Origin of the sequence: Methanomassiliicoccus luminyensis B10, assembly GCF_000308215.1 — an archaeon.
In the GTDB taxonomy this organism is placed as follows: Archaea; Thermoplasmatota; Thermoplasmata; order Methanomassiliicoccales; family Methanomassiliicoccaceae; genus Methanomassiliicoccus; species Methanomassiliicoccus luminyensis.
Genome location: NZ_CAJE01000024.1, coordinates 1 through 112957 on the forward strand (window position 1 = coordinate 1; position 112957 = coordinate 112957).

Here is a 112957-nt window from a genome sequence, read left to right on the forward strand (position 1 = left end):
CGGTGTCGGGAGCTGAATCATGATGCTCCAGTGCTCCTTGGTCTTGAACCCGAAGGCACGGTGGAACGCTGTGCGTATCTTATCGTTCGATCTGGCCCACGGTAGCTCCGCCTGTTTCACTCCATGGTCCGGACAGGAGGTCCGGGGAACGCGGACGTGGAGGTAGGCCTCGTACCCGAAGAAATTGAGGTGCCTCCAGACACGCTCCGAGATATCATGGACATGGTACACGTTCTGGCACCCCGGGCAGGGGAACCGCGCCCCCCGCTCGAAGTCGATAAGGATGTCCAGCCGCCTGTCGCTCATGCTCAGCTCAACATCGCCACGAACCGGGGGCCTTCAGCCCCAGGCGGCCCGGAAGAGGAACTTGCCCTTCACGATGAAGTTTGCCCGCATGATGTTGAGAGAGACCTAAATGACCGGGGGTCAGGAAAACTCTGAACACATAATGAATGTAGCTCCTCATGGCTTCGGAAGAATAATCGCAAATGTATATATCACCGAACGGGCAATAGGTTTTGCTTCATTCGAGCACAACCGTTAGGGGACATCCAAATGGACGAACTGCAGAACATCAGGGAGAAGAAGAGGCAGGAGCTGGAGAAGGCAGCGGAATGGCCCTCTGAGCCGGTCGAGGTGAGGGACGACAACTTCAACGACTTTTTGAAAAAGCACAAGGTCGCCGTGGTGGACTGCTGGGCTCCCTGGTGCGGCCCCTGCCGCGCGATGGGCCCCGTCATCGACGCCTTGGCCGCGGAGATGAAGGGCCAGGCGGCGTTCGGAAAGCTCAATACCGATGAGAACCCCAAGACCTCTATGCGGTTCCAGATCGAGGCCATACCAACCCTCCTGGTGTTCAGAGAGGGGGAGTTGGTGGACCGCCACGTCGGAGCGAGGCCCAAGGACGACCTCAAGCGGAGGCTGACGTCAAGGCTTTGATCTCAAACCCCTTTGATTTACACTTTAAGCCTTTTTAAACCCAAAGGTATAATATCATGGCCTCCGCTCTTGCTCACGTCATGAACACCGAGGCGGACGTTACCATAGTAGGGCTGGGCCCCGCGGGACTCCAGGCGGCCATACATGCCGCGAGGAAGAAGGTGAGGACAGTGGCCATCGGCAAGAGCGCCGGCTCCGCGCTGAACAGGGCGGAGGTGGAGAACTACCTCGGCGTCCCCCACGCAGAGGGCGCCGAGCTGCTGAGGATCGGCCGGGAGCAGGCCGCCAAGTTCGGGGCCGAACTCCTGGAAGAAGAGGTCACCAAGGCGGAGAGGGACGGCGACATGTTCGTCATCACCACCGACCACGACCGCACCGTCCGGACCAAGGCGCTGGTGCTCGCCCTCGGGGTGGCGCGCAACAAGCTCGGAGTGCCGGGAGAGAAGGACTACCTGGGAAAGGGCGTATCATACTGCGCCTCCTGCGACGGCGGGTTCTTCAGAGGCCGCCCCGTCGCCGTCATCGGAGAGGAGAGCGAGGCCGCGGAGTCGGCCATCCTGATGACGGAGATCGCCAGCAAGGTGTACTGGGTGAACCGCGGGCTCAAGGTCTCCGAGCACCTCATGGAGAAGGCCAGGAAGACCACCATGGAGATCGTGGAAGGCAAGCCGGTCAAGATCGCCGGCGGGGACACCGTCACCGGCCTGGAGCTGGAGGGAGGCAGGAAGCTCGACGTCAACGGCGTGTTCATCGCCCTGGGGGCCAAGGGCTCCATGGAGATCGCCCTGGAGCTTGGGATCATGCCCGACCCCTCGGGCAAGATACCGGTCAACGAGGATATGCGGACCGAAGTGGAGAAGGTCTACGCCTGCGGCGACGTCACCGGCCTCCCGTACCAGGTGGCCAGAGCGGTCGGCCAGGGCTGCATTGCCGGCGACAACGCGGCCAAAGCGGTCCGGCAGGAGAAGGCCTGATGTCCCTGGAGAACGAGCTGGTGGCCGGGATCCTCCGAGAGGAGGGAGGGTTCCGCAACGCGCTGAGGAAGGTGCTGGAAGAGGACCTCAAGATGAGCATTCACGAGTTCTGCTCTCAGACCGGGCTCTCTCCCTCGACCATTTACAAGATCATGCAGGACCAGCGGGAGCCGAACCTGCGCACGGTGAGGGAGATCATCCGCGCCGTCCGGAGGCTGGAGACCCGTCCTCATGGCAACTTCATCGCCGTCATAGCCGCCCGCCCGGTCCTGAACCGCATCGAGGAGAGGACCATGAAGGTAGGGGACCGCGACGTCAGGGTGAAGGAGTACCCCGCCAACAGCATGGAGGACGCCATCATCGCCGCCACCATGGCCGAGAAGGACGGGGCGCTGGCGATAGTGTGCGCTCCGATAGTCGCTCCGACCATCCAGAAGATATTGACCATCCCGGTGTCGATAGTGATCCCGAGGGACAGCATCATGAGGGCCATCGAGGTGGCCGCGCAGAAGACGTTGTGAATCTCAGACGCCCTCTCTCTGCTGCTCCAACTCGTCCAGGACGGTTTTGCGCAGCTCGATGAACTCCGGGCTGCTGCGGTCCCGGGGGCGGGAAAGGTCGATGGAGTAGACGCTCTTGACCTTACCTGGCCGGTTGGTCAGCACGACGATTCGGTCGGCCAGGTAGACCGCCTCATCCACCGAGTGGGTGACGAAGATCACTGTCTTCTTGGTTTCCTGCCATATGCGCAGCAGCTCTTTCTGCATGAAGTTCCTGGTCTGGGCGTCCAGTGCGCCGAACGGCTCGTCCATGAGAAGTATGGCCGGGTCGGAGGCCAGCGCCCTGGCGATCCCGACCCTCTGTTTCATGCCCCCGGACAGCTGGTTGGGGTGAGAATTCTCGAAGCCGGTCAGGCCGACCAGGTCGATGTAGTGCTTTGATATCCTCGTTCTCTCCTCGGCCGGCATCCCCCTGATCTCCAGGCCGAACTCCACGTTCCGCTTCACGCTGCGCCAGGGGAACAGGGCGAACTCCTGGAACACCATGCCGCGGTCTGAACCGGGCTCGGTTATCTCCTTGCCCCGGAGCTTCATGCTCCCGGAGGTGGGGGCCTGGAGCCCCGCGATGAGGCGCAGGATAGTGGTCTTGCCGCTGCCTGAAGGACCGAGGATGCAGACGAACTCGCCCTCCTTTACGTCCATGCTGAAATCGTCTAGGACCAGCATGTCCTTGCCGTCCCTCGGGAAGGTCTTGTCCAGGTTGTCTATGGTGAGTATCAGGCCATTCCCATCCATGCGTCCACCTTCTTCTCCACATAGTTGCTGATGGCCAGCGTGATTATTCCCAGCACTCCCACCGTGATCATTCCTGCGAACATGATGTCATACCGCCCGATGCTCTGCCCGGCAGTGATGAGAACTCCCACGCCCCCGCCCCTCACGGCAATGAGCTCGGCGGCCACGATGCACATCCAGCCGATGCCCACGCCGATCCTGATGCCCGTCATTATGTACGGCACGGCGTAAGGAAATATGACCTTAGTGAACAGCTGGATTCCGGAGGCGCCCTGGGTCCTGGCCGCGTCGATCAATATGGGGTCCACGCTCCTGACGCCGAAGATAATGTTCGAGAGTAGGGGGAAGAACACCCCAATGAATATGGTGATGACGGGCCCCCAGAACAGGCCGAATGCCAGGAGCAGGAAGACGACCCATGCAATGGGCGGCACCGGCCGCAGGATCTCGATGATCGGCCGGGTGAACGCGTCAACGTATGAAATGGTCCCTATCGCCAGGCCGAGGGGCACCGCCACCAGCAAGGCCAGCGCGAACCCGCTAAGGAACCTGCTCAAGCTCGAGAAGATATTGGTAAGTAGTGACTGACCGGTGACAGGGTCCCGGGTCCAGGCCTGGACCAGCGCCCCCCATACCTCCGGAGGGGTGGGAAGGTAGAACTGCCCCTGGCCCTGGAGATATGATGCCGCCAGCCACCAGGCGGCTATGAAAATGGGCAGGGACGAGATCATAAGCGCCAGCTTGGTGATGTCGCGCCTTTCCAAGCTCGGCTTATGGAGCCATCCGAAGGAATCGGTCATACTGAGGCCACCTTACAAGATTAAAAAATAAAAAGGTTTGTAGGGGCTCAGCCCCTCACGAGATCGTATCCATACTTGTCCGCAATGGCTACCAGGAGAAGGTACTGGATGGAAGACGATCCTGGCTGACCTATGACGAGGCCGTCCAGGTCTTCGATACTCCTATCCCCGCTGATCACCAGTGCGGACCCCTCGGTGTTGGCCAGGGACAATATCTTGACGTCGATGCCCTGGTTGGCGTGGTTCAGGAGGACCGGAGGAGCGCCGAGGTAGGCCATATCTATGAGGTTCTCGCTGCTAGCGAAGGCCGTCATGACCGCGCCGCCATTGTTATACCCTCCAACGGTCGCACCATCAGGCAGGGCGGTCTGTATGCCATATGTCGCGAACAGGCTCTTGCCGCCTCCTACCTCGATGTTCTCGGCCACCACTCTGGCGAACTGGTGAAGGTCGCCCTGAAGGTAGCCGATACGAACGGTGATGGGGGTGAAGCCATCATCCACCGGCTGGATGTTGGCTGCAGCCTCGAGATGGGTAGCATCAATAAGGCCGTTCACGAAGCTGTTGACATCGGAAACCCTGTTGCTCTGTATGAGGCCAGCGTCCACATAGTCCTCGGTGAACTGCTTGAAGTAGGCCACACTCTCTGAGGTGATGTTGTAGGTGAGCTTCATGTGCTGCAGCGAGCTGTCCACGACCTCGGTGCTTCGGCCGCTGAAGCTGGCTCCGATCTGCAGCAGTAGAGTGTAGTTGGTTGGATTGGTTTCCTTGTTGGCTATGGCGTCGGCAATCCAGAGATTCGCTTCGATATGCGCCTTCAGGACCCTATTGACAGCGTCCGGGTTGGAGTTCAGGAAGTCGCCGTCAGCCACCACGACACAGCATGGATGGTCCGGCCAGATATCACCGGACCACACTAGGGCATGGGCGGTGCCGGCCAAGATGGAGTCCGACACGTAGGGCTCCCAGCTGACCCCGCCATCAATGTTGCCCGACTGGATCTGAGCTTGCTGATCCACTGGCGCGACATCGGTGTACTTGATGGTCTTGCCGCCTAAGTTGACCGCTCCAGACAAGAATAAGCCAGCAACGACCAATGCCGCGACCACGACCACGGCTGCTACGGCTATGTATTTTCTTTGCATAGTAAGAACCTACAACAATACCGAGAAAAACGTATAAATGATTTTTTCATTATATGGCTAAATTTATCCTATTGATACAAATTCCAGGGCTGATTGTACAGATGTCTCCCTTTTCTACATAAAAATGTTCGAGCGCCCCCGCTCGATGACCCGAGATCGTTCGAAAGGCCCCGCCTCGGATAATAAAAGCTATTAGCTTGAAAAATATCTCACATTGACCAAAAATGTTCGAGCTTAACGTCGAGAGCAACACGCCGCTCACCCCCCTGAGCGACGTGGATGACATCGCCCTGCAGTTCCTTACGCACATCGGCTATCTGCCCAAGGGTTATAACCCCAAGACCAACGTAATCGATACCCAGGACAGCGTCCCGTACCGCCTGTTCATGGACTGCTTCATGCGCAACCCGAAGCGGGCCTGGACGGTGGAGGAGCTGGCGGCGTACCTGAAGACGACCAAGCCGACCATATATCGCCATCTCAACAAGCTTAAGGGGATCGACATCCTCGAAGAGGTGGAGACGGAGAGGGAGGGGGGCATGAAGAAGGGATACCGCATTCGCTACGGGGACCTGCGCAAGGCCTGGAGCTTCACCGAGGCCAACGTGGATATGGCCATGCGCAACTACCGCGAGACGGTGGACCACTTCCAGAAGCTGATGGAGGGATGACAGGATGCCTGTGAAAGATATCGAGCAGATGATAACCATAGGATCGAAGTACCGCATCATGAGCATGGGAGGCGAGAACGAGAAGGCCGTGGTGTCCGTGGGGGAGTTCCGGGGCTACGCCGCTTTCGCCAACGAGACCGCACTGGTGCTGAAGCTGGACGAGTCCCACGGCGAGGACGCCGGCCACGTGCGTTTCATCCCCTACCACGCCATCCTGCTGATCGACGTGATCACCCTCGCCCCCAAGGAAGAGCAGGAAGAGAAAGAGGACAACCGGGTATACTATAGGTGATCGGGAGCATCTGTGTTTGGTGTGGGATATCACGAAGAGATCATACGATCGATACTGGACGGCAGGATAAGGAACAAGGACGACCTGCAGAGGGCCAAGATAGATCTGTGCCGGAAGTACGCTCTGCCGGGGGTGCCGCCGAACTCCGAGACCCTCGCGCTGGTCAGCGAGGACGACCTGCCCCTGGTGGAGGAGATATTGCGCCTCAAGCCGGTGCGCACGCTATCGGGGGTGGCGGTGGTGGCGGTAATGACGTCCCCCGCCCCGTGCCCGCACGGCAAGTGCGTCTACTGCCCCGGGGGAGTGGAGTCCGGCTCTCCCCAGTCGTACACCGGCAAGGAGCCTGCCGCCCGGAGGGGGGAGTCCTACGGCTTCGACCCCTATGAGCAGACAAGGGGGCGCATCGAGCAGCTGGAAGCCATCGGGCATCCCACCGACAAGATCGACCTCATAGTGATGGGAGGCACCTTCACCTCCCGCCCCCGGGAATACCAGGTGGACTTCGTAAAGAGGTGCTTCGAGGCCATGAATGGCGAGGTGTCCCCGAGCCTCGAGGAAGCTCAGGCTGCCAACGAGACGGCCGGGCACCGCTGCATCGGGATGACCATCGAGACCCGCCCGGACGCCATGACGGAGGAGCAGGTCGCCCTGTCCATGGCGCTCGGGATGACCAGGGTGGAGATGGGAGTGCAGATACTGGACGAGGCGATACTGCGCGCGGTGAACCGCGGCCACGGCCTCCAAGCGGTGATCGACGCCACCCGGGTGGCGAAGCGCAGCGGGCTAAAGGTGTGCTACCATGTCATGCCCGGGCTGCCCGGCTCCTCGCCGGAGAAGGACCTGGAGAGCTTCCGCAGGATGTTCGACGACCCCGTCTTCCGGCCGGACATGCTGAAGCTGTACCCCACCCTGGTGGTCAAGGGGACCAAGCTCTACGATATGTGGGCCCGGGGGGAGTATCGCCCCTACACCACCGAGGAGGCGGTGGAGATCATGGCCGAGATGAAGCGCCTGGTGCCGCCGTGGGTCAGGATCCAGAGGATCCAGCGTGACATCCCGGTACCGCTCATCGAGGCCGGGGTGGACAAGGGGCACCTGCGCGAGCTGATCAAGGAACGCATGCGCTCGCAAGGGCGGCAGTGCCGGTGCATCCGGTGCCGCGAGGTCGGCCTGAAAGGCATCCGGGACTACACCGTCGACCAGCTGCGGCTCGAGGTGCAGAGGTACGAGGCCTCGGGAGGCGCGGAGAGCTTCATATCCTTCGAGCTGCCGGAGCAGGACGCCCTGGTCGGCTATGTCCGCCTGAGGACCGACGGTTCCCCCCTGGCTAGCATCAGGGAGCTGAAGGTGTTCGGAAGGCTCGTGCCGCTAAAAGGGGCGGGGGTGGGATGGCAGCACCGCGGGGTCGGCAAAGATCTCATGGCGAGGGCGGAGGAAGCGGCCTCGGACGCCGGGTGCGAGAGGATCAGGGTCACCAGCGGCGTGGGGGTGCGACGCTACTATGCTTCGCTGGGCTACCAGCGGGACGGGGTCTATATGTCCAAGCGGCTCGCGGAGTGAGGGCGGCAGGCGGGCTGGGAGAACGAACGGTCAGAGAAAGTGAAGGTGAGGGGGTCTCCCTCATAGAAAAACAGTGGGAACGCTTCAGGCGTTGGTCCCGGCCATGACCACGACGTCGCGGACCGCCCTCATCTCGCTGAAGGGCAGGACCAGCCTTCCCTGGGGGTCGGTCTTGTACAGCCTGGTCTCGACCTCTTCCGCGGGCACCACCAGAACGTTCTGGATGTCTCCGCTGGAGGTGTTGATCAGGAAGTTCTCGATCATGCCTAGGATCTGCCCGTCATTGGTCATAACGGTCTTTCCCTTGAGCTCAGTAATGAATTTTCTCATCCCAGCACCCTCATGCCTATTTGAATTCTGACTATCGGATGCAACTGTTTGTCCTTATTTATCACTATCCATCCTGTGGTGCGGGAAGGAAAAAGGCGGGCCCTCCGCGTTCAGCCTTGTGAAAATAAAACCCCCCTTCACAGGTTTTTTACCGACCGCCCCGAGCGGGACATCTGCATCCCAATGGAACTATCGGGAGCGTCCCCTCCATTAAAATGGCCAGCGCCTTCCCTATCTCATCTCGCTCGCAGCCCCCGCTCGACCGTCGTCACATATACATGAATCGTTTTACAGTTACAGGGGCTTTGTTATTCCGAAATACAAGATCCAGAACATAGTAGCGTCTGCCGATCTGGGGACCGAGCTTGATCTAACCCAGCTCGTCGTGGAAATGGAAAACGCGGAGTACGAACCGGAATCCTTTCCTGGCTTGGTCTTCCGGCTGAAGAAGCCGAAGACAGCGACCCTCATCTTCCGAAGCGGGAAGATCGTTTGTACCGGCTCCAAGTCGATAGGGGACGTAAAGCAGGCGATACAAATGGTCACAGAGAGCCTGAAGGACGCCGGGATCCCCCTCACCGGCTCTCCGGCCTATGAGGTCCAGAACATCGTTGCCTCGGCCGACCTCGAGCAGCCCATCAACCTGACCTCGACGGTGATCTCCCTGGGCCTCGAAAAGGTGGAGTACGAACCGGAGGTGTTTCCCGGGCTGGTGTACCGCCTGGACGACCCCAAGGTCGTTATCCTGCTGTTCGGGTCGGGAAGGCTGGTCTGCACCGGGGCGAAAAAACCGATGGACGTGGAAGCGGCGATCGTCAGGATCTCCAGAGAGCTGCGTTCCGTTGGCCTGCTCTCGCCGGAGCCGCCGGGCATGTCGGAGAAGGACCGCCTGGCCTGATCGGAGCATATCTTCCGGTATAACTCCAGAAGCCTTGATCTCGGCAAGAATAGCGGGATCTTTCGGCCATGTGAGATCATCGTATCGAATTTTTAGAACGTTCGGAGCACTGGTGAAAAGGGCGCGCCCCGCGGCACACGCTCAGGGGCACTTTCGGGCACCTCCCCGAAAACCAGTCATATGTCCTTATCCGATGCGTGTCGAAGGTGAGGGTAATGATGGACATACACGACCGGCTCCAGGTGGAAAAGCTGCTCGAGCTCCTGTATGAACGGCAGGCCGCCAGGGTCAGGCCGGAGATGAGGCATCGGTGCGGGCCGCTCCAGGAGACGGCGGCGCTCATCATCCGCTTCAAGGAGATGGCGATCGAGGACCTGTCGAAGGACCTCGGAATGGACGACCCGGCCGCCTGCGACGAGTGCGGCGGGGAATGCCATGATGTCAAGGAATACCGGCTCAGGCGCCCGGTCGAGGAATGTGTCACTGCATACTGACTTGCCGAGAGAACACCTCTCAGGGGGTGCGGATGAGCTGGTCTATCTCGACCAGCTTCTGTGCGACCTTCTTGCCCTTGGGGGTAAGAGAATACAGGTAGGTCAACCGCGGCTTCTCCTCGATGCGTATCTTGAGCAGGCCGATCGACTCCATCCTCCTGGTCAGGTTCTTCATGCGGTCGTAACCGCCGGCTATCTGCCTGAGGTCGTAGGCCCGGGCCTCTCCCCTCTTGTCAATGAGCAAAAGGATGCTCACCGCGGATGTCTCGTCGAGTATCGTGACGTCGGCCTTGGCCGCCTGTTCCATCTAGAAAACCGAACCTCTCTCTTCATGTTATACCTGATTATCCAGTATTCAATTTTGAACACCGAAAACTAATAAATACTTGCACTCCCTTTCAGAATTCGGAATACAACACTGAACACGGAAATGAGATGACCGGTAGTCATGTCGGCAGGCAGCTACCCTTTTAGAGGGGGGAGCGGGGCATATCGGACCTTCCATACTCCTAGTGCCATTGGGCGCCCCCTCCCCCGTGATGTTCGGGCACCACGACCCAGCCCGGGTCGATGAGGCGGATGAGATCTGATGGGAAAGACGTTCTATTTGAGCGACAGTGAGAGGTATCTCCTTTGCGGACTGCTCAGGGGAGAGCTGCCGGCGGACATCATGGCCAGGCTGAAGCGCTTGTACGGGGAGACCCGCGATCTCGAGGAGATCTCCCTGGTCATAACCCGCAAGCTGGAGGATTGATCGTGCTCGAGAACAACACGCGCGCGTCGCGGCCGGGAAGCGGCCGCGGGACGTTCATGCACTGCTCCCCCTGGCAGAGAAGGCGGGATCTGCGCTGGAACAACGAGCGGGCAAGTTTTATAATCACATGGGCATTACGTCGTGCAAAGGCGAGATGGTCTTAGATTGCTTAGCCGCGACAAATGGTCCCCTGTCGAGAATGGAAGCGCCTTCGTGAACATACTCGGAGACTATCGCTATATGAGCGAGGGGCATTATGGGAGCGTCGAGGCGGAGATCGCCGGCGTGAAGGTATACCCCACCATCAAGGAGTCGCTGGACGCTTATGTGGTCCCTCTGTGCATGGAGAGGGCCAAGGCCGCGGGGATCAAGGTCCCCGACTACTACATATCCAACGGTTATTTTGAGCCGCCCGCCATCGTGTACCCCATCAACCCCTTCATGAAGAAGCACAGCGTGGTGTACAAGGCCGGGCACGTCAAGCGCATCTCCAAGTCCATGACCCGGAACTACAAGTACGCCATCTGCGTGCAGAAGATCTCCGAGGACGTGGCCGTGCGCGAGTACAAGTGCGTCATGGGCAACACCACCTGCGACGAGCTGTCCACCATGGCCGCCCAGGTGTGGGACCTTTTCCATCTTCCGATCTGCAGCCTCAGGGTGATCGAGAACGGCGAGATCATGCTCTCCGCCATCGAGCCCCTGCCCCTGCATGAGCTGGGCTCGAAGGAGCTGAAGCTCCTCAGGAAGGCGAACGAATGGCAGATATAGCCTGTTTTGTAGAGCGCTACACCGTCAGCCGCGCCGAGGAGCTCACCGCCCTCGCCAACTTCAAGCTGGCCGCGCATCAGCTCGGGCACAAGCTGGAGTACGTGTTCCGCGCGGACATCGGGAAGATACCGATGTACGACGCGCTGTTCATCCGGTCGCTCACCGACCCGCTCAACGCCGCATACGTCGCGGCGAGGACCGCGGAGCTGCACGGCATGACGGTCATCGACGACCCTGATTCTATCATCATCTGCTGCGACAAGATCAACATGTACCTACACCTGATGCGCGAGAACGTGCCGATACCGGAAACCAGGTTCGTGGGCAAGAGGGAGCTGGACCGGAGGACCATGGAGCAGCTGTTCGACGAGCTCGGCTCTCCCCTGGTCCTCAAGGCGCCGCACACCTCCTTCTCGATGCACGTGGACAAGGTGGATTCGGCAAGCGCGTTCGAGGAGGTGGCCCGGAAGTACTACCGGAGGGCGGACGAGATAGTGGTGCAGAGGTATATTCCCAGCCGCTTTGACTGGAGGGTCACGACCCTCAACGGCGAACCGCTGTTCGTGTGCAAGTACGTCATGCCCGGCAACCACTGGAAGATCCAGCGGAGCGACAACGGGCACGTCACCTGGGCGAAGATCGAGGCGCAGGACCTCAAGGCCGTCGACCCCAAGCTCATCGAGGCTGGGCTGAAAGCGTCCAGGGCCATCGGCAAGGGCCTCTACGGCGTGGACATCAAGGAGGTCGACGGCAAGTACATCGTCATCGAGGTGAACGACAACCCCAACATCGACGCGGGCGGCGAGGACGCCAGGAACCCCGAGGTGTACGGGCGGATCATCAGGTACCTCGCCGGCGAGTGACGCGGGCCCCCGTTCTAACGGTACACCCCAGGGTCCTGCCACTTCACCGGCACGGTCTCCAGGGACCTGGCGAAGTTCTCGTACCACTTCATGACATCCTTGGTCGACGACGCCCTGACGATCTTCAACGCACCCTCGAAGTGCCGCCCCGACACCATCTCGCTGTCGCGGTCCTCGCGCATGGCGGCCATGGCGGCCTCCCTGCACAGCGCCTCCAGGTCCGCTCCCACGAAGCCCTCTGTCCGGGACGCTATGTGCTCCAGGTCCACCCCGTTCAGGGGCATGTCCCTGGTATTGATCCTCAGTATGCCCAGGCGGGCGGCCTGGTCGGGGACCGGGACCAGGGCGAGGCGGTCGAAGCGGCCCGGCCTCAGGAGGGCGGGGTCCACGATGTCCGGCCGGTTGGTGGCGGCGATCACCGTCACGCGGTCCAGGGACTCGAACCCGTCCATGGTGGTGAGGAGCTGGTTCACCACCCTCTCGGTGGCGTTGGACTCCGGCGACGAGCCCCGCCGGGAGGCGATGGAATCGATCTCGTCGAGGAACACTATGCACGGCGCGACCTGCTTGGCCTTCTTGAAGATCTGGCGGATCGCCTTCTCCGACTCCCCGACCCACTTGGACATTATCTCCGGTCCCTTGATGGAGATGAAGTTCACCTTGCATTCGTTGGCCACGGCCTTGGCCAGAAGGGTCTTTCCCGTCCCGGGCGGGCCGTACAGCAGCACCCCGCGGCCGGGGCGGATGCCCAGCCGCTTGAAGGACTGGGGGCTCTCCAGGGGGAGCTCGATCATCTCCTTGAGCAGGCGCTTGATGTCCTCCAGGCCGCCGATGTCCTCCCAGCCGACCTGAGGGACCTCCACGGCCACCTCGCGCATGGCCGACGGCTCCACGTCCTTGAGCGCCTCCTTGAAATCGGCCTGCGTAACGCGCATGGTCTCCAGCACGTCCGGGGGAATGGGCTTGTCCAGTTCGAACTCGGGGACGAAGCGGCCCAGGCACTTCATGGCCGCCTCCCTGGCCAGCGAGGCGATGTCGGCGCCCACGAAGCCGTGGGTGACATTGGCCAGGGAGTCGATGTCCACGTCCCCGTCCAGCGGCATGCCCCTGGTGTGTATCTGCAGGATCTCCTTCCTCCCCGCCAGCGTGGGGACCCCGATCTCTATCTCCCGGTCGAACCGCCCGGGACGGCGGAGCGCCGGATCGATGGAGTCCTCGCGGTTGGTCGCCCCTATCACGATGACCTGCCCCCTACCGCCCAGCCCGTCCATCAGGGTGAGCAGCTGCGCTACCACGCGGCGCTCCGTCTCTCCGGTCACCTCCTCCCTCTTGGGCGCGATGGAGTCGATCTCGTCGATGAACACGATGGATGGCGCGGCCTTCTCGGCCTCCTCGAACTTCTCGCGGAGCTTTTCCTCGCTCTGGCCGTAGTACTTGGACATTATCTCCGGCCCGTTGATGGAAAAGAAGTTGGCGCCCGATTCGCTCGCCACGGCCTTGGCGATGAGCGTTTTTCCGGTCCCGGGCGGGCCGTACAGCAAAACCCCTTTGGGAGGGTCGATGCCCAGGCGGTCGAACAGCTCGGGGTGCTTGAGCGGCAGCTCGATGATCTCCCTCACCCGCTTCAGCTCGTCCTCCAGGCCGCCCACGTCGTCGTAGGTCACCGACATGGTGGCCGTCTCGACGGTCTCCACCGGCTCGGTCTTCACCACTAGCTCGGTATGGCCGCCCACCACCACTACTCCGGAGGGCTGCGTGCCGGTCACCACGAACGGGAGGAACCCTCCCATCAGGGCTATGTTGGGGATGATGATGGCGTCCCCCTTCACCAGGGGGCGGTTGCTCAGTCCCTTCTTGAACAGCTCCTCCACTCCCTGGCCGAAGCGGACCCTCTTGCCCGGGGGTATCTTCGGCGCCACCGTGATCTTTGTCGCTGGCTGGGTCTCGGCCTTGAGCACGGTGACCTTTTCCCCGATGGACACCCCGGCGTTGGAGCGGACCATGCCGTCGATGGCGATGACGCCCTTGCCCTCGTCCTCGGCGGAGGCCCGGAACACCTTGGCGGCCGTTCTCCTCTTGCCCACTATCTCGATGAAGTCACCCATGTCAACATCGATGTCTTTCCGGGTCTGGGTGTCGATCCGGGCACGTCCCAGGCCGACCTCCGATTGGTGTTGAGCGCTGGCGACGCGAAGAGTTGTCGATTCCGCCACGATATCCTCACTGGCCTGAAAGCCGAGAGCCGATATTAACTTATTTGACAGAATAGTTATCTTCAAAAAAATTGGGCGGACGCCGCCCGGGAAGGCGTCCTTGTTTTTCATGCCCTTGCAGCGGAGGACGAAGCGAAAAACTAATCATGCTGGAGCATCTTGGAGCTGGGCATGGAGATGGACCCGGAGTGCGTCCCCTGCCTGCTGGGGCGAGTCCTGTTCGAGGCCAACCTGTGCGATCCCAAGAAGGCCCGGGCGGCCATGGCCGATTCCCTGAAGATACTGGACGAGGGCTTCCGTCCCGGTGTCAACTCCGCCCGGCTCGCCACCCTGGTGCACAAGCGCGCCTATAAGATCCTGGGCCGCGCCGATCCCTACGAGGGGCTGAAGGCCCGCAGCGTGGAGGTGGCCAGCGAGCTGCTGCCGGAAGCGGAGGCGTTCATCGAAAGGTCCGAGGACCGTCTGGAGGCAGCGGTGAAGGTCGCTATCGCCGGCAACGTGATGGACTTCGGCATCCAAGGGCTGGAGGACCCCGACGAGCTGTCCAGGGCCTTCGGGTCGCTCATCAGCCAGCCGCTGGGGGTGAACGACGTTCCGGGCATGCGGGCGCTGCTGGGGCCGTCCAAGAGGGCAGTGTACCTTCTAGACAACTGCGGGGAGGACGTCCTGGACCGTCTGCTGGTGCGCGAGATCAAGGCCCTCGGCGCCACCGTGGTGGGCGTGGTGAAGGGGGAGCCGGTCCTCACTGACGTGACCCTGAAGGACGCCAAGGCCTCCGGGGTCCACGGCGAGTTCGACGAGGTCATCGGCACTGGCATGTTCGCGGTCGGCCTCGACCCCCAGCGCATGGGCGACCGGCTCAGGGGCGAGCTGTCCCGGGCCGATCTCATCATCGCCAAGGGCATGGCCAACTTCGAGTCCCTGTCTGATTCCGCCTACCGCCCCATCGCCTACCTCATGCGGGCGAAGTGCCATCCCGTGGCCAGGGCGGTGGGTGCCAGGAAGGGGGACAACGTGGCCAAGCTGGTGTGCTAGACCCCGCCATTTAATATATCGGCGCCTCCATTTTGAGACCTGGGGCGGGATGCACCGCACCTTTCCCAAGGTGGCGGCCCCCGACGGTGGAGCGGGGCCGAGAAGCTGATGACGATGAACGACCGGATACAAGCAGTCATACTGGCCGGCGGCGAGGGCACCAGGCTGCGGCCGTTGACCAACACCAGGCCCAAGCCGCTGCTGCCCATTCTGGGCAGGCCGTGCGTGGAGTACGTCATCAGGTCCCTGGCCGACGCCGACGCGGCCAAGGTTTACCTGACCTGCGGCTATCGCTCCCAGGACATGCTCGACGCTCTGGGCGACGGCCGCCGGTTCGGGGTGGACCTGGAGTTCGCCCTGGAGGACCAGCCGGCCGGCACCGCCGGGGCGGTGAAGCTGCTGGAGGACAAGCTGGACGGCACCTTCGTGGTGGCTAGCGGCGACGTGCTTGCCGACGTGGACATACGCTCCCTGGTGGAAGCGCACCGCCGGAAGAAGGCGGTGGCCACCATGGCCCTGACCACCGTGGACCGCCCCGAGGAGTTCGGCATCGTGGGCCTGGACGACGACGGCAGGATCGTCCGGTTCAAGGAGAAGCCCCGGACCGAGGAGGTGTTCTCCAACCTCATCAACGCCGGGATATACGTCCTGGAGAAGGAGGCCCTGGACCACGTCCCCGAAGGGGAGAAGTTCGACTTCTCCAAGCAGCTGTTCCCCCGCCTGCTAGAGCTGGGGAGGCCGATCTACGGCTCCAAGATTGAGGGGCTGTGGAAGGACATCGGCCGGCCCCGGGACCTGCTGGACGCCAACGTGCGCATGGCCGAGCGGAAGGGGCAGGCCATCAAGGTGGACGGGGCCAAGAGCACCGGCCGCATCGTGGGGGCCGATTTCACCGCCAGAGGGAGCGAGGTCCGCGGGCCCGCGTACGTGGGCAGCAAGACCGTGCTGGGAAAAGGCTCGCTCCTCGACCGCAGCGCGGTGGGCGGCGCCGTGGAAGTGGGCGCCGGCACCACGATATCTGACTCCTTCGTAATGGGCGGGTGCGTCCTGGGCGAGGGCTGCGAGATAAAGGGCAGCTTGCTGGGCGAAGGGTGCACCATCGGGCCGGGGGCCAGGATCATGGACAGCGTCCTGGGGGACAGGGTGCGCCTGGACGCCTCCTCCGTGGTCGAGAACAGGACCCTGGAGTAAGCTCTGGCGTACCGGGCCGATGGCGGGACGCCATCTTCTCTATGCTATCATCAGAGATGTCCCTGACATGCACGCCGCGGAGGCGCGCTGATGCCGGTTATACCATCGGCAGCCGCCGTTCCGGCGGGAGCGGGGCTCAGGCCCTGATCCTCATGAAGACCTCCCTGGCCCTCTCGATGTTGTCGACGGCCACCGCGATCTCCTCCACTGAGGAGCCGGTGTTGCCCAGGATGTACATGGACTCGATATTCAGGCCGGCCTTGGAAAGTGACCTGGCGAGCTTGGCCAGCTCGCCCGGGCGATCGGGAAGGGACACCACCTCGACGGGCCTCTCGGAGAACTCCAGCTTGGCCGCCTTCAGCGCGCTCCTGGCGCTGGCCTCGTCATCGGTCACCACCCTTATGATGGGCTGGGGAGCGCCCATGTCGGTCGAGATCCCTCGGATGTTGACCGAGTTCTTGGACAGGACCTCGGCGATCCGTGCAACATCACCCGGCTTGTTCTGAACACGTATCTCGAACTGCAGTGTCATCGATTGAGAATAGATGTCACGCCTATCGGTAAATACATGCGCATAACGGACCCTCGCCTCCCGGCGGGACCAGGAAGATAAATATTAGTGGCGCGCCGCCTTACGCTCTACGCCGGAGGAAGGTGAATGAGAGCAGTGCTGCTTACCAGGAGGCTGGACGACAAGCCCACCAACGGGTTCGAGCGATATGCCCATAACCTGTACTATGGGCTCAGGTCCCTCGGGGCCGACGTGGGACTGATCAACCAGGACTCCCCCCTGCCGGTGCGCCCCTCGAGCTCGCTGATCAGCCCGCCCTACTACGACATCATCCTGCCGCTGCTGAGGCTGCCGAGGAAGATGTTCCGGGCCGACCTCTACCACGCCCTCACCGATTCCCAGGCGGTCCTCTTCCCCTTCCTGAAGGGCAAGAAGGTGGTGACCATACACCACGTGGACCTTACTCCCCCCGGCTCGCCCTCCGAGGCTGTCTTCAGGCGGTTCTACACTCTCGGCACCGAGCTCGCCGTGAGGTACGCGGACCACTTCATCTGCATCTCCGAGCAGACCAAGAAGGAGCTGATGGAGCACTACCGGGTCAGGGAGGAGGACATCACGGTGGTGCTTCAATCGATCTCCCCCCTGTGCCGCCCCATGGCCAAGACCGGCAGGGCGGTTGGGTACTTCGGGGCCCTGAAGAAGCGCAAGAACGTGGAGTTCCTGATACGCGCGTTCGCCATCATGCAAGAGCGGCACCGCATGCCCGAATGCAGGCTGATCATATGCGGGGAGGGGCCCGACAAGGACTGGTTGATGTCCCTGGCCCGGGAGCTTGGGGTGGGTTCGCTGGTCGATTTCAAGGGCGAGATCCTCGAGGACAGGATCACCGAGACCTACAACTCCTTCACGGTGTTCGGGTTCCCCAGCCTCCAGGAGGGCTTCGGAGTGCCCATACTGGAAGCCCAGGCCTGCGGCGTGCCGGTGCTCACCCTCGAAGGGGCCATGGTCCCCCATGAGGTGACCAGGCATGCCATACCCTGCCGGGATGAGGCTGACATGGCGGAGAAGATGCACTGGCTACTGACGGACGACGAGGCCAGGGAGAAGGTGGTGAGGGAAGGGATCGAATACGCGTCCTCTTTCTCAGGCGCCGCGGTCTCCGAGCGGACCCTGCGGGTGTACGAGAAGGTCCTGGGCGAGTGAGGCTCAGATGCGGGCCGGCCGGTGGATGTGCGCGCTGATCACATCGAAGCTGAACGCTACCGTCAGGCCGAGCAGCGACGGGATCACCGCTATTCCCAAGAGGTCCTCGTTCAGGGTGAACGACATGAACAGGTTCAGGATGTACCCCATGAACGCTATGGCGATGAGCATGATCCCTCGGGATATGCTGTCCCTGATGCCGATCAGCTTTATGGCCAGCTCGTTGGCCGTCACCATGAACACGATCGCCCCCATCAGGGCCAGCACCGTGTTGAAGTAGAAGTTGTGGGTCATCTCTCCCAGGAACATGATGGCCACCACGGTGGACAACAGGCCGAGGCCCATGGCAGTGACCATCCTGCCCCACGTGCTCAGGAGGAAGACCACGGACAGGGTGGCCATGGTCCTTCCGACCACTCCGCACTGCTTCATTATCGACAGGACGATGCGGGAGTTAAGCTTGGACTCCCCGCTGCGCCTGGTGCTGAACTTGAAGATGACCTCGTCGATCTTGATATCCCGGGGGGCGAACTTGAGGAGGTCGAACAGCGCCTTGAAGCCCTGCCTCTCAAACCTCTTGTCATTCTCCCGGATGATGTTCTGGCATAGCGCGGCCTCCCCGCCGAAGAAGCCGGACATAGTATCCGCGGAGCCGGGCTGGCGTTTGCACCAGAGATAGAAGCTGGCCATGGCGTTCGCGCCCCAGGAGGCGAACTGCCGGTAGAACATCATGCTCATCTTGTCCTCCCGCACCCCGATGACCAGCTGGTTACCCTCCTGGAGGGACGCGAGCATCGCCCCAATCCTCTCCGGGGGGTGCTGGAAGTCGGCGTCCATGACCACGAAGTACTTGGTGTCAGTGTTCAGGATGCCGTCCATGATGCTGGCGGTGAGGCCCTTGTCCGAGGGGTCCCGCTTTATGACCCTTATTCTGCCCGGCTCGGCCTGGATGGCCTGGGCCTTTTCGGGCGTGCCATCATTGGAATTGTCGTCAACAACGAGGATCTTGGAGGCTGGGAAAAGCTCCGAGACGGCGTTCACCATGGGAACTATGTTCTCAGCCTCGTTCAAAGTGGGCAAAATAACGGTTAGCTCCCCACCAGTTTCGCTGCTGGCTGACATGTCCACTTGCGATACCCCTATGCTGTATATATCTTTTCCTTACCGGCTTAACGCCCGTAAATAGCTATGCATGTTACCGGGCGCGCGCGGTCTTGCTGGCAATAGCGCCCCCGCACTGAGGGCCAAGGTCCTCCGGGTCCCTCTCTCGATGGCACTATCGCGTTCCCCTTTTAAGCCGCCCTAAGCAACGGTATATTGATGGTACCTGCAGGGAGATAATGATTGCCGCGCGTCGGTGGCCTCGACGCCGCGTGGACGGGCCGCTGGTCGTCCGGAACGCCAAGGATATCTACCACGAGGGATTTGTCCACTGCGATGAGGACCGTTTCGGTGGGCGTATGCGCCTATAACGAGGAGAACAATATCGGGCGCTCCCTCAAGTCCATACTATCGCAGGAGCTCAGCAACGCATCTCTGCTGGAGGTCATCGTCATATCCAGCGCGTCGACCGACCGCACCGATGAGGTGGTCGGGGAGTTCGTCGCCAGGGATAGCAGGGTCAGGCTGTTGGTCCAGCCGAAGCGGGAAGGGAAGATCTCCGCGGTGAACCTGTTCATGTCCATGGCCAAGGGGGACATCCTCGCCCTTGTGAACGCCGACAACAACCTCGCGCCTGGAGCGCTGGGGGCCCTAATTGCCTTGTTCGACGACCCCGAAGTGGGGGCCGCCGGCGGCCGCCCCGTGCCGGTGAACTCGAAGGACACTACGATAGGATTCGCGGTCCACATGCTCTGGGCCATGCATCATCGCCTGTCGCTCCTCCACCCTAAGATCGGCGAGTTCATCGCCTTCCGCAACGCGGGGCTCCAGATCCCCCAGGGGCAGAGCAGCGACGAGGACTACATACGCATGGAGCTGGAAAGGAGGGGCTACCGGACGGCCTACGCGCCCGACGCAGTGGTCATGAACAAGGGCCCCGAGACCCTGGAGGACTTCTGGGAGCAGAGGGTCAGGGTCAACATCGGGGAGCAGTACCTGAAGCGTAGGTTCGACTACCAGGTGCCCACCTGGAACATGCGGTTCCTCTTCCCCGCGCTGGTCGGCCTGCTCCAGGACAGCCGCGGCCACCTGGGTAAGGCCGCCGTGGCCATGGTCCTGGAGCTGACCGCTAGAGTCTACGCGTCCGTGTACGTGACGCTGGACAAGGGGGACAAGACCGTCTGGTCGATGGTGTCCTCTACAAAAAAGCTGGATTAGTCCAGCCAGTTGGCCCACTCAGCGCTATCGTCCGATCTCCTGCCGTTGTGTGTCAGCAGCGATTTGAAAGGACTGAAGAAGATCCTGAGCTTGATTACCGAAATCAGCATGTCGAAGATGGTGTGAGTTATGTCGACCTTGGAGCCGGTCTTATCCTCCCAGTTGACGCCTACCTCCTTGATGGATAAGCCGTTCTTCCTGGCTGCGTATATTAGGCCAACATCGAAAGCGAAGCCGTTGACATGAATGTCCTGCGTCATCTTCTCTATGGCGTCCCTTTTCATTACCTTCGCGCCGCACTGGGTGTCCTTGTATGGCAGGGCGAACATCATCCTCACTAGGAGATTGAAGCACCTGCTCAGCACCTGTCGGCGGCGGGTTCGATATAATGCCTTGGCACCCTTGGCTCGTCGTGACGCAATAGCGAAATCGGTCCCGTTCCTGACCTCCGCAAGGAGTTTCATGAGATTTTCTGGGCGGACCGGTCCGTCGGCGTCCACGAAGCCCACATAATTTCCCCTGGCGGCCTCGAACCCTTTTACGAGCCCTCCGCCCTTGCCTAGTTTGTCCTCGAACTCCAGCCCCCGTATCTCGGGGTAGAGGCAGCCCAGGCGCGTCACCACTTGGGCGGTGCGGTCGGTGCACCCGTCCATCTCCGTGATGATCTCGAAATCGATGCCGGACGCCCGGAGGTCCTTTGCATATGCTATCAGCGTTTCTCCGATGCGCTGCTCTTCGTTGCATGCGGGGATGACGAGACTGAGGTCCAATAAGCATCACCCTTATTGTGCAACAGCGTTCTATAGAACGCACGATTTAAAGACCTATTCTTTTGACCCCCTCCTGTCTGGTCAATGAATATTGCATCCCGCCCTGTTTATTATAATTGTACTTATAATATTAATGAACGTAAAATCTCTTTACGTCCAATCTCACAAATGATATCGTTATCGCACACCCACCGAATCTTCACAGGATTCAGTTATCGGAGAATAAGGCCCGCCGAACCTTCTCAGCGCACGCGCTTGGCAGTGCCTTAAAATACTGAGGCGTGCAAAGTGTGTAAAAATGACGGATGGCCTACCGCTCGTCTCGGTCATAATCCCCTCATACAATCCAGGAGAATCGCTCGAAACATGTCTGCGCTCAATACGGGAACAGAGCTACGAGAATATCGAGATTATCGTTGTTGACAGGAATTCCACGGATGGGACACCGGGCGTAGCCGGGAATAACTCCGCCCGATTGATGCTTATTGATTGTGAAAGGGCTGAAGCCAAGAACCACGGGATAAATCTGGCCCAGGGCAAGTATATAGCGTTCATAGACTCGGACATGGAGCTGACCTCCTCGGTCATTTCAGAATGTGTTTCGATTTGTGAACGGTCCATCCAGGTCGGCGGCATAATAATCCCCGAACGATCGGTTGGTAATAGCTATTGGGTCAAGGTGCGGGACCATGAACGCAAGTACTATGCGGGCACGGAGATCGAGTCGGCGCGTTTCTTTCCCCGTGACCTTGCGGAACGGGCGAAAGGATTTGAGACGGGCGTGATTTTTTTCGAGGAATCCACCCTCCCCCAGAAAATCAAGCTGATGGGTTTTTCGATTAGCGCAAGGATTGCCTCTCCCATCTTGCATCATGAGGATAATTTTACACTTGGCCACTGGTTGAGAAAGAAGTACTACTATGGCAAGACTGCTAAGGCTTATAGGGCCAAGTATGGTGATTACGGAGCCGCCCAAATGAGTGTCAGGAAGCGATTTAGCATCTTCCTGATGCAGGGCAACTTCTACAAACGGCCTGCTTTGGCTATAGGGGTCTTAACGCTCAAGGCGTTGGAGTTCGTCTCGGCGGGTCTGGGCTATATGTCAAAACAACGACCTGATTACGATGATAGTGCTGTCGACATCTGATGCTGTGTTGATGGCATGCTAAAAGCGGTTTTGACGTACCACTCGTTCAGCCGAGGCCAATCTCTATGTACGTTGTGCTCGGATATATATCGTCTGGCATGGTGATACACCAAGCCGACATGCCATCGCACGTCGGAAAGAGCTATATTGGATACTTTTTCTTCCTTTAGTCAATACAACAAATGCGGAAAGCAAATTCATTTCTAGGTAATTATGTAAGCATATATAAATAATAATTCCCCGTTCTAGGAATCGGGGAAACATTGGCGGAACGGATACTTGCCTAAGCTTCTTGAGCGCAGTTCTCGAGATGGATATGGGGTGCTTAGTTCGAATGTTGCCCGACTTACCAGTGAGTGAGGAAATGAGAGAAACAAGGGTATTATTGATGCAAGCAGTGATATGTGGAGTTCTAGGGCTTTTTATAATGCCCTCTCTTGGTGCTGCTGCAACAGTACAAAATGAAACTTCGATCGAAAATGAATTGGCTACGCCTATTGGCTTCACAGATCGGCCCGTGACGCTACTTGGAACTTCTCAATCGACAGATACCATCATAAAAGGATTAGATTTCGGGACCTCTAATGTAATTAAGCTCGATGACAAAGAACAGCTTACCAGCTGTGTACAAACTAAGAACGTCCTGATGATTGATGGTCAGTGGGCAAAAGGAAATGTCGATGATTCAACCATTTCGGCAATCTGGAACGCAATCAAATCCGGTTCGCCAGTTGTAGTGGTGGGGGCAAAGAGTGATATCATACAGAGGGCCATAGAGGGCCATAACGTTACCTTCCTTTTTGAAAGAAATGCACCTACTGTGGGCATCTATATTGATCCCGTATCTGAAAAAGGAGAGTCCTTGTGTATTGGTGGCTCAGCGACAATGTTCTCAAAGGCCCAACAGGATGCCGACCTAATTCAGAGTACGGCGCTTGCTTATGATTGGAGCGTTAAGTGTTTGGACAAGGCCCAGGCGGATGAGGCCCAAACCGTTCAAGCTCAAAGCACAATGGCGGCGACAGGCTCAGGAACATGGACGCCATTGAATGCTCTAACCTACTATTCACAGAATGCATTCAACCCGTATGGTGTAGTAAATATCCAGATAAAGCCATACAGATTAGACGGTTCCAGCTTGTTAAAACAATACTATGCTTTTGACACGAACTTCGAAGCCATACCTGGGATACAACAATGGGGTAGCGAATGGTTCACAGACTATCTTTGGATCAATGATGGTTTTGCCTATTATCCATCCCACTCTGGAGATAAAATCTATGATCATAACCCACCGACCACCCTCAACCAACAGACAATCAGTTTCAACATTGGGGCAGGTCTTGGAGCTACTGGACCCTCGGGAAGTATTGGGATAGGCATAAGCTACAGTGGAAGTGAAGTTCAAATAACGAACGAATGTAATTCGGGAGAAGGGGCAATTAGGTGGAACCATGACCTGCCAGATCGGAACTGGATCCCATCTAACGTTCCGCAACACACCTATGTAGCCAAACCTGGGTATGTTGTGGAGACAGAACATCATAATGTCTTCGTGGATCAGGAAATGGATGTAGGATTCTCCGACATGTATTGGACATGGCTTCCAATTATTGGGCTAATCCCCATGTGGAATACATATACAGCCAACTGCTGGATTAGTGGGACAGTTTATTAGCGAAACATGGGGGCATTACGCCCCCTCTTTTATTTGCTTCTTTTCAGTTCAGTGTGATGAACTGTCCAAGTCTGGTTAAAGAATGCCTTGATTCTCAATATCCTTTTGCACATCAGAGGTACAAACTCGATATAGAACTGAACATGATCGGAATACTCTTCTATGTGTGCATAGGGATCACACCTATCATCTGGTTAGTGGGATGCCCTATCCCGTTGAACATTGGAAACTCATTTATTTGTGGCCATATGGCAGCCCACCCTCCTGGACAGAGGATCGTATTAAAAAGATGAAGTGATTATTTCCCGCTCGCTCGATGATATCTTCTCCCAATTGTAGCTCTTGGAAAGGGCCTTGGCGCTGTCACCTACCTTTTTTCGCCCCCGTTCATCATCCAGCAAAGCAGTTACGTTCCTGGAAAAAGCCCCCATGTCGCCCATTGGTGCTCTCAGCATCCCTTCATGGAAAATATCCCTATACACTGGAAGGTCCCAGGCGACCACAGGAACCCCGCAAGCCATGGCTTCAAGGATGGCAATTCCAAAACCCTCCTCGTGGCTTGGAAAGACGAATATCTTCGACGACTTTATCAGTTGAAATGCCGCATCCCTGTCCAGATAGCCCATGAGGTCAATGTTGTTCTCCATGTGCTGACCTTGGATTTCATCCATCAGCTCCCTAGTAACATTGGACGTCCCTCCCCCGATTATTGCCAATTTGGCTTCGGGATGGGTCTTGCACACTTCCTTCCAGATCTTTACAGCATCGAATATCCCCTTGGAGACGTGCATCCTGCCCAGGAAGGCTGCGTCATATTTCACAGGTCCGGGTACGACACCATCAAAATATGCCGGGTCCATGCCGTTCGGGTTCATGAACAGCTTCGACTCATTGAAGCCCAGGTCTATCAAGTTCCGCTTCGTGAGGGGGCTGACCACGATGACGAGGTCCGCGCTCATCTTGATGAGGTTGAGACTGATTCTTTGCATGAGGTAAGATATGATATTGTTCAGCATCCCCCCATGGCGAATATGGGGTTTCGGGATCAGATGGTGCACGACCTGAACGTATCGCATTCCTCTTTTTCTGAAAACGACCGCAGGGAGGACATCGGGCAGGAAATCTGAGCTTGCATAGATGATGCCATGATCCTTCTTCTTGCTCAATATACCCAGCGCCCTGAGGGTGCGAAGGGGATATGACCAGAGGGCGCTCGTCCCCGAGTCATCCGGCGCCGTTACTAGTGCCTGTGCCGTGAGCCCGTGGGCATTGATGAAAGCGACGCCCTGCTCCGGCGTCACGACCGTGATGCTGGTGTTCGTGAATCGTTTGAATATCTCCACGAAACGGACATCACCTCCTCCAACGCCGAAGGTATACGCGTTCATGAGCGCGGTGATCTTGCTCTCATCGTTCATTAGTCCACACCTCGCCTATCTTGGCCGCAAACTTCCTCCATGATCCTTCGGGTATCATCAGCGGCGCGGTCCCACGTGAACCTCGACGCCCACTCTCTTCCATTGGCGCTGAGCTTGGAGATCAGATCATTATCTGAGATGACGATGTGGATTTTCATCGCCAGAGAATCGATGTCCCCGTTCCTTACCAGGATCCCATTGTACCCATCCCTGATCGAGTCCCTCAGACCGGGAACGTCGTACGAGATGGCGGGAGTGCCGCATGCATTGGCCTCGAGGGGGGACAGCCCCCAGCCCTCCTTCATTGACGCGGTCACGAAGACCCAGGCCGATGATAATATTCGGACCTTTTCGTCCTCATCGACCCCCTCTCGGAAGTCGACGGAATCGGAGATGCCCAGCCTTTCAACCAGTTCCCTCAGTGCGCTCATCTCCCCCCTTCCGGCGATTATGAGCTTTGCGGTCGTGCTCCATTCATGAACCTTCGCGAAAGCTCTGACTATGTCCTCTACCCTCTTGTACCCCTTTATCCTTCCTACATACGCCACTGTGGGGAAAAGGGCCTTCTGTTGCAAGGCCGTCAGATCGATGTCGATGCCGTTGTTGACGACCGTGATATCTTCTGGAGGGACATGAAGCTCGTCCATCAGCTCCTGCCTTGTGCTTTCGGATACGACGATGAAGCGCCTGTTCCGATAGAAGATTGGGATCGAGCGCTCGCACATCCATCCAATGGCTGATAGTGGGAACGGCAGCTCGCGACTGAATAGCTTCCACCCAACGATGTGATGGAGGATGGGTATCACGGGGGCATCGGAGTACAGGGTGGAGAAGAACGGTATGCCGTTGACGTCATCAAGCACGATATCGTAAGCGCCTCTCTTGAAGTTCAAGAGGGCCCGGATGTACACAGAGAACCGTCCGCCCGCCCTGACCACCTTCATCCCTTCGATACGTTCTTCCTCTTTCGAACCTGGGTAGCTTCCGCAGAACAGGGTCACTTCATTGTGACGGGCCAGCCTCTTTCCGATCTCGTGCACGAAGCGCTCAGCTCCCCCAGCCTGGGGGTGGGTGATGTCCCTCCAATTCAGTATGAGGATCCTCAAGGCCGCGCCCGTCCCTTTGAATGCTTGCCAGAGCATTTACGGCGTCCCCGCCAAGTATCCCATACCGCGAACCCCACGCAGGCGCCTATGGTCAGGCAGGCGATGACTAGGCCGATCTCGAACTGCTTCTGAGGCTTGTACGCCAGGTCGATGGTGAGCTCCCCGGTCTGGTCTATCCAATATCCGTTCATGAACGAATAGGCCTGCACCGGCCCGATCTCCTGACCGTTGACGATGGCGACGTACCGGGGGTCGTAAGGCTCAGAGAGCATCAGGAAGAACGGCTCGGTGGCGTTGACCTTGACCTGCCAGGATTGAGGGTCGTTCTTCTGGTATTGTTCGATCACCGCGCTCTTGGAGGGCGAGAACGTTTCTTCTGGGGACAGACCGTTCGAGATCATCCACAGATCTCCCACTGCGGAGTCTGCCAGAGCGGTGATCCTCAGCTCATGCCTGCCCTCGTCCAGGAACACCGCCCCATGTCCCTGGGACCCTTCCCAGCCCATGTCCACGGGAGCGCCGTCGACGCTCACCATAACATGTCCTTCGACATCCAATGTCAGGGAGTAGGCGCTTTCCTCGTATATGTCGATCCAGCGGCTCATGGTATCGTTGACCTCAATGTCAACGGCATGTGGCTCCGACCGGGGCAGAGCGCCGGACACATCATAGCCGTCGGAGGTCAAGAGGTAGACGACGGTCCTGTCCCCTATCGCCGCGCCCAGGGACGCGAGCTCCGCCTTGTTGACCACGAGGATCTCGTCTACATAGCCCCTGCCTGATGATGAGGCTATAGTCAGCTGGGAAGATCCATCCACTTCTCCGATCTTGACCCATTGGGGCATATGGGTGCTGGAGTCCGTACGGACCGTCGTCGAGCTCGAGCCCATGTCGAACTCAAGGACGGCCCCGTCCTCCCAGAACATGACCTTGGCCCACACTTCTGAGCCATCGCCCGACACAGGCATCGATACCGTGCTGTCCCCCAGAGTGAAAATCCCGGTGTTCGTCGATGTGCTGAAGAGCGGATCGTACCAGGACCAGCCTTTAGCCGGTATCCACTCCCTATGGGGATCGCTCTTGTCATCGAACCCGGGGACGGCGGAAGCTGGGTCTATGCTCTGGCCGGATGTCAATGAGATGATGTCACGCGTGTCATCCATGGCGAAGAGCAGGTCTGCGTGGCCCAGCGTTCCCTTGTCGGTCAGATAGGCCACCTCGCCGAGGTGGGTAACGCTGGCCAAATGGGAGAGCGCTGAAAGGTCCTTACTTCCCAGCACGACCGTCGACGGGGCGCTGACCATGCTCGAAGGCACTTGGTTCTGATACCTGGTGAACTCGGGGGACACGGTCACAGCGAGCAGGTCATCCTGACCCTGTACGTACCGAGCGAACGCCTGGGATTCCCACTTGGCCGCAAGGTCAGGATAGTTCTCCAGTGCCGAGTACCATGGGTATTTTGATTGGAAATCCGTTCTTACGACGATCTCCGCTATGCCGAAGGGGCTGAGGACATTGCCGAACTGGGCCGTGTCGTTCTCCTGCATGGTGACGATGAAGAACATAGTGGCTCCGGAAAGGGGGGATGGATTAGCGTACGGGGAGGATGGGAAGGATGGCAAGGGCGAACTTGATATCAGCGGGTCGACACCAGCCCGGCCAAGGTCCGAGTATCGCATCGGCCCCATACTGGGGACCCATAGGATTCTGGTGGTCCCGTTCGCTTCGCTAAGCTCATCGAAGAGAGCGTCATAGTCGTCGCTCAGCGTGTATGTTTGAAGATATCCGCCGAAGTTGCCGCCCAGCATCAGGGGGCAGCCTGCTGGGATTATCACTAATAGCGCGACCGCCAGTGGCGCGGCGATGTGCGCCCACGGCCGTCCTCCCGACCGCCTTTTGACATATTTTGAGAAGTCCTGGATAAATATGGCCACCAATACGGTCGCCGGGAACACCACTAGAAAAACGAGATGCCACAGTTCGCGGAAAATTATCAGGGGAGTGTTCAGGAACAGGAACTCGAAGATCTCCCCTCCTGGTTCGTTCATTCCTTTTCCCAGGAACACCCCGATTAATGCTATGGTCGACAGGGACAACGTGAGGCTGTCGCGGCGGAAGATCAAAGACAACAATGCCACTCCCAGGAACGATACGCTCAGATAAGGAAGGAACGAAGGTATCAAGCCGGAGCTTGCTAATGAAGTATAGCTGTAGGGCTGGATCTTGTAGCCCAGCATCCCAAAGCTCTCCCAGAGGGATGGGGCGCTGGTTATATCATGATAGTTGATGTAGCTGCTGACCGGCAGGCCCTCTGTGATGGTGCTGTCCGTCATCAAAGGCAGGACCCAGGGCAGCTGGATCAACAATGCGACCAGGACGACGATCGTGAAGACGGGCAGGTTCGTCCTCGTGTGCTTGTAGTCAAAGATCAGGTAACCGACGAGGAGCAGCGGAAGCATTACGGAGAACTGGATCTGGACAGTCGCTATTCCGATAAGGGCCCCTGAGAGCAATGCATATTTCCACGGCCGCTCGCTCCTCGTGGCCCTCATGAATAGCATGAAAGCCAGGGGGGCGATGGCATAGGCAAGGAGGTAATACATATGCCCCGCTATGGCGCGGGTGAAAACGATGGGGGTGAACACGTAGATTATGCCGGCAACCAGAGCCCAGCGGTAGTCGAGCTTTAGCTCCCGAGCCAGCCAGAACATCGCCGTCCCGCTGAGGGCGGTGAACAGGACCAGCATGCTCTTCGTAAGGACCTCGCCACCCAGCCCTGCAAATGGGACCAGGGCTATACGGAACAGCCAATCCGTCGGATAGATCTTGTTCCCCTGGGATTCGCTGAATAGATCGAACCCTTCACTGCCCAGCTCTTCGATCATCTCGGGAAAGGGGCCATAGGGCCAATCGTGATGAAAGCCGATCGTCCCCGGCGTCAGTATGATACCGATGAAGATGAGCGTGGACAGGCAGAGGAAGAACAACACTGGAAATATATTTATAATGAATTTATTATTCAAATGAACATTGAGTATCTTCTTCCAGCTGATGTCCATGAATTTCAATCTCGCATAGGCAGATCGAGGTCGTTCTCCCCAGCTTGAAAAGAATGCCGGCCAAGTGGTATAAAGTATACTATCACGCCGTCGCACCAGCGCCAATGGAGAATGCTGACTACGCCGGCTGAATATTCAGGGGAAGATGAGCGGAAGTCAGGAGGACGAACGCCGTCCCTCTTTCAAGATGATATTCACGGCCTCAGGGAACCCGAGATCGGGCCCGACCCTGATGCACTTGCATCCCGCAGTGGTCCCCGCCTCGACATCGTGGTCCCGGTCCCCTATGAAGTACGACGACCTCAGGTCGATGCCGTGCTCCCTCACCGCCCGCTCTATCAGCTCGGTGCCGGGCTTGCGGCACCGGCAGCCGTCCTCCGGGGTGTGGGGGCAATAATATATGGCGTCGAGCCTGGCGCCGTCGGCGGCCAGGTCGCCCAGCATCTTGTCGTGTATCTTCGCCAGCGTCTCCTCGGTGAAGCGCCCCCTGCCGATCCCGGACTGGTTGGTGATCATGATGACCAGGTAGCCGGCGTCGTTCAGCCTCTTGACCGCCTTCCCCACCCCGGGGAACAGGTGCAGGTCCTCGGGCCGGGAGCAGTACGGCACGTCCTTGGCGATGGTGTCGTCCCGGTCGATGAACACCGCCTTGCGCCCGTACATGCCCTTCTCCACCAGCCCGCAGATGATGTGGCCGGCGCAGAAGTACGCCTCTTGGATGCGGGGGGTGCTCTTCGACGGGATGACCAGGGGATGATCGACCATGTCCTTCAGCACGCCGCCCGCGCCGGTGAACGCTATGGTGACGCCGCCCAGCTCCTTGGCGCGCTGCATCGCCAGGACCACGTTCTTGGAGGTGCCGCTGGTGCTTATCCCGATGACCGCGTCCCCCGCCTCCATGCACGCCTCGAGCTGGCGCACGAACACCCTCTCATACCCGTAGTCGTTGCCGATGCCGGTGATGGAGGACAGCGAGTTCAGGGATATCCCGTTCATGGCCGGCCTCTCCATGAGGTAGCGGCCGGAGAACTCCGCGGCGATGTGCATGGCGTCGGCGGCGCTGCCGCCGTTGCCGAAGAATATGGCCTTCTTCTTGTTCCTCACGGCGCCGAGGATGGCGGCGGCTACGTCCTCTATCTGCCTCGAATCGATGGACGAGATGACCGACGCGCTCTCCCTCAGCTCGTTCTCAATGAGCAGGGCCATCGCAATACCTCCAGGTCTGCAGTCCGTACTTGTCGAAATTGTACTGCACTATGTCCACGTCCAGCTTGCGCAGCTCGTTGGCGACGAGATGCTTCCGGTCGTACTCGCATATGAAGTACATGAACCCGCCACCGCCGGCCCCGGAGATCTTGCCCCCGACCGCGCCGTTGTCGATGGCGGTCCTGTATATCGTGTCGATGTGGTCGTTGGAGATCTTGGAGGTGAACTTCTTCTTGTACTCCCACGACTCGTTGAGCAGATCGCCCATCAGGCGGATGTTCCCCATGAGCAGGGCGTCCTTGGTCTCCCGGGCGAGGCGCTTCGTGTTGTCAAGCGCGTCAACGACCTGGCTCTCCTTGTTCCTGTACCCGTCGGTCTGGCTCTTGATGATGTTGCTGGAGTCGCGGGTCCTCCCGGTGTTGCCCAGGAGCAGCTGGTAGTGAAGCTCGTTGAGGGTGTTGCTCTTGACCCTGAGGGGGGTCACGATGGTCTCGGGCCCCTTGAACTCGATGTAGTTGAAGCCGCCGAAGACCGCGGCGTACTGGTCCTGCTTGCCGCCCGCCTGGCCCAGCTCCTCCCTCTCCAGGATGTAGGCGAGGTTGGCTATCTCGTACTGGGACATGGGGACGTTCAGCCATTCCGCCAGCGCGCCGATGATGGAGACCATGACCGCCGACGATGACCCCAGGCCGGAGCCCGGGGGGGCGTCGCAGTGCAGGAACATGTCGAAGCCCTGCTTCACATCGAAGTGATTGAGCACGGCCTTGATGAGGTCGAGGTTCCCGTCGTACACCAGCACATCGCCGTTGGCCCTCCACTTCTTCACCGTGTCGAAGTCCAGGGACCTTATGGTGATCTCGTCGTCGCACCGCGGCGATATCGTGCAGTACGCGAAGCGGTCGATGGTGGTGTTCAGCACGGCGCCGCCCTGTTCGTCGCAATAGGGGGGCACATCGGTGCCGCCGCCGGCGAAGCTGATCCTCAACGGTGCTTTACAGCGTATGAGCTGCCTTCTCTCGGCCATCACCTCCCCCTATCAAAGAGCAAGGATTTATGCGATTGCCTGGTAGATGCGCCGGGGACGGGATGCCGCCCCCGCCGATCTTGCTCCTCCTCTACCGCCGAAGCTAAACTGCAAAGTTTATTATATTCAAGTCCCAATCGAAAGGGCAGCCAACATAAGAGGAGTTTTTCATGTCCGGTACGATCGATGATCTGAAGGCAGCGTTCGCGGGCGAATCGCAGGCGAACCGCAAGTACCTGGCCTACGCCAAGAAGGCCGAGCAGGACGGCTACCCCCAGGTGGCCAAGCTATTCAGGGCCGCCGCGGAGGCGGAAACGGTGCACGCCCTGGCCCATTTCGATGTGATGAAGGGCGTGAACGAGACCTGGAAGAACCTCGAGGACGCCATCCAGGGAGAGAACTACGAGCACACCTCCATGTACCCGGGGTTCATAGAGCAGGCCAAGAAAGAGGGCAACACGGCCGCCCTGCGGTCGTTCAACTACGCCAACGCCGTGGAGAAGATCCACGAGGCCAAGTACAAGGAGGCGTCCTCGGCGGTGTCCGGAGGGAAGGACCTCCCGGCGAAGAAGCTCTACGTGTGCCCGACCTGCGGCAACATCGAGGAGGGGGAGCCGCCCCAGCGCTGCCCGGTGTGCGGTGCCGCTGGCTCCACGTTCAAGGAAGTCCTCTGAACGCCAAACCCCTGGGCCTGGCCGGGCCAGGCCAACTTATTTTATACATCTCAAGCCGGTCTCTTCCATTCGGGGTTGTTCATGTTCGAGATCAGGTTCCACGGCCGGGGCGGGCAGGGGGCGGTGATGGCCGCGCAGACGCTGGCCGACGCGGCGGTGCGCATCGGCTTCCAGGCCCAGGCGTTCCCCTACTTCGGCGCCGAGCGCAGGGGCGCTCCCGTCGCCGCCTTCGCCCGCATCGACGAGAAGAAGATACGCCTGAAGAGCCAGATCTACCGGCCCGACATGGTGGTCATACTGGACGAGAGCCTCATGGACCTCCAGCCGCTGGCCGAGGGCCTCAAGCCCGGGGGCAAGGTGGTGGTGAACTCCTCCCGGCGGCCGGAGGAGATCGACCTCGGGAGGGGCGTGGACGCCGAGTGCGGTACCGTCGACGCCACCGCCATATCCCTGGAGGTGCTGAAGGTCCCTATCGTCAACACCTCCATGCTCGGCGCCTTCGCCAAGGTGGAGGGCCTGGTGCCCCTGGACGCCATCGTTGAAGCTATCCAGGAGCGGTTCGGGGAGAAGCTCGGCCCCCTGGCCGGGCAGCTCAACGGCGAGGCGGCCAAGAGGGCCTACCACGCTGCGGCGGTGGGCAGGACCTCCGGGAAGAGGGAGTACGCCGAGGCAAAGGAATGGATGCCCGCCTGGCAGGAGATACCGATCGGGACAACGCTGCCGGCCACCAGCTTCGACGGCGTGGACGTCGGCCCCGGTTCCTCGCACCAGAACCTCACCGGGAGGTGGAGGTGGGCCTCCCCTCATTACCTCAAGGAGCGGTGCATCAAGTGCGTGAGATGCTGCTGGTCCTGCCCCGACTCGGCCATCATCCGGCTGGACGACGACTTCATGAAGTGGGACTACAACTACTGCAAGGGCTGCGGGATATGCGCGGACATCTGCCCGGTCGAAGCGATCGAGATGGTGCAGGGGGTGCACGAGTGGCCGTGAGAACGATCTCCGCCGACGCGGCGGTGGCGTACGCGGTCATGCTCTCTCGCGCGGAGGTGGTCCCGGCGTTCCCCATCACGCCTCAGACCATCATCGTGGAGCAGATCTCCGAGTTCATCAACGACGGGAAGCTGGACGCCGACTTCATTCCCGCGGAGAGCGAGCACTCCGTGATGTCCGTGGCGGTGGGCGCGTCCGCCGGCGGGGTGCGGGTGTTCACCGCCACCGCCTCCCAGGGCCTCGGACTGATGTACGAGATGCTGTTCGCGGCGCCGCAGAACCGCCTGCCGGTGGTGATGGCCAACGTCAACCGCAGCATCGGGGCGGCCTCGGGCATCTGGGTCGAGCACAACGATTCGCAGCCGGTGCGGGAGACCGGGTGGCTGCAGGTGTACGTGGAGGACAACCAGGAGGCGCTGGACATGACGGTGCAGGCGTTCCGCATCGCCGAGGACCACCGCGTCATGCTTCCTATCATGGTGTGCCTTGACGGCTTCATCCTGTCGCACACCGTGGAGGGGGTGGACATACCGGAGCAGGCAATGATCGACCGCTTCCTGCCGAAGTTCGTCCCCCTGAACCCCCTGGACCCGAGCGTCCCCAGGATGATCAACCCGGTGACCCCGCCGGAGTACGCCATGGAGATGAGGTACCAGCTGGACCGGGCCATACACGGTTCGAAGAAGGTGATCCGGGAGGTCGATGCCGAATATGGCGAGCTCACCGGCCGCACGTACGGGGGGCTGTTCGACACCTACCGGATGGAGGACGCCGAGTTCGCCCTCATGGGAGTGGGCACCTGGGTCAGCGTGGCCCGCGAGGTCGTGGACGAGCTGAGGGCGGAAGGGAGGAAAGCGGGGCTGATCAAGCTGAGGTTCATGCGGCCGTTCCCGGGAGAGGAGCTGAGGTCGGCTGCCAAGGGCCTCAAGGCGCTGGGGACCTTTGACCGCTCGGCGTCGTTCAACGGCTACGGGCCGGTGTTCACGGAGACCCGGAACGCGCTGTACGGGTCCGGCCTGTCGCTGTCGGACCACTTCGCCGGCATCGGGGGAAGGGACATAACCTTGGAGCAGGTGAGGGAGATGTACGATCTCGTGGAGAGGCGCGCCAGGGGAGAGAAGATAAGGGAGTGCACCTGGCACGCGCTGAGGGGGGATATGGAATGAGCGGGAGGATGAGGAACATGAAGGACGTGCCCAGGGAGGACGTCCTCACCCACGGCCACGGGGCCTGCCCGGGCTGCGGGTACGCCGCTACCGCCAAGAACATCGCCAAGATGCTCGGCCCCAATACCACGGTGTACGTGCCGGCGTCCTGCCTGGTGGTGTTCGGGGCGCTGTACCCCCAGTCGGCCTGGAAGATACCGTACTTCTTCACCGCCTTCGAGAACACCGGGGCGGTGCTCAGCGGCATCAAGGCCGCGCAGCGGAGGAGGGGCATAGACTCCACCGTGGTGGGGATGGCCGGCGACGGCGGTACCTTCGACATCGGGCTGCAGGCCCTCTCGGGGGCGGCGGAGCGCAACGAGGACGTGATATACGTCTGCCTGGACAACGAGGCCTACATGAACACCGGCATCCAGAGGAGCAGCGCCACCCCCTTCGGGGCGTGGACCACCACCACGCCGGTGGGCTCCAAGATCAGGGGGAACCGGCGGGACAAGAAGGACATCGCCGCCATCGTGGCCCAGCACGACGTGCCGTACGTGGCGACCCTGTCGATCGCGCACTTCACCGACTTCGTCCAGAAGGTCCAGAAGGCCAAGGAGATGAAGGGCTTCCGGTTCCTTCATTGCCTCACCCCGTGCATCCCGGGGTGGAGGATCGAGAGCTCCAAGGGAGTGAGCATCGACCGGCTGGCGGTCGAAACGGGCATGTGGACGCTCTACGAGGTGGTGAACGGCCGGCCGAAGGTCACCTACAAGCCCAAGGAGATGCTGCCGGTGACCGAATATCTGAAGCTCCAGGGGCGGTTCAAGCACATGACCCAGGCGGACATCCAGGAGCTCCAAGGATGGCTGTGCAGGAAGTGGCTCGCGCACTACGGGGAAGAGCTGGAGGCCCCGCCCTGCCGGCTGATCGAGAGGGAGCCGGAGATCGCCCACGACGGCGACCCCCTGTTTGGCATCTGACGGCCGCGAACGCCCTGAACCGTTCTTTCTTTGATTCGTATAATAATTTCGCGCAGGGCGGCGGTCGTTTCTCCCTGCCGGAAAATCTTTCATCCAGTCTATTTGTCGAGGCTTTTCAGATTTGCTCGATAACTGAGATTTTCGAGAGTCGTATTGTATAATTGTCTCAATTTCAATCATTTTAATGTACACATATCTTGTAACAAAAGGTATTATTAATCAAATGTCTATTGGGTATAATTGCCATGCTACCCGGAAAAGAGTACGAACAGGCGATCCCGCCGCTGATGGCGATCACGATTGGGAGGACGACCGCAAGGGAAGCGCCGACGGCGCCGCGCCGCGACCCCAGGAGGCCGTACCGGTTGGCGCCGGCCGTGCGCATGTACGGAGGGCCCAAGGCAGGAGAACATGGCAGCTTCGCGATCAACAAAGTGATGTGAAACGAGGGAGAGAGGACTATGGCTGAGAAGAAAATGAGGCAAGTAGCGATCTACGGAAAAGGTGGCATAGGCAAGTCTACGACCACCCAGAACACCGTGGCAGCCCTGGCCGCGGCCGGGAAGCACGTCATGGTGGTCGGCTGCGACCCCAAGGCGGATTCCACCCGGCTGCTCCTGCACGGCCTGGCCCAGAAGACCGTCCTGGACACCCTGAGGGACGAGGGTGACGACATAGATCTGGACGACATACTGAAGCCCGGCTTCGGCAACACCAAGTGCGTGGAGTCCGGCGGTCCCGAGCCCGGGGTTGGCTGCGCCGGCAGGGGTATAATCACCTCCATCAACCTGCTGGAGCAGCTGGGCGCCTACACCCCTGACCTTGACTATGTCTTCTACGACGTCCTCGGCGATGTGGTGTGCGGCGGGTTCGCCATGCCCATCCGGGAGGGGAAGGCCGAGGAGATCTACATCGTCGCGTCCGGCGAGCTCATGGCCCTGTACGCCGCCAACAACATCTCCAAGGGCATCCAGAAGTACGCTTCGAACGGCAAGGTCCGGCTCGGCGGCATCATCTGCAACAGCCGCAAGGTCGACAACGAGCTTGAGCTCCTGGAGGCGTTCGCCGCCGAGCTCGGCTCCCAGCTCATCCACTTCGTCCCCCGGGACAACATGGTGCAGCGGGCCGAGATCAACAAGAAGACGGTCATCGACTTCGACGATACGGCGAACCAGGCCCAGGAGTACAAGAAGCTGGCCAAGGCCATTGACGATAATCAGATGTTCGTCATCCCCAAGCCCATGAAGCAGGACCGCCTGGAAGAGCTGATGATGGCGCACGGTATCCTGGACGCCCTCTGAGGACCATCCATTCGAAAGATGTCAACGGAGTGTTACGATGTTGCTCATACGCGCAATAGTGCGCCCGGAGAAGAAGGACGCCGTATTGGCGGCCCTGCTGGAAGAAGGATTCCCGGCGGCCACCATAGTCGACGTGGTGGGGCGCGGCAAGCAGAAGGGCATCAAGGTCGGGAACGTCGTCTACGACGAGATCCCCAAGACCCTGGTGCTGCTGGTCATCCACGACGAGGAGAAGAAGGCCGTGATCGACACCATCCTCGGGACCGCCAAGTCCGGCGAGTCCGGCATGTTCGGCGACGGCAAGATCTTCGTCAGCCCCATCGAGGAGGTCTACACCATCTCCCGCGGCGGCAAGGGCCTCTGAGGGTGACCGCATGAAAGAGATCATGGCGATCATAAGGATGAACATGACCGGCGCCACCAAGAAGGCGCTGGTGGAGGCGGGCGTGGCCGGCTTCACCGCGGTCAAGGTGCTGGGCAGGGGCATGCCCCAGGCCGATCCCGAAGCGATCGAGGAATCCAAGAAGAAGATGCTGGCCATGGCCCCCGATGACGTGATCGATCCGACGGAGCTCGACAGGCAGGTCTCCAGCCTGCTGGACGGCACCAGGCCCTTCCCCCGGCGCCTCTTCACCATCCTGGCCCACGACGAGGACGTGCCCCGCATCGTGGAAGCGATAACCAAAGTGAACAAGAGCGACAGCCACGGAGGGGACGGGATCATACTCGTCCTGCCCATAAGCGATGCTGTCAGGGTGCGCACCGGCGAGTCCGGGGAAGCGGCCATATGGTAGCGGAGGTGAACCATCAATGACAGTCAGCGAGGTCCAGCTCGAGGAGATGCTCTCCTCGTACCCGGACAAGGTCAAGAAGAACCGCAAGAAGCACATAGTGGTCAAGAAGGGCGAGATGGAGGCCCAGCAGATAGAGGCGAACGCCCGCACCATCCCCGGCATCCTGACCCAGCGCGGCTGCTGCTTCGCGGGGTGCAAGGGCGTGGTGCTGGGGCCGATAAAGGACATGGTCCACATCGTCCACGGCCCGGTGGGGTGCGCCTACTACAGCTGGGGCACCCGGAGGAACAAGGCCCGCGCGGACGAGAGCACTCCCCGGGACAAGATCTATTCCACCCTGTGCTTCACCACCGACATGCAGGAGAGCGACATCGTGTTCGGCGGGGAGAAGAAGCTCGCCGCCATGATCGACGAGGTCGTGGAGATGTTCCACCCCCGCGCCATCACCATCAGCGCCACCTGCCCGGTCGGCCTGATCGGGGACGACATCAACGCGGTGGCCAAGGAGGCCCAGAAGCGCCACGGCATACAGGTGCTCGCGTTCAGCTGCGAAGGCTACAAGGGCGTCAGCCAGTCCGGCGGCCACCACATCGCCAACAACGGGCTCATGCAGCACGTGGTGGGCAAGGACCCGAAGAAGAAGCAAGGCAAGCACGTCATCAACGTGCTCGGCGAGTACAACATCGGCGGCGACGGCTGGGAGCTGGAACGCATCCTGAAGGATGTAGGGTACACGCTCAACAGCACGCTGTCCGGCGACAGCAGCTACGAGGACATCAAGAAGCTGCACACCGTGGACCTGAACCTGGTCCAGTGCCACCGGTCCATCAACTACATCGCCGAGATGATGGAGACCAAGTACGGCATCCCCTGGCTCAAGGTCAACTTCATCGGCGTGGACGCCACCGCGGAATCGCTGCGCAACATGGCCCAGGTCTTCCAGGACGAGGCCCTGGTCCAGCGCACCGAGGAGGTCATCGAGCGCGAGGTCGCCCGCATCACCCCCGCCCTGGAGCAGTACCGCAAGCTGTGCGAGGGCAAGACCGCCTTCTGCCTGGTCGGCGGCTCCCGGGCCCACCACTACCAGTACCTGCTGCGCAACCTGGGCATGGATGTGGTGGTGGCCGGCTACGAGTTCGCCCACCGCGACGACTACGAGGGCAGGGAGGTCATCCCCAGCCTGGTGCCGGACGCCGACGGGAAGAACATCCCCGAGCTGCACCTGGAGCCGGACAAGGAGCTGTACAAGGAAGCGCACGTCCGCCTCAACATGTCCAAGGAGAAGTACGACGAGCTGTGCAAGAAGGTCCCCCTCAGCTACTATGAGGGGATGTACAAGTGCATGAGGGACGGGCAGGTGCTGATCGACGACTTCAACCACCACGAGGTGGAGGACCTCATCAGGATACTGAAGCCGGACCTGTTCTTCTCGGGCGTCAGGGACAAGTACATCGTCCACAAGCTGGGCGTCCCCGCGAAGCAGATGCACTCCTACGATTACAGCGGCCCCTATGCCGGGTTCAACGGCGCCCTGGTCTTCGCCAGGGAGGTGGCCAATGCCATGAACGCCCCCGCGTGGAAGCTCATCGGGGCGCCATGGGAAGAGGGGACCGAAGCGATCAGGAGCGAATGACCATGCACGAGTGTATACCCAAAGGCGAGGTGGTCCACACCACCGGCAAGATCAACCCCGCCAAGACGTGCCAGCCCATCGGGGCGATGTACGCGGCGCTGGGCATCCACAGCTGCCTTCCCCACAGCCACGGCTCCCAGGGGTGCTGCGCTTACCACCGCATGCACCTGTCCCGGCACTTCCGCGACCCGGTCCTGGCGACCTCCAGCTCGTTCACCGAGGGCACCTCGGTGTTCGGCGGGGCGGCCAACCTGAAGACGTCCATCAAGAACGTCTTCTCCATCTACGACCCCGAGATAATGGCGGTTCACACCACCTGCCTCAGCGAGACCATCGGCGACGACCTCAACACCATCATCAAGGACGCCGAGGTGCCGGACGGGAAGGTGGTGATCCACGCCAACACCCCCAGCTACAAGGGCTCCCATGTCACCGGGTTCAGCAACATGTGCAAGGCCATGGTGTCATACCTCGCCGCCAGCGACGGGCGGCCCAAGAAGGAGAGGGTCAACATCCTCCCCGGCTTCGTCAACCCCGGCGACATGCGCGAGGTCAAGAGGATCGTCAGGGAGATGGGCATCGACATGATCATGTTCCCCGACACCTCCGGCGTCATGGACTCCCCCCTCACCACCAAATACGAGATGTACCCCCGCGGCGGGACCACCGTGGCGCAGATCCGCGACTCCGGCAACTCCAAGATGACCCTGGCCCTCGGCGCCTGGTCGTCCAACGACGCGGGCGCGGAGCTGCAGCAGAAGTGCGGCGTGCCCTGCACGCCGCTCAAGGTTCCGATCGGCCTCAAGGCCACCGACGACCTCATCATGGCCCTGAAGAACGGCTTCGGGACCAAGGTCCCCGACTCCCTTACCGAGGAGCGGGGGCAGGTCGTGGACACCCTCGTGGACACCCACTACCATTACTACGGCAAGACGGTGGCGGCGTTCGGCGACCCTGACTCCGTGATGCCACTGGTCGAGTTCCTGCTGACCATGGGCATGGTGCCCAAGTACGTCCTCACCGGCACCCCCGGCTCGCAGTTCGAGGCAGAGGTCAGCAAGATGCTCGACGACGCCGGCGTCAAGGACTACCATGTCAAGGCGGAAGGCGACCTCTTCGAGCTGGAGCAGTGGATCGGGGAGTCCCCCGTGGACCTGCTAATCGGGACCTCGTACGGCAAGTACATCTCGCGGGCCGAGGATATCCCCCTGGTCCGCTTCGGGTTCCCGGTCATCGACCGCGCCGTGCATCCCCTGATGCCCGTGGTCGGGTACAAGGGCGCCATGCGCCTGATCGAGCAGATCAGCAACGCCATGCTGGAGCGCCGCGACCGCGACGCCCTGGACGAGGACTACGAGCTGGTGCTGTGAGCGCCGGGGCGGAGAGGCGGATGGAGAACAACAGCGCCGCCGGCGGGGTCGCCTGCATCGAGGAGCGCCAGAGCTCCATTCGGACCAAGGGCCCGAACAGGGGTACCATCGCCTGCGGCACCGACAGCCTGGCCGGGGCGGTCAGCCAGCGCGCCTGCGTCTACTGCGGCGCCAGGGTCGTGCTCAACCCGGTCACCGACGCGGCGCACCTGGTGCACGGCCCCATCGGCTGCGCCACCTATACCTGGGACATCCGGGGCAGCCTTTCCAGCGGCTCCGAGATGTACCGCAACTCCTTCTCCACCAACCTGAAGGAGAAGGACATCATCTTCGGCGGGGAGAAGAAGCTGAACGCCTGCATCGACGAGGTCGTGGAGAAGTACCACCCGCCGGCGGTGTTCGTGTACTCGACCTGCGTGGTGGGCGTCATCGGGGACGACCTGATCGCGGTGTGCAAGAGCGCATCCCAGCGCCACGGCATCGATGTCATCCCGGTCGAATCGACCGGCTTCAAGTCCGGGAACAAGATGGTCGGCTACCGTGCCGCGGCGGAGGCCCTGCTGAGGCTGATGGCCCCCCAGGACGGGGAGGAGATCGAGCGGACCAGCAATGTAAACTTCCTCGGGGAGTACAACCTCGGCGGGGAGAAGTGGATCGTGGAGCGCTACCTGAACGAGATCGGGGTGGGGGTCAACGTGGCCTTCACCGGCGACTCCACGGTCGCGGACCTCAAGAGGGCCCCGGGCGCCCAGCTGAACCTGGTGCAGTGCACCGGGTCGATGCATTGGTTGGCCTCCCGAATGGAGGAGGAGTACGGCATCCCCTACATCGACGTGAACTTCTTCGGTTCCGAGAACATCGACGACAGCCTGCGCGCCGTCGCCAAGGCCCTCGAGGACGAGGAGATGGCCCGAAAAGCGGAGGCACTGATCGCCAGGGAAGAGGAGAAGCTCCGCCCGGCGATAGAGAAGTACCGCGCCAAGCTGCAGGGGAAGCGGGCGGCCATCTACGTCGGCGGGGCCTGGAAGGCCATGTCCATCATCCGGCAGCTCCGGCAACTGGGGATCGACGTGGTGGTCTCGGGCACCCAGACCGGGCGCCCGGAGGAATACGAGGAGATGAGCACCCTGGTGGACGAGGGCACCGTCATCATCGATGACGCCAACCCCGCGGAGCTGGAGCGCCTCGTGCTGGAGAAGAGGATAGACGTCATGATCGGCGGCGTCAAGGAAAGGGTGCTCGCGTACAAGCTGGGCATCGGATTCGTCGACCACAACCATGACCGCAAGGACCTCCTTTCCGGCTACGAGGGCGCGGCGAGGTTCGCCCGTGAGGTGTACATCACCACCTGCTCGCCGGTGTGGAAGCACCTGAAGAAGGCTATTCCGGAGGCCTGAGATGAGCACGGAAGCGGCGGGACCGCAGGTCCGTCAGGTCAACGAGAACCAGTGCAACATGTGCATGCCTCTCGGAGGAGTGCTCGCCTTCAAGGGCATCGAGAACGCCATGGTGCTGGTGCACGGCTCCCAGGGCTGCAGCACCTACATGCGCCTCACCAACGTGGAGCACTTCAACGAGCCGATGGACATCGCGTCTTCCTCGCTGAACGAGAAGCAGACCATCTACGGCGGGGAAGCGAACCTCCGGAAAGCGATCGACAACGTCATCCGCGTCTACCGCCCCAAGGTCCTGGGCATCGTGACCACCTGTTTGGCGGAAACGATCGGGGAGGACGTTCCGGCCATGGCCGAGCGGTACATCGGGGACCGAGGGACCGAGGACCTGGAGATCATCCCGGTGTCCACGCCGAGCTACCAGGGCAGCCATTCGGAGGGATACTGGGCCGCGGTGCGGACGCTGGTGAAGCACTACGAGACGGCGGGGCCGAAGCACGAGAGCATCAACGTCATCGTGCCGCACATCAGCCCGGCGGACCTGCGCGAGGTCAAGCGTCTCCTTGGCCAGATGGGGGTGCAGTACACCCTCCTTCCCGATTATTCCATGACCCTGGACCGCCCCTACGGCGGCCGCTACCAGAAGATACCTCCGGGTGGGACGAGGACGGCCGACATCGCCCGCATGGGAGGAGCGAAGGCCACCATCCAGTTCGGGCTGACCTGCCCTGACGAGCTGTCGCCGGGGCTATTGCTGCAGCAGGAGCACGGTGTTCCGCTGATCAACCTTCCTCTCCCCATCGGCCTGGAGAACACCGACCGGTTCATCGACGCGCTGAGGGAACTTGGCGGAAGGGCCGTCCCGGAGGAGCTGGAACTTGAGAGGGGCTGGCTCCTCGATGCCATGGCCGATTCGCACAAGTACAACGCGGAGGGCCGTCCGGTGGTGTTCGGCGAGCCCGAGCTCGCGTACGCCTTCACCTCCGTGCTGGCTGAGAACGGGGCCCCGCCGGTGGTCATCGCCAGCGGCACCAAGACGGACAAGCTCTCCGCCCTGCTGGTGCCGCTGCTGTCCGGGGCGGATGAGCGCCCGGTCGTTCTGGGAGAGGCGGACTTCGCCACCGTCGACGCGGCGGCCGCACTGGCCGAGGCGAACATAGCTGTCGGGCACTCCGGCGGCAAGTTCCTCACCGAGAGGCGGGGCATGCCCCTCGTCAGGATGGGGTATCCCATCAACGACCGGGTGGGAGGGCAGCGCATCAGGTCCGCCGGCTATACCGGGAGCTTGGAGTTCTTGGACCGGTTCACCAACGCGCTGCTGGAAGCGAAGTACAGCTCATATCGCAGGAAGAAGAAGGAAGAACTATTCCGGAAAGGAGGGAAGTGAGATGCAGAGACCAAAGCGCCACATATTCGTATGCACCAGCTCGAGACCGACCGGACAGCAGAAAGGCTTCTGCCACTCTAAGGCAGGGGTGGAGGTGTTGGCCAAGTTCAACGAGGAGGTCCAGGAGCGCGAGCTCGATGGGGAGGTGTTGGTGTCCAACACCGGCTGCTTCGGCATCTGCGAGAAGGGCCCCATCGTCATCGTGTATCCTGACAACGTCTGGTACGGTGCCGTTTCCCCTGGCGATGTCGAAGCCATCATGGACGAGCACATCGAGGGCAACAAGCCAGTGGGCAAGCTCGTGATAAAGTGACGTAGCCCGGTATGGGAACGCAGCAAGGGTTTGATGTCATGGAGATGCAGATAGCGACGGTGGTGGGGGAGGACGGCATCACATCCGCCCTCAACTCAGGCGGGACGGTGACCGTGTACAAGCGGTCAGAGGGACAGTGGGCAGAGGACCGCAGCACCGCGTTCTCCCTGGAAGGGAGCAAGGGGCTGGTGGAGATGCGCTCAAGGATGGGCGAGCTCGTCAAATTCCTCGGACCATGCAAGATCCTGGTGGCTAAGTCCGCGAGCGGGGTCCCGTACTTCGAGCTGGAGAAGGCCGGCTTCACGGTGTGGGAGATACCCGGCGCGCCGGAGAGCTTCCTGGAGCAGGTGTGGAGCGAAGAGGAGAAGGCCGAAGCGGAACGCGCCGCGCCGCCCCCGCCGATCGAGCCGATGCCCACGCCGGTGGAGGAGAGCCCCGGGAACTACGCGATCAACATCAGGGACATCCAGAAGTGCCGCCCCGAGCTGAGCAGCAAGAAGGTCCTCCAGCAGTTCATCCGCAAGGGGCAGTTCAGGACGCTGGTGATTGTCTGCGACCACGTGCCTCCCTGGATCGAGATGGAACGGTCGACCGTGGGCTTCACCATGGAAGCGGCCCGTGAGGGCAAGGGTCCCTGCGTGCTCAAGCTGACAAGATCAATCTGACCAAGCTCTCGCCCCGGGGGGCGGCTCCGCATGAGCTGCCAGGCCCTCAACGGGCAGCCGGCCTGCCGTCCGTTTTGACCCCACAGACCTATCGTTCTCTGTTGCTCTCAGCGCCCCGCTCGGACCGTCCGCTGTTCTCTGAGCTCGGCGACCGGCCTTCTGTTCTCGCGTTCTGCGACCTGCCCGAGCGATCCCAGGGTCGTTCCTGCATCCGATGCAGCGGCCAGTTCGTCGCGGGAAAGCGTAACTGGCCTGTCGATTCGGTCCCGATCCCCCAGCATCTTGATTCCTATGCCTTGATGTCAACGCGCCATCCATCGCTGAAATCAACGCATGGCCGCACGGAAATAGACGTTCGAGTATGATTATCTAAAGAATCAAGATATACGAATGTATCATTTGAAAAAGAATAACTGTTCTTTCATACAATATCAAAAGGTTTTATTAGTTATTTGTCTATTAGCCGGACGGACGGAACGTTATCCCCGCTCGGGCGTCCCCACGGACGGTCCGCACAATGCCAGCATGGCCGAGGACATTCCGCCAAAAATTCGAACAGAACAATGACGGGATACTATGGAAAAGAACAGGAAGACCCTACTGGCCGTTGCCGCGATCGTCGTGGCGGTGGCCGTCATCGTGGCCGCGGTTTCGTTGAGCCAGTCCGAACCCGCAGGTGGAGAGGAGAAGGAGCTGGCGATCTACGCGGCCGCTTCCCTGACCGCGTCATTCACCGAGCTGGGGAAGGCCTACGAGGACGCTCATCCTGGGACGAAGGTCAACCTCGAGTTCGACGGCTCGGGCAATCTCAGGGGAAAGATCATGAACGGTGCCGCCGTGGACGTGTTCGCGTCGGCCGACCAGAACAATATGGGCCAGCTTTCCGCGGCCAACATGATGGACGGCTCCACGATCCAGACGTTCGCCAAGAACAAGGTGGTCATCATCGTGCCCACCAGCAACCCTGGCAACATCCACGGCCTGGCGGACCTGACCAAGGACGGCCTCCAGATCGTCATCGGCAACAAGACCGGCGTCCCTGTCGGCGGATATACCGATCAGATACTGGACAAGATCAGCGCGGACACCGCGAACTACTCGGCGAGCTACAAGGCTGACGTGCTGGACAACGTGGCCTCCTATACCACGAACGTCAACCAGATCGTCGCCGCGGTCGCGACCGGGAACGCCGACGCGGGGTTCGTGTACTCCACCGACGCATCCACCGCCATCGCCAGCGGATCGCAGCTCACCGTGATCGAGATACCGGACCAGTACAACGTGGTCGCGACCTATCCAATCGGAGTGCTCGCCGACTCCCACCTGCCCGATGATGCCCAGGCGTTCGTTGACTTCGTGCTGTCCACGGAAGGGCAGAACATCCTGGCGAGCTACGGGTTCGTGAAGGTCTGAAGTGGTTGGAAGATGGAAACGTCGGAAACCGAACGCAAATGCTACGGCGGGGCTCAGGATGCCGGGAACCGCCTGAAGCGCCTGAAGAAGGTGCTGTACGGCGCCGCCCTGGTGGCCATGGTCGCGGTCGCGTTTGCGTTCATCCTTTTGCCTCTTCTTTCTTTATTCCTGAAGACGACCCCGGAGGCGTTCTTCGGCTCCTTCGATGAGCCCGTCGTGATAAAGGCCCTCACCCTGAGCCTCGTCACCGCGACCTGCAGCACCGCGCTGGTACTGCTTTTCGGGACGCCCGTCGCCTACCTGCTCTCCCACCGTCAGTTCCGCGGCAAGGCCTTTCTGGAAACGGCGATCGATATGACCGTGGTCCTGCCGCCGGCAGTGGCCGGCCTCGGCCTCCTCATGGCGTTCGGCCGCATGGGGACCGTCGGAGAGTACCTCTACCCGCTGGGCATAAAGCTGCCGTTCACCACGCTGGCGGTGATCATGGCCCAGGTGTTCGTGTCCTCCCCGTTCTACATACGCCAAGCGAGGGTAAGCCTACGGGACGTGAACAAGGAGTACGAGGAGGCAGCGCGGACCCTCGGTTCCTCGAAGCTGCATACCTTTTTCCGCATCACTTTGCCTCTGGCCTCCGCCGGGCTGATATCCGGCGCCATAATGGCCTGGGCCAGGGCGCTGGGCGAGTTCGGCGCCACCATAATGTTCGCGGGGAACCTGTCGGGGCGCACCCAGACCATGCCCCTGGCGATATATACCACGATGGAAACGGACATTTCCGCGGCGATCGCGCTCTCGATCATACTGGTCATAGTGTCGTTCGCGGTGATGGCAACGGTCAGGATGCTCAGCAGGAGGATGACCTATGACAGTCGAAATTAAAGCGGCACGGAAGCTGAGGGACTTCGTTCTGGACGTGGACCTGTCGATACCGGACGGCGAGATCCTGGTCCTGATCGGAAGGAACGGCTCGGGCAAGAGCACCGTCCTGAGGATGGTCGCCGGACTGATGTCCCCCGACCAGGGCAGGATATCCGTGGGCGGCCGCACCTTCTTCGACTCGTCCCGGGGCATCGACCTTCTCCCCGAAGAGAGGGACGTCGGCTTCATGTTCCAGAACTACGCCGTCTTCCCGCACCTTACGGTGTACGGCAACCTCGCCTACGGGCTGCGCAACAAGAAGATCGCCGAGGACGAGATCCTTCAGCAGGTCAGGCCGCTCATGGAGGGCTACGGCCTGTGGAATGTCAAGGATGTCAGGGCAGGGAAGCTGTCAGGGGGGCAGAAGCAAAGGGTAGCGCTCCTGCGCTCGCTGGTGGCGAGGCCATGCATGTTCCTGCTGGACGAGCCGCTCAGCGCCATCGACCGGGCCGCGCAGGCCACCGCAAGGAAGGAGATACGGTCCCTGATACGGAGCACCAACGCCTCCGCCATCGTGGTGACGCACGATCCGAGCGACGCCGTCGAGCTCGGGGACCGCATCTGCCTCATAAACCAGGGCAGGATCGAGACGGCCGGGACCCCCGAGGACCTGCCGTCATCGGACCGGGCCTGGTTCTTCGGCGCGCCGCGAGGTGAGAAAGTGCCGGGGCCCGAGGCCCCGGACGTCCTGAGGGCGAAGGCGGACGCCGATCGGGCATGACCCCCCGGGCCCCCTCGATCCGCGCGGGGCGCATCGCAGGGTCAGAGGCCCGCAGAGCCAAGCTTAATAGCTCCCAGGCCTCTCCCACCCTTCAGGTCCTATTGCAGATGAAAGGCGTCATCCCCCTTGGCATGCCGGTGCTCATAGAGATGCCCGACCTGTACGAGACTGTCGAGCTGTGCCAGGAGCTGGAGCTGGACTTCATCGAGCTAAACATGAACATGCCGGAGTTCTGCCCTGAGGCGGTGGACCCCGGCGAGATCAGGGACATCACCCAATGCACCGGCATAATGTTCACCCTGCACTCCCCCGACGAGCTCGACCTCGGATCCCTCCATCCCACGGTCCGGCAGGGCTACCAGGACCGCATGCGCGAGGCGGTGGGGTGGAGCGGCCAGGCCGGCATCAGGGCCATCAACATGCACATGAGCCCGGGCATCTACTTCACCCTCCCAGACCGCAGAGTGTGGATATACGACCGCTACGTGGACCGGTTCACCGCCAACCAGTGGTCCTCCTACGCCGACCTCATACCGTTCGCCAAGGCCTCGGGCGTGGAACTATGCACCGAGAACGTGAATAACTTCGACCTCCCCTTCGTCGCCCAGGCCATCGACGAGCTGTGCGCCATGGACGACTTCTACCTCACCTGGGACGTCGGCCACGACGCCCGCAGCGGGTACAGGGAGCGCGAGGTGCTGTTGCGCCACGAATCGCGCATCCGGCACATGCACCTCCACGACTACAACGGGAAGAGCGACCACCAGGTCCCCGGGACCGGCACGGTGGACATCAAAGGCATGCTCGCCTTCGCCCAGGAGCGCGGCGTGCGCGTGCTGGTCGAGGTGAAGACCGCCGCCGCCCTCAGGGAGTCGGTGAGGGCGGTCCGCTCCATGCTCTGACGCTCTGGCCCTGGCCGGGAGCAATCCTTAAACGATAAATTATCATCTAGCCTTCGTGATCTGGGAGATCCTCCTTCTCGCGTTCGGCCTCGCCCTGCTGGGCCTGGGGGCCCAATGGCTGGTGGACAGCGCCGCCCAGATCGCCGTGCACCTCGGCGTCAGGACCTTCGTGGTGGGCCTGACCATAGTGGCGTTCGGGACCTCCGCGCCGGAGTTCATGCTGTCGGTCATGTCGAGCCTCAGCGGGGAGAACGCCTTTGTCCTCTCCAACGTCATCGGCTCCAACATCGCCAACATCACGTATGTCCTGGGGATCTACGCGATCATGGCCCCCCTGGCCATCGCCCTCACCATCGAGAAGAGGGAGGCGTGGTTCATGGCCGCCGCCGTCATCCTCCTCACCCTGCTGGCCCTGGACGGCACCATCTCCGCCTCCGACGGCGTGCTGATGCTGGTGGCCTTCCTGTTCTACCTGGTGCTGCTGGTCCGGGCCCTCATAGTCTGCGCCCCCGACTCCAACATATGCACCGAGTTCGACGAGGCCATCCCGGTGACCCGACGCCCGTGGAAGAACGTCGCCATCATCATCGCGGGGCTGGTGGCCCTGACCGTGGGGGTGGAGGCCACGGTGACCGGGGCATCCTCCATAGCCCGCCAGTTCGGCGTGAGCGACTTCCTGATCGGCCTGACGGTCATCGCCATCGGCACCTGCCTCCCCGAGGTGGCCACCGCGGCCACGGCCGCGCGCAGGAAGGAGTCGGACATCGTCATGGGCAACGCCCTGGGCTCCCTGATATTCAACTCCCTGGTAGTGGTCGGCGCGGGGGTGCTGTTCCAGCCCATCGCGGTCACGGAGATCCAGATATGGACCGGGCTGCTGCCGTTGGTGCTGCTGTCGCCGATAGTGCTCCTGATCTCCCGCAGCAAGAAGGGCCTGGGCCGGAAGGAGGGCGTGGCGCTGCTGCTCATCTACGCCGTGTTCATAGGCGTGGCCATAGCCTTCAACCAGTGAACCGGGCGGCCGGGGCCGCCGCGGCGCTCACTCCTTGCAGTCGCACTTTTGGTCGTCCAGCAGGTTCCGTCCCATCTTGAACAGCTCCAGGCAGGACAGCTCGCCGACCAGCAGCCCGCTGTCGTCCACCACCGGGAGGCCGTCCATGTGGTCCTCGAACATTATCGCCAGGGCGTGGCTCAGGCTGTCGCTCTGCTTCACCGTCCGGGCGCTCACCATGATGTCCTCGACCTCTTCGGCCAGCGCCTCCATTAGGAAGCGGTGCGACACCATGGTCCCCAGCTTCTCGACCCTGGCCTGCACCACCAGGTACTTGAGGATCGATTCGGCGTTGAGAACGCCGACGTACTTGCCCTTGTCGTTCATGACGTAAACGGTACGGGACATGGGATTTTCCAGCATCCTGTCGATGGCATGCCTGATGTCATCCTTCATCACGACCCTTGACAGGATGTCCTTCACGCAATCGCAAACGTCCCCCACGGTGGCCTCGGAGAACTTCTTGTTCAGCATCGTTCCACGGCATGCCTTGGGCCTGCATAAACCTCTCCATCCCAAACTCCGATCGGAATATGCCAGAATTATTAAGCGTCGTGGCCATTTGGCAACCCTGCCATGCGCCGGACCGTTCAGGAGATCAACGCCAAGCTGGAGAGGGGAGAGGCCGCCGTCCTCACCGCCAGGGAGGTCGAGGAACTGGTGTCCTGCGGGCGCGGGGACGAGGTCCGCCAAGTGGACGTGGTGACGACCGGCACGATGGGCCTCATGAGCGGGACCTACGCGCTCCTTTCCTTCTCGATATGCGAGGCCGGGGTCCACCGCAGGTTCAGGAGCGCCCGCCTCAACGGCGTGCCGGGGAGCGTGGGGCCATGCCCCAATGAGAGCCTCGGCATCATTGACGTCATGGTCTTCGGCACCGAGGAAGGGGACCGGCCGGGGTACGGCGGCTCCTCCCTGTTCAGGGACCTGGTGTCCGGAAGGGAGGTGACGGTGGAGGCGGTGGCCGATGACGGCAGGACCGCGGAGAGGACCTTGACCCTGGAGGACATGTCCACCGCCAAGCTGCTGAGCTCGCGCAACTGTTTTCGCAACTACCGGGCCTTCGTCAACCCCGGCGACAGCGAGTTCAGCTCCATCTTCTCCTGCTTCCCCTTCCCGCCGGACTGCCGGGGCCTGGCGTTCTCCGGGTGCGGACATCTCAGCCCGCTGCAGAACGATCCCGGGCTGAAAGCCGTCGGCGTGGGCACCAGGGTGCTGTTCAACGGGGCTGAGGGCTTCGTCGTGAGCAACGGGACCCGCAGCTCGGTGAAGTACCCCAACCTGATGACCGTCGCCGACATGAAGGGCATGGACCCCCGGCTCATGGGCGGCTTCAGGACCGCCGCGGGGATGGAGTGCCTCTCCTCGTACGCCGTCCCCGTGCTGATACTGGACGATGCGGTCCTCGAGGCGGTGATGACCGGCGACAGCGGCATCCCCCTCTCCATCGGGGACGTCCGGGACCGCCACAAGATCGGGCAGGCCGATTACGGGCAGGCGTGGTCCGGGGACGAGGTCATCTCGGTCAGCGACGCCCCCTGCGGCCGGTGCGAAGACTGCCCCGCCGAGCGGGTGTGCCCCACCTCGGCCATCGTCAGGGAGGACGGGGGCGCGGTCATCGACCGGACCAGGTGCGTCAACTGCGGGGCGTGCGTGGCGGCCTGCGGGCAGGGGCGGTTCAAGGGCGACCTCGGCGAGGTGAGCGCGGAGGTCAACGGTGTCATGAGAACCATGCCCGTCGTGTGCCGCGGCTCCAACAGGGAGGGGGCGGTCCGAACCATGGAGGACCTCAAGAAAAGGCTCCTCGACGGGACCTTCGCCATGACCGCCAAGGTCGCCGACCTGCGGCCGTGACCTCGGGCGCATGTCCAGACGGCCGCGCGGTCAGGTGCCGCGCGCTGGAGCAACTATAAATACGACCATCTCTTTGGACCTTTTTACATTCACGTTCAACCGATGAATGATGAGGATGTAGCACATCCGAATGAGGTGAAACAATGGCAAAAGCAATGTTCGTACGTTTCGAGATGCCCAAGGAGCTTTCGGACAAGGCCTACGAGATCGTCGAGGCCGCCCGTGACACTGGCAAGGTAAGAAAGGGGACCAACGAGGTCACCAAGCTCGTCGAGCGGGGCGAGGCCCAGCTGGTCATCCTGGCCGAGGACGTTCAGCCCGCCGAGATCCTGGCCCACATGCCCCTCCTGTGCGAGGAGCGCAATGTCCTGTACGCCTACGTGCCCTCCAAGGCCGAGCTCGGTAACGCCGTGGGACTCGAGAAGCCCACCGCTTCCGTGGCCGTCCTGGACGCTGGAAAGGCCAAGCCGCTGCTCGAGGGATTCTCCGAGCAGGTCAAGAAGCTGAAGCAGTAAGAGTGAGGTGTTGACATGGCAGATGATGAGAGCAGCATCCCTTCGGAAGTGGTGGAGATCATCGGTCGCACAGGCATGACCGGTGAGGCCACCCAGGTGAAGGTGCGTGTGCTCGAAGGCCGTGACAAGGGTAGGATCATCACCCGCAACATCATGGGCCCCGTGCGCATGGGAGACATACTGATGCTCAGAGAGACCTCCAGAGAGGCTCGCAAGCTTTCCATAAGGTGAGGCGAAGACCATGGTAGAGAGAAGGGTCTGCTCCTTTTGTGGAGCGGAGATGGAACCGGGCACCGGCAAGATGTACGTGAAGAGGGACGGAACGGTGCTGTCGTTCGATACCAACAAGTGCTACAAGAACATGGTCGAGCTGGGCAGGATCCCCAGGACGACCACCTGGACCCGTGCGGCCAAGCGCGAGAAGGACATTGCCAAGGCCGCCCTGGCCGCCAAGGAGACCGCCGCCCCGGTGGAAGCGGTAACCGCGGCCACCAAGGTCAAGGCCCGCCAGCCCAGGGGACGCAAGAAGTCCGCCGCCAAGAAAGAGTGAGAGCATGGCGATCGAGCGTACCTTCCTGATGCTCAAGCCCGACGCGGTCCAGCGCGGGCTCATGGGCGAGATCCTGGGGCGCATCGAGGCCAAGGGCTACAAGCCCGTGGCCATGAAGTTCATGCGCATACCGAAGGAGCTCGCGGAGCGCCACTACGCGGAGCACAAGGGCAAGGGCTTCTTCCCCGGCCTCATCGAGTACATGACCTCCGGTCCCGTGCTCGTCATGGTCTGGGAGGGGGATAACATCATCATGGGCATGAGGTCCATGATGGGCAAGACCAACCCCCAGGACGCCCCTCTGGGCACCATCCGCGGGGACCTGGCCCAGCAGACCGGCAGGAACCTCATCCACGGCTCCGACGGCCCCGAGTCGGCCAAGCGCGAGATCGAGCTGTTCTTCAACGACTACGAGATCCAGGACTGGAAGCGGTCCCTGGACCCCTGGTTCACCGAGTAAAACATCTTCGGGAGCCGAGCTCCCGTCAGTTCTTTATTTTTCATCAATCGTCGAACTGGAACAGGTCCTCTATCGTGGTGCCCAGCGCTTTCGCGAGGTCGTGGGCCAGCTGCAGGGAGGGGTTGTAGGCGCTCTTCTCCAGGTACACCACCGTCTCCCGGCAGACGCCGACCTTCTTGGCTAGCTGTTCCTGGGTCAGGTTATAGCGGGCCCGGAACTCCCGGATACGGTTCCTCATCGGGGCCTCCTGCGCGAAAAATAGATGTACCCAGCTATAGAACTGAATAGCATTACGAACATGAAAAAGATAATGAAATCGTCTAGGGGCAGCAGGAGGAATTCGTTTTTGACCAGCACGTACGTTACCACCAGGGCTGCGTAGGAGATCATGAACGAGAGGGCCAGGGAATCGGACGCTAGCTTCCAGGTCCTCTCGTCCCCGAAAACCTCGCCTTTCCGGGAGCGACGGGCCTGGATGAAGGCGAAGAACAGCAGGTAGAACCCCATGGTCATCACCGGAGTGGTCTGCTTCACTATGCCAAACACTTCGAGCGCCACCGTTGCGATTAGAATGACGATCCCCGATACCAGTGCTATCTTGGAGATGCGATCCATATACTTTCCTCCGTTTGATGTGATGTATACATCACAATATGTGAACTATACATCACATAATAAAGGTTGCGCCGGTCCTCGGGGCAGGTCCGCAAAAGCTTGCTCTCTGGGGGCTGGGAAAGATACTAATATCGATTCCCATATCGGAAGTCCCATGGCTACCAGGCAACCGATCGTGAGCGTGCTCGGGCACGTAGACCATGGCAAGACCACTCTTCTCGACCGCATACGCGGCACCGCCGTGGTGCAGAGGGAGGCCGGCCTGATCACGCAGCACATCGGCGCGACCGAGGTACCCATCGATCACATCTACAAGGTGTGCAAGCCCCTCATCGGCACGCGCAAGTTCAACGTGCCCGGCCTCCTGTTCATCGATACTCCCGGTCACCAGTCCTTCACGTCCCTCCGCGCCCGCGGGGGCTCCCTCGCCGACATCGCTGTCCTGGTCATCGACATCAACGAGGGCATCAAGCCGCAGACCATGGAGTCGATCAACATCCTCCGGCGGTTCAAGACGCCGTTCATCATCGCGCTCAACAAGATCGACCTCATCGACGGCTGGATCGTGCAGCCGGACAAGCCCTTCGTACTGAGCCTGAAGGAGCAGCCCGAGGCGGTGCAGGCCAAGCTGGAGGAGAAGCTGTACAAGGTGGTGGGCGACCTTTACGAGAAGGGGCTCACCGCCGACCGCTATGACCGCATCGATGATTTCACCAAGGCCATCGCCATCGTGCCCATGTCCGCCCGCAACGGGGTCGGCCTTCCGGACCTTCTCCTGGTGCTCATCGGGCTGGCCCAGAGGTTCCTGGAGCAGCAGCTGGTGAAGGAGGAGGGCGCCGCCCGCGGGGTGGTGCTGGAGATCAAGGAGGAGAGGGGACTGGGGGCCACCGCGGACATAATCCTGTACGCCGGCACGCTGCACAAGGGTGACACCGTGGTCCTCGGAACGAAGGGAAAGCCGCTCACCACCAAGGTGAAGGCGATCCTCCGGCCCAAGCCGCTGGACGAGATCCGCGATCCCAAGGACCGCTTCGACTCGGTCCCCGAGGTCACCGCCGCCATCGGCGTGAAGCTGATGTGCCAAAGCCTGGACGGGGTGGTGTCCGGCGGCCCCCTGCGCGCCGCGGGAGCGAACGCGGACGAGGCGCTGGAAGAAGTGGCCGAGGAGACCAAGGTGCACATCGACGCCGTCGAGGAAGGGGTGTACATCAAGGCCGACGCCATCGGCTCCCTGGAGGCGCTGGCGTACGAGTGCAAGAACGCGGAGATACCGATACGCAAGTACGACACCGGGAACATATCGAGGAAGGACATCATCGACACCGCGGCCTACGGGCAGGCGGTGCACCGCGTCATCCTGGGGTTCAATGTGGACATGCTCCCGGACGCCAAGGACGCTCTCCCGAACTACTCCAACATCAAAGTCTTCACCAACGACGTGGTGTACCGGCTGATAGAGGATTACCAGAAGTGGGTGGAGGATGAGAAGAGGCGCCTGGACCTAGAGAAGAGGGCCGAATACGCCTTCCCCGGGAAGGTCAGGCTGCTGCCGAACTGCGTGTTCCGCGTTTCGAAGCCCGCCATCGTGGGCGTGCGCGTGCTGGCCGGCCGCATCCGCCCGGGGCAGACCCTGCTGAATATCGATGGTCAAGACGTCGGGAAGATCCGCTCCATCCGCACGGGCGAGGATGTGGTCAAGGAGTCCATCCAGGGTGCCGAGGTGGCGGTGGCCATCGAGGGGCCGACGGTGGGACGGCAGATCAATGTGGAGGACATACTGTACGTCGACCTGAGGGAGACCTCTCTCAAGGAGATGCAGGGCATGGACCTCAACCCCGACGACAAGATGGTGCTCGACGAGACCATCGAGATCAAGAGGAAGACTGACAAGTTCTGGGGGATGTAATAATCATCAGCTAGTAGTCGGGGTTTTACGCTCAATCAGCGGGAATTTAAATCTGAGTATAAATATCTAATTTATTTTATGGCTTGAGTTGTGCTAATTTAGGATATTTAAAGAGCCTTGATTAATAATATTAGCTAGAGCACGCATAGCTTTATCACAATCTTCCAGTATCTTTTTATATAAATCACATAGGTTGCCATCTGGTGCTTTCTCCTCGCCATGAGCGGATTGTTTATTTCTCATTCTTTGTAGCGAATAAAGTGGGTCGATAATCAGTCGTATTTGTGATTCATCAATTTTCCTTGTTTCGAGACATTTTTCTAAAGCCTTAATTGAGCGAAGCTCCTTATCATATACATTCAGCTCTTTACTTATTCGTGTTATTGAGTCCATGCATAGGCCGTCATTTAGGATTGTAGCGAGTTCGATAATCTGGTAAGTCCATTCTTTTGATGAATCAGTGACAACATAGCTCAATCGACTTGTCTTTCGGTTTGCGATTTCACCATGAAATTTCCATATCGGTACTTCATGCCCACCGATTCTAGCCAATGGAAATTTATTAAGGATTTGGATGAGAGAATGTAAGGGGTCATACCCATGAAAAAATTCCCCTTGGAAATCCTGAGTGAGCGAGCGCTCAGATATTGTTCCGTTTGGTGCCTCATTTGCGGATTTCCAGTATAATTGTTCATTGTACGGCAAAACAGCTAAATCACAAAGCAATGCGTTTACTTGTCCCTGCTCGTTCACATCATACCTTCTTAGATACCATGCGCCCCTACATTGGATTGAGTCCAATCCTAAATGGTACTTGTCGGGATTCTGTTGATACTTCGACAATACCTCAGGTCTAAAAAAAGCTGGTGAGGTAGCAAACGGCTTTCCTGTGTCGACGTGATTACTATCGAGTTCATCCGGATTGCATGAAATTTCATGCACCCTCCTATGCTTAAAATCATCCGCTATGAATGTCGCATATTGCCTCTGAAATGCTCTATCTCCATTAGCCATTGCGGTTAGTTTATCAATTGATTCAGTAATGTGGATTATCTGAAATCCTCGAAGCCATGATCTTATAAATGCATTGGCAGAGTCGCGTTTTATCTTAGTATGCCCAAATATCCCCCTTGCGTCATCATTTAGTTGGTGTTCCTCCACTTGGCCATCGGGGGGAAAATTGTATATATCCCTTGCCCTTGAAAAAGCAAACACTCGGATAAGGACACAGTCTGTCAAGAATAAAATAAACTCTAAATCTTCCTTTTTTAAAGTGCAACACCACTGATTTGGCTTCTCAATGATGCTAAAAGAATTTTCATATTCTCCATTCTCGTCGAATCTGCAATACGCCTGCCTCCTTTCTATCCAATGTATTTCGAGGAGCTGCGCAAATTTTTGATGTAATTCGATATAGGAATTTTTCACATGCCCCTCAAAATGACGATGGAACACTAATGGTTCCCCACCGTTTAGTATTGTACTTCCAGTATGCCATAGTGGCGGAAAAATGGTTACGTGACGTTCAGGATCAGCTTGAAAACCATACCCCCAACTATGGTTGCAATCAAAATTCCATTGGTTAATCTCTTTTACATAATCATTTATAATGCTGGTTCTAGGGACCAAAATTGGATAGATGAAAGCTGAAGTATCGCCAAATTGCCCATTCACGTAAACTGGAATATCTCCTGCCATCGATTTAGATAAAAACAGATAGATGTCGTCTAGCTTTTCCCATTGTTCCGTTTTCTTTGAATCTCCCTTTGGCTCTTCACCAATATCATTTAAAACCTTGATTACTTCTTCAGAACGCACCGATTGGACACTCCCGTATTCTGACTCTTTTACTGGCTTGTTGTTCTTGGAAATGTGTTCTTCGATATACCCATGATGGGCCCCAATATGCAAATTGGCACATCAGACTAAGTGGGAGTAACTTGGAGGAATCCAAGACTTATCAATTCCTTCATCAATTCAAATGCCTTTGCGTCCAGCTTATCTTTTTCGAAAGTAATGTAGCCATATCCTGTAAAGTCACTACCGAAAGAAACTCCCTCTTCCCTCAGAATAACAATTTTATCTGAATATAAAACGATTCCAGCCCCCAACTCAAATACTACATTGTCACTTGGCCTTAGTACCTTGATGTTTTGGGAACCCGTTGTTTCTTCATCTGCAGTAAAAATAAAAATTCCTGAGCTACATTCTTTCATCAACTGGGCTACTTTATCACTGATTGGTCTGCCATTATGCGGCTCGTCGACAGCTACTTTGTAAGGAACCTTAAATTGTGATAGAATTGATTTCAGTTGTTCAAGAGGTTTCTTGTTCTTCCCGTGTGCAACAAATATCTGCTTCGGTTTGGTAGTAATTGGATTAACCTTACATTCTGACTCATCTGTTACCTCGATTCTATTAGATTCTCCACAATCCTCTAGGTCACCCTCAGATGAAGGTGATTCAACTTCGTCGTCGACCACTTCTTTTATCTTTTTAAGTTGCAAGTAATCTGATCCTTTTATGGATTCTATTAATCCTAAATACTTGATGTTGGTCATGAGGACCTTATAGCAGGCATCAACATCCTCAGGTATTATTCCAAATTCACGTCTGAGTGTATTTTTTAAGATGTTCTCGGACGGGATTTTCTTGGAGTCGTAAAACGTTAAAATTTTATTGAAGATTACAGGAGTTGTTAATGCCTTGTATTGGCATGACTTTACTTCGCCCTCCTTTGTAGGCGCTACGATCGAAGCACCTAATTCAGTAAGCGATACTTTTTCAGCTTTCTCGGACCCATTTGTGAGACCATATCTTATGGAGGATGACAATAGTTGCCTAAATGCACCACTCTGGGGCGTCATGTCTATTGCCTTAGCATAATATCGAATGGGCGACCAGCGTTTGATTCATCTATAGCTTTTGCCACCCTGAGGGCCTTCTCTAAGGTCTCTCTAGGAATGGTTATTTCTGCAGGCCGTTTCCCACCCTTTTTCTTTATCTTTTTTCGCTATCTTCTCAGAGGGCATTAAAAAACGCATCGGTTTTTATGCCTATTAAATATCCGCATCTCTAAATTATCTTTGCTAGGTTATTTATTGTCTAGAAAAAAAGAATCAAGACCACCTGCTATCGTATTCCGCCGATAGTCTGTTCAGCATGGCATCATATTCGGCGTCCACGTCAATCCCCAGGCTATTCGGTCTCGGCAGCTCGGGTGGATTCACATTGTCTACAGAGACCGGTACCAGGATTATGAAATCATATCCGATGTCCTTAGCATCGCCAGGACTGCGAACAGGAAGGCCCCTGAACTTCTTGATGGTCCTCTCAGGGTCCTTGACCCTGTTAGTGCTGACAGCATGGTGGAACTCGTCCCATAGCCTCCCGTCGCCCTTGGAGAGTCTGGAACGTATGGAGGATTCGAAGACAACCTCACCGGCGACCTTTTTGACACCATCAGGGATATTGAGGTACCTGCCGGCGACCCCCACGAGTACAGTCGCGCAGCATATCGCCTCACGACTGGCGCTCTGGATTGCTTTGACTGTTTCATCGAGATCATCGTATCTAGCATCCACATTACGATGTGCCGTGAGGACGGACTTGTTCTCCACACAGATTCGAGCCCGGGCCAGGTCCGGCTTTCCAGAGGCGTCCGGCTCGCCGATGAACATGTCTATCTCCCGGTGGCGTCCCCCGGGAGCGGGGATGTTCAACCAGCATTGGACCTTTCCAGTCTCGACGTCCTCTTTCAGGCGAGGACAGCGGGCTTGGAGGTCCCTGAAAATCCCATTGCTGACGATATTGGAATGAGCGTCCTTGCGATGATTGTGATAACCTTCAGTCTTTATCCACTCGATGGCTTCGTCGAAAGGTGTCGTCATCCCGGTTCCTCTGGGTGATTAGGATAAAACACTAAAAAGATTGGCGTTGGGTAATAAATTCAAAAGAATCCACCATTGCCCTCAGATTTAGGCGCGAGCTCGGCGGGGACAGGCAACTTCTTGAGGACCTGACTTTGCACCCTGAGGAACCCGTTGGCGGCCCGCTGGCAATTCGCCGTGAGCCACTCCCGAGCGACCGGTCCGTTGAGGTAACTGGTTAGCTCCTCCATCTTGCTGGGGTCCTTAGGGATGATGTAATAGACCGTGTGTCGCGGTATCAGGTCGCCCTTGCGGTCAATGACGAATGTAGGCACCTCGCCGATGTCCTTGCACAGGATCTTGGGCTGGAGTAGTTCGGTCATAGGAGGGTTCTCATGGAATGCGTACCAAGCCCTCCTCTTGACACAGGTGCGGGCCTTCAAGCGATTCTGCCTCTCCGGCTCCTTCAGGTATGCCTTGAGGGCGCCTAGCTCGGTCTCTTTCATCAGCTTGCCACTCCGCTCATAGGGAACAAGCATGCAATCCTGGAGGGTCATGGTGCCCTTGCGGGAATCGATCTGCCTCCCCGCCACCGTGGGATGGGCGAACCCGGTGAGTTCGTCGGGAAGGTGCGATGTTTCCAGTACATAGATGGAATCCGCTCCCGTAGCCACACCGCAGCTGATCCTCACGCATACATCTGCAAGGACAGCAGCTGATACATGATGGAAATGACCGTTCATGACGGGCAGCCAGGAACCGCCATCTGACGGAAGGTCAACGGTGCGCTCAGACCCGTCGCGGTGAACGACCCGGGTGTGGTGCTCATTCTCACTTTTTGTCACCGTCGAAATCGTTGGGTACGCCACCAAGTCGCCGAAGGTCTCCTCTGAGACCATGCGGAGCTCCTCGACGTTCATCTTGGTCAGGATCTTTCGCAGAGGGGCGGCGGTGTCGACATAGATGAACTTCTCGGGGGTGATGAAAACCAGCCGGCCGCCCTTGTTGAGATTGTTCAATGCCTCCTCGAAGAACAGGAGGTACAGGTCGAAGCGCTGGATGGCGGTGCGGTACTTGCCCCGGTACGCAGCCTTCTCCGATTCGGACAGTTGAGTGATCGGCACATACGGGGGGTTGCCGATGATATAGTCGTATCGCTCGTTCTCTTCCATCAGGAAGTCGCGCAGCGCGATCCTGACGCCCGGGCAGTGCCCGTAGCGCTTCTTCGCCGCCTCGACGCGGCGGGGATCGGAGTCCACCCCTGAGATGCGCGGGTTGGGGACGTCGTTCCTCTCGCACCACCTGATGATGCCCCCTATGAACGCTCCCTCGCCGCACCCGGGGTCCAGAACGGTGCTTTCGGCGCATGGAATGCGTCCAGCGAATAAGGATTCGACCATTTGGTCGACCGTCTTCTCCGGGGTAGGGAAAAAGCCTTTCACGGCAACACCTGGTGAGCACTGGCCAGCATCCTCATCTTGTTTTGGAATGCTGAGCTCAGTTTCTTCATGGTCGAGGCCATTAATTAGGGTTTCTGAGGGGTCGCTGAAAATCTGAGCGATAGAACGCTCGCATAATGTCGTCTGTTTGTTAATTGGGCGCGTTACCTCCCATCTTCCGAACATCAGCCCAATCACCTAAATGCCTGACTTTCATTTTAATTCAATAACCTTTAGATTACCCCTAACGTACCATTCGCTCCCTTATCGAAAAATCGAGCTGAACTCCGGCACGATGATATTGGTTCGAACATTCCAACATCATATGTGGCAAGTGAGTTCACTCTGACCAGATGCTTGATCATCTATACAGACTATCTAAATGAAGAGTTTAAACACTCAGATCACTAGAAAAAGAAAAAAAAGGACAGGTTTAGAACCTGTCCCTGGGCTTGTGCTTCTGGAAGCAGTCCCTGCAGTATACCGGCCTTCCCTCGGTCGGCTTGAAAGGTACCTGGGTCTGGGCTCCACAGTCGGAGCACTTTACGTCATGCATTTCGCGCGGTTCGCGGCTGTAGCCGCCTTCTCTCTTGTTTCCGTACATTACTAATTACCTACTGTTTTGATATTATCTCAAAAATCCTTACGAATCCTTGCGACAGGCCACTCAGGTCGCTCATGTATATAAATTGGCGCTTTGAATCAGCAAATTATGCTCAACGCGCGTTTCTGCCCTTTTGCATCTTTCCCTTATGAGGCCCGAGTTAAGATGATGCTAAAAAGCTCGCATCTGGGGATTTGACACTCCCGCTCTTGTTCGTAGGATTCTAAGGTTGCCATCGTTTATGCCGAAGCCTCTTGGCATATCAATGCGGCCCTTGCAACAATCCCCCCGTCTTGCTGAAATCGAGCAACGTCGTATTCCTCTGCGAGGGGTACAACCATCGCCATATTGAACGACGCGTTGACGCCGGCGTATCAACGTGCCTTCGTTGTAGCTTGAGCAAGTTCAAAAGGCCAATTGAGTATGGCTCCGGCTATAGCCTTCTTGATGCGCTGCCCTTTCGTTACGTCCGTTCATTCCACGCCTCATAAACCGATGATCCCGCAACAGGCTTTCTTACTTGTGTGATGCTTTTTCCCCTGGGGTCGGCTTTGCCAGATTACTTCTCAAGAGATCGATATGTGGTGTTTTCACTCCGCTCTTTTCTATAAGCTGGTCAAATTCACCCTGTAGGGCGATCATCTCCGTTTTCGCCACCATGCAGTGCTTTGCCATAGTGATCTCCGCGATCTTAGTGCCCATGATTATCTTGAAAAATGCCGTCAGAACACAAGTGGGAAGCCTGAAAAAAATCAGTTTCCTCGGTGTCGGTCGGATACCGAGCTTTCTTAGCACGATAAACCCTTCTTTGATGCCGAGCACCATCTCCTCAACATCGCTCCAGGAGGCGGCAAGTTTCCTGTTGTCGCAGTCATGGCCATACAGCGCGTTTGCTATGCACGTGACTAAAGATACATGCGTTTTCTGCCATGCGTCCATATCAGAACAGAACACGGATGGAATGCCCGCGAGGTTGAAAATCTCGATAAGGTCATCAACCCTCCCAGTCCTTTCTCCGGAGATCTCACCGAAGGTTGTCGTCTGGAACATCCTCACCAGGCCCCTGCCAATGAAATAGCTGACGACACCGTCGTTTCGTTCCCCGCCCGCGGAGGGGAAGCCGATCAACAGGCGTTCCGTGCCGACAGCGTTTTTCCACTCGTCATAGCCTGCGGCGGTGTTGACGATGAACACGATGTTTTCGGTGCTATTCTGAGACAGGTGTTCCAGAACTGCATCTACCTGTGTCCTTTGCATCGCGAGGAGGATATAGTCATATTTTTCGCCGGGAGGGAGGCTCTCGATGGTCTTTACCCGTACAACCTCTTCCTTACGTGTTTCTGGGCTACGGAGCACGATTCCCGCATCCCTTATTTCCTGTAGGCGCTTTCCTCGGGCTAGAACCGTTATATCCTGACCCGAAAGGCTGAGCTTTGCAGCAAAGATGCTGCCTATGACCCCCGCTCCATAAATGAGAATTTTCACTTGATTTCCCCCTCCTGTTCTCCTAAGGTCCTAGTCGCTGCTGATACCCAACTACTTGCGGCATAATGCCCTTTGTGGATTTGTTAACTAGATGGGCGGTCACCGGCTGAGTCCATCGAATAAGAAAAATGTGTTACTGTCCGTAGGCAGCTCACGATACGAGCCATAGGAAGGCGTTGGACAAAATCTCTCAAGGGGCACTATCTTACAATCCAATAGCGTCCAGACTACTTCTGATCTACACATTTGAACGAATGTTCTCCGAACTAGGAGCCGAAAAAAAGTTTGATGCCCGATGCAATTCTCCTCCGATCGGGATCTAGGGCGCCAGCTCGGGCACTCGCACGTCCCCGATGATGTGAGAAACATCACCCCTTCTGTCTGCTCAGGCTTAGAGCGCAGTACCCTTCTTAGGCACAAATAAAGAGGACATGTCGACACGCTCCAGCTCAAGCAATTTTATTTTCGTTCCAATGCCCCCACCATAACCGGTCAGGCTGCCGTTTGACCCCACCACCCGGTGACATGGGATTATAATGGAGATAGGATTATGTCCAACAGCCCCACCCACTGCTTGGCTGGACATTCTCTTTTTGTTCATTTTTACGGCCATCTTTTTTGCGATGTCGCCGTAGGTGATGACCTCGCCATACGGTATCTCGCATAAAATGTCCCATACCCCTTGACGAAATTCGCTGCCCCTGGGGGCTAACGGCAATTCAGAAATAGTGGGTCTCTCGCCTGCAAAATACCTGTCCAGCCATCTTTTTGCGGCGTCAAATATCGGCATGTCGTTTTTCTCTACTATTTCTTCAGGCATGGTCTTCCCATGATATCTTTGTCCTTCAAGCCATAATCCGACAAGATTGTTGCCATCACATGCAAGCGTAATTGTGCCTATGGGTGATGGGTAAGTTGTTGAATAATACATATTGGCCCCTTATTTTGTCTGTGCTTTTTAGCGCGCTCTAGGCTAAAAGGGTTTCTATCTCCAAGGGCTACAACGGATCTAGGGGCATGCACCAGGCACATATTGAGGAACGAGCATGTGGAAACAATGCCCTCAGAGCAAACCACATCCAACGACAATTTCGGTGGAAGCTTATCCTCGGCCTTTCTGTCGCGCGTTCTAGAGACCTATATTGATATCGAAGCGCCGCCTCAGCAAGTGTGGGAGGTGCTCCTTGACTTCCCCTCGTGGAGGGAATGGAATCCCTTCATCCCGTCGGTCGATGGATCTCTTGTGGTCGGAGAGCGCATCCTCATCAAGGTCGTCCCTCCCGGAAGGAAGCCCATGGAGTTCAAGCCCGAGGTCTTCGTCGTGCGGCCCTGCGAAGAGATCATTTGGGGCGGGAGCTTCCTTTGGGTGATGTACCGTGGTGACCATGCCTTCCTTCTCGAGTCGCTGCCCGGAGGAGGAACGCGCTTCCGGCAGCGGGAGAGGTTCCGGGGACCCATGACTCTCTTCATGACCCGCATGATCAAGGATACGGAGAAAGGATACTACCAGATGAACCAGGCGCTCAAGCGGAGAGTTGAGGCTAAAGGCCTGCACCGCGATTAGTGCTGCCAGGAAGTTCAGGACAAACAAAGTATCCGCATCGGTGACGACCGGCTGAGCAGGCCGAACAGCAGGACGCAGGCGCCCACGATGAGGCCCGACAGGAACATCCGCCCCGGCACCGGTTTGACCGGTAGAGCAGTTTTCAATAGAGAAAATCCCCTGTCGCGCCGGGGGATTAAAGAAGTCGCGCGTCCCCGATCCATCCGACAGGCTCGGCGTCAGTTCAGATCGGGAACGCGGGAATGCGCTTATTCCACCTGGGTCGACAGGAAGACGGGGATCGTCATGTGCTCCATCTGGTCCTGCAGCTCCTCGATCTCGTCCATGTGGCGGTCCTCGTCGTTGAGGATCTGCACAAGGATGTCCCGGGTGGCGTAATCCTTCAGCTCGCCCGCGAGTATGATGGCCTCATTGTAGGCCTTGATCGCGCCCATCTCGGAAACGCGGTCGTTCTCCACCTGCTTGGGAACCTCGCTGCCGATGTGTATGTCCCTCAGCTTGGTCACGATGGGCGTGCCCTCGAGGAAGAGGATCCTTCCGATAAGCTTCTCAGCGTGCTTCATCTCGTCGATAGCCCGCTTTTCAAAGCTGTGGTGCAACTTGCCGAAGCCCCAGTCCTCGCACATCTCCGCGTGGACGATGTACTGGTTGATCGCGGTCAGCTCGTCAGCGAGCAAGGAATTCAAGGTGTCGATCAGCTTTGGGTCTCCCTTCATGGTGTTGGCTCCTCTATTTCTAAGGGCGAATAACTATATTTCGGCCTATAAACTTTACGACTTTTTCACGGCGCTTCACGAAAAATCCCCATTATTATGACATGATTCAAATATGGAATTCATAGGAATTCTTCTGATATCGTCGGCCTGCGCATCCCGGCTTCATGTGCTGAGCACTGTACTTGCATCCCTCGAAGTGATCGTTCAGCATGTTGCGCTCTTGATGACGCTGCCGGGACCGGAGGGCATGGCAGTGACGTCGTTCCCGTACCTCTTGGCCCGCTCGGTGCACTTTGCCTGCGCCCCCTCGCGATACGGCGCATCCTCCAGCTCGATCTCGGGTTCACCTGCGCAGCCCGGTCGAGATCGTCCTTGAAAAAATCAGCTCACCCAGGGCCAGGCTCGCTCGACTCCCTGGCGATCCTCAGGAGACCGTCGTAGTCGGGCTCTATCCAGAGGTTCTCGGTGACCCACGACCAGGTGATGATCATCTCCCTGCTCACCATGAAGAGCCCACGCAGGGGGCGGCCCTTGTTGTAGCTCTCCTCGTTGTCGTCATAGACGCCGTAGGCCTTGGTGACCGCCAGATCTCGATCGCTCATCAGGGGGAAGCGGAGCTTCAGCCTCTCGGCCCACAGTCCATGGGACACGAGGTCGTTGAAGCTGACGCCCATGAGCGTGTAGCCCGCCTCCTCGAGATCGGACTGCATGTCCCGGAGGGCCACCATCTGCCAGTGGCACACCAGGCCCCAGTCGGAGGGATAGAATACCAGGAGTATCCCCTTCCGCCCCATCATCTCGCTCATGAGGGCGCGGCGCCCGGTCGGTTCGATCAAGACGAAATCGGGGGCCGGTGAGCCTACGGGTAACGGTATCATCCTGTCCACGACCCTCTGGTCCATTTCGCCGACCGCATCGGACCATAGAAATAGGTTATCCGCGCATGTAGGAGCGTTAACAATCGATACACTGGATTCCCCAGGCAGCGGGCCGCTCCGATCTGTTCGCAGTACTATTCTGACAAAACCTTATTAGGGGGATAGGCAATCGAAAATGGACAGCCTGGAGGGATCAGATGGTACTAACGCCGGAAATGCAGAGGATCGGGGTCACTCCCAACCTCATGAAGACTACTCAGAAGATGACGTGCCCCCATTGCGGGCTAGAGTTCAGCCTTTTCCAGTCCAGGGCGATCGCCTGCCGGGGATGCAAGAAGGGCGCGTTCGGCTGCAACCTGGCGAGATGCTTGCGGTGCGACCACGAGTTCCCCATCAGCGGTACCCTGGTCAACGGCAAGGAGAGGGAGAGAGAGCTGTCCGTATACATGAACAACATCGTGGGCAACTACAACAGAAGCGTGGGCAAGAAGGGGACCCGGTAGGCCGGGCCCCCGCCCCGTTCCCTAGGAGACTACAAGGCCAGTGTGAAACTGGGCCTCCTTCTTCTCTCATATTGTTGGCGGGCATCTATGCTATCTAGAGTCAATTGCATGGTGCCCTGAAGCTATCGATCTCGATCGCCTGTATCTGTGGGTGAGCCCTCGCAGGCTCTGCATCATCGGCTTCTAGATCGGTAGAGCTTCACCAATGCTGCAACTGTTCGCCTGATATCTGCCGATGCGAACGCTCCGGTCCTCTGCGCCCGATCGGCAGGCCCGGCGTCCCTCTTTCCTTTTGCAGCCAGCTGGATCAGACCCTTCACGCAGTCTCTGGAGGACGCGGACCCTGGTCATATCTGAGCCCATGAAAATGAAAGAAAAGGCCCCCCGCATCCGTGCGAGGGGTTTGTTCGAACACGGCTAGTTCGTATCGGCATCATCCCTTTCTTCTGAAAATGATGAACGCGACCACGCCTACCGCCGCTATCCCGCACAGCAACGCCCCGATCCAATAGGCGCTGCCGTCATCCGGCTGGGAGTCGTCCGCCTTTACAAGCTTTGCGATAGTTTCCGTTTCCAAGACCGCCCCGCAGACAGTGCATTCTTTGTGGCGCGATCCCGCTTCTTCATAAGTGGCCTCCTTGTCAACGATCCAGTCGCTCGCGGTATGCCCGGTTGCCGGAATGACGGTCTCTTCCGTCCTTGCGTCGCAGTGAGAGCAATGCTTGGACTTGGAGCCGTCCGTTGTACAGGTGGCCGGCACGTCCACGGTAAAGTCCTCATCGTAATGATGACCGAACGCACAGAGGTTCTCCCCCAGCCATATTTCATTTAGCGCGTTGGTCATCGCACCGGTCTCATTTACCTCAAGCCCTGTCGCATCCTCCGGGATCAGGGACGTCCAGCTTCTGGTCTCGCCACTGCTGCTATGCTGGAACCAGTCGCCGAAAGCGGTCTTGCCGCCATTCAGCTCCACAAGGCCATCGTACGAAATGATGGACCCGGCCGCTTCATCGGCGCTTCGCACCATCCTTGCCGCCATTGCCGCGAAGCTTTCGCCGCCTTTTGCATGCACCTTGCTTCCATCGATGCCTATGGAATCTCTGGAGAAGATACCGATGTCCTCGGTGCTTACCGCTTCCACACAGCTGTCGCTGATGGTCATGGCGCCATGTGATTGCATGCCGCACCATCTCGCGGTCGCGTTGATGTCAGACCCGCCGGTTATTGCAAGCGCACCGCGGGTAAAGATCGCAGAATCTCCCGTACTGACGGCCTTCACTTTGCTATTGTTGATGGAAATGGAGATTTCGCCATATAGGGCGGGATAAAAGCCGGTGGCGTCGATCCCGGAACAGTTTTCGATGATCAGCGAAGCCCCTGTGAAAATAGCGTTCGATGATGTGCTCGATAATGTCAGTTTGGAGCTGTTGATCAGGATATTGTACCCATTGGCTATAGCTACCGGGGAATCTGACAACTCCCCGGATACGGAACAGCTGATCTCGCTGTTCTTGATTTTGAAGCCATCAATTTCGGTGCCGCCATTTATTCCCCTTACACCATTTGCTATCATGATCCTGCTGTCATCGATATCGACGTGCCCGCTCGGCACGTTGATGTTATTGACATATCCAGACGTACTGATGGTGGCATTGCTGCATTTGAAATATCCGTCCACCCCGTTGGAATCAATGGCTACAGAAAACCCTGTGGTAGCGGCCCCTGCCGTTAAGGAAACGGTCGCATCGGAAATATTGCAGCCCTTGAAGCCGTAGATCCCGAGCACACCGGAGCCCTCCCGTTCTTTGACATCGATGCTAATGCTGCCGGGACCTTTGATGGAAAGCAGTCCCATGGTGTAGATCCCGCTGGATATCTCAGGGGTCGCACCATTGACGATGGAGTTCGCCCCGATAATCACTATGGTGATCTCATGGTCCGCAAAATGGCCATCGGCCGAAATGCCTACGCCGTTATGGCCGGTGCCAATGGTCGCGCCATTCAGGGTAAGCGTTTTTGTTCCTGCGTCATAAGTGGCCGTTCCCGGTCCGCAGGCCACGATGTTGTCCTGCGCGGCTATGATGTTCACGCCGTTCACCCATAGCTCACCCGGGTCATCTGCGGAAACGGTCGCCGGGACGATCCCAACGATCAGCAAAAGCGATAATATCAATGGCAATAATTTTATTTTTTGCATTTTTCTACCTTCTAAACTATATTTACAAACGTAATTATGAATCGCGGGATAGTTTATGTCAAATATATAAATCTATCTCATTGCCAGCATCTCGCGGGGTATCGGGATCGGCGGAGGGCGCCCTGCAGCCGACCAATGGCCGCACCCTGGCACATTAACGATGAGGGCATGGCCGTTCGCAGGAGGCGCCGAGCAACATAATTCCCCAGATGATATCGGGAACTCTCCAAGATCAGCCGCTGGAGGCGGCCCGGGGGATGCCGTACTTTCTCAGGACCTCCTGGCGGTACAGGGTGTTCCCGTGCACGCTGTTGATGTTGTACAGGCAGAACGGGATCAGCTTGCCGTCAGGGGTCACGGCGTGGATGCAGCAGCCCCTCAGCCGCTCCGTCTCCACGTTCCACACGTCCTGGAACGGCATCGACGATATCGTCAGGTAGGAGGTCTTGGCCCTCTGGATGAACTCGTCCCAGGTCCCCTTCTCCTCCTTCGTGTCGCCTCCCACGCTCTCGTCGATGTACCTCCACAGGTCGCTGATCTCCTGCCTCGTTTTCGCCGCGACGCAGCAGGTGTCCTTGGGCGGCCCCATGGCGCGGTGCGTCAGGGGGAAGAGGGAGCCGTCCTCCATGATTACCGACATTGACTTCACGTCGCAGTGGACGTTGGTGCATGACGTCGGTATGAAATTGTCCACGGTGAGCTCGCGGTTGGTCTGCCTCTCTATCTCCTTGAGGAGGTCTGGCAGCACCGTCCTGTTCGCGTCGGTCGGTATGATGGGATAGCGGCCGAAGTACGCGAGGGGCTGGAAGTGTATGCCCTTTACGGTGGGCACGTTCCTCTTGGCGAAGTTGATGATCTCCCCGATCTGGTCCATGTTGATATCCGGCGATACCACCGTGACCAGGGTGACGCCCATGCCCACCTCCTTGCAGTTCTCTATGGCCTGGACCTTGAGGGACAGCAGGTCCCGTCCGCAGGTCTTCCGGTACACCTCGGCGGTCAGCCCGTCGAACGAGAAGTACAGCGAGTCGACGCCGGCCTCCTTGCACCTCCGGAGGAACTCGATGTCCTGGGCGAACCGCACCCCGTTGGTGTTCACTTCGATGTAGTCGATGCCCATGCTCTTGCCCAGGCGGACGATGTCCGGCAGGTCCTCGCGGACGGTGGGCTCGCCGCCGCTCAGCTGTATGCAGATGGGATGGTGAACATGCTCCAGAGCGGTCCGGTACATGCCCTCGATCTGCTCCATGGAGGGGTTGTACCTGGGCCCCTCAGAAGCGCTGGCGAAGCATATGGGGCACTTGAGGTTGCAGTCGCCGGTGACCTCCAGGACCACCAGGCAGGTGTGCTGCGAATGCTCTTCGCACAGTCCGCAGTCCAGCGGGCAGCGCACCTTGCCCTTCACCGCCACCTTCTCCGGCTTGGAGGGGACGCAGGCGTACTGCTTGAGCGACTTGTAGTCCTCGACCCCGCGCCAGATGAGCACCTTGAAATGACCGTGCTCGGGGCAGGTCTTCTCCAGGTAGATGTTATCGTTCTCGGCGATCTTCATTGCCGGAATGACCTTCAAACATTCCGGGCACAGGCTCTCCGTTTCGCCAATCTTCTCTTCCATGTGTTCCACCGGATCGTTGCTATAAATGTGATGAAGCTATATCATCGAGCGCTCTGCCCGAAGTGGCCTCGCCCACAACAAGCAAAGAAATAAGATAAGAGCGGCCGCTCCCGCGGCCTAAGTGATTTTATGCCTTCTTCTTCTCGAACAGACCTTCGGCGGCAGCGATGGTCTTGGTGGCGAGGTACTCCTCGACCCATGAGTCGCCGCACTTCGGGCAGACGATGGCGGGCCCGGACCTGGTGATGCCCATATAGGTCATGTTGGCGGTGCCCTGCTGCGCCTGCTCGTTGCAGTGCTTGCAGGTCCACTCGGACATCTCCGGCTCGTCGGTAGTCTTCACGATGTCGTTCAGCTGCATCCGGTGGGAGTAGGCCGACTCGACCTTTCCCTTGTCGTCGAACAGGGCGTAAACGGTCACGTCCCCCACGCGCTTCTTGGCGAGGTTCTTGCCGTTGTTGGTGAGCATCCGCCCGCCGTTGTTCTTCACGACATCAGCGATGTCCGCCTCCTTCAGGCCCCTCTTTCCCAGCAGCTCCTTGACTTCATCAGTAAATGTTGCGTCCATGTTCTCACCTCACCATTTCCCGTAGGTACCGAAGTCCTTGGCAGCCTGGGTCATGGCCAGGAAGTTGCCCGGGTGCGTGTAGGGCGGGCATTCGCAAGCGCAGCCTAGGATGTAGCCGCGGGGGCTGTCGCGTCCGGCGATGATGGACTCCTTGGACTGGTCATAGACGGCCTTGGGGTTGGGGTTGATCATCAGCTTAGTGTCGACCGAGCCCATGATGGTGGCCTTGTTCCCATAGTCCTTCTTGAGCAGCTCGGTGGGGAAGACATCCTTTCCCTTGTATCCGATATGGAACACCGTGAAGGGGGACCAGATAAGGTTCTGGAACTCCTTGTAGGAGGTATCGTGGTTGCCGCAGCAGTGATAGAATATCTGCGGGCCGCCGCCGCCCCTGAACACCTTGTTCACGTAGCGCCTCATGTTGGCCACGGAGTAGTCGCGCACAGCCTCGTCGGAGAAGATATCGTTGTTGGCAAGGACCGAGCCGACCACGAGCATGGCCATGCCGTAGTCCTTGGCGGTGCACAGCGCGCCGTTGGCGGCGCAGTCGGTGAACTTCTCCACCAGCTTGTGGGCCGCGTCCGGCTCCATGAAGGTCCACATGACGAAGTTCTCCACGCCGACCATTTCTGCGGCCTCGCCGACCGGGTCGAAGGCGTAGGAGATCGGCACAAAGGTCTGGGGGAGGTTCTTCTGGACGTACGAGTACAGCCTCTGGTACTGCGGGTACGTCACCCCCTTCCTGAGGTCCTCCTCGGACGGTACCTCCAGCTTGTCGACTTCGCTGGGGTCGCTGATGATAGGCTTCTCTACGATTGGCGGCAAAGTGTCCTTCTGGATCAGATTGCACCCGAACTCCTTTAGCCAGGGGGTCGAGTAGAACCAGTGCGACACCGACAGCAGGTCGTACAGCTGGTATATGTATGCCAGGCAGTGTATGCCCAGTTCCGGCTTCTCGTAGAAGTCCCTGATCGTGTACCCACATGATACCGCGGCGTGCGACAGCATGATCGGGTCGACGTCTATTCTATCTTGTGGGTTATCCACAAAAGGGCTGGCAAAACGCTTAGTGGCTTTGCCGTGCCACTCCATGTCGTATGGCGGAAACAAATCTTCGTAGCCCATTGAATCCCTGAAAGGGCACCGAATTTGCGCCTATTTAATCATTTGTCGCGAAATTATGTAACAATGTTGCATAAGAGGTTCTTTATATTGTTAATGTGCAACATTGTTGCACATTTTTGGGTAAAATTGCCTCTCGATCGCCCGTTCCATCTGATTCCGTACCATCGAGTAAAATATGAAATGCGCCGATGAGCGGGGCAAATCAGAGGTTAGAACATGCCATTAGACCTCACGATGAGATTTGTGGACAGGCTGGCCGACAAGGTGGCCTCCAGTATTTCTTTCTCCGAAGTGACCGATGCCAGCAGTGTTGTGGACACCAAGGTCGAGAGGGTCGGCCTCAACGTCAGGGTGCCGTTCTGCGCCCTCAAGTGCGCTTACTGCGCGGTGCCCGGCGACCGGTACAGCCTCGAGGCCGCCCAGATGTTCCTACGCAGCGTGGATCGCGAGCTCGAGCTTTACGCCGAGAGCCTGGGGAGGCCCAAGGTGGACAGGGTGTACGTCAGCGGCGGGACCCCGTCCCTGATGCACCGGGAGATCGGGACCTTGGTAGATATGGTGGGGGAGCGCTTCGGCTCCCGGGGGAAGGTGGCCATCGAAGCCTCGCCCACCGATCTCAGCCCGGATGTGGTGAGGAACCTCCGGGACGCCGGGGTCGACCAGATCAGCGTAGGGGTGCAGACGTTCGACGAAGGGATGCTGGCGAGCCTGAACCGGGCGATGAAGAGAGAGAAGCTGGAGAAGAGCCTCAGGACGGTGATGGACGCGGGGTTCGACTACGTCAACATCGACCTCATGTTCTCTTTGCGGGGCCAGACCACGAGCTCGATACTTGATGACCTGAAGACCGCCGGCGAACTGGGCGTCCACGGCATCTCGGTGTACCCGCTGATGCTCCTCCCGTACACGCCCATGACCATGGACATGATGAGCGGGAAAAGCGGCGGGTGGGTCCAGGACCCCCGAGCGGAGAAGGACCAGTACCTCGCCATCGTGTCGTTCCTGAGGGACCACGGGTACAAGCTCCGCACCCTGTGGAGCTTCTCCCAGAGGCCGGAGGAGTACGAGGGGCCCTACGAGCACAGCAACTTCGTGGGGATAGGCCCGCGGGCCTGGGGGATGGTGAACAACAAGTTCACCCTGAACTGCTCGGGCGTGGTCGAGTACGAGTCCAAGCTGGAGAAGGGCGTCCTTCCCCTGCACGCCTACTCTGAGGTCAAGGGCTATTCCATCGCCAAGTTCGCCCGCTGCCTGTACAACGGCAAGCTGTCAGGGCAGGAGATCAAGGCGCTGTCGGCCGAGGACCGCAAGGTCACCGGCTACATCTGGGCGCTGCGGCTGCTGAGGCTCATGGAGAAGACGGGCGACGGGGTTGCGCTCACCGACAGGGCCATGTCGTACGGGAGCCACGCCACCAAGAAGATCGCCATGGCCACCCTGACCAGGATGGACGAGGCCTCGGGCGCCGGCGCCCGCGGGCATGGCGGCGGGGAGAAGAAAGAGCAGCGGCCCCTGCGCATCGACGGGCTGGACCTTCAGGAACGAGAGCCGACCGTGTGAGGGTCGCGCCCTCACTTCGGCGGGGCCAGCCGGGACCTTATGATGTCCATGGGAGCGTCCGGGTTGATGGGAGTGCTGTCTATGAGGATGTCCACTTCCACGTTGTGCACGTTGGGGATCTTCAGGATGCGCTCCTGGATGAGGCCGTAGAGTGCGTCCACGCTGCTGGTGTAGACATCGCATACCAGGGCGTGGTCCCCGAAGGCGCGCGCCACCGTCACGATCTCGGGGCTTTTTCTCAGCTCCTCGATCACCGAGTTCAGCGCCGAGCCGGCCACCTGGAGGGATATGATCCCCCTCATCAGCCCGACCCTCGAGGGGTTCAGGACGATGGTGTACCCCGAGATGTAGCCGTCGGCGTCCATCTTGGCCAGCCTGCGGCTTATGGTGGCCTTGGACACCCCCAGCTCCTTGGCGATGTTGCCGAGGCTCTCCCGGGAGTTGTCCCTCAGTATCTTTAGAATGCGCAGGTCTATTTCGTCCATGCTCATGCCTGCAACGATGTTGCGGTTTTTTCTGACATATGGCGATATCGTTGCGTGAACACCTCATATTTCATTCATTATTAATCATTGTCGGTATATCCAGACTTGTCAATAGTTAAATGACGGCGCGGCCAGGACGATGCGGATGAAAAAGATCGATCAAGAGGGCCGCTAGACCCCTGTTTGGAGAAAAAAAGGAGGAAAAGGAAAGGATTTAGGGTGTGCCAGAGTCAGCTTACTTCAGAAGTGCGCTGATGGTCTTGACGGACTCGACAGCGTCGGGAGCCCAGGCCGTTCCGATCTGGTCGGCGAACTCCTTCGAGGTGGCGCCTCCGCCGATGATGGTCTTCACCTTCCCCTTCAGGTTCTCCTCCGCCAGCTGCCTCTCGATCTCCTTCATGCCCGGCAGGGTGGGGGTCATTAGGGTGGAGGTGGCGATGATCTGGGCGTTCTCGGCCTTGGCCTTCTCGATGATCTTCTTAATTGGCACGTCCTTGCCGAGGTCGTAGATGGTGAGGCCGGCGCCGGTCAGCATGGCCTTCACGATGTTCTTGCCGATGTCGTGGACATCGCCCTCGATGACGCTGAGAACGACCTTTCCGGGCTGGGCGGCGTTGGTGTCGACCTTCAGCTGCGGGAGCACTACGTCCAGGACCTGGTACATGGTCTGGGCGGCCATCAGGACCTGGGGCAGGAAGTACTGACGGGTCTCGTACTTCTGGCCGACGGTCGCCATGGCGCTGCTCAGGTAGTTGAAGATGATCTCGCGGGGGTCCATTCCCGCGGCGAGCGCCTGTTCCGCCAAGGGCTTTGCTTCCTTGATCTTCCCGCCGATCACAACGTCCATTATTTTCTTGGCTAAGTCATCCGACATTTTATTGAATCCTCCTAATTATTTATTGTTAGCAATTCAACAATCCGGGTGGTTAATAAATCATCGCACGGATGTACTGTTTTAACATACGTTTAGTTGAGATGCGTGTCAATGTCTGGCACAGCTATTTTTCGATTAACTATAGTTATTAACATTAGTTAAGCCATGGATTTATTATTAACAATCGTTACATGAATGTCTCGATTTTGTAAAAAACGCGATAGGACGGGCCCTGGCCCGCCTGTTCATCGCCGGTCCTTCCGCCGCGCGCCTCAGTTCGAGGCCGCGGCCGGCCTCTCCGCCCTTTCGCCAGGGGACCGGTCCGCGTCGTACTGCTCTCTCCGATCGATGATGGGCTGGTGCTTGGGCTCGAAGGGGGCGCATCCCACGTCGAGCATCTCCACCATCAGGGGAGCGATGAGGTCGTTCTGCCGGGCGTCCTTGATCTCGTCCAGTCCCTCCAGCCCCGCGATGATCTTCTTCCTTCCCTCTTCCTTGTCCCCCTTGAACTCGACCCGGAAGGTGAGTATGTCGCGATAGTCGTCGCGGTCCAGCACCAGATCGTAGCTCAGCACTCCCGGGACCGCCAGGACCACCTCGTCGAACAGCAGCGGGTAGATCTTCTGGCCGTACCCTATCTTGGTCTGGGCGTCCATGCGGCCCATTATCTTGCCGATCTTGATGCCGGTCCCGAACCCGCATTTGCACGGCGGCTCGATGATGCAGCTCAGGTCCCTGGTGCGGTAGCGGATGAGGGGCGTGCCCTCCATGGACAGGGACGTCCACAGCATCTCCCCCTCCTCTCTTTCTCCCAGTTGCTTCCCGGTGGCGGGGTCCACCACCTCCACGATGAAGTCGGCGTTGTTGACGTGGAGGCCGTCGTACGCCCCGCACTCTATCGAGCTGGCCAGCCCCATCTCGGTCATGCCGTACTGCGCGACGACCTTGCACCCCCAGATGGAGATGAGCTCCCTGCGCATAGCCTCCGGCAGCGGCTCGGCGGAACAGATGATCGCCTTTATCCCCATCGAGCGCAGGTCGTGCTTGTCCTTGGCCAGGACGCTGATGCGGTAGATGAAGGAGGTCAGCCCGATCATCATGGTGGTGTGGTTCTCCTTCATGAGCTTTACCTGCTCGTCCACGTCCGCCGTGCTTGCCACCACGGAGCTGAAGCCGGCGATCTTGCAGGCCCCGTCGAGCATGAGGCTGGGGTCCCAGGCGGCCACCGCGGGGAACATGATCTGCAAGGTATCGCCGTCGGTCATCCCCTGCGCCTTCAGGGCGGCGGCGATGGAGTCGATGATGTTCAGCACATCGTTCCTGGTATAGAACAGCCGCTTCCTGGTCCCTGACGTTCCTGAGGTGGTGAAGGCCCGCATGACCTTGCTCTGCGATGCGCAGAGGAACTGGAACGGTTCGGCAGCCAGCTCCGAGGGGTCGGTGACGGGGATCTTCCCCATGTCCTTGATCGTCCTGATGTCCGAAGGCCTGATGCCAGCGTCATTGAGCACCTTGCGATAATGGTAGGAGTTCTCGCTCACGTACTCTAGCATCTTGCGGAGCTTGTGCAGCTGGTACTCTGTAACGTCCTGGTTCTTGATCTCGCCCAGCTCGTCCCTCCCGATGGCCTCGCGGAACTCCTTGGACCCCTTGAACTCCGCACGGATCTTGTTGTGTATCCATATCTCCAGCGCGTCGTCGCTCCCTTCGATCTTGCGGGAGGACAGCTTGCGCCGGGCCACCGCCATCTTGACATTGTCCAGCAGCTGCATCGCCCCATAAATGAGAACATATCAGAAAAGGATATCCCATGGACGTAAGCGTCCTTAACAATCGAAGAGAGCAAATGCAACAACGGGGGCAAGGATTAATCGTCCATGCCGCTCTACTACAGCAGAGGTAGAACATGCAGGGACCCGGTCTTGATGAACTGGTAAGGACTAAGAAGTTCCTCTTCTTCGGAGGAAAGGGCGGGGTCGGCAAGACCACCATGGCGGCGGCCACCGCGGTATGGCTCTCCGACCACGGATACAATACTTTGGTGGTGGCGACCGACCCGACCGTCAGCCTGTCGTCGATCTTCGCGCAGGAGGTCGGGGAGACGGAGATCACCCCCATCGGGACGGAGAGGAACCTGTGCGGACTGAGCATCAATCCCCGCAAGGCCCTGGGAATGTTCCAGAGCCGCATGAACACTATGATGGACGGCTTCTCCACCATGTTCGGCTCGGAGCTGCTGAGCACCCCCTGCACCGAGGAGATCGCCGCCTTCGACCAGTTCGTCAGCTTCATGGGGGACACCGAGCACGACAAGGTGGTGTTTGACACCGCTCCCACCGGACATACGCTGAGGGAGCTGTCAATGCCCTTCGACTGGTCCGGGTACATCTCCAACCAGATAGAGAGCCGGAGGGAGCTGTCGGAGGTGCTGGGGTTCGTGTACGATGAGGGGATGATCGACGACCTGAAGCAGGAGAAGGCAAGGTACGACGCCGCGGTGAAGGCCCTGTCGGACACGGACACGTCGTCGTTCAACCTGGTCCTGCTGCCGGAAAAGCTCCCCATCGATGAGACGGAGAGGGCGGTGACCGATCTGGGCGGGTTCGGCATCCGGGTGCGCGCGCTCATCGTCAACGAGATAATCCCCCAGGACGCCATCAGGGGCAACGCGTTCCTGGAGAGAAGGAGGGCGACCCAGGAAAGGTACTTGAATGATATCGGGACAAGGTTCAGGGACATCCCCCGCGCCGAGGTCCCCCTCTTCGACAGCGACATCTACGGGCTGGACGCCCTTCGCAAGGTCGGAGGCGTTCTGTATGGCCGTTAGGCTCCGCCTGACCATTCTATCGTTCGCCTGCTGCAACCCCCGCCTGGCGGTGTACGACCAGCAGTATGCGGAGCGGCTGCGGGAGGCGCTCGCCGCCGTGGAGATGGAGGCGGACATATCGCTGGTCCACGCCACCGAGGCCCAGATGTCCTCCCGCTACGAGTGGATGGCGGGGATATTCCCGCTGATGAAGAAGTACGGACAGGCGGTGTCCCCGGCACTGTTCATCAACGAGCGGTTGACCCTCTACGGCGGGGTGCCCACCTTGGAGAAGTTGAAAGAGGAGCTAGGCAAGTCCAAGGTCGCGGCGGAGCAGGGGAGGATATGACCATCGAGAGCTGGTCGCTGTTTTTAAACCTCTGTTAACCATGACTTAAATATTTGAGTCCCGTTTCACACATCATGGTTTCCGGCTGCCGCATCGAGATCTCCTATGTCGATCCCGAGTCCTACACCTCCATTGTCAACCACGATCTGAGGAAAGCGATCCTGAGTTCGTTGTACGCCATGGCCCTGGACGGGCCGGTGTCCAAGCAGGACCTCGCCGACAGGGTGGGCATAGAATATCATCAGCTGGTGTACCAGCTCAGCCATCAGCTCAGCGACTTCTGGAAGGTGGCCGAGGAAAGGAAGGTCCGGGGGACCCGGCAGGAGCTGATCGTGCCCGCGTCGCCGAGCTCCATCTTCATCACCATCGGCCGCGACGGCAAGATCTTCGTCATCGACCCCCTCGCCGACCTCTTCGGCCCCCTGGCGAACGTGGGGACGCGGTGCGACGGGTGCTCCAAGAAGGATTACGAGCGCTGCCTGAAGCACGTGCAGAGCGGATGCTGCTTCGAGTCCACGCCCCGCCCCGAGGAGGCCGCCACACTGGAGAGCAACGGCAGGAAAGCGCCGTGGCGCCCCGTGGACCTGGCGATCCTCTGCTCATTGAAGGGCATCGCCACCGGCAAGACCTGCTCGGTGTCGATACCGTGCGACAGCTGCCCGTTCATGCGCCGGGTCATCAAGTTCGATGATGCCGCGCGGTGAGCGGGACGGGAGGTCGAGGGCGTGCTGATCTATCTCGCCGGTCCGCTGTTCTCGCTGGCGGAGAGGGAGTTCAACCAGAAGCTGTCCGACCTCATCGTCCGCGGGATGGAAGGGGCGAGCGTCATCCTTCCCCAGGAGGAGTGCAGGGACCTGATGTCGGAGAGCGACGCCTTCACCAAGGTTTTCGACACCTGCGTGCGCTCCATCGACCGGGCGGACGCTGTCATCGCCATCCTCGACGGTCCCGACGTCGACTCAGGCACGGCCTTCGAGATCGGCTACGCGTTCGCTAGGAGCAAGCCGATCATCGGGGTGAGGACCGACCCCCGGCAGCTGGAGGACCAGGGCGTCAACTGCATGATCTCCCGTTCGGTGAACAGCATGATCTGGCCCGGCGGGGGGAACGCGGATTGCGCGGTCCTTGCCAGGGCGATAGTCGAGGTCCTCCGGTCCGGGGGCCTCGCCGAGCGGCGGGGTTGTCCAGTTTGACAGGTCCATAGAACAGGATTGTAAACATCAGAACGATGGGTTTAAGGAACTCTCGCTGATGCAATAGCGATGAGCGAAGGCAAGGCACCTAGGGTAGGGATACTATTACTCATCCTCACCACGGCGGTCCTAGCCTCGGTGCTGATAGCTCCCTTCACGCTGCCGGAGAACAGCGTCAACGACCTGTCCGGTGGGCTCGGGGTGATAGACAACGGGGAGGTGCTGGCGGTCATGAACCCGTTCGCCCGGGCCGTGTACACCGCCGCCGACATCCTGTCCGATCAGCTGTCCAGCAACTCCTATTACCTGAACGGCAACCAGGTACCGTTCCCCTCCCGCATGGTGGGCCTGCTGTTCGGCCTGACCTGGGGGGCGCTGGCGGCAGTGGTGATACGGCCGAGGACCCAGAGCAAGGTCCTTCTCGGGGTCGTGCCGATCCTGGTCGACTGGAGCCTGCAGTTCACCGCCGAGTACACCTCGACCAACACCATCCGCCTGATCACCGGGGCGGTCGCGGGGATAGCCATCGCCATGTTCCTGGCCGCCGCTTTCACCCCTCAGCTCGAGGACAAGCTCCCTCCCAAGCCCGTCAAGGATGGGGATTGAGGGGGCGGGACGGCCGCCGGTCCACCCAATAATAAATAATTATATCGCCATAATATTACTTCAGCGGACCTCGTTTTTTGTATCATGAGCGCATTGTCCGTTCGAACGATATGACCGACCTGTCCTTGGCCCTGGAATACATACCTCTAGCCATAATCTCGATCATAGCGATCTCCAATCCCATCTCCACGGCGACGATGTTCAACGTCCTCACGGAGAAAATGTCCGAGGAGAGGAAGCACCAGACCGCGGTCAAGGCGTCTCGTTTCTCCCTTTACATACTGGTGTTCTTCGCCCTCACCGGCATGCTCATCTTCCAGATATTCGGCTTCGGCATAGGGGCGTTCCGCATCGCGGGAGGGATACTACTCACCATCACCGCGATCGACATGCTCCACCCCAAGCCCGAGGGTCTGACCGACAATGACGGCACCAGGGACATATCCCTTATCCCCATGGCCATCCCCTTCATCAGCGGCCCCGGGACCATAGTGACAACGGTCGTCCTGATGTCGGGGGCGCAGGACCTCGGCGGAGGCGACACGCTGGTCTGGCTATTGGCCAGCGCGGGAGTGCTCCTGGGCATCGTCATCACCATCGCGGTCTCGTACCTGGGGATGACGGAATCGGAGAGGGTGTTCCGGTTCCTGGGCGAGGGCGGGGAGAAGGCCCTGAGCAAGCTCATGGGGCTGATCGTTCTGGCCATAGCCATCCAGTTCATCATCAACGGGATCGGCGACGTGCTCCCCGACCTGGTCCGGAAGGGAATGGAAGCGCTCTGACGCGCCCCTCCTCAATTCTTTCTCTTTCTTTTCTGCACCAGCTCGTGCACCAGGTCCTGCTTGATGACCGGCCTGAACAGGGTGCTGTTCTCCCGGCCGATAATGTGGCCGTACAGGTTCAGGGCGTTCAGCGAGGTCCGCACCTCGTCCCCGGTCAGCTTCCCGGCCAAGGTGTTGCACAGCCCGGTGAAGGAGACGTAGTCGAGGCCCTGCCCCAGCACTCCCCGGTTGATCTCCGCCAGGACCCTGATGTCGTTGTTGGTCAGGTTCCCGTAGCTGTAGGAGGTCTGGGCCCACGGGGACAGCCTGGCCTCGTCGCCCGACCTGATGTAATTGAGGCGGAGGTCCGAGAACTGGCGGTACATCTCGGTGAACCACTCTTTCCCCTTGGAGAACGAGGTGTCGTCGATGTTCCGCTTGTACTCCATCCGGCAGATGGCCATGGCGATCTTGGCAATGGCGTCCTGGTCGAAGGGCACGCTTATCTGGGCGTACGCCGGCTCCACTTCTTCCAGCACCGCGGCGATGGACCTCTCGATCTCGGCGACGGCGCTCTCCGGCACCACCGGCCGGATCATGAGGGCCTGGAGCAGGTACTCGATGACGTCGGGGTCCACCTCGCTCGTCCTGGAGCGGTACTCGGCGTTGTAGATGACCGTGGGTATCTGCATGGGCAGGGGGACGGCGGTGGGGTCGACCATCTTGAAGTAGTTGTAGGAGGCCTCCCTGACCTTCCCTTGCATCACCCGGCGGCGCAGCGCCTTCAGGTCGTCCTTGGACTCGATGAAGGTGAAGTCGTACTGCTTGTTGGGCCGGGAGAACTCCCGGGGAAGGGACCGGAGGATGGAGCCTTTCAGCTGGTCGAGGGGCCGCTGCTTGGATGACAAGTTGAAGGACTGGCTGCCGATGCCGCCCGGCCCCATCAGGCTCTCCGGGCAGGACAGCAGTTGCAGTGCCAGGGCCCGGTCCAGGCCGTCCTTGTCGGCGTCCTTCCAGTTGATGCTGACGCGGTGGAGGAAGTCCCCGCTGTCCAGGTAGGGGCGGGGCATCCTGAGCTCGAGCCTCTTGAGCGCCTCGACCACGTAGTACTCGTCGTACTCCCCGGCCTCGGTGGACCCGCCGACCAGGGACCTCGCCCGGACGTACTTCTGGCTGACCTCCAGCTCCACCAGCTCGTCGTCCACCACCTCGATGTCGTCCGGCAGGATGTAGGAGTGCTTCGACTCCGGCTCCTTGTAGGGGCTCTTGCGCAGCTTGAATGTCCTCTGCCCCACGAACTTGACCCAGCCGGCATGGGGGCTCCCGGAGATGATCTCCCTCTCGAACCCCGCCCACGGGCCCACGGTCCTGTTCCTCAGAACGAGCTGCCGCATCCTGGCCAAGATTAATTTCAACCTACAAAACTGTTGAGGAAGGGAGGCGGTTTCTCGGAACGTTCGCCCGGGGCGAGGGAGGACCAGGCAACTTTTATTATGCATGCCCTGATTTTACTACCTACCAGCTCATCCGACCAAGATGGAACGAGGGCCGCGCGGGCTGCGTCCCGGCCCCCCGTTATCCCCCGGAGGGTCCCAATGCGCCGATCGAGGTCAATATCGAAGGAAGGAAGTGGCGGTACGCGCGCGGCGGACCCTCCCTCCCCGGACTGGCACGCTCTTAGCATCGAGAAGGCCTACGAGCTGCTGGAGACCACTTCCGGCGGACTGAGCGAGGCGGCGTCCGAACAGCGGCTGCGGGAGTTCGGACCGAACGAGCTTCCTTCCGAGAAATCGCCGGGGATCTTCCGCATATTCCTGCGACAGTTCCTGAGCCCGCTGATCTACGTGCTCATCGCCGCCGGGGCCATCGCCCTGTTCGTGGGCGAGATGCTCGACGCCGGCTTCATCTTCATCGTCATCCTCATAAACGCGGTGGTGGGGACCATCCAGGAGGCCAAGGCCGAGAAGGAGGCCGAGCAGCTGCAGCGGCTGATCAGGACGACCGCGCGGGTACGCAGGGGCGGGACCGAGGTCACCGTGCCCGCAGAGGGGCTGGTGCCCGGCGACATCGTGCTGCTGGAGTCCGGGAACGTAGTCCCCGCGGACATCAGGCTCGCCTCGGCCGTCAGCTTGGCCATCGACGAGTCGCTGCTGACCGGGGAGGCCGTGGCCATCGACAAGAGGGCGGAGCGGGCGGAGGCCGGCGCGCCGGTTAGCGACCGCTGGGACATGGCCTTCGCCGGTTCGACCGTGGTCAGGGGCCGCGGGGAGGGGGCGGTGGTAGGCACCGGCCTCCGCACCGAGATCGGGGAGATCGCGGAGACCGTCTCGCAGACCGAGAAGACCAAGCCCCCGCTGCTGATCAGGATGGAGCGGTTCTCCAAGCAGATCAGCTATGTGGTGGTGGCCGCCGCAGCGGCCATGTCGGTCTTCGCCCTCCTGAGGGGCGTTCCCCTGCTGGACGTCTTCTTCCTTGCCATCGCGTTAGCGGTGGCCGCCATCCCCGAGGGCCTCCCGGTGGCGGTCACCATAGCCCTAGCCGTCAGGGTGAAGAAGATGGCGGAGCGCCATGTCCTGATACGCAGGCTGGCGGCGGTGGAAAGCCTGGGCAGTTGCACCACCATCGCCAGCGACAAGACCGGCACCCTGACGGTGAACAAGCAGACCGTGAAGGTGCTGGTGCTCCCGGGCATGGAGCCCCTGCGGGCCTCCGGGGAAGGGTACGAGGGCGAGGGCGAGATCCTCACCGAGAGCGGCGCGCCACCCGGCGAGCGGGAGAGGGCCATGGCCATGAGGATCGTGGAGGCAGGCATCCTGTGCAACGACGGCACCCTGGTGCGCTCAGAGGGGGGATGGAAGCACTCCGGGGACTCCATGGACGTGGCGCTGCTGTCTCTGGGCTACAAGACCGGGATGGACCCCGCCGGGGTGAGGGCCTCGGTGAACGAGATCGCCTCCATACCCTTCGAGTCGGAGCGCCGCTACGCCGCCAAGTTCTACTCTCGCGGCGGCGGCCCCGAGGCGGCGGTGAAGGGGGCGTTGGAGGTCGTCCTCCCGATGTGCTCGCGCGTCATGGGCGAAGAGGGGCCGCTGCCCCTGGACAATGACGCGATGGAGCGGGAGAGCCACCGGCTGATGTCGCAGGGCTACCGTGTGCTGGCGGTGGCGGGAGGCGAGGTCGGCGAGGACGCCGCCTCCTCGCCGGACGGCCGGGGGCTCCGGGGGCTGACGCTCCTCGGCCTGGTCGGCTTCATTGACCCGCCCCGGCAGGAGGCCAAGGCCGCCATCGAGAAGGCCAAGTGCGCCGGGATCAAGACCATCATGGTCACGGGGGACCACCCCTCCACCGCGCTCACCATCGCCGGGGACCTCGGCATCGCCTCCGGCCCGGAGCAGCTGGTGTCGGGCAGGGAGCTGGAGGAGCTGGGCGGTCCCGAGGTGCCTAAGTTCGTGGACCGGGTCAAGCAGGGCAGGGTGTTCGCGCGAGTGACCCCCATCCAGAAGCTGGAGATCGTCGACGTGCTCATCAACGAGGGCGAGTTCGTAGCGGTCACCGGGGACGGCGTGAACGACGCCCCGGCGTTGAAGAAGGCTAACATCGGGGTGGCCGTGGGCTCCGGGACCGACGTGGCCAAGGGCTCGTCGTCCATCATCGTCACCGACGACAACTTCGCCTCCATAATAGCCGGCGTGGAGGAGGGGCGGTACGCCTACGAGAACATACGGAAGGTGACGTACCTCCTCGTCTCCACCGGCGTGGCCGAGATCACCCTGTTCATCCTGGCGCTGCTCTTCGGCCTTCCCGGGGAAGGCGGGGCGATCCTCCTGCCCCTCATGGCCATCCAGCTCCTGTGGCTGAACGTGGTGACGAACGGGATACAGCACATCGCCCTGGCCATGGAGGGCGGGGACCCCAACGTCATGAACCTCCCGCCCCGCGACCCCTCGGAGGGGATGTTCGACCGCCTCATGGTGAGGGAGGTGGCCGTGAGCGGCCTGACCATCGGCGCCATGGCCTTCACGCTGTTCTACCTCCTGGTGGAGGCGTTCGGCCGCTCCCCCTTCGAGGCGACCAACCTTACCTTCCTCTTCATGGTGCTCATAGAGAACGTGCACGTGTTCAACTGCCGCTCGGAGAGGGAGTCGATACTGAGGATACCCGCAGGGAGGAACCGCTACATCTTCGTCGCGGTGCTGGCGGCTCAGGCGGTGAACCTCATAGCGATGCACGTCCCGTTGACCCAGGAGCTGCTGTCGATCGCTCCGGTGTCCCTGACGGAATGGCTCACCCTCCTCGCCTACGCCGCCATCCTGGTGGCGGTGATGGAGGTGTTCAAGTACTTCGAGAGGAAGCGAATCGTGCCCATCTGCGGGCCCGGCGGGACCGGCCCGGCGCCATGATGGCCGCCGCTCGGAATCGAATGTTCCGACGACCTGAAAAAATAACCAATTATACTAGAACGACTTAGGGGAACCAATGGTTTCCGTGGAGGACACCGGCCTAAGGGGGGTCAAAGCTGCGACCACCCGGATCAGCAAGGTGGACGGCGAGGGGGGCAAGCTCCTCTACAGAGGATATTACATCGAAGACCTCGCCAGGGAGTCCAGTTTCGAGGAGACGGCCTACCTTCTCATGCACGGCGTTCTTCCCACGGCCCGCCAGCTGAACAGGTTCTCGAACGAGCTGGCCCAGAACAGAAAGCTCTCCCCCGCGGTCCTGAGGGCCTTGCGGGACCTTCCCCTGGAAACGCCGCCCATGAGCGTGCTGCAGGCCGGCGTCACCCTGCTGTCGGCCCGCTGCCCGGACCAGGGCGACGAGTCCAGGGAGGCCAACGAGCGGAAGGCCATGCGCATAATCGCAGTGATGCCCACCATCGTGGCGGCGTGGAAGCGCCGGAGGAACGGCCTCGACCCGGTGCAGCCGGACGAGGATATGTCCCAGGCCGCCAACTTCCTATATATGATCAAGGACGAGGTCCCCGAGCCGGACATCGCCAAGTTCATGGACGTGGCCATGATATTGCACGCGGACCACGAGTTCAACGCTTCTACATTCACGACCCGGGTGGTGGCGTCCACGGGGGCGGACATGTATGCGGCTGTGTCCGCGGGCGTCGGCGCGTTGTCCGGCCCGCTGCACGGAGGCGCCAACGCCCAGGTGATGAGGAACCTTTTGGACACCAACGATCCCGAGAGCGTGGAGGCGTGGGTGGAGGAAATGTTCAAGCGCGGGCAAAGGGTGTCGGGGATGGGCCACGCGGTCTATCGCACCATCGATCCCCGCGCCCTCATTTTGCAGACCATGGCCAGGGCGGTCCTGAAGGACCACCCCGAATATCGCTGGTACGAGATGACCGAGCGGATGGCCGAAGTGACCCAGGATATCTTCCGACGCAGCAAGGGACGCGACATCTACCCCAACGTGGACCTGTACTCCGCTTCCATCTATCACGCCATGGGCATTCATCATGACTTCTTCCCGCCCGTCTTCGCCATGTCCCGCTCGGCCGGCTGGACCGCCCACGTCATGGAGGAGAAGTTCCCCCTGCCGCCGGTGAAGCCTTCGCTGTACCGGCCCTCCTGCACCTATGTCGGGAAAGTAGGGGGGCAGTATGTCCCCATTGATGAGCGGTGACCAAGTTGGCCTCCTTCGTCCCGATCGCGGGATGCTGAGGTCGTTCGATGCGGCCCCTGCACCAATCCTTGCCTTTCTGCGATCGGACCGCGCCGTACTCCTCTGCGAGGGTGCGGCCAGCGCGATATTGAACGACGCGCTGGCATCGGCGTGATCAACGTGCTGGCAGCGGGGGCACATGAATTACTTGCCGTCCCTGGAGCCTGATCGACAGCATCCAGAGCCTGCTGGCGGGTGTGCTGCGGTACGACGTAGATGGCCGTGCTCATTCAGCGCGGTCTTGCGTTCGATCATGAACTGAAGCTGATAGAACGATCAGCTACGTAAGCGACCGCAATTCGTTCCAGAGTTTTTTAGTTAGTATCATTGTAATCGAATAGTACTAGATTGATGACGTACCATGAGCGGCACCGCGAGGAGACCGTTCATGACAATTCCGAGATGGGATATCTCACAGCTGGTGGACAGCACCGATACCAAGCACCTGAAGGAGCAGATGCGCGCCATGCGCGACGAGGCCTCGGCGTTCGCCTCCCGCTATCGCGGCAAGATCGCTGACCTCGACGCTTCCGGCCTGCGGGAGATGCTGGCGGCCAAGGACGAGATGGCCCTCCGCTACGAGGGCGCCATGACCTATACTTCCCTGTCGTTCGCGGCCGACACCACCGACCCGGTGGCCAACGATCTCTATGCTGCTTACTCGGAGGCTAGCACCCAGGCGAACCAGGACCTGGCGTTCATGAGCATCGAGGTGGGCAGGCTGCTCGCTTCCCGTCCGGAGATGCTCGACGATCCCGAGCTGAAGGACTACCGCCACTACCTGGAGCGCATGCTGGCCTACGCCCCCTATCTACTGTCGGAAGGGGAGGAGAAGGTCATCATGGCCAAGGACCAGAACGGGGTGGAGGCGTGGTCTAAGCTGCAGAGCCGGTGGCTGAGCACCAGGCAGTTCCGCATGAACGTGAACGGCGAAGAGAAGGTCCTGAGCGTGGGGGAGATGACCCCGTTCATCTACGATCCCGACCGGACCACCAGGAAGAACGTGTACCTGTCCCTGGGAGAAACGCTGGTCAAGGACGAGATCCTGTGGGCCGACATCATGAAGGCGATCGTGACCGACCACCAGGCCATGGGCCGCATCAGGGGATACCCGTCCCCCCTCACCTCCAGCCTCCTGGTCAACGACGTGGAGCAGGGAGCGGTGGAAGCGCTGATGAGGGTGGTGCGCCGAAACTCCGGGCTGTGCCAGAGGTACTTCCGGCTCAAGGCCGGGCTTCTGGGGCTTCCGATCCTGGGGAGCTGGGACCTTAGGGCGCCCCTGCCGGGGGCGCCGGAGCACCAGTACTCCTGGGAGGAAACGCGCGATCTCCTGGTCTCCGTATACTCCGGGTACGACGCGCGGTTCGGGGAATGGGTCGCCGACATTTACAAGGGCCAGCGGCTGGACGGTCAGGTCCGCAAGGGCAAGCGGACCGGGGCGTTCTGCGACACCTGGATCGGCGGGAGGAGCGCTTTCATACTCTCATCCTACAGCGGCCGCCTGAACGACGTGTACACCCTCGCCCACGAGCTGGGCCACGGGGTGCACGCGTACCTTTACACCAGGGCGCAGAACCCCAGCAACTGCCAGGTATCTCTGTGCGTGGCGGAGTGCGGCAGCCTGTTCGGCGAGCTCCTGCTCACGGAGCGGCTGCTGGAGGAAGCGGGGAGCGGAGAGGAGCGCCGCGCGCTCCTGGTCAAGGTCCTCAACAGCTTCACCCAGACGGTCTTCCAGGAAGGCTTCCGGTACCTGTTCGAGATCAGCCTGTACGACGCCCTGGATAGGGGAGAGCTGCTGGACAGCGGCAAGATATCGGAGCTGTGGATGGCCGCGCAGAAGAGCATCTACGGTGACGCGGTGGAGTACCTTCCCGAGTCGAAGTACGACTGGGCCCGGTTCCCCCACCACTTCTTCCCGGACCTGCGGTTCTACGACTACCCGTACGTGTTCGCCCAGCTGTTCGTGTTCGCCCTGTTCCGGCTGTACAAGGGGGAGGGAGAAGCGTTCAAGCCGAAGTTCCGCAGGTTGCTGGAGGCGGGGTCGAGCCGCTCGCCCGCCGACCTGGCCAGGGAGCTGGGCTTCGACATATCCGAGGAAGGGTTCTGGCTAAAGGGCATGGAACAGGCCGAGGAGTTCCTGGCGGAGCTGGAAAGGTCCGCCTGAGCGGCGGGCGCTCCGAGCTCCCTCCTCCTGTCAGTGGATGGTCACCAGCCCGGCCTGCTGCCTGATCTTGTTGGTGTCGATGATCTCTTCCCTGTCCAGCAGGGACATCCCGGCCATGGGGCCGATGATCTCCACCGCGATGATCTTGTCCGGGCTGGTCAGGCTGACCTTCCCCACATGAATGGGGTCGGTGAGCGAGAGCACCAGGTCCTCGGAGTGCTGGTCGATGTGCCTCTTGTGCAGATGCATCATCCACCTCTCGTTCTCGCCGATGCCCTCAGCGAGCTCGGCGGCCGTCCGTCTCATAGTATCTTCGTCGGCCTCCACCCACCTCTCGACCGGCACCCAGTGGTAAGTGTGGCTGAGCAGGTCCGGCTCCTCCTGCATGCTCGCGCGCAGGTCGTACACCAGCTCCTTGGGGTCGCCGGCCACCCTTGCGCAGAACACCCCGTCCACGCAGGCGTGCTCCAGCTCCTCTATTTGCTCTCCGATGTCCCCGACGACCCTCCGCAACTCCTGCTCTGCCAGCCTGGACTGGTTGGGATGGTACGTCACCAACAGGTTGTATCGCTCCATGTCGATCACCCGGCCCTACTACGTGAGGAAAAGTGTATTGATGCTTTGGGTGGCCTCGGCGGGAGGCGCCCCGGGAGCGTACCCTGGGATGCCGAGAATGTATAACATGTTCTGTCCTTGTTTTGCCGGCTCGCATATACTTTCTTTGCATCAAGCATATGCTGGGCCTTGCACGTTCTTTGTTCCGAGATGAAAGATGACAGCCCCTCTGTCCCGGCCACGCGCCCCGCGCGCCGCCGGCGGGGCTCTCGGTAGTATGCAAGGCCGGGGGCGGAGGGGGCCGCCATCATCCGTGAGGGATGAGGCATGCAAGGATATTGCTATGAGTGCAGAAAGGAAGCGAAGGAAGAGGTGTGCGACGAATGCAGCGGCATCGCCCTGCCGGTGCTGCCCAGGAACCATGAGGGGGCCGCGCGGCACTGTGCGGGCGGCGGGGTGGGAATAGCTCTCCTGCCCAACGAGCTGGGGTCTCCGGACAAGCTGTTCTCCTGCGAGCTCAAGCTGGACCTCCCGGCAGGATGGGACGCCCGCGACCTCCGCGAGGTCGGCGAGAGCACCGACCGGTTCATGAGATATCGGCAGTGCGAGATGTCCTGGAGGTACGACCCCGCCAGCGGGCGGCTCCGCCTGATGGGCCGGAGGAGCGAGGGGCGCTGCGAGTGGTGCCTGGCGTTCCGCAAGGGCCTCCAGAACATGGCCCGGGAGGAGGGCCGGAGCTTCCGCAACGACGGGGCCTGCCTGACCGTGTGAGGCCGCGGTTTATGCGGTCATGATCGGGCCGAAGTCAAGCTTATCGCCTATTGTTCTCTCCAGAATCTCGCGAACGGCGCTCTTCTCCGGAGTATCCCGGCCATTTTGGGCCGGTACGCGTACAAGGAGCCCGCCCCCGCCGCTTCGCGCCTCGCCGTGTGGGGCCGTCCCTTCCCAGTTCACTCCCTGTTGATCTCTTCCAGCACCCGCATGGCTTCATGACTGTGCTTCTTGGGCTGCACCACCGAGGAGAATACCATGCGGATGACGCCCTTCTTGTCGATGAGGTAGGTGACCCTTCCGGGCGACCGCCCCGCTCCCCACGCCCCGTAGAGGTCCCTGACCCTGTCGCCGGGATCGCTGAGCAGCGTGAAGGGAAGCTTGTTCTCTTCGCGGAACCTCTGGTGCGTCCCCATGTCGTCGGAGGAGATCCCGAAGATCTCCGCGCCGTTCTTCTGGAACTCCTCGTGCATCTCCCTGAACTCGTGCGCCTCCAGGGTGCACCCGGCGGTGAAGTCCTTGGGATAGAAGTACACCACCAGGGCCTTCTTGCCGATCATCTCGCCGATGTCGACCGTGTTGCCATCCTGGTCCTGCAGCGAGAACCCGGGGGCTTTGTCCCCCACTTGAAGCATCCTGTTCAATGTGGTCATGGTTTCGTTGGTGGGAGCGGTCGGTATTAATTGATTCCTCCCGGAGGCCCCCTTCGCCCGCGCAAGGCGAGATCCTGCCCGCTGTTCCGACTATTCGGGACCGCTGCGTTCCGGCCTGCTGCCGAGGAGGCCAGGCATGAGATCCCTATGCCGAGGGGGACGCTTTCCCGATGCCGGCAGCGCCTATTTCTCCTTATGCCGATTTGAATATTTTATTCGGCGACGATTCCAATCGGGGGGCTATCGGGTACTAATTTATTTATAAACACATAGGCTTTTCAAAATTAAATTAACAATAGTGAACAGCACAACAGTTAAACCATCTGGAAGGTGCTGCGAGAACGATCGAGGAACGAAGGAACCGAAGGAAAAAATGAACTGTAAAGGAGGAAAAGAATGACTCAGAGTAAGAAGAGCTTGGGAACGCTCGCCATCCACGCGGGACAGACCGTGGACCCGACCACCGGATCGAGGGCCGTTCCGATCTATCAGACCACGTCCTACGTGTTCAAGAACACCGTGCATGCCGAGAACTTGTTCGGCCTCAAGGAGCTGGGGAACATCTATTCCCGCATCATGAACCCCACCACGGACGTGTTCGAGCAGAGGATCGCCGCCATCGAGGGCGGGACCGCGGGGCTGGCCACCGCTTCAGGACAAGCGGCGATCTCATACGCCCTCCTGGGCATCACCAGGCCCGGGGACGAGATCGTGTCGGCCGACAACCTGTACGGAGGGACCTACGAGCTGTTCCATTACACCTTCCCCAAGCTGGGCAGGACCGTGAGGTTCGTGCCCTCCAATGATCTTGAGGCTTACGAGAAGACCATCAACGACAAGACCAAAGCGATCTATGTGGAGTCGATCGGGAACCCCAAGCTGGACACCCCCGACTTTGATGCCATATCCAAGATAGCCCACGACCACAACATCCCCCTGGTGGTCGACAACACCACCGGCGTCGGCCTGGTCGCCCCCATAGAGCACGGGGCCGATATCGTAGTGCTGTCCGCCACCAAGTACGTTGGGGGGCACGGTGCCGCCATTGGCGGAGCGATCGTCGATTCAGGCAAGTTCAACTGGGGCAACGGCAAGTTCCCCGAGTTCACCGAGCCCGACCCCGGCTATCACGGCCTGGTCTATTGGGACACCTTCAAGGACTTCGCCGGCCTGGGCAACGTGGCCCTGGCGTTCAAGCTCAGGGTCAGCCTGCTGAGGGATACCGGCGCGACCCTCGCCCCCTTCCACGCTTGGCTCTTCCTGCTGGGCCTGGAGACCCTGCACCTCCGGGTGCAGAGACATTCCGAGAACGCCCTGGCCGTGGCGAAGTTCCTGAAGAGCCACCCCAAGGTCGCATGGGTCAGCTACCCCGGGCTGGAGGACGATCCGAACCACGCCAACACCGAGAAGTACCTCAAGGGAGGCTACGGCCCCCTGGTGGGCTTCGGGGTCAAGGGCGGTGAGGCGGCCAGCAGGAAGACCATCGACAGCCTCAAGCTGTTCTCGAACCTGGCCAACATCGGCGACTCCAAGAGCCTGGTCATCCACCCGGCGTCGACGACCCACCAGCAGCTGACCGTGGAGGAGCAGAAGGCCACGGGCGTGACAGCAGACTTTATCCGCTTGGCGATTGGTACCGAGGGCATCGATGACATCATCGCTGACCTCGACCAGGCGCTCAAAGGGGTGTAAGGACCTGAACTACAGCATCGGCGCCGTGGAGACGAAGTACATCGATCTCCCCGGGCCCCTGGAGCTGGAGTGCGGAGCGAAGCTCGGACCCCTGAGGATCGCCTACGAGACGTACGGCCGGCTCAATCGGGACAAGAGCAACGCCATCCTCGTCTGCCACGCCCTTTCAGGGGACGCCCATGCTGCCGGGTATCACCCGGGGGACGCCAAGCCCGGCTGGTGGGACATCGCCATCGGTCCGGGCAAGGGCTTCGACACCACCCGATACTTCGTGATCTGCTCGAACGTCATCGGGGGGTGCCAGGGCTCCACAGGCCCCTCCTCCGTAAACCCTGACACCGGGAAGCCCTACGGGATGTCCTTCCCGGTGATCACCATCAGGGACATGGTGAACGCCCAGAAGCTTCTTGTAGACTATCTCGGCATAGAGCAACTCTTCGCCGTGGCGGGGGGCTCCATGGGAGGCATGCAGGTCCTGGAGTGGGCGGCCGCCTACCCCGACGCGGTCCAGAGAGCCGTGGTCATAGCATCCACCGCCTATTCCACCCCGCAGCAGATCGCCTTCAACACTGTCGGAAGGAGGGCCATACAGGCCGACCCCGGATGGGACCACGGCGACTATTACGGCAAGGAGCTGCCGTCGCTGGGGCTGAGCATTGCCCGGATGGTGGGCCACATCACCTACCTGAGCGACGACTCCATGATCAGCAAGTTCGGGAGGAACCTGCAGAACAAGGACAAGGTGGGCTTCGACTTCTCCACCGACTTCCAGGTGGAGAGCTACCTGTACCATCAGGGAGATACTTTCATCAAGCGCTTCGATCCCAATTCATACCTGTACATCACCAAGGCCATCGACTACTTCGACATGGCCAGGGACGGCTCCCTCATCGCCGGCCTGGCGCCGGTCAAGGCCAAGGTGCTGGTGGTGGCCATCACCTCGGACTGGCTCTATCCCCCGTACCAGTCGCAGGAGATCGTGAACGCGCTCACCGCCAACAACGTCAAGGCGGTGTACGGGGAGCTGCGCTCCAACTACGGCCACGACGCCTTCCTGCTGGAGGACGGGCAGCTGAACTATCTGCTGAAGAGCTTCTTCGATCAGGTCACCTCCGGCGACGTCATGCTGAAGGACATCCGGACGATAAGCGAGGACACCACCATAGCCAAGGCCGCCGAGCTGATGATCTACCTGGGGGTGAACCACCTGCCGGTGGTGTCCAAGGAGGGCAAGCTCGCCGGCATCGTGACCTCCTGGGACATCGCCAAGGCCACCGCCCGGAGGCTGAACGACCTGAACGAGATCATCACCCGCAGCGTCGTCACCACCACCGTCAGCGAGCCGATAGAGGATGCCCTCCGCAAGATGGAGGAGCACGAGATCTCCGCGCTCCCCGTCATCGACGAGGCGGGCAGGGTGCTGGGCCTGGTGACCAACGAGCGCCTGAGCCCCCTGCTGCGGAAATGCGGCTGACCCCGCTCGTTCAAATATAGACGCGGGTCGATATAGATGTCCGAGAGGCGATGGACTTGAAGTTCGATACCAAGGCAGTGCATAGCGGAGAGGAAGTGGGAAGGTCGTCCCGCTTCGGGGACGTGGTAGCGCCGATCCACTTGACCAGCACCTTTGCCCGGAAGGATCTTGACGAGGTCTGGGGTGGGTTTGAGTATTCCAGGGGAGGCAACCCCACTAGGGCCGCGCTGGAGGAACGCCTCGCCTCGCTCGAGGGCGCCCGGGGCGCCCTGGCCTTCTCCACGGGGATGGGGGCGGAGACCACCGCCGCGCTCCTGCTGCATAAGGACAGCCGGGTCGTTGTGACCAATGACGTTTACGGCGGCACCTACCGGCTCTTCGACAAGTGCCTGACCAACTTCGGCCTGGACTTCGACTACGTCGACCTCACCGACGACGCGGCCACGGACAGCGCGATAGCCAAGGGCGCGGACATGATATGGATAGAGACGCCCACCAACCCGCTGCTCAAGATCGTCGACATCAAGAGGATCGCCGACGCCGCCCATGACCGGAACCCCGACGCGATCGTGGTGGTGGACAATACCTTCGCCAGCCCTTACTTCCAGAGACCGCTGGAGCACGGCGCGGACATAGTGGTCTACTCGACCACCAAGTACGTGTCCGGGCACTCCGATGTTCTGGGCGGGGCGCTGATAACCGATTCCGAGGACCTCCTGGGGCGGTTGAAGCTCATCCAGAGGTCGGCGGGAGCGACCCCCGGTCCCTTTGACTGCTTTCTCATCCTCAGGGGCACCAAGACGCTGCACCTTCGCATGGAGAGGCATCAGAGGAACGCATTGGCGGTGGCTCAGTTCCTGGAGCGCCATGACATGGTGGACAGGGTCATCTACCCCGGTCTGGAGAACCACCCGCAGCATGAGCTGGCGAAGAGGCAGATGAGCGGGTTCTCGGGCATGGTGTCCTTCTACGCCTCATCCAAGCTGGACGTGAGGAAGTTCCTGGGGGCGACGCACATATTCACTCTCGCGGAGAGCCTGGGCGGGGTCGAATCATTGATCGAGCATCCCTGGACCATGACCCACCGCTTCATTCCTGAGAAACTGAGGCTCGCGTCGGGGGTAGATGACCGCCTAGTGCGCCTGTCGGTGGGGATCGAGGACCCCGACGACCTCATAGCCGATTTATCGCAGGCGATGGAAAAGGGAGCTCGGTAAGCCTGCTGTATTATATAAAGGGAACGAAATATTTCTAGAATAGTTCCCGGGGCGGAAGCGGCGGCTGAGGCGATTCCGACGGTTTCAGAGCAACCTGTCAAAATGTTGAAATTTAATGAGAATGAAAGGGTCAAACGTCAAGGTCACATTCTAATGGCGACGTTTTAGATGTACTTGAACAGACGAGCGATGAGTTCATAGATGGCCTGGTCGATCTTTGTTCAATGAGGTTCGGAGCAGCATTCAGCAGGTATATTTTCTGAGTTAAAAGAAGGGCTTATATGATTTTACTGTCATAAGGTGTCAAATTATAGCACATTATGACGCAAATGAGAACATCAGTGATATGGGACAGATTGAATCTGAACAACGTCAGGTTCGTTTCAAGGGAAACCCTGGACCAGTATGCCCGAGAGCTAGGAAAGAATCCCGCCGACAGTATGAAATATCTTCAGAGACACGGGTATATCCATAGAGTCCTGAGGGGCTTTTTCTACGTTTCCGACTACAAGGATCTCGACAGAGGCGGCTTCGAGTACTCTCTTCAGGAGATGATCAGCGAGGCCATGAAGGTCAAGAATGTGAAGAAGTGGTATTTTGGCCTTGAATCCGCCCTCAAACTGAACCTTATGACCCACGAGCACTTCAACATCGACTATGTGATCACAGACTCTTTCCGCACCACGAAGACCATCGAGATTCTGAAAAGACCGGTACGGTTCTATTCATGGAGCGGCCGCATTCACATCGATGGTTCATTGAAACAATATCGATCAAAACATGGAATAACGATTCCCTACTCGGATGTTGAGAAGACCGTTCTGGATCTCGCTTATAAAACGTATATTGGCCGTAGTGGAAATGTTATCGACCCTGTTCTGGAATACCGAGAAGAGTGCGACCCGATGAAGCTCAGATCATACCTGATGGAATACCCACCGGCCTTCAGGGAGATGGTTGGTGAACCGAGATGAACGTGGAGATCATAGGGTCACTTTGCCGAGATGCAGGCATTACTGACCAGGAGCGGGTAGAGAAAGATATGCGCATCCAATATCTCCTTCGAAGCATCGCTCCCACCCATATCTCAGCACCAAGCTCATTTTTAAAGGCGGGACTTGCCTGGTAAAGGCGCATATTCCATTCTATAGATTTTCTGAGGACATAGATTTTGGATGGTCTGATGAGACACTTTGGCGCGACAAGTCAAACCGTAAGGTGGAGTCGGATTGCCTTGACGTCATCAAGTTCATCCTTCAGGAAATGGCACCGATAGCCAGAGAGGATGGACTTACTTTCAATCCAAGCATCGATGCTCGCCAAGATGTTTTCATAAACAACAGTGGTACAAAGGTGACCATCCGCTTCAATTATACCTCATCAGTGACCGGAGCTCCAGGATTGATCAGGATGGAGGTGAACCTGGTCGACCTCATACTCCACCCCCTGTGCAGAATAGCTTGAAGCCTATGATATGCGCTTTTAGCGACGAGATCAGGTTCACGTTCAAAGAGGACGTGACGCTTTACCTGCAGACAGCAGAACTACTATGCTATGCGCCTCAAGAGATCTTAATCGAGAAATGTAGAGCGGCCATGACCCGAGGCCGGTATAAAGTCAGGGATAATTGGACTTGGTTATGCTGAAGAGACATTGTCGTCTCGATATCTTTGATTTTGAGGACGAAATCAAGAAAAAGGTCAGATTCACGGTTGATAGGTTCGACCGCTATCTCTCCAACTTCAACACGGACTCATTGCCTATGGACGTGGCGACCTTGGAAAATGAGATGATATTGCCCATAATCCCAAGGCCCCCGAACCTTATCGAAGAAATGATCGAGGTCAATGGCCATCTCAATGAACTAAAAGAAGAGATTTCGAGGAGCCTCGAAGGCCCCACTTGACCCAATGAAAAATAACGACAAAAGGAGTTTACTTCGCAGGCGCGGGCTCGACCGCGGCCACGGGAACGATGAAGTCGTTCTGGACGACGCTGCAATCTAGAGCGTTGGAGAACCGCATTGTCACGGCCCCTGATCACTGGGTCGAGATGACGACCGGCACCTGCTCCTTCCCGATGCGGAAGGAGTCGATGATGTCGTGGCCGGACGGCAGCGCCTCGATGACCGATTCTCCGTGAGCGGACCCGATCCTGATCGCCACGGCCCTGCCCTCGTGGTCCGAGTACCTCGCCACCATCCCGGAGGCCCTGCTCAGCAGCTCGGCGTCGTCGCCCTCGCACAGGCACACCGGGCCCGGGACCGAGACCGGCTCCAGAACGATGAAGCCGTCCCCGGCCAGCGTCCGCAGGCGAGCGTTCTCCTTCTCGTCCCTGCCGATGACCACCTTGTGGCCGTCCACGCGGAAGTGCCGCCCCACTTTCAGTATGGCCACGTCGCGGGCGGTGAGGTTGTCGGGGTTGTGCTCCAAGAAGTCGGACAGCTTGGCGGCGAACTCCTGGGAGGTCAGGAGGCACCCCCCGGCCGGGCAGGGATAATCGACGAGCCCTTTCTCTTCGGCCAGCTTTATCTGGGGCTTCCGGCTGCGACCGGATATCGCCAGCAGCGCCTCGCGGTCCACCCAGCCTTCCTTCTCTGCCTCTGTAGGGGGGAGCAGCTTGGCACTGAGGGGCCGCAGCAGCTTGCCCTCCAGGCCCGCCTCCCTCTCGATGAGCGCCATGGTGTTGCGGTGCTGGCTCATGGGCCTCTGCCCCACCACTTCGCCGGTGAACAGGAACTTGGCCCCCATATCGTCGGCGATCTGTTTCGCCCTCTTGAGCATGAATATGCGGCAGTCGATGCAGGGGTTCATCCCCGAGCCGCGGCCGAACTTGGGGTCCCTTACGATGTCCAGGTACTCCTGGCCCTTGGGGACGCTCTTGAACTCGATGCCCAGCTTCTCGGCGAGCTCGGCGGCATGGCAGCAGCCTCCCGAGTCACACTGGCAGAACGGCGAGGTGAACTTGAGAGCGACGACGGTGATGCCTTGCTCCATCATGACCTTGACCGCCAGTGAGCTGTCCAGGCCTCCCGAGAGCAATCCTATGGCGAGCATAACAATTGTGAATACTGCCTAACTACAAAAAGATTACAATGGACCTCGCTGCTTTGATGGCATGCCTCCTGTGTAGCTCCCTGCCGTTACGGGCGTTCGCATACATTCCGGGGGCGGGACGATCATACACTGCATAGATCTGGACATGCATAAGACATGCCATCAGCGCAGGGGGACCGACCGATTCGACCAGGCCCATTCGACCGTATCCGTCGTCTCGTGTTCTTGGTCAATGACAAAGGCTCGTGCTACCATGTGTCCAGAACTTTCCCCCTCCATCTCCATCAGAGCTGCCAGGGCCGTTCTCTTTCCACACATCTTTGAGATCTGTCTGCCACTCCATGAACCGTTACGGTTTGAAAAACCGAGCGGTCTCTTTTGCTCGGCGTTGCAACGACCATATCGTCACGTCCTCAGCTCCAGGCCTCTCAACGAACCGTCCATCCCTGACCGGAGGGGGCCAAAGAACCGAAAGCAATGGTCCTGTCGTCATGTTGCATCTCCTTCACCGTGGGGATGGATGGATCAAAGGCGTTATGGCCTTCGTTTACGGCCGTTATTACGGCAGCTCGGCGACCCGTCCTGGCATCTCATCGATTGGCCTGCATGCACGGGCATCATCGAATCATTCCATACCGATGAATGACACTCACGCCTCATCTCCGCGATCCATTCGCCCCAGCAACTTGTACAAAAGTGCATACAGCGTTTCGGCTTCCTCCAGGGAAAGCGGTATGCACTTACCCATCTGCGCGGGGATCGTTTTTGCTTTTTCCTTTAACTTCTCCCCCATCTCCGTGATGGTGATATTGACTGCGCGCTCGTCCTCCTTGGAACGCTCACGCTGAACGAGCCCCTTAGCCTCAAGTCGCTTTAATAGCGGCGTCAGCGTGCCAGAATCGAGATACAGATGCTCGCCCAGGTCTTTCACGCCGACTCGTTTGTGTTCCCATAGGACCATCATCGCGATATACTGTGTATACGTTAGGTCGATTTCGTCCAAAAACGGCTTGTATTTTTTTACAACCTCTCTGGCACAGGCATATATCGGAAAACAGATCTGATTTTCAAGCTTCAGCACATCGTGATTCATACGGTCTCCCCCTTCGCCATTTGCAACCCCGTATGGGTATTCCGCACACGGCCTTTCATGATCAGCCCGCACAGGATGCGAGATGACGATCAAGCAATGTACCGCCTGGTCCCATAACCTTCCTCTTCCCGGCAGACCCATCCACCGACGCATTCATAATCTGCCAATTGCCGCCGCCGGTAGGACCGGATGCTATGGACCGCATCGTCCTCCAGCCACCATATGGATGTGGATGAACGGACGTCTTTTAATATATAGCTGCGTCGCGTTTATCATTCCTCCAAAAGCTCAGCAATGGCCTTTTCAATGGCCGCCGGGGATTTGGTGGGCGCATAACGGGCCACTACCTCACCTTTTTTATTGATGAGGAATTTCGTAAAATTCCATTTTATGTTAGGTCCGCCGAGACCACTTTTCTGAGATTTGAGCCAAGAATAAAGAGGGCTTTCACCCTCACCGTTGACATCGATTTTATCGAACTGTCGGAAAGTGATCCCGTAGCGGCCTGTGCAGAAGTTGCCTATTTCCTCATTGGTTCCGGGAGCTTGGTTCGCAAATTGGTTGCATGGAAAGTCAAGAATCTCGAACCCTTTGTCTTTGTGTTTATCATATAAAACCTGCAATCCGCTGTACTGAGGTGTTAACCCACAGCCCGTCGCCGTGTTAACAATCAATAGTACCTTTCCCTTGTAATCAGAAAAACGCACCACATTGCCTTTCGCGTCTTTTGCGGTCAAATCATAGAGTTTCATTTGGTTCCTCCTTGACTCAATTGAATTGTATGTAATCAAATTGTGCTATATCTATTTGGCGGTGTCAAGCGCGCTCCTCCGACCAGGGCGAAACCTAGACCCATGGGCATACTGGTCGATCTGTTTGTGCATCCGCGCATCGCAAATGATCATACGGAAGCTCATCCTTTTGCCCTTACACACATCGCTAAAAGTCACCCCGCCGGAAGCATCATCTTCCCGCTTTTTTCATCCTCCCTCCGGGGGCTACCCTTCTTCTCTCCCTATGGCGGAGGTACTTGGACCGACAACGGAACGGAGATTATGTGCCCCCTACTTGCCGGCATCGCGCTTACCTGATGTCCACGAAGGGCACGATGTCGCAGCAGCCGCAGCGGTTGCACATTGTCTCGAAGGTCAGGGTGCTGAGCCCATGTCTCTCCAGGATGTCCTTCTGCGCCCGGACCAGGCGGAGAAGGCGGTCCTTGTCCACTGGCCTGACGCTACCGATCTCGCTGGCAAGGGCGTTCCTGTTCATGTTGTTGGTCCGGAGGGCGCGAAGAGTGGCCACGCTCCCGATCTCGGCCAGGTGCTCCACGCCCTGGAGGACGTTCTCGTCACTTTCCCCCAGCCCGATGATGATATTGGAGGTCACCCTGCCTCTTCCGAACACCTCCACGGCGTGCTCGATGGACCGCAGGATGAGGTCGTAGTCCTTCTTTCCGCACACCTTCTCGAAGATGCCGCGGTCGTAGGTCTCGATGTTCAGCTTGATCTCGTCGGCGCCAGCTTCCTTCAGGAGGTCGATCTGCTCCATTTCCGAGATATACGGCTCCACGCCAATGGTGACGGACGGGAGCGCCTCCCTTACTCCGCGGACCACTTCCGCGATGCGCTCTACCGTCCGTTCAGCGGTGTCCGGCACGCCCGACGTGATGGCCACCGCGTCGAAGCCGACCTTGTGGTGGGCCTCGACGATCATCCGCATCACCTTCTCAGGGGTGTGCCCCTTTTCCTGGCTCTCCTCCAGAAGTGGGGACGCGCAGAAGCTGCACCCGTAGATGCACCGGTTGTCCAGGTTGAAGAACGCCTGCTCGGGGGCGTGGAACACCACCGGCTCGATCTTCACCTCCTCGATGAACACCTCCCCGTCCCGGCACAGGGAGTACGTCCCGCCGTTCGGCACCAGCTCGAAGTCCCCCCGGTCGCGGGATACGGCCTTCTTGACCCTGGTGCCCTCGAACGCCAGCACTATGCCGGTGCTCCCGGCCCCGGGGCCGGCGGTCGAGCAGCTGGCCCGGAACGGCAGTTCCATGTCCTGGGGTATCTTCACGGGGCCAGATAGCAGAAGCGTGGCCTTCTTGTCAGCGGTGTGCATGATCCTCTCCTCGATGTCGTTGAGCCTGGAGTCCAGCCCGGCGATGGCCCGGCGGACCTCGTCCAGCGTATGCGCCAGCGGGTCAGGCAAGGGAGCTACGGTAGCTTCCGGGGCCTCCTTGCGCCCGTCTACCTTGATGACCTTGCCCGGCACTCCCACCACGGTGCTGTTGGGGGGCACGTCCTTCACCACCACCGACCCGGCGCCGATCTTGGAGCCGGCCCCGATGATGATGTTGCCCAGCACGGTGGCGTTGGAGCCGATGACCACATCGTTGCCGATGGTGGGATGCCTCTTCTCTTTCGATGTGCTCACCCCTCCCAGCGTCACCCCCTGGAAGATGGATACGTTGTCCCCGATCTCGGCCGTTTCCCCGATGACCACGCCGGTGGCGTGGTCGATGAAGAACCCCTTGCCGATCTTGGCCCCGGGGTGGATGTCCGTGCCCGTCAGCACCCGTGATGCGTAGTTGATGGCTCTGGCCAGCTTGTACTGTCCCTTCTCGTATAGGCGGTGGGACGTCCGATACAGGAAGATGGCGTGAAGGCCGGGGCTGAACATGAGCGCCTCGCCGAACGACCTGGGCGCGGGATCTCTCTCCAGAACGGTGTTGACGTCATCCTTCCAGCTCATGAGCGTTCCTCCGGGCCGCCGCCCCGCGAGCTCCACGGCCCCGACCCGATGGCCGCCATCGATGCTAGAGGCAAATGACCGGGACGTATTTCTTTTTAACGATTGTGAATTGATTGACGCAGCGCTCTCGGTGCCCGGTCCCGCGAGATCGAGAAAGTTATTTGTAACGATTATTACATGTAACAGTCGTTACATCTTGTTCGGAGGATCCTCTGGCATTGCCGCCCCGGCCGCATCGGACCGGTGGCCGGGAGGGGCTGGGAAGAAGGAACGGGCGATGGGCGCGGAAGCCAAGAAGAGGTTCGCGCCGGCCGTGACCGTCATTATCCTGTTCGGCATCATCAGCATGCTGGGGGATGTGGTCTACGAAGGCGCCCGCAGCGTCAACAGCCAATACCTGAGCCTCCTGGGGGTCAGCGCGGCCACCGTCGGACTGGCTTTTGGGATCGGAGAGTTCCTGGGGTACTCCCTCCGCATGGTCGCCGGGGTGCTGTCGGACCGGAGCGGCAACTACTGGACGTTCATGTTCGCGGGGTACGGGATGCTGGCGGTCGTGCCGCTGATGGGCCTGACCATGAACTGGAACATCCTCATCGTCCTGATATTGATGGAGCGTATAGGGAAGGCGCTGCGCAATCCGGCCAAGGACACCATCGTATCCAGGGTATCGGAGGGCCAGGTAGGGGTGGGGTTCGCCTTCGGCCTCCAGGAAGCGCTGGACCAGGTGGGGGCGTTCATAGGTCCGCTGATCTTCATCATGGTGTTCTATCTCACCGGGAAGAATGAGATCGCCCAGTACCAGTCGGGTTATCAATCGCTGTTCATCGCGGTCGTTCTCCTGATGATATTCCTGGCCTACGCGTACCGCAGGGTGAAAAAGGATGAACTGATCCCCGCCATGCCCAAAAGGGAGTTTCGGACGGAGAGGCTGAAGCCGATATTCTGGGTCTACACGGCCTTCACCTTCTTCTGCACGCTGGGGTTCGTAAACTTCAGCCTGGTGGGCTTTCACCTGAAGGACAGCGGCATCATGTCCGATGCGAACATCGTGCTGCTGTACTCCGTCGCCATGATCGTTGACGCGGCGACGGCCCTGCTGGTCGGAAAAGCGTACGACCGCTTGAAAATAAGGACCGGGATGAAGACCGGAGGGCTGCTCGTTCTGACGGCCATCCCCCTCGTCACGCTGCTGTTGCCGTTCCTGACCCTGAGCGGCTCGATCCCGCTGATCGTGGCGGGGATGGTGCTCTTCGGGGTGGTCCTGGGGACCCACGAGACCGTCATGCGCTCGGCCATCGCCGACATCACGCCGTTCCACAAGCGGGGGACCGGCTACGGCGTGTTCAACACCGCCTACGGCCTGGCCCTGCTGGGCGGGGCGGCCCTGATGGGCTGGCTGTACGATCTGGACCAGGCCGGGCTGATCGTGGCCTTTGTCGGGGCGGCCGAGATAATCGCCCTGCTGATCTATGTCGGGATGCGCCGCATGGTCAGGACGGGCCGGCCTGGAACGGGGTGACGCGTATGGAACACCAGGAATGGCTGACGATCAACTACACTCTTCCCAAGGAGCCGTCGCGGGCCCGGGTGAACGCATGGAGGAAGCTTAAGAAGAGCGGAGCAGTGCTCCTGGGCCAGTCGGTATGGGTCTTGCCCATGAGCGAGGACAACGAGGCCTTCATGCGGGACCTCTCCGGCGGGATCCGGCGCGACGGGGGCGATGCTTACCTGATGAAGATGGTCCCTCGCGACGAGGCCACCTCAGAGCGCCTGGTGGCCGCTTTTGACAAGGCGAGGGACGAGGAGTACGGGGAGCTTATCGAACAATCCGACGCCTTCCTCCACGAGCTGGAAGTGGAATCCGCACGGAGGAAGTTCACCTTTGCGGAGCTGGAGGAGAACGAGTGCGGGTTCCAGAAGCTGGCCGATTGGCACCGCAAGATCACGGAACGTGATTTCCACGGGGCCTCCCTGCGCTCCTCCGCCGATGAGAAGCTGGAAGAGTGCCGGGTGCGGCTGGAGGCGTTCTGCGCGGAGGTCTATCGGCAGAATGACGAGGTCCCGCAATGACGAGGGACGGGAGCGTGCCCTTGAAAGAGCGGGCAGGACAGCTGAGGACGGACCTCCCCGCCGTGTTCCTGGCGCTGAAGAAGAAGGAAACTCCGGTGCTGGCGAAGATATGCGCCGGGGCCACCGTCGCATACGCCCTGTCACCCGTGGACCTCATTCCCGATTTCATCCCGGTCCTCGGCTATCTGGACGATCTGATCGTCCTGCCCGCGCTGGTGGCATTGACCATGAAGCTGATCCCGCGGGACGTTCTGGCGCGATGCCGGGACGAGTCCGCCGAGATGTGGCGGGACGGAAGGCCGAAAAGGTGGCGTTATGCGCTGCCTATCATAGCCCTTTGGCTGATCGTCCTGTACCTGATCGCGAAGGCGATATGGCTCTGACCCGTTCCCCTTAAAGCTCACGGCCGCTCGGCCGGAGGAGTGCCCCGGAATCCTGCGAGGTCGAGGCACGCATACCTGTACCCGGCCTTCCGCACCCCCTCCACAATGGCCCCTCTCAGCTCCACCGCCCGGGCCAGGTCCTCGGGGAGGAGCTCGATCCTGGCGGTGTCCCCGGCGTGCCGGACCCGGAACTGGCGGAAGCCCAGGCCGTGCAGGACGTCCTCGGCCGCTTCTATCCTTGACAGCAGCTCCGGCGTTACCGGGGTGCCCTGGGGCACCCGAGAGGAGAGGCAGGCCATGGCCGGCTTGTCCCATACCTGGATATCCAGCGTCCGCGCCAGCTCGCGGACGTCCTGCTTGGTCAGCTCGAGCTCGATCAGGGGAGAGCGGACCCCTTGCTCCCGGGCGGCCCGCTGCCCCGGCCGGTCGTCCGAAAGGTCGTCCAAGTTGTTGCCGTCCACGATGACGCTGAACCCCTCGTCCCCGGCGATGCCGCGGAGCCGGCGGAACAGCGCGCTCTTGCAATGATAGCAGCGGTCCCCGTCGTTGGCCCGGTACCGGTCGTCCAGGTGCTCCTCCGTGGTGACAAGCCGGACCCTCGCCCCGCATCTCTCGGCCAGCTCCACGGCGGCATCCCTCTCCCGCCTGGGGTAGCTGGGGGAAACGCCGATGCACGACAGCGCCCGGGGCCCCAGCTCCTCGCCGGCCACGGCCATCAGCAGCGAGCTGTCCACTCCTCCTGAGTATGCCACCAGGACGGAGTCCCATTGCCTGAACCATCGGCGGAGGGTTCCCAGCTTGCGTTGGACATCATCAGGCATGTCGGTCATGGCATCCTCAGCAGAACACATACGGTCCTCATAGCAGTTGCCGCCCGGCCCTTGACGGCGTCGGGGGATACAAAAAGAGGGGAAGGTCCCGCGGGGGACCCCCTTCGTTCATGTTGTGGCCTAGCGGCTCAGGCTCAGGGTGTACCCGAAGCCTTCCAGCTTGCGCTGCACCAGGGTTATCATCTGGTCCTTGTCCGAATGGTCCCCTAGCTCGGCGTGGAGCTGCCCGCCCATGGAATGGGCCTTGACCCTGTGCCCCATTATATCGCCGAGGTCGCAGAAGACCTCCATCAACTGAGGACCTTTGAGGACGGTGAACCCCGTGCTGGTAATGTTCATCCGTCCGATCTCCACTCCCCTGTCGGTAACACGGTACTCGCTCATCTGATGCCCCAATTATTTGCACCTAAGGAATCTCGTATAGTTATGCTTTTCTCGAAGCAATCCTGGTATTAACAAACGAACCGGGCATGACCTGGCCGCCAGCTAGACCATGTGACCGGACCGATTCCGAATTGCATATCTATCCCTTCCGCGCAACGGCCCGGCGGGGGCGGAGGGAGAAAGCCTCTCGAACCCCACCCTCAGGCACCGTCAGGGTGCTCGCATGCTACCGGACCGACGGTCCGTCCAGGAATATTCCGTTCGAGCGGGTCCAGGCTGGCCTGGCGCCTTATCATGCCTTTTCAAGGCCTTCATGCGCCTTTCTGCCAACATTTTATTCTATTATGAATCTCCCACATCACAGTCATTAAATAACTTAACAATCGTTATACCGCCGCCGAACCAAGCGCTGAACCGCAGGTCTGCGGGTCGGGGACCGGATGTTCGCGTACAGAGAAGGGCGGCGCCGAACGACCAAAGAGCAGGTGAGAGATTGAAAGCGGTACGATTCCCGGAAGCGACACAGATCAGGCAGATGCGGCACTCCCTCGGCATCACCCAGTCAGCCCTGGCCAAGAGGTCCGGGGTAAGCCAATCCACCATCGCCAAGATCGAGAGGTGCAAGATCAAGGGCAGCTACCCCGAGGTGGTGAAGCTCTTCGAGGCTTTGGAGGACGAGGCGGAGACGCGGCTGACCAAGGTCCGCTTGCGCGACATCAGCACCAAGCAGGTCATCGGGCTCCAGGCCGAGGACCCGGTCAGGAGGGCCTCCGAGCTGATGAGGGAGCATGACATCTCCCAGATGCCGGTGTTCGAGGGCGACCGAGTGGTCGGCAGCCTCTGCGACAAGACCATCCTGGAGCTGGTGATGGCCGGCATGAAGATCGAGGAGGTCGCCCGCAGGCCCATACGGTCCGTCATGGACGGCCCCTTCCCCGTGGTGGACGAGGACGTAGAGAAGGAGTCGGTGGAATCGCTGATTCTCGCCGAGCACGCCGTTCTCACCACCCGCAACGGGAAGATAACCGGCATAGTCACGGGAGCGGACCTCATCCAGATCGACTGGTCGATCTGAGGCCCGACCGTTCTTTATTTTTTCGATTTAGTAAAAATGGGATGAAGGGGTTTGGGATGCCTGCGGAGGCGGCCCGGCTCACTCGAACAGGTCCGTGCTCAGGTACCTCTCCCCGGTGTCGGGGAGCACCACCACGACCTTCTTGCCCTTCCCCAGCTCCTTGGCGACCTCCAGGGCGGCCCACAGCGCCGCTCCCGAGGAGATGCCGGCGAGGATGCCTTCCTTCTTGGCAAGCTCCCTGGCGGTGGCCGCGGCATCCTCGTCCTTCACCTGAACGATGCGGTCGAGGATCTTGGCGTCGAGCACCTTGGGCACGAAGCCGGCCCCGATGCCCTGTATCTTGTGGGGCCCCTTGGCCCCGCCGGACAGCACCGGCGACCTGGCCGGTTCCACGGCGATGAGCAGCGTCTTCTTGCCCTTCTCGCGCAGGGCCTCCCCGACCCCGGTGATGGTGCCCCCGGTGCCGACCCCCGACACGAAGGCGTCCGGGTCAGGCAGGTCCTTCAGGATCTCCTGTCCGGTGGTCTCCCGGTGGATCTTGGGATTGGAGGGGTTGTCGAACTGCAGAGGGATGTAGTGCTTCGGATCGCTCTGGTAGATCTCCTTGGCCTTGTTGACCGCACCGCCCATGCCTTCTGGTCCGGGCGTAAGCACGATCTCCGCGCCGAAGGCCTTCAGCAGCTTGCGGCGCTCGATGGTCATGGTCTCCGGCATGGTCAGCACGAGGCGGTACCCCTTCGCCGCCGCCACCATGGCCAGCCCTATGCCGGTGTTCCCGGAGGTCGGCTCGACGATGATCTTGTCCTTGGTCAGGGCCCCGCTCTTCTCGGCATCCTCCACCATGGAGAGAGCGATACGGTCCTTGACGGAGCTTGCTGGATTGAATGATTCCAACTTTGCATATACCTCGGCGGAGCCCGCCGGGACGATCTTGTTCAGCTTCACCAGGGGAGTGTTGCCGATGGTGCTCAGTATCGAGTCATGCAACGTCATATTATCAAATGTTAACACTTCTGATGGTTTATAACTCTGTGTCTCGATAATATTCACATATGACTATTTTATGTTGCCAGAGGCGCGCTTTCGGCGCCTGCCGCGGCCCCGAACATATGATCGCCCCCTGACGGTCCGTGGCGCCGTTCCCCCTCGCGCCTCACGTGGCATAGTGAGGGGGTCCCGGGTGCACCTTCTCGATGTACCGGGGTTCGAAGATGTCCTTCTCGCTCAGCGCCCTGTCGATATATCCCAGGTCCTTGAGCGCTCCCACGAAGCTCATGGTCGAGGCGATGTACTCCTCGGAGAGCGCGGCGCAGTACTTTGGAGATACAGCGTAGGTCTGGAGTATGAAGTCCTCATCCACCGTCCCCACCAGGTTCGCCACGATCCCCGCCGCCTTCTGGGGGTCCTCCCGTATCAGCTTGGACGCGAGCTCGTGCTCCTCGAGGAGATCGAGGATGAGCCCCTCCTCCTCCATCAGCTCTCCGCGGACCACGATGCCGTAGCTTGGATTGTTCGGCCACAGACGGTCCGGGGGGATGACGATCTTGGCCCCGCCGTACCTCTTGGCCGCAACGGCCAGGGGCGGGGTGCCGAACGCCGCGGGGATCTCCCCGTCGACGAGGGCCTGCAGGACGTAATCGGCCCAGGCATAGTTCTCGATCTTCACGTCGACCCCGTACCGCTCCGCCAGGTCCCGCCCTATGACGTCGTGTATGGACCCCTTTGGCGGGGTGCCCACGGTCCTTCCTTCGAACTGCTTCAGCACCGACCCGGGGTCCCCCAGCTCCCCGAAGCCCTTGTACTCCTTCTGCGCGACCATGACGGTGCCTTCGACGTGCCCGCCGGCCACGCACTTCAGGTCCAGTCCCCTGCCCATCCCTATGATGGCGGGGGGCAGTCCGACGTACCCCATGTCGATGTCCTTCTTCTCGAACGCCTTCACGATGTCCGGCCCGGAGGCGAACAGCTTCCACTCTGCGTCGATGCCTCTCCTCTGCAGCCGGTCGGTGCCTTCCAGGATGAACGAGGTGTGATAGAACGTCGAGAGGTGCCCGATACTGATCTTCCGCGCCATGCCTATCGGTCCTTAATATGGAGGGCCCTTGATATTTAATGCTAAGCCGGGGGCCGTCCAGATGTTTCCCTTGTTGTGGGAGGGGCCGTCGATTTTTGTACTATCGCCCATCAAATGGCCTGATTGTACCGCATAGCCGAATTATTATCCTCTTTGGGTTATGTGTGGTATAAATAGGTGAAAAGTGCTCAGCCATATCAAGAACGGCCGTCAGCGGACCGAGGCGATGGCATGGGCAGGCACTGCGACATACTGGAGATACGGGGCGGCGTGGACAAGAACGGCGAGAAGGAAGAGGTGGACCGGCTGGTCTTCCGCCCCGGCGAAATCGTCGGCATTGTCGGGCCGACCGGTTCCGGCAAGACCACCCTCATCAGCGACATCGAGCAGCTGGCGGTGGGGGACACGGTCTCCCAGCGGCAGGTGCTCATAGACGGCGATCTTCAGGACGTCCGCACCCGGGCCGACCCCCGCAGCAAGCCGGTGGCGCAGCTGTCGCAGAATATGCACTTCCTCGCCGACATGGACGTGGAGGAGTTCCTGCGCATGCACGCCCGGAGCCGGGGCAAGGACGCCTCGCTGGTGCCCGAGGTGGTAGCCACCGCCAACCGCCTGACCGGGGAGCCGGTGCGGACGACCGACCATCTCACCCAGCTCAGCGGCGGCCAGTCCAGGGCGCTCATGGCCGCGGACATCGCCATCATCTCCGACTCCCCCATCGTGCTGATCGACGAGATCGAGAACGCCGGGATAAGGAAGCAGGAGGCGCTGGGCCTGCTGGCCGGCCGGGGAAAGATAGTGATCGTGGTCACCCACGACCCCCTGCTGGCGCTGCTCGCGTCCCGAAGGGTGGTGATGTCCGAGGGAGGCGCGCGGCTGGTGCTGGAGCGGACCCCCCAAGAGGAGCGGGTCTGCTCCCGGCTCATGGAGCTGGACGGATGGATGCTATCCCTGAGGGAATCGATCAGGGAAGGCAGGACGGTGAGCCTGGCATGAAGATGGTTGTGATCGCCGGCACTCCCGGCGCGGGCAAGACCTCGGTACTCTCCTGGATGACCAAGACGCTCGTCCGCAAGGAGGTGCGGCCGGTTCTGGTCAAGATAGACTGCCTGTGGACGGACGACGCCAAGAGAATGGAGCGGCTGGGGATCCCGGTCAAGGTGGCGCTGGCCAGGGACATGTGCCCCGACCACTTCTCCATCTACAACACCGACGGCATGCTGGACTGGGCCCGTTCCGAGGGGGCCGAGGTCCTGCTGGTGGAGACCGCGGGCCTCTGCCTGCGCTGCGCGCCCTACTCCAACCGATGCCTGGCGGTCTGCGTCATCGACGCGACCTCCGGGCCGAACACCCCTTTGAAGATCGGCCCCATGCTGACCACCGCCGATGCGGTCGTGGTCACCAAGGGGGACATGGTATCCCAGGCGGAAAGGGAAGTGTTCCGGGAGAGGGTCCTGGAAGCGAACCCCTCATGTACGCTCATAGAGGCCAACGGGCTTACCGGGAAAGGCTCCGCGGAGCTCGCCGAGCTGGTGGCGGAGGCCGCGGACACCATCGATGTCATGAGGCTCCGCCACACCCCGCCCTTGGGGGTGTGCACGCTGTGCGCCGGGGAGATGAAGATGGGAAAAGAGAACCACCGGGGCGTCCTGCGCCACATCGACGGCTCGATGTTCTATTCGGGAGAATGATGGAATGAGCAGCATAAGCATACTTGAGACATTGCCGGGGTACAATTGTGGGCGGTGCGGCTTCCCCAACTGCCGTAGCTTCGCGGCGGCGCTGGGGGACGGCGCCGAGGTGGACGACTGCCCGCTGCTGCTCCAGGAGAGGTACGCGGAGAACCGCGCCAGGCTCGTGGAGGCGGTGGCATCGAGGCCGGAGAGGCCGGTCGAGCTGGTGGGCAATAGGGTGGCCGCGGACGTCATCCTCGCCCCCCTGCCGGGGGAGCCGGCCTGCCGGGAGTTCATCTATCCCTTCGACCGCGACGTGAGGCCCCAGGCCGGGGAGCTGGTCTCCTACCGCTGCCTGGGCTGTCCCATCCTCCACTTCGCCAAGGTGGCCAAGGTTGACCACTCCGTCCTCATGGTCCAGGTTACCGGGCCGCTCCACCGCCTGGGCATCACCGACAGCGTGCCCACGGACATCGGGATATGCTCCACGGTGGCCTTCGAGGGGCAGGTCGTCAACGACCGCATCGTGGAGATCGGGGAGACGGTGAGGTTCATCCCCCATCGCTGCATGATGCAGAAGGTGCACTCCGGCGTGGTGGTGAGCTCGGAGGGGGACAAGGTCAGGATCGAGAACGTCGACCTCAAGGTGTGGGGCTGAGGGCTTGGCCCCTTTTTTCTTGCGGACCGCTCTCAGATTAGCGGGCGGGGCGGGTCTTCCGGCTGGATGACCTGGGGCGCCTTCACCACCTTGCGCCGGTGCTCGATCAACTCCTCGCCCCACTTGGAGGCGGCGTAGACAGGCACCTTGTTGCCGGCCTGCATCGGCGCTCTCTCCTTCGCCACGGCCCTGATGCTCTTGGAGCCGCACGCGGTGACGATGTCGCAGGAGTCGAACAGGACCTCGGCGTCCTCCGCGGTCCGCCCGGAACTGTGCACGGCGAAGATAGCCACCCTGTCGCCGTACCGGTCCCTCAGTGCCTTAGCGTCGCCGGCGAACGAAACGGTCACCCCCACCTTCTTGAACCCCAGCTTGAACGCCAGCTCGGTCCCGGCGAGCTGGTCTATCTTGGCGGTTGACGGGTCCAGCACCCTGTCCCTTCCGACGGCGTCGATGACCTCATCGATGGGGGACGTCTCCACTATGCCGGAGATGCGTCCGCCGATGCCCTGTATGAGATCGGGCTCCGAGACCACCAGGGTACCAGTGCCGTCGCACACCAGCACCGCGGCGTCCAGCCGTCCCTCGGCCACCGCCATGCCCAGGAGCTCCGATACGCCGAAGGACAGGAAATCCCTCATCCGAAGCTTGCGGTCGGGGGTGCACATGCCGAAGTCCTTGATGCGGAACTCGATGTTCTCGCGGACGATCTCGGGGGTCATGGTCTCTATGCCCCGCTTTTTATAGAACAAGGGGCAGTACTCCAGCTGAGGCTCCCCGACCTCCACGATCTTGCCGTCCTCGATCACTACCTTCGTCTTCCCAAGAGCCTCGATGACATGCCTGCCCATATGATTCACCCTCGACGGTTCATTCGGCCGTGGCCTGGTCCGGCGAAGAGGGCGATGCGCGCTCGCCCCTGATCGAAGCGACGGCCTTTCTCACCGCCGCCTCCAGGTCGCCGCTGTCCTCGATCGGCTCTATGCCGTTCTCCTTCAGCAGCTCGATCGCCGGGAGGCCGAACTTGGTAGAGATGACCGCGTCCATGCCTTTCAACTTATCGGACGTAGCTTCGATCTTGGTGCGGTGGCCCGGACCGAACAGGGGGATCTCCTGCTCCTCCGTCACGTCGATGCTGGGGCCGGGAACTACCTTGCCGTCCTCGAATCTATAGGTCCTGAAGACCTCGGTCAGACCGAAGTGCTGGTCAACCCCTTTTCCGCTCGATGTGGCCACGGCTATGCGGTACGAGCTCTTCTGTTCCGGTGGCATGATGATGTCCCTCTCTTTCGTGGCGCAGGTGAAGTGCGCGAACTCCGCCGACCTGTCCTCGCCCAGCAGCCCGATGGCATCGGCCCGGCACTGCCGGCAGTGCCTCATCTGACGTATGTCCACCTCGCACTCGTCCTGCAGCTGCTTGCGTTCCTTGGACGTCGGCGCGCGCATGCTCTCGAACTTGGTGCCCGGAACCGGTATCAGAGGAAGAATGTTCACTATGTAAGCGCCGAGCTCCTTCGCTCTCTTCGCTACCGCGGGCAGATGGTCCATATTGATACCTGGGACCAGCACGGAGTTGACTTTGACCGTGATGCCCGCCTCGGTAGCGCGCCTAATCCCCTCGAGCTGATTATCGATGAGGATCTTCGCCGCTTCCTCCCCGTGATATGCCTTCCCCTCGAACATCACGAAGTCGTATAGCCTGGCCCCGATCTCCGGATCTATGGCGTTCATGGTGACGGTGACGAACCTCACTCCCAGTTCTTTCAGCCGGTCCGCGTTCTTCGGCAGGTTCAGACCGTTGGTGCTCAGACAGAAGGTAATCTCTGGGAACTCCTTCTTCATGAGCTCCAGGGTTTCGAACGTCTCCTCGTTGGCTAAAGGGTCCCCGGGACCGGCGATGCCGATGACCGAGAGGTTCTCCAGCTTCCCCCTGACGTAGCTGACCTTCTCCACCGCCTGTTTTGGGGTGAGGACCTCAGAGGTCACTCCCGGCCGGGACTCGTTAGTGCAGTCATACTTGCGATCGCAGTAGTTGCACTGGATGTTGCATTTCGGGGCGACCGGCAAATGCATCCGGGCGAACTTGCGGTGGGCGCCGGAATAAAAGCAGGGATGGGCCCTCAGGCGCGCCTCGGCCTCCATGGCTGTGTCTGGCGTCAATGCGTTCTCAAGCGGTTCCAGCCGCTAAATACCTGTTTGTGGGTTTAATTCTAAAATGAATACGAATAATTCTCGTCCAGGCTCATGTCGATTCGGGGCTCTTCCGATGTGCAGCCCCCCCTCGCTAGGCGGCGACG

116 protein-coding genes and 1 pseudogene are annotated in these 112957 nt (G+C 59.8%); 69 read left to right on the forward strand and 48 right to left on the reverse strand.

Going from position 1 to position 112957, the window contains the following annotated elements; genetic code table 11:
- On the reverse strand, window positions 1-306 hold a 306-nt coding region (locus tag WYS_RS12805), incomplete at its 3' end, for a transposase family protein (RefSeq protein WP_026069112.1).
- Window positions 307-555: 249 nt separating this feature from the next.
- Between WYS_RS12805 and trxA the strand changes: the two genes are divergently transcribed.
- Genes trxA through WYS_RS12820 form a run of 3 tightly spaced genes read left to right on the forward strand, consistent with a single transcriptional unit; the run spans window position 556 to window position 2434 of the window.
- On the forward strand, window positions 556-939 hold the full coding sequence (trxA, locus tag WYS_RS12810) for a thioredoxin (RefSeq protein WP_019178572.1): 384 nt from the start codon (window positions 556-558) through the stop codon (window positions 937-939).
- Window positions 940-995: 56 nt separating this feature from the next.
- A complete protein-coding gene (locus WYS_RS12815; protein ID WP_236993813.1) occupies window positions 996-1913 on the forward strand; it encodes an NAD(P)/FAD-dependent oxidoreductase in 918 nt (305 codons plus the stop codon).
- Entirely contained in the window at window positions 1913-2434 is a 522-nt protein-coding gene (locus tag WYS_RS12820; RefSeq protein WP_019178574.1) for a helix-turn-helix domain-containing protein, read from the forward strand. Before WYS_RS12815 ends, WYS_RS12820 begins: the two co-directional genes overlap by 1 nt.
- A 3-nt stretch (window positions 2435-2437) precedes the next feature.
- On the opposite strand, the gene WYS_RS12825 is transcribed toward WYS_RS12820, so the two are convergent.
- The 3 genes from WYS_RS12825 to WYS_RS12835 are packed head-to-tail and all read right to left on the reverse strand — an operon-like array spanning window position 2438 to window position 5153.
- Window positions 2438-3208 carry an ABC transporter ATP-binding protein gene (locus tag WYS_RS12825; protein ID WP_019178575.1) on the reverse strand — a complete coding sequence of 257 codons (771 nt, stop codon included), beginning with the start codon at window positions 3206-3208 and terminating at the stop codon, window positions 2438-2440.
- The gene (locus WYS_RS12830) at window positions 3190-4008 is read right to left on the reverse strand and encodes an ABC transporter permease (RefSeq protein ID WP_019178576.1); all 819 of its coding nucleotides are present in this window, start codon (window positions 4006-4008) and stop codon (window positions 3190-3192) included. The genes WYS_RS12825 and WYS_RS12830 overlap by 19 nt, the downstream gene beginning before the upstream one ends.
- 47 nt (window positions 4009-4055) lie before the next feature.
- Window positions 4056-5153: an ABC transporter substrate-binding protein gene (locus WYS_RS12835; RefSeq protein ID WP_081579992.1), complete on the reverse strand. Its 1098-nt coding sequence runs from the start codon at window positions 5151-5153 to the stop codon at window positions 4056-4058.
- A 224-nt stretch (window positions 5154-5377) separates the two neighbouring features.
- Between WYS_RS12835 and WYS_RS12840 the strand changes: the two genes are divergently transcribed.
- From WYS_RS12840 to WYS_RS12850, 3 genes are read left to right on the forward strand one after another with little or no spacing between them, the layout of a single operon-like run.
- Complete coding sequence (locus WYS_RS12840) at window positions 5378-5824, forward strand: helix-turn-helix domain-containing protein (RefSeq protein ID WP_019178578.1); 447 nt, start codon at window positions 5378-5380, stop codon at window positions 5822-5824.
- 4 nt (window positions 5825-5828) lie between these two features.
- Window positions 5829-6116, forward strand: a complete 288-nt coding sequence (locus WYS_RS12845; protein ID WP_019178579.1) for a hypothetical protein — start codon at window positions 5829-5831, stop codon at window positions 6114-6116.
- A gap of 21 nt (window positions 6117-6137) precedes the next feature.
- Complete coding sequence (locus WYS_RS12850; RefSeq protein WP_019178580.1) at window positions 6138-7676, forward strand: tRNA uridine(34) 5-carboxymethylaminomethyl modification radical SAM/GNAT enzyme Elp3; 1539 nt, start codon at window positions 6138-6140, stop codon at window positions 7674-7676.
- Window positions 7677-7760: 84 nt separating this feature from the next.
- Here WYS_RS12850 and WYS_RS12855 read toward each other — a convergent pair whose 3' ends face one another.
- A complete protein-coding gene (locus tag WYS_RS12855; protein WP_026069114.1) occupies window positions 7761-8006 on the reverse strand; it encodes a PRC-barrel domain-containing protein in 246 nt (81 codons plus the stop codon).
- A gap of 310 nt (window positions 8007-8316) precedes the next feature.
- Between WYS_RS12855 and WYS_RS15425 the strand changes: the two genes are divergently transcribed.
- Together WYS_RS15425 and WYS_RS12865 are read left to right on the forward strand one after the other, a co-directional pair.
- Window positions 8317-8904 (forward strand): TATA-box-binding protein, encoded by a 588-nt coding sequence (locus tag WYS_RS15425; RefSeq protein ID WP_049796376.1) that lies wholly within the window; start codon window positions 8317-8319, stop codon window positions 8902-8904.
- A 215-nt stretch (window positions 8905-9119) separates the two neighbouring features.
- Entirely contained in the window at window positions 9120-9398 is a 279-nt protein-coding gene (locus WYS_RS12865; protein ID WP_019178583.1) for a hypothetical protein, read from the forward strand.
- Window positions 9399-9417: 19 nt separating this feature from the next.
- Here WYS_RS12865 and WYS_RS12870 read toward each other — a convergent pair whose 3' ends face one another.
- A complete protein-coding gene (locus tag WYS_RS12870; protein ID WP_019178584.1) occupies window positions 9418-9705 on the reverse strand; it encodes a hypothetical protein in 288 nt (95 codons plus the stop codon).
- A gap of 282 nt (window positions 9706-9987) precedes the next feature.
- Between WYS_RS12870 and WYS_RS16180 the strand changes: the two genes are divergently transcribed.
- The 3 genes from WYS_RS16180 to WYS_RS12885 all read left to right on the forward strand — a co-directional run bounded on the left by WYS_RS16180 (window position 9988) and on the right by WYS_RS12885 (window position 11786).
- On the forward strand, window positions 9988-10152 hold the full coding sequence (locus WYS_RS16180; protein WP_019178585.1) for a hypothetical protein: 165 nt from the start codon (window positions 9988-9990) through the stop codon (window positions 10150-10152).
- Window positions 10153-10365: 213 nt separating this feature from the next.
- Window positions 10366-10923 (forward strand): RimK-like ATPgrasp N-terminal domain-containing protein, encoded by a 558-nt coding sequence (locus tag WYS_RS12880; protein ID WP_147654221.1) that lies wholly within the window; start codon window positions 10366-10368, stop codon window positions 10921-10923.
- On the forward strand, window positions 10911-11786 hold the full coding sequence (locus WYS_RS12885) for an ATP-grasp domain-containing protein (protein WP_019178587.1): 876 nt from the start codon (window positions 10911-10913) through the stop codon (window positions 11784-11786). Before WYS_RS12880 ends, WYS_RS12885 begins: the two co-directional genes overlap by 13 nt.
- A 14-nt stretch (window positions 11787-11800) precedes the next feature.
- Here the strand turns inward: WYS_RS12885 and WYS_RS12890 are convergent, their stop codons facing one another.
- Window positions 11801-13999, reverse strand: coding sequence for a CDC48 family AAA ATPase (locus tag WYS_RS12890; protein ID WP_049796378.1), 2199 nt, complete (start codon window positions 13997-13999; stop codon window positions 11801-11803).
- Between the two features lie 171 nt (window positions 14000-14170).
- Between WYS_RS12890 and WYS_RS12895 the strand changes: the two genes are divergently transcribed.
- The gene (locus WYS_RS12895) at window positions 14171-15034 is read left to right on the forward strand and encodes a damage-control phosphatase ARMT1 family protein (protein ID WP_026069116.1); all 864 of its coding nucleotides are present in this window, start codon (window positions 14171-14173) and stop codon (window positions 15032-15034) included.
- 114 nt (window positions 15035-15148) lie between these two features.
- On the forward strand, window positions 15149-16225 hold the full coding sequence (locus WYS_RS12900) for a sugar phosphate nucleotidyltransferase (protein WP_019178590.1): 1077 nt from the start codon (window positions 15149-15151) through the stop codon (window positions 16223-16225).
- Between the two features lie 136 nt (window positions 16226-16361).
- On the opposite strand, the gene WYS_RS12905 is transcribed toward WYS_RS12900, so the two are convergent.
- A complete protein-coding gene (locus tag WYS_RS12905) occupies window positions 16362-16757 on the reverse strand; it encodes a hypothetical protein (protein ID WP_019178591.1) in 396 nt (131 codons plus the stop codon).
- Between the two features lie 126 nt (window positions 16758-16883).
- Here WYS_RS12905 and WYS_RS12910 point away from each other — a divergent pair, with 126 nt between their 5' ends.
- Window positions 16884-17939, forward strand: a complete 1056-nt coding sequence (locus WYS_RS12910) for a glycosyltransferase (RefSeq protein ID WP_081579995.1) — start codon at window positions 16884-16886, stop codon at window positions 17937-17939.
- A gap of 3 nt (window positions 17940-17942) precedes the next feature.
- Here the strand turns inward: WYS_RS12910 and WYS_RS12915 are convergent, their stop codons facing one another.
- The gene (locus tag WYS_RS12915) at window positions 17943-19061 is read right to left on the reverse strand and encodes a glycosyltransferase (RefSeq protein ID WP_081579996.1); all 1119 of its coding nucleotides are present in this window, start codon (window positions 19059-19061) and stop codon (window positions 17943-17945) included.
- A 315-nt stretch (window positions 19062-19376) separates the two neighbouring features.
- Between WYS_RS12915 and WYS_RS15430 the strand changes: the two genes are divergently transcribed.
- Entirely contained in the window at window positions 19377-20258 is an 882-nt protein-coding gene (locus WYS_RS15430) for a glycosyltransferase (protein WP_019178594.1), read from the forward strand.
- Here WYS_RS15430 and WYS_RS15435 read toward each other — a convergent pair.
- Window positions 20255-21028, reverse strand: coding sequence for a glycosyltransferase (locus tag WYS_RS15435; protein WP_019178595.1), 774 nt, complete (start codon window positions 21026-21028; stop codon window positions 20255-20257). The genes WYS_RS15430 and WYS_RS15435 overlap by 4 nt on opposite strands.
- Before the next feature lie 298 nt (window positions 21029-21326).
- Here WYS_RS15435 and WYS_RS12930 point away from each other — a divergent pair, with 298 nt between their 5' ends.
- Window positions 21327-22175, forward strand: coding sequence for a glycosyltransferase family 2 protein (locus WYS_RS12930; RefSeq protein WP_019178596.1), 849 nt, complete (start codon window positions 21327-21329; stop codon window positions 22173-22175).
- A gap of 364 nt (window positions 22176-22539) precedes the next feature.
- Window positions 22540-23853 carry a hypothetical protein gene (locus tag WYS_RS12935; RefSeq protein WP_147654222.1) on the forward strand — a complete coding sequence of 438 codons (1314 nt, stop codon included), beginning with the start codon at window positions 22540-22542 and terminating at the stop codon, window positions 23851-23853.
- Window positions 23854-24134: 281 nt separating this feature from the next.
- On the opposite strand, the gene WYS_RS12940 is transcribed toward WYS_RS12935, so the two are convergent.
- The 5 genes from WYS_RS12940 to WYS_RS12960 form a co-directional block, all read right to left on the reverse strand.
- Window positions 24135-25271, reverse strand: coding sequence for a glycosyltransferase family 4 protein (locus WYS_RS12940; protein WP_019178598.1), 1137 nt, complete (start codon window positions 25269-25271; stop codon window positions 24135-24137).
- The gene (locus tag WYS_RS12945) at window positions 25271-26377 is read right to left on the reverse strand and encodes a glycosyltransferase family 4 protein (protein WP_019178599.1); all 1107 of its coding nucleotides are present in this window, start codon (window positions 26375-26377) and stop codon (window positions 25271-25273) included. The genes WYS_RS12940 and WYS_RS12945 overlap by 1 nt, the downstream gene beginning before the upstream one ends.
- Window positions 26374-29364: an ArnT family glycosyltransferase gene (locus WYS_RS12950; RefSeq protein WP_162137741.1), complete on the reverse strand. Its 2991-nt coding sequence runs from the start codon at window positions 29362-29364 to the stop codon at window positions 26374-26376. The genes WYS_RS12945 and WYS_RS12950 overlap by 4 nt, the downstream gene beginning before the upstream one ends.
- Window positions 29365-29592: 228 nt before the next feature.
- Window positions 29593-30642: an HAD-IIIA family hydrolase gene (locus WYS_RS16420; protein WP_019178601.1), complete on the reverse strand. Its 1050-nt coding sequence runs from the start codon at window positions 30640-30642 to the stop codon at window positions 29593-29595.
- On the reverse strand, window positions 30626-31666 hold the full coding sequence (locus WYS_RS12960) for a GHMP family kinase ATP-binding protein (protein ID WP_081579998.1): 1041 nt from the start codon (window positions 31664-31666) through the stop codon (window positions 30626-30628). Before WYS_RS12960 ends, WYS_RS16420 begins: the two co-directional genes overlap by 17 nt.
- A 170-nt stretch (window positions 31667-31836) precedes the next feature.
- Between WYS_RS12960 and WYS_RS12965 the strand changes: the two genes are divergently transcribed.
- From WYS_RS12965 to WYS_RS13055, 20 genes and pseudogenes are all read left to right on the forward strand, one after another.
- Window positions 31837-32340 (forward strand): rubrerythrin family protein, encoded by a 504-nt coding sequence (locus WYS_RS12965; RefSeq protein WP_019178603.1) that lies wholly within the window; start codon window positions 31837-31839, stop codon window positions 32338-32340.
- An 81-nt stretch (window positions 32341-32421) separates the two neighbouring features.
- Window positions 32422-32976, forward strand: a pseudogene (locus WYS_RS16675) (2-oxoacid:acceptor oxidoreductase family protein); the annotation flags it as partial.
- Between the two features lie 45 nt (window positions 32977-33021).
- Window positions 33022-33333: a 4Fe-4S dicluster-binding protein gene (locus WYS_RS16680; RefSeq protein ID WP_394296335.1), complete on the forward strand. Its 312-nt coding sequence runs from the start codon at window positions 33022-33024 to the stop codon at window positions 33331-33333.
- Window positions 33324-34499 (forward strand): hypothetical protein, encoded by a 1176-nt coding sequence (locus WYS_RS12975; RefSeq protein WP_019178605.1) that lies wholly within the window; start codon window positions 33324-33326, stop codon window positions 34497-34499. Before WYS_RS16680 ends, WYS_RS12975 begins: the two co-directional genes overlap by 10 nt.
- Window positions 34496-35464 (forward strand): thiamine pyrophosphate-dependent enzyme, encoded by a 969-nt coding sequence (locus tag WYS_RS12980; RefSeq protein ID WP_019178606.1) that lies wholly within the window; start codon window positions 34496-34498, stop codon window positions 35462-35464. The genes WYS_RS12975 and WYS_RS12980 overlap by 4 nt, the downstream gene beginning before the upstream one ends.
- A 287-nt stretch (window positions 35465-35751) precedes the next feature.
- A complete protein-coding gene (locus WYS_RS12985) occupies window positions 35752-35907 on the forward strand; it encodes a hypothetical protein (RefSeq protein WP_155897750.1) in 156 nt (51 codons plus the stop codon).
- A 33-nt stretch (window positions 35908-35940) separates the two neighbouring features.
- A complete protein-coding gene (gene nifH, locus WYS_RS12990; protein ID WP_026069118.1) occupies window positions 35941-36765 on the forward strand; it encodes a nitrogenase iron protein in 825 nt (274 codons plus the stop codon).
- A 37-nt stretch (window positions 36766-36802) separates the two neighbouring features.
- Window positions 36803-37129 (forward strand): P-II family nitrogen regulator, encoded by a 327-nt coding sequence (locus WYS_RS12995; protein WP_019178609.1) that lies wholly within the window; start codon window positions 36803-36805, stop codon window positions 37127-37129.
- Between the two features lie 10 nt (window positions 37130-37139).
- Window positions 37140-37559 (forward strand): P-II family nitrogen regulator, encoded by a 420-nt coding sequence (locus tag WYS_RS13000; RefSeq protein WP_019178610.1) that lies wholly within the window; start codon window positions 37140-37142, stop codon window positions 37557-37559.
- 16 nt (window positions 37560-37575) lie between these two features.
- Window positions 37576-39192, forward strand: coding sequence for a nitrogenase molybdenum-iron protein alpha chain (gene nifD, locus WYS_RS13005; RefSeq protein WP_019178611.1), 1617 nt, complete (start codon window positions 37576-37578; stop codon window positions 39190-39192).
- A 2-nt stretch (window positions 39193-39194) separates the two neighbouring features.
- Window positions 39195-40562 carry a nitrogenase component 1 gene (locus tag WYS_RS13010; RefSeq protein ID WP_026069119.1) on the forward strand — a complete coding sequence of 456 codons (1368 nt, stop codon included), beginning with the start codon at window positions 39195-39197 and terminating at the stop codon, window positions 40560-40562.
- 20 nt (window positions 40563-40582) lie between these two features.
- Window positions 40583-41959 carry a nitrogenase iron-molybdenum cofactor biosynthesis protein NifE gene (gene nifE / locus WYS_RS13015; protein WP_049796385.1) on the forward strand — a complete coding sequence of 459 codons (1377 nt, stop codon included), beginning with the start codon at window positions 40583-40585 and terminating at the stop codon, window positions 41957-41959.
- Window position 41960: 1 nt separating this feature from the next.
- Entirely contained in the window at window positions 41961-43343 is a 1383-nt protein-coding gene (locus WYS_RS13020; RefSeq protein WP_019178614.1) for a nitrogenase component 1, read from the forward strand.
- A 1-nt stretch (window position 43344) separates the two neighbouring features.
- Complete coding sequence (locus WYS_RS13025) at window positions 43345-43656, forward strand: (2Fe-2S) ferredoxin domain-containing protein (RefSeq protein ID WP_019178615.1); 312 nt, start codon at window positions 43345-43347, stop codon at window positions 43654-43656.
- A 44-nt stretch (window positions 43657-43700) separates the two neighbouring features.
- A complete protein-coding gene (locus WYS_RS15450) occupies window positions 43701-44321 on the forward strand; it encodes a Fe-only nitrogenase accessory AnfO family protein (protein WP_162137742.1) in 621 nt (206 codons plus the stop codon).
- A gap of 576 nt (window positions 44322-44897) precedes the next feature.
- Complete coding sequence (modA, locus tag WYS_RS13035) at window positions 44898-45734, forward strand: molybdate ABC transporter substrate-binding protein (protein WP_019178617.1); 837 nt, start codon at window positions 44898-44900, stop codon at window positions 45732-45734.
- 12 nt (window positions 45735-45746) lie between these two features.
- A complete protein-coding gene (locus tag WYS_RS13040; protein ID WP_019178618.1) occupies window positions 45747-46613 on the forward strand; it encodes an ABC transporter permease in 867 nt (288 codons plus the stop codon).
- The gene (locus WYS_RS13045; RefSeq protein WP_019178619.1) at window positions 46597-47373 is read left to right on the forward strand and encodes an ABC transporter ATP-binding protein; all 777 of its coding nucleotides are present in this window, start codon (window positions 46597-46599) and stop codon (window positions 47371-47373) included. Before WYS_RS13040 ends, WYS_RS13045 begins: the two co-directional genes overlap by 17 nt.
- Before the next feature lie 107 nt (window positions 47374-47480).
- On the forward strand, window positions 47481-48275 hold the full coding sequence (locus WYS_RS13050) for a sugar phosphate isomerase/epimerase family protein (RefSeq protein ID WP_236993825.1): 795 nt from the start codon (window positions 47481-47483) through the stop codon (window positions 48273-48275).
- A 55-nt stretch (window positions 48276-48330) separates the two neighbouring features.
- On the forward strand, window positions 48331-49287 hold the full coding sequence (locus WYS_RS13055; RefSeq protein WP_019178621.1) for a calcium/sodium antiporter: 957 nt from the start codon (window positions 48331-48333) through the stop codon (window positions 49285-49287).
- Window positions 49288-49314: 27 nt separating this feature from the next.
- On the opposite strand, the gene WYS_RS13060 is transcribed toward WYS_RS13055, so the two are convergent.
- Window positions 49315-49800: a CBS domain-containing protein gene (locus WYS_RS13060; protein ID WP_019178622.1), complete on the reverse strand. Its 486-nt coding sequence runs from the start codon at window positions 49798-49800 to the stop codon at window positions 49315-49317.
- 102 nt (window positions 49801-49902) lie between these two features.
- Here WYS_RS13060 and WYS_RS13065 point away from each other — a divergent pair, with 102 nt between their 5' ends.
- The 5 genes from WYS_RS13065 to ndk all read left to right on the forward strand — a co-directional run bounded on the left by WYS_RS13065 (window position 49903) and on the right by ndk (window position 52705).
- Window positions 49903-51180, forward strand: a complete 1278-nt coding sequence (locus tag WYS_RS13065; protein ID WP_019178623.1) for a methanogenesis marker 16 metalloprotein — start codon at window positions 49903-49905, stop codon at window positions 51178-51180.
- A 143-nt stretch (window positions 51181-51323) separates the two neighbouring features.
- Window positions 51324-51695: a 50S ribosomal protein L7Ae gene (rpl7ae, locus tag WYS_RS13070; RefSeq protein ID WP_026069121.1), complete on the forward strand. Its 372-nt coding sequence runs from the start codon at window positions 51324-51326 to the stop codon at window positions 51693-51695.
- A gap of 15 nt (window positions 51696-51710) precedes the next feature.
- Window positions 51711-51926 carry a 30S ribosomal protein S28e gene (locus WYS_RS13075; RefSeq protein ID WP_019178625.1) on the forward strand — a complete coding sequence of 72 codons (216 nt, stop codon included), beginning with the start codon at window positions 51711-51713 and terminating at the stop codon, window positions 51924-51926.
- A 10-nt stretch (window positions 51927-51936) separates the two neighbouring features.
- Window positions 51937-52245 (forward strand): 50S ribosomal protein L24e, encoded by a 309-nt coding sequence (locus WYS_RS15775; RefSeq protein WP_081580002.1) that lies wholly within the window; start codon window positions 51937-51939, stop codon window positions 52243-52245.
- A 10-nt stretch (window positions 52246-52255) separates the two neighbouring features.
- Window positions 52256-52705, forward strand: coding sequence for a nucleoside-diphosphate kinase (gene ndk, locus WYS_RS13085; RefSeq protein WP_026069122.1), 450 nt, complete (start codon window positions 52256-52258; stop codon window positions 52703-52705).
- A gap of 43 nt (window positions 52706-52748) precedes the next feature.
- Here ndk and WYS_RS13090 read toward each other — a convergent pair whose 3' ends face one another.
- Together WYS_RS13090 and WYS_RS13095 are read right to left on the reverse strand one after the other, a co-directional pair.
- Window positions 52749-52943 carry a helix-turn-helix transcriptional regulator gene (locus WYS_RS13090; RefSeq protein ID WP_019178628.1) on the reverse strand — a complete coding sequence of 65 codons (195 nt, stop codon included), beginning with the start codon at window positions 52941-52943 and terminating at the stop codon, window positions 52749-52751.
- Window positions 52940-53320, reverse strand: a complete 381-nt coding sequence (locus WYS_RS13095) for a hypothetical protein (RefSeq protein ID WP_019178629.1) — start codon at window positions 53318-53320, stop codon at window positions 52940-52942. Before WYS_RS13095 ends, WYS_RS13090 begins: the two co-directional genes overlap by 4 nt.
- A 154-nt stretch (window positions 53321-53474) precedes the next feature.
- Here WYS_RS13095 and infB point away from each other — a divergent pair, with 154 nt between their 5' ends.
- Window positions 53475-55226, forward strand: a complete 1752-nt coding sequence (gene infB, locus WYS_RS13100; RefSeq protein ID WP_019178630.1) for a translation initiation factor IF-2 — start codon at window positions 53475-53477, stop codon at window positions 55224-55226.
- A 93-nt stretch (window positions 55227-55319) separates the two neighbouring features.
- Here the strand turns inward: infB and WYS_RS16185 are convergent, their stop codons facing one another.
- The 7 genes from WYS_RS16185 to WYS_RS13135 all read right to left on the reverse strand — a co-directional run bounded on the left by WYS_RS16185 (window position 55320) and on the right by WYS_RS13135 (window position 63554).
- A complete protein-coding gene (locus WYS_RS16185; RefSeq protein WP_147654224.1) occupies window positions 55320-57044 on the reverse strand; it encodes a hypothetical protein in 1725 nt (574 codons plus the stop codon).
- A gap of 107 nt (window positions 57045-57151) precedes the next feature.
- Window positions 57152-58093 carry a TIR domain-containing protein gene (locus WYS_RS13105; protein ID WP_019178632.1) on the reverse strand — a complete coding sequence of 314 codons (942 nt, stop codon included), beginning with the start codon at window positions 58091-58093 and terminating at the stop codon, window positions 57152-57154.
- A gap of 252 nt (window positions 58094-58345) precedes the next feature.
- On the reverse strand, window positions 58346-59116 hold the full coding sequence (locus tag WYS_RS13110) for a hypothetical protein (RefSeq protein WP_019178633.1): 771 nt from the start codon (window positions 59114-59116) through the stop codon (window positions 58346-58348).
- A 59-nt stretch (window positions 59117-59175) separates the two neighbouring features.
- Window positions 59176-60495: an Eco57I restriction-modification methylase domain-containing protein gene (locus WYS_RS15460; protein WP_049796382.1), complete on the reverse strand. Its 1320-nt coding sequence runs from the start codon at window positions 60493-60495 to the stop codon at window positions 59176-59178.
- A 472-nt stretch (window positions 60496-60967) separates the two neighbouring features.
- On the reverse strand, window positions 60968-61138 hold the full coding sequence (locus WYS_RS15780; RefSeq protein WP_019178635.1) for a CxxC-x17-CxxC domain-containing protein: 171 nt from the start codon (window positions 61136-61138) through the stop codon (window positions 60968-60970).
- Window positions 61139-61654: 516 nt separating this feature from the next.
- Window positions 61655-62623: a ketopantoate reductase family protein gene (locus tag WYS_RS13130; RefSeq protein WP_019178637.1), complete on the reverse strand. Its 969-nt coding sequence runs from the start codon at window positions 62621-62623 to the stop codon at window positions 61655-61657.
- Between the two features lie 391 nt (window positions 62624-63014).
- Window positions 63015-63554: a methylated-DNA--[protein]-cysteine S-methyltransferase gene (locus WYS_RS13135; RefSeq protein WP_026069123.1), complete on the reverse strand. Its 540-nt coding sequence runs from the start codon at window positions 63552-63554 to the stop codon at window positions 63015-63017.
- Between the two features lie 126 nt (window positions 63555-63680).
- Here WYS_RS13135 and WYS_RS13140 point away from each other — a divergent pair, with 126 nt between their 5' ends.
- The gene (locus tag WYS_RS13140) at window positions 63681-64187 is read left to right on the forward strand and encodes an SRPBCC domain-containing protein (RefSeq protein ID WP_081580004.1); all 507 of its coding nucleotides are present in this window, start codon (window positions 63681-63683) and stop codon (window positions 64185-64187) included.
- Window positions 64188-64201: 14 nt separating this feature from the next.
- On the opposite strand, the gene WYS_RS16570 is transcribed toward WYS_RS13140, so the two are convergent.
- The 3 genes from WYS_RS16570 to WYS_RS13150 all read right to left on the reverse strand — a co-directional run bounded on the left by WYS_RS16570 (window position 64202) and on the right by WYS_RS13150 (window position 65805).
- Complete coding sequence (locus WYS_RS16570; RefSeq protein ID WP_272898427.1) at window positions 64202-64333, reverse strand: hypothetical protein; 132 nt, start codon at window positions 64331-64333, stop codon at window positions 64202-64204.
- Between the two features lie 102 nt (window positions 64334-64435).
- On the reverse strand, window positions 64436-64903 hold the full coding sequence (gene bfr / locus WYS_RS13145; RefSeq protein WP_019178640.1) for a bacterioferritin: 468 nt from the start codon (window positions 64901-64903) through the stop codon (window positions 64436-64438).
- A 386-nt stretch (window positions 64904-65289) separates the two neighbouring features.
- Window positions 65290-65805, reverse strand: coding sequence for a redoxin domain-containing protein (locus WYS_RS13150; protein ID WP_019178641.1), 516 nt, complete (start codon window positions 65803-65805; stop codon window positions 65290-65292).
- Window positions 65806-65978: 173 nt separating this feature from the next.
- Here WYS_RS13150 and WYS_RS15465 point away from each other — a divergent pair, with 173 nt between their 5' ends.
- Window positions 65979-66284 carry a hypothetical protein gene (locus tag WYS_RS15465; RefSeq protein ID WP_147654225.1) on the forward strand — a complete coding sequence of 102 codons (306 nt, stop codon included), beginning with the start codon at window positions 65979-65981 and terminating at the stop codon, window positions 66282-66284.
- Window positions 66285-66717: 433 nt separating this feature from the next.
- Here the strand turns inward: WYS_RS15465 and WYS_RS13160 are convergent, their stop codons facing one another.
- The 4 genes from WYS_RS13160 to WYS_RS13175 all read right to left on the reverse strand — a co-directional run bounded on the left by WYS_RS13160 (window position 66718) and on the right by WYS_RS13175 (window position 71789).
- Entirely contained in the window at window positions 66718-68481 is a 1764-nt protein-coding gene (locus WYS_RS13160) for a hypothetical protein (protein WP_019178643.1), read from the reverse strand.
- A 232-nt stretch (window positions 68482-68713) separates the two neighbouring features.
- Window positions 68714-70096, reverse strand: a complete 1383-nt coding sequence (gene trsS, locus WYS_RS13165; protein ID WP_019178644.1) for a radical SAM (seleno)protein TrsS — start codon at window positions 70094-70096, stop codon at window positions 68714-68716.
- Between the two features lie 127 nt (window positions 70097-70223).
- Window positions 70224-70664: a DUF7479 domain-containing protein gene (locus WYS_RS13170; protein ID WP_019178645.1), complete on the reverse strand. Its 441-nt coding sequence runs from the start codon at window positions 70662-70664 to the stop codon at window positions 70224-70226.
- Window positions 70665-70673: 9 nt separating this feature from the next.
- On the reverse strand, window positions 70674-71789 hold the full coding sequence (locus WYS_RS13175; protein WP_081580005.1) for a uroporphyrinogen decarboxylase family protein: 1116 nt from the start codon (window positions 71787-71789) through the stop codon (window positions 70674-70676).
- Between the two features lie 216 nt (window positions 71790-72005).
- Between WYS_RS13175 and WYS_RS13180 the strand changes: the two genes are divergently transcribed.
- Window positions 72006-73349: a radical SAM protein gene (locus WYS_RS13180; protein WP_081580006.1), complete on the forward strand. Its 1344-nt coding sequence runs from the start codon at window positions 72006-72008 to the stop codon at window positions 73347-73349.
- Between the two features lie 11 nt (window positions 73350-73360).
- Here the strand turns inward: WYS_RS13180 and WYS_RS13185 are convergent, their stop codons facing one another.
- The 3 genes from WYS_RS13185 to WYS_RS15470 form a co-directional block, all read right to left on the reverse strand.
- Entirely contained in the window at window positions 73361-73834 is a 474-nt protein-coding gene (locus WYS_RS13185; RefSeq protein ID WP_162137743.1) for an Lrp/AsnC family transcriptional regulator, read from the reverse strand.
- 235 nt (window positions 73835-74069) lie between these two features.
- Window positions 74070-74708 (reverse strand): cobalamin B12-binding domain-containing protein, encoded by a 639-nt coding sequence (locus tag WYS_RS13190; protein ID WP_019178649.1) that lies wholly within the window; start codon window positions 74706-74708, stop codon window positions 74070-74072.
- A gap of 272 nt (window positions 74709-74980) precedes the next feature.
- Window positions 74981-76480 (reverse strand): phenylacetate--CoA ligase family protein, encoded by a 1500-nt coding sequence (locus WYS_RS15470; protein WP_019178650.1) that lies wholly within the window; start codon window positions 76478-76480, stop codon window positions 74981-74983.
- A 134-nt stretch (window positions 76481-76614) separates the two neighbouring features.
- Here WYS_RS15470 and WYS_RS13200 point away from each other — a divergent pair, with 134 nt between their 5' ends.
- From WYS_RS13200 to WYS_RS13225, 6 genes are all read left to right on the forward strand, one after another.
- Window positions 76615-77535 (forward strand): ArsA family ATPase, encoded by a 921-nt coding sequence (locus WYS_RS13200; protein WP_019178651.1) that lies wholly within the window; start codon window positions 76615-76617, stop codon window positions 77533-77535.
- Window positions 77525-77863: a hypothetical protein gene (locus tag WYS_RS13205; protein WP_019178652.1), complete on the forward strand. Its 339-nt coding sequence runs from the start codon at window positions 77525-77527 to the stop codon at window positions 77861-77863. The genes WYS_RS13200 and WYS_RS13205 overlap by 11 nt, the downstream gene beginning before the upstream one ends.
- 74 nt (window positions 77864-77937) lie before the next feature.
- The gene (locus WYS_RS13210) at window positions 77938-78567 is read left to right on the forward strand and encodes a hypothetical protein (protein WP_019178653.1); all 630 of its coding nucleotides are present in this window, start codon (window positions 77938-77940) and stop codon (window positions 78565-78567) included.
- 21 nt (window positions 78568-78588) lie between these two features.
- Window positions 78589-79056 carry a nucleoside 2-deoxyribosyltransferase gene (locus tag WYS_RS15475; protein WP_019178654.1) on the forward strand — a complete coding sequence of 156 codons (468 nt, stop codon included), beginning with the start codon at window positions 78589-78591 and terminating at the stop codon, window positions 79054-79056.
- A gap of 69 nt (window positions 79057-79125) precedes the next feature.
- Window positions 79126-79662 (forward strand): DUF2085 domain-containing protein, encoded by a 537-nt coding sequence (locus WYS_RS13220; protein WP_026069126.1) that lies wholly within the window; start codon window positions 79126-79128, stop codon window positions 79660-79662.
- Window positions 79663-79772: 110 nt separating this feature from the next.
- A complete protein-coding gene (locus WYS_RS13225) occupies window positions 79773-80444 on the forward strand; it encodes a MarC family protein (RefSeq protein WP_019178656.1) in 672 nt (223 codons plus the stop codon).
- Between the two features lie 11 nt (window positions 80445-80455).
- On the opposite strand, the gene WYS_RS13230 is transcribed toward WYS_RS13225, so the two are convergent.
- Window positions 80456-81826 (reverse strand): hypothetical protein, encoded by a 1371-nt coding sequence (locus tag WYS_RS13230; RefSeq protein WP_236993816.1) that lies wholly within the window; start codon window positions 81824-81826, stop codon window positions 80456-80458.
- 192 nt (window positions 81827-82018) lie between these two features.
- On the opposite strand from WYS_RS13230, the gene WYS_RS13235 reads away from it, so the two are divergent.
- The 3 genes from WYS_RS13235 to WYS_RS13245 all read left to right on the forward strand — a co-directional run bounded on the left by WYS_RS13235 (window position 82019) and on the right by WYS_RS13245 (window position 88260).
- Window positions 82019-84823, forward strand: a complete 2805-nt coding sequence (locus tag WYS_RS13235) for a cation-translocating P-type ATPase (RefSeq protein WP_019178658.1) — start codon at window positions 82019-82021, stop codon at window positions 84821-84823.
- A 76-nt stretch (window positions 84824-84899) separates the two neighbouring features.
- A complete protein-coding gene (locus tag WYS_RS13240) occupies window positions 84900-86057 on the forward strand; it encodes a citrate/2-methylcitrate synthase (protein ID WP_019178659.1) in 1158 nt (385 codons plus the stop codon).
- A gap of 400 nt (window positions 86058-86457) precedes the next feature.
- Window positions 86458-88260: a M3 family oligoendopeptidase gene (locus WYS_RS13245; protein ID WP_019178661.1), complete on the forward strand. Its 1803-nt coding sequence runs from the start codon at window positions 86458-86460 to the stop codon at window positions 88258-88260.
- A 30-nt stretch (window positions 88261-88290) separates the two neighbouring features.
- Here the strand turns inward: WYS_RS13245 and WYS_RS13250 are convergent, their stop codons facing one another.
- On the reverse strand, window positions 88291-88836 hold the full coding sequence (locus WYS_RS13250; RefSeq protein ID WP_147654226.1) for a hypothetical protein: 546 nt from the start codon (window positions 88834-88836) through the stop codon (window positions 88291-88293).
- Window positions 88837-89142: 306 nt separating this feature from the next.
- Between WYS_RS13250 and WYS_RS13255 the strand changes: the two genes are divergently transcribed.
- Window positions 89143-89586 (forward strand): hypothetical protein, encoded by a 444-nt coding sequence (locus WYS_RS13255; protein ID WP_019178663.1) that lies wholly within the window; start codon window positions 89143-89145, stop codon window positions 89584-89586.
- Window positions 89587-89765: 179 nt separating this feature from the next.
- Here WYS_RS13255 and WYS_RS13265 read toward each other — a convergent pair whose 3' ends face one another.
- Window positions 89766-90239, reverse strand: coding sequence for a peroxiredoxin (locus WYS_RS13265; RefSeq protein WP_019178665.1), 474 nt, complete (start codon window positions 90237-90239; stop codon window positions 89766-89768).
- A gap of 396 nt (window positions 90240-90635) precedes the next feature.
- Between WYS_RS13265 and WYS_RS13270 the strand changes: the two genes are divergently transcribed.
- The 6 genes from WYS_RS13270 (at window position 90636) to WYS_RS13305 (ending at window position 96528) form a co-directional block, all read left to right on the forward strand.
- Window positions 90636-91931, forward strand: coding sequence for an O-acetylhomoserine aminocarboxypropyltransferase/cysteine synthase family protein (locus WYS_RS13270; protein WP_019178666.1), 1296 nt, complete (start codon window positions 90636-90638; stop codon window positions 91929-91931).
- Window positions 91888-93405, forward strand: a complete 1518-nt coding sequence (metX, locus tag WYS_RS13275) for a homoserine O-acetyltransferase MetX (protein ID WP_019178667.1) — start codon at window positions 91888-91890, stop codon at window positions 93403-93405. The genes WYS_RS13270 and metX overlap by 44 nt, the downstream gene beginning before the upstream one ends.
- Before the next feature lie 50 nt (window positions 93406-93455).
- On the forward strand, window positions 93456-94622 hold the full coding sequence (locus tag WYS_RS13280) for a cystathionine gamma-synthase (RefSeq protein WP_019178668.1): 1167 nt from the start codon (window positions 93456-93458) through the stop codon (window positions 94620-94622).
- Between the two features lie 329 nt (window positions 94623-94951).
- Entirely contained in the window at window positions 94952-95596 is a 645-nt protein-coding gene (locus WYS_RS13285; RefSeq protein ID WP_147654227.1) for a type IV toxin-antitoxin system AbiEi family antitoxin domain-containing protein, read from the forward strand.
- A 79-nt stretch (window positions 95597-95675) separates the two neighbouring features.
- A complete protein-coding gene (locus WYS_RS15785) occupies window positions 95676-96086 on the forward strand; it encodes a nucleotidyl transferase AbiEii/AbiGii toxin family protein (RefSeq protein ID WP_081580007.1) in 411 nt (136 codons plus the stop codon).
- A 175-nt stretch (window positions 96087-96261) separates the two neighbouring features.
- A complete protein-coding gene (locus tag WYS_RS13305) occupies window positions 96262-96528 on the forward strand; it encodes a hypothetical protein (protein ID WP_019178672.1) in 267 nt (88 codons plus the stop codon).
- Between the two features lie 133 nt (window positions 96529-96661).
- Here WYS_RS13305 and WYS_RS13310 read toward each other — a convergent pair whose 3' ends face one another.
- The 4 genes from WYS_RS13310 to cysE all read right to left on the reverse strand — a co-directional run bounded on the left by WYS_RS13310 (window position 96662) and on the right by cysE (window position 101513).
- Window positions 96662-97678 (reverse strand): hypothetical protein, encoded by a 1017-nt coding sequence (locus WYS_RS13310; protein ID WP_019178674.1) that lies wholly within the window; start codon window positions 97676-97678, stop codon window positions 96662-96664.
- 649 nt (window positions 97679-98327) lie between these two features.
- Window positions 98328-98771 carry a MarR family winged helix-turn-helix transcriptional regulator gene (locus WYS_RS13315; protein WP_019178676.1) on the reverse strand — a complete coding sequence of 148 codons (444 nt, stop codon included), beginning with the start codon at window positions 98769-98771 and terminating at the stop codon, window positions 98328-98330.
- Window positions 98772-99043: 272 nt separating this feature from the next.
- Window positions 99044-99523 (reverse strand): glutathione peroxidase, encoded by a 480-nt coding sequence (locus tag WYS_RS13320; RefSeq protein WP_019178677.1) that lies wholly within the window; start codon window positions 99521-99523, stop codon window positions 99044-99046.
- Between the two features lie 331 nt (window positions 99524-99854).
- Window positions 99855-101513, reverse strand: coding sequence for a serine O-acetyltransferase (gene cysE, locus WYS_RS15790; RefSeq protein ID WP_081580008.1), 1659 nt, complete (start codon window positions 101511-101513; stop codon window positions 99855-99857).
- A 277-nt stretch (window positions 101514-101790) separates the two neighbouring features.
- Here cysE and WYS_RS13330 point away from each other — a divergent pair, with 277 nt between their 5' ends.
- From WYS_RS13330 to WYS_RS13340, 3 genes are read left to right on the forward strand one after another with little or no spacing between them, the layout of a single operon-like run.
- Entirely contained in the window at window positions 101791-103032 is a 1242-nt protein-coding gene (locus WYS_RS13330; protein ID WP_026069130.1) for an MFS transporter, read from the forward strand.
- A gap of 5 nt (window positions 103033-103037) precedes the next feature.
- Complete coding sequence (locus WYS_RS13335; protein ID WP_026069131.1) at window positions 103038-103583, forward strand: Chromate resistance protein ChrB; 546 nt, start codon at window positions 103038-103040, stop codon at window positions 103581-103583.
- Window positions 103580-103966, forward strand: coding sequence for a YkvA family protein (locus WYS_RS13340; protein ID WP_019178681.1), 387 nt, complete (start codon window positions 103580-103582; stop codon window positions 103964-103966). The genes WYS_RS13335 and WYS_RS13340 overlap by 4 nt, the downstream gene beginning before the upstream one ends.
- A 17-nt stretch (window positions 103967-103983) precedes the next feature.
- Here WYS_RS13340 and larE read toward each other — a convergent pair whose 3' ends face one another.
- Window positions 103984-104796, reverse strand: coding sequence for an ATP-dependent sacrificial sulfur transferase LarE (gene larE, locus WYS_RS13345; RefSeq protein WP_019178682.1), 813 nt, complete (start codon window positions 104794-104796; stop codon window positions 103984-103986).
- A 120-nt stretch (window positions 104797-104916) separates the two neighbouring features.
- The gene (locus WYS_RS13350; protein WP_019178683.1) at window positions 104917-105180 is read right to left on the reverse strand and encodes a hypothetical protein; all 264 of its coding nucleotides are present in this window, start codon (window positions 105178-105180) and stop codon (window positions 104917-104919) included.
- Between the two features lie 493 nt (window positions 105181-105673).
- Between WYS_RS13350 and WYS_RS15795 the strand changes: the two genes are divergently transcribed.
- Window positions 105674-106255, forward strand: coding sequence for a CBS domain-containing protein (locus WYS_RS15795; protein ID WP_162137744.1), 582 nt, complete (start codon window positions 105674-105676; stop codon window positions 106253-106255).
- 78 nt (window positions 106256-106333) lie between these two features.
- On the opposite strand, the gene cysK is transcribed toward WYS_RS15795, so the two are convergent.
- Both cysK and WYS_RS13365 read right to left on the reverse strand, forming a co-directional pair.
- Complete coding sequence (gene cysK / locus WYS_RS13360; RefSeq protein WP_019178685.1) at window positions 106334-107248, reverse strand: cysteine synthase A; 915 nt, start codon at window positions 107246-107248, stop codon at window positions 106334-106336.
- A gap of 160 nt (window positions 107249-107408) precedes the next feature.
- Entirely contained in the window at window positions 107409-108329 is a 921-nt protein-coding gene (locus tag WYS_RS13365; RefSeq protein WP_019178686.1) for an ABC transporter substrate-binding protein, read from the reverse strand.
- Window positions 108330-108560: 231 nt separating this feature from the next.
- Here WYS_RS13365 and WYS_RS13370 point away from each other — a divergent pair, with 231 nt between their 5' ends.
- From WYS_RS13370 to WYS_RS13380, 3 genes are read left to right on the forward strand one after another with little or no spacing between them, the layout of a single operon-like run.
- Window positions 108561-109325: an ATP-binding cassette domain-containing protein gene (locus WYS_RS13370; RefSeq protein WP_019178687.1), complete on the forward strand. Its 765-nt coding sequence runs from the start codon at window positions 108561-108563 to the stop codon at window positions 109323-109325.
- On the forward strand, window positions 109322-110020 hold the full coding sequence (locus tag WYS_RS13375) for a GTP-binding protein (protein WP_019178688.1): 699 nt from the start codon (window positions 109322-109324) through the stop codon (window positions 110018-110020). Before WYS_RS13370 ends, WYS_RS13375 begins: the two co-directional genes overlap by 4 nt.
- Before the next feature lie 4 nt (window positions 110021-110024).
- A complete protein-coding gene (locus tag WYS_RS13380) occupies window positions 110025-110660 on the forward strand; it encodes a (Fe-S)-binding protein (protein WP_019178689.1) in 636 nt (211 codons plus the stop codon).
- Between the two features lie 32 nt (window positions 110661-110692).
- Here the strand turns inward: WYS_RS13380 and WYS_RS13385 are convergent, their stop codons facing one another.
- Both WYS_RS13385 and nifB read right to left on the reverse strand, forming a co-directional pair.
- On the reverse strand, window positions 110693-111511 hold the full coding sequence (locus WYS_RS13385) for a methanogenesis marker 8 protein (protein WP_019178690.1): 819 nt from the start codon (window positions 111509-111511) through the stop codon (window positions 110693-110695).
- Window positions 111512-111530: 19 nt separating this feature from the next.
- Complete coding sequence (gene nifB / locus WYS_RS13390) at window positions 111531-112820, reverse strand: nitrogenase cofactor biosynthesis protein NifB (RefSeq protein ID WP_236993820.1); 1290 nt, start codon at window positions 112818-112820, stop codon at window positions 111531-111533.
- Between the last annotated feature and the right edge of the window lie 137 nt (window positions 112821-112957).

Bases quoted from the DNA above. Each gene is read 5' to 3' on its own strand.
- trxA (WP_019178572.1), top strand. From the start codon at position 556: ATGGACGAACTGCAGAACATCAGGGAGAAGAAGAGGCAGGAGCTGGAG.
- WYS_RS12815 (WP_236993813.1), top strand. From the start codon at position 996: ATGGCCTCCGCTCTTGCTCACGTCATGAACACCGAGGCGGACGTTACC.
- WYS_RS12820 (WP_019178574.1), top strand. From the start codon at position 1,913: ATGTCCCTGGAGAACGAGCTGGTGGCCGGGATCCTCCGAGAGGAGGGA.
- WYS_RS12825 (WP_019178575.1), bottom strand. From the start codon at position 3,208: ATGGATGGGAATGGCCTGATACTCACCATAGACAACCTGGACAAGACC.
- WYS_RS12830 (WP_019178576.1), bottom strand. From the start codon at position 4,008: ATGACCGATTCCTTCGGATGGCTCCATAAGCCGAGCTTGGAAAGGCGC.
- WYS_RS12835 (WP_081579992.1), bottom strand. From the start codon at position 5,153: ATGCAAAGAAAATACATAGCCGTAGCAGCCGTGGTCGTGGTCGCGGCA.
- WYS_RS12840 (WP_019178578.1), top strand. From the start codon at position 5,378: ATGTTCGAGCTTAACGTCGAGAGCAACACGCCGCTCACCCCCCTGAGC.
- WYS_RS12845 (WP_019178579.1), top strand. From the start codon at position 5,829: ATGCCTGTGAAAGATATCGAGCAGATGATAACCATAGGATCGAAGTAC.
- WYS_RS12855 (WP_026069114.1), bottom strand. From the start codon at position 8,006: ATGAGAAAATTCATTACTGAGCTCAAGGGAAAGACCGTTATGACCAAT.
- WYS_RS12865 (WP_019178583.1), top strand. From the start codon at position 9,120: ATGATGGACATACACGACCGGCTCCAGGTGGAAAAGCTGCTCGAGCTC.
- WYS_RS12870 (WP_019178584.1), bottom strand. From the start codon at position 9,705: ATGGAACAGGCGGCCAAGGCCGACGTCACGATACTCGACGAGACATCC.
- WYS_RS16180 (WP_019178585.1), top strand. From the start codon at position 9,988: ATGGGAAAGACGTTCTATTTGAGCGACAGTGAGAGGTATCTCCTTTGC.
- WYS_RS12885 (WP_019178587.1), top strand. From the start codon at position 10,911: ATGGCAGATATAGCCTGTTTTGTAGAGCGCTACACCGTCAGCCGCGCC.
- WYS_RS12895 (WP_026069116.1), top strand. From the start codon at position 14,171: ATGGAGATGGACCCGGAGTGCGTCCCCTGCCTGCTGGGGCGAGTCCTG.
- WYS_RS12900 (WP_019178590.1), top strand. From the start codon at position 15,149: ATGAACGACCGGATACAAGCAGTCATACTGGCCGGCGGCGAGGGCACC.
- WYS_RS12905 (WP_019178591.1), bottom strand. From the start codon at position 16,757: ATGACACTGCAGTTCGAGATACGTGTTCAGAACAAGCCGGGTGATGTT.
- WYS_RS12910 (WP_081579995.1), top strand. From the start codon at position 16,884: ATGAGAGCAGTGCTGCTTACCAGGAGGCTGGACGACAAGCCCACCAAC.
- WYS_RS12915 (WP_081579996.1), bottom strand. From the start codon at position 19,061: ATGTCAGCCAGCAGCGAAACTGGTGGGGAGCTAACCGTTATTTTGCCC.
- WYS_RS15430 (WP_019178594.1), top strand. From the start codon at position 19,377: ATGAGGACCGTTTCGGTGGGCGTATGCGCCTATAACGAGGAGAACAAT.
- WYS_RS12930 (WP_019178596.1), top strand. From the start codon at position 21,327: ATGACGGATGGCCTACCGCTCGTCTCGGTCATAATCCCCTCATACAAT.
- WYS_RS12935 (WP_147654222.1), top strand. From the start codon at position 22,540: ATGAGAGAAACAAGGGTATTATTGATGCAAGCAGTGATATGTGGAGTT.
- WYS_RS12940 (WP_019178598.1), bottom strand. From the start codon at position 25,271: ATGAACGATGAGAGCAAGATCACCGCGCTCATGAACGCGTATACCTTC.
- WYS_RS16420 (WP_019178601.1), bottom strand. From the start codon at position 30,642: ATGGCCCTGCTCATTGAGAACGAGCTGAGGGAGAGCGCGTCGGTCATC.
- WYS_RS12960 (WP_081579998.1), bottom strand. From the start codon at position 31,666: ATGGCCGAGAGAAGGCAGCTCATACGCTGTAAAGCACCGTTGAGGATC.
- WYS_RS12965 (WP_019178603.1), top strand. From the start codon at position 31,837: ATGTCCGGTACGATCGATGATCTGAAGGCAGCGTTCGCGGGCGAATCG.
- WYS_RS16680 (WP_394296335.1), top strand. From the start codon at position 33,022: ATGCCCGCCTGGCAGGAGATACCGATCGGGACAACGCTGCCGGCCACC.
- WYS_RS12980 (WP_019178606.1), top strand. From the start codon at position 34,496: ATGAGCGGGAGGATGAGGAACATGAAGGACGTGCCCAGGGAGGACGTC.
- WYS_RS12985 (WP_155897750.1), top strand. From the start codon at position 35,752: ATGGCGATCACGATTGGGAGGACGACCGCAAGGGAAGCGCCGACGGCG.
- nifH (WP_026069118.1), top strand. From the start codon at position 35,941: ATGAGGCAAGTAGCGATCTACGGAAAAGGTGGCATAGGCAAGTCTACG.
- WYS_RS12995 (WP_019178609.1), top strand. From the start codon at position 36,803: ATGTTGCTCATACGCGCAATAGTGCGCCCGGAGAAGAAGGACGCCGTA.
- WYS_RS13000 (WP_019178610.1), top strand. From the start codon at position 37,140: ATGAAAGAGATCATGGCGATCATAAGGATGAACATGACCGGCGCCACC.
- nifD (WP_019178611.1), top strand. From the start codon at position 37,576: ATGACAGTCAGCGAGGTCCAGCTCGAGGAGATGCTCTCCTCGTACCCG.
- WYS_RS13010 (WP_026069119.1), top strand. From the start codon at position 39,195: ATGCACGAGTGTATACCCAAAGGCGAGGTGGTCCACACCACCGGCAAG.
- nifE (WP_049796385.1), top strand. From the start codon at position 40,583: ATGGAGAACAACAGCGCCGCCGGCGGGGTCGCCTGCATCGAGGAGCGC.
- WYS_RS13020 (WP_019178614.1), top strand. From the start codon at position 41,961: ATGAGCACGGAAGCGGCGGGACCGCAGGTCCGTCAGGTCAACGAGAAC.
- WYS_RS13025 (WP_019178615.1), top strand. From the start codon at position 43,345: ATGCAGAGACCAAAGCGCCACATATTCGTATGCACCAGCTCGAGACCG.
- WYS_RS15450 (WP_162137742.1), top strand. From the start codon at position 43,701: ATGCAGATAGCGACGGTGGTGGGGGAGGACGGCATCACATCCGCCCTC.
- modA (WP_019178617.1), top strand. From the start codon at position 44,898: ATGGAAAAGAACAGGAAGACCCTACTGGCCGTTGCCGCGATCGTCGTG.
- WYS_RS13040 (WP_019178618.1), top strand. From the start codon at position 45,747: ATGGAAACGTCGGAAACCGAACGCAAATGCTACGGCGGGGCTCAGGAT.
- WYS_RS13045 (WP_019178619.1), top strand. From the start codon at position 46,597: ATGACAGTCGAAATTAAAGCGGCACGGAAGCTGAGGGACTTCGTTCTG.
- WYS_RS13050 (WP_236993825.1), top strand. From the start codon at position 47,481: ATGAAAGGCGTCATCCCCCTTGGCATGCCGGTGCTCATAGAGATGCCC.
- WYS_RS13060 (WP_019178622.1), bottom strand. From the start codon at position 49,800: ATGCTGAACAAGAAGTTCTCCGAGGCCACCGTGGGGGACGTTTGCGAT.
- WYS_RS13065 (WP_019178623.1), top strand. From the start codon at position 49,903: ATGCGCCGGACCGTTCAGGAGATCAACGCCAAGCTGGAGAGGGGAGAG.
- rpl7ae (WP_026069121.1), top strand. From the start codon at position 51,324: ATGGCAAAAGCAATGTTCGTACGTTTCGAGATGCCCAAGGAGCTTTCG.
- WYS_RS13075 (WP_019178625.1), top strand. From the start codon at position 51,711: ATGGCAGATGATGAGAGCAGCATCCCTTCGGAAGTGGTGGAGATCATC.
- WYS_RS15775 (WP_081580002.1), top strand. From the start codon at position 51,937: ATGGTAGAGAGAAGGGTCTGCTCCTTTTGTGGAGCGGAGATGGAACCG.
- WYS_RS13090 (WP_019178628.1), bottom strand. From the start codon at position 52,943: ATGAGGAACCGTATCCGGGAGTTCCGGGCCCGCTATAACCTGACCCAG.
- WYS_RS13095 (WP_019178629.1), bottom strand. From the start codon at position 53,320: ATGGATCGCATCTCCAAGATAGCACTGGTATCGGGGATCGTCATTCTA.
- infB (WP_019178630.1), top strand. From the start codon at position 53,475: ATGGCTACCAGGCAACCGATCGTGAGCGTGCTCGGGCACGTAGACCAT.
- WYS_RS13105 (WP_019178632.1), bottom strand. From the start codon at position 58,093: ATGACGCCCCAGAGTGGTGCATTTAGGCAACTATTGTCATCCTCCATA.
- WYS_RS13110 (WP_019178633.1), bottom strand. From the start codon at position 59,116: ATGACGACACCTTTCGACGAAGCCATCGAGTGGATAAAGACTGAAGGT.
- WYS_RS15460 (WP_049796382.1), bottom strand. From the start codon at position 60,495: ATGGTCGAATCCTTATTCGCTGGACGCATTCCATGCGCCGAAAGCACC.
- WYS_RS15780 (WP_019178635.1), bottom strand. From the start codon at position 61,138: ATGTACGGAAACAAGAGAGAAGGCGGCTACAGCCGCGAACCGCGCGAA.
- WYS_RS13135 (WP_026069123.1), bottom strand. From the start codon at position 63,554: ATGTATTATTCAACAACTTACCCATCACCCATAGGCACAATTACGCTT.
- WYS_RS13140 (WP_081580004.1), top strand. From the start codon at position 63,681: ATGCCCTCAGAGCAAACCACATCCAACGACAATTTCGGTGGAAGCTTA.
- bfr (WP_019178640.1), bottom strand. From the start codon at position 64,903: ATGAAGGGAGACCCAAAGCTGATCGACACCTTGAATTCCTTGCTCGCT.
- WYS_RS13150 (WP_019178641.1), bottom strand. From the start codon at position 65,805: ATGGACCAGAGGGTCGTGGACAGGATGATACCGTTACCCGTAGGCTCA.
- WYS_RS15465 (WP_147654225.1), top strand. From the start codon at position 65,979: ATGGTACTAACGCCGGAAATGCAGAGGATCGGGGTCACTCCCAACCTC.
- WYS_RS13160 (WP_019178643.1), bottom strand. From the start codon at position 68,481: ATGCAAAAAATAAAATTATTGCCATTGATATTATCGCTTTTGCTGATC.
- trsS (WP_019178644.1), bottom strand. From the start codon at position 70,096: ATGGAAGAGAAGATTGGCGAAACGGAGAGCCTGTGCCCGGAATGTTTG.
- WYS_RS13170 (WP_019178645.1), bottom strand. From the start codon at position 70,664: ATGGACGCAACATTTACTGATGAAGTCAAGGAGCTGCTGGGAAAGAGG.
- WYS_RS13175 (WP_081580005.1), bottom strand. From the start codon at position 71,789: ATGGGCTACGAAGATTTGTTTCCGCCATACGACATGGAGTGGCACGGC.
- WYS_RS13180 (WP_081580006.1), top strand. From the start codon at position 72,006: ATGCCATTAGACCTCACGATGAGATTTGTGGACAGGCTGGCCGACAAG.
- WYS_RS13185 (WP_162137743.1), bottom strand. From the start codon at position 73,834: ATGGACGAAATAGACCTGCGCATTCTAAAGATACTGAGGGACAACTCC.
- WYS_RS13190 (WP_019178649.1), bottom strand. From the start codon at position 74,708: ATGTCGGATGACTTAGCCAAGAAAATAATGGACGTTGTGATCGGCGGG.
- WYS_RS15470 (WP_019178650.1), bottom strand. From the start codon at position 76,480: ATGCAGCTGCTGGACAATGTCAAGATGGCGGTGGCCCGGCGCAAGCTG.
- WYS_RS13200 (WP_019178651.1), top strand. From the start codon at position 76,615: ATGCAGGGACCCGGTCTTGATGAACTGGTAAGGACTAAGAAGTTCCTC.
- WYS_RS13205 (WP_019178652.1), top strand. From the start codon at position 77,525: ATGGCCGTTAGGCTCCGCCTGACCATTCTATCGTTCGCCTGCTGCAAC.
- WYS_RS13210 (WP_019178653.1), top strand. From the start codon at position 77,938: ATGGTTTCCGGCTGCCGCATCGAGATCTCCTATGTCGATCCCGAGTCC.
- WYS_RS13220 (WP_026069126.1), top strand. From the start codon at position 79,126: ATGAGCGAAGGCAAGGCACCTAGGGTAGGGATACTATTACTCATCCTC.
- WYS_RS13225 (WP_019178656.1), top strand. From the start codon at position 79,773: ATGACCGACCTGTCCTTGGCCCTGGAATACATACCTCTAGCCATAATC.
- WYS_RS13235 (WP_019178658.1), top strand. From the start codon at position 82,019: ATGCGCCGATCGAGGTCAATATCGAAGGAAGGAAGTGGCGGTACGCGC.
- WYS_RS13240 (WP_019178659.1), top strand. From the start codon at position 84,900: ATGGTTTCCGTGGAGGACACCGGCCTAAGGGGGGTCAAAGCTGCGACC.
- WYS_RS13245 (WP_019178661.1), top strand. From the start codon at position 86,458: ATGAGCGGCACCGCGAGGAGACCGTTCATGACAATTCCGAGATGGGAT.
- WYS_RS13250 (WP_147654226.1), bottom strand. From the start codon at position 88,836: ATGGAGCGATACAACCTGTTGGTGACGTACCATCCCAACCAGTCCAGG.
- WYS_RS13255 (WP_019178663.1), top strand. From the start codon at position 89,143: ATGCAAGGATATTGCTATGAGTGCAGAAAGGAAGCGAAGGAAGAGGTG.
- WYS_RS13265 (WP_019178665.1), bottom strand. From the start codon at position 90,239: ATGACCACATTGAACAGGATGCTTCAAGTGGGGGACAAAGCCCCCGGG.
- WYS_RS13270 (WP_019178666.1), top strand. From the start codon at position 90,636: ATGACTCAGAGTAAGAAGAGCTTGGGAACGCTCGCCATCCACGCGGGA.
- metX (WP_019178667.1), top strand. From the start codon at position 91,888: ATGACATCATCGCTGACCTCGACCAGGCGCTCAAAGGGGTGTAAGGAC.
- WYS_RS13280 (WP_019178668.1), top strand. From the start codon at position 93,456: ATGGACTTGAAGTTCGATACCAAGGCAGTGCATAGCGGAGAGGAAGTG.
- WYS_RS13285 (WP_147654227.1), top strand. From the start codon at position 94,952: ATGAGAACATCAGTGATATGGGACAGATTGAATCTGAACAACGTCAGG.
- WYS_RS13305 (WP_019178672.1), top strand. From the start codon at position 96,262: ATGCTGAAGAGACATTGTCGTCTCGATATCTTTGATTTTGAGGACGAA.
- WYS_RS13310 (WP_019178674.1), bottom strand. From the start codon at position 97,678: ATGCTCGCCATAGGATTGCTCTCGGGAGGCCTGGACAGCTCACTGGCG.
- WYS_RS13315 (WP_019178676.1), bottom strand. From the start codon at position 98,771: ATGAATCACGATGTGCTGAAGCTTGAAAATCAGATCTGTTTTCCGATA.
- WYS_RS13320 (WP_019178677.1), bottom strand. From the start codon at position 99,523: ATGAAACTCTATGATTTGACCGCAAAAGACGCGAAAGGCAATGTGGTG.
- cysE (WP_081580008.1), bottom strand. From the start codon at position 101,513: ATGAGCTGGAAGGATGACGTCAACACCGTTCTGGAGAGAGATCCCGCG.
- WYS_RS13330 (WP_026069130.1), top strand. From the start codon at position 101,791: ATGGGCGCGGAAGCCAAGAAGAGGTTCGCGCCGGCCGTGACCGTCATT.
- WYS_RS13335 (WP_026069131.1), top strand. From the start codon at position 103,038: ATGGAACACCAGGAATGGCTGACGATCAACTACACTCTTCCCAAGGAG.
- WYS_RS13340 (WP_019178681.1), top strand. From the start codon at position 103,580: ATGACGAGGGACGGGAGCGTGCCCTTGAAAGAGCGGGCAGGACAGCTG.
- larE (WP_019178682.1), bottom strand. From the start codon at position 104,796: ATGACCGACATGCCTGATGATGTCCAACGCAAGCTGGGAACCCTCCGC.
- WYS_RS13350 (WP_019178683.1), bottom strand. From the start codon at position 105,180: ATGAGCGAGTACCGTGTTACCGACAGGGGAGTGGAGATCGGACGGATG.
- cysK (WP_019178685.1), bottom strand. From the start codon at position 107,248: ATGACGTTGCATGACTCGATACTGAGCACCATCGGCAACACTCCCCTG.
- WYS_RS13365 (WP_019178686.1), bottom strand. From the start codon at position 108,329: ATGGCGCGGAAGATCAGTATCGGGCACCTCTCGACGTTCTATCACACC.
- WYS_RS13370 (WP_019178687.1), top strand. From the start codon at position 108,561: ATGGGCAGGCACTGCGACATACTGGAGATACGGGGCGGCGTGGACAAG.
- WYS_RS13375 (WP_019178688.1), top strand. From the start codon at position 109,322: ATGAAGATGGTTGTGATCGCCGGCACTCCCGGCGCGGGCAAGACCTCG.
- WYS_RS13380 (WP_019178689.1), top strand. From the start codon at position 110,025: ATGAGCAGCATAAGCATACTTGAGACATTGCCGGGGTACAATTGTGGG.
- WYS_RS13385 (WP_019178690.1), bottom strand. From the start codon at position 111,511: ATGGGCAGGCATGTCATCGAGGCTCTTGGGAAGACGAAGGTAGTGATC.